At 60.1% G+C, this 112016-nt stretch carries 113 protein-coding genes and 4 pseudogenes (2 of these 117 cut by a window edge); 66 read left to right on the plus strand and 51 right to left on the minus strand.

The annotated features are described in order from the left end of the window. The 4 genes from AC1DE4_RS03710 to AC1DE4_RS03725 all read left to right on the plus strand — a co-directional run. Positions 1–933: the 3' portion of a branched-chain amino acid ABC transporter permease gene (locus AC1DE4_RS03710; protein WP_169680004.1), read on the plus strand. 57 nt of this gene lie to the left of the window's left edge; only the last 933 of its 990 coding nucleotides appear in the window; its start codon lies off the left edge, out of view; it ends in the stop codon at positions 931–933. Positions 934–951: 18 nt separating this feature from the next. Next, positions 952–2547 carry a GMC family oxidoreductase gene (locus AC1DE4_RS03715; RefSeq protein ID WP_477880014.1) on the plus strand — a complete coding sequence of 532 codons (1596 nt, stop codon included), beginning with the start codon at positions 952–954 and terminating at the stop codon, positions 2545–2547. Positions 2548–2556: 9 nt separating this feature from the next. Then, positions 2557–3441, plus strand: a complete 885-nt coding sequence (mmsB, locus tag AC1DE4_RS03720) for a 3-hydroxyisobutyrate dehydrogenase (RefSeq protein WP_477880016.1) — start codon at positions 2557–2559, stop codon at positions 3439–3441. Positions 3442–3526: 85 nt separating this feature from the next. Beyond that, the gene (locus AC1DE4_RS03725) at positions 3527–4444 is read left to right on the plus strand and encodes a DMT family transporter (RefSeq protein WP_477880018.1); all 918 of its coding nucleotides are present in this window, start codon (positions 3527–3529) and stop codon (positions 4442–4444) included. Positions 4445–4462: 18 nt separating this feature from the next. Here the strand turns inward: AC1DE4_RS03725 and hppD are convergent, their stop codons facing one another. Further along, positions 4463–5572: a 4-hydroxyphenylpyruvate dioxygenase gene (hppD, locus tag AC1DE4_RS03730; protein ID WP_112666722.1), complete on the minus strand. Its 1110-nt coding sequence runs from the start codon at positions 5570–5572 to the stop codon at positions 4463–4465. Positions 5573–5700: 128 nt separating this feature from the next. Here hppD and AC1DE4_RS03735 point away from each other — a divergent pair, with 128 nt between their 5' ends. Beyond that, on the plus strand, positions 5701–6174 hold the full coding sequence (locus AC1DE4_RS03735) for an Lrp/AsnC family transcriptional regulator (RefSeq protein ID WP_025658357.1): 474 nt from the start codon (positions 5701–5703) through the stop codon (positions 6172–6174). Positions 6175–6176: 2 nt separating this feature from the next. Here the strand turns inward: AC1DE4_RS03735 and AC1DE4_RS03740 are convergent, their stop codons facing one another. Continuing rightward, entirely contained in the window at positions 6177–6629 is a 453-nt protein-coding gene (locus AC1DE4_RS03740; RefSeq protein WP_477880021.1) for a MarR family winged helix-turn-helix transcriptional regulator, read from the minus strand. A 68-nt stretch (positions 6630–6697) separates the two neighbouring features. Here AC1DE4_RS03740 and hmgA point away from each other — a divergent pair, with 68 nt between their 5' ends. From hmgA to AC1DE4_RS03760, 4 genes are all read left to right on the plus strand, one after another. After that, positions 6698–8056: a homogentisate 1,2-dioxygenase gene (hmgA, locus tag AC1DE4_RS03745; RefSeq protein WP_477880023.1), complete on the plus strand. Its 1359-nt coding sequence runs from the start codon at positions 6698–6700 to the stop codon at positions 8054–8056. A gap of 20 nt (positions 8057–8076) precedes the next feature. Then, on the plus strand, positions 8077–9102 hold the full coding sequence (locus AC1DE4_RS03750) for a fumarylacetoacetate hydrolase family protein (protein WP_477880025.1): 1026 nt from the start codon (positions 8077–8079) through the stop codon (positions 9100–9102). After that, complete coding sequence (gene maiA / locus AC1DE4_RS03755; RefSeq protein ID WP_477880027.1) at positions 9099–9737, plus strand: maleylacetoacetate isomerase; 639 nt, start codon at positions 9099–9101, stop codon at positions 9735–9737. Before AC1DE4_RS03750 ends, maiA begins: the two co-directional genes overlap by 4 nt. A 198-nt stretch (positions 9738–9935) precedes the next feature. After that, positions 9936–11957, plus strand: a complete 2022-nt coding sequence (locus AC1DE4_RS03760; RefSeq protein WP_477880029.1) for a beta-N-acetylhexosaminidase — start codon at positions 9936–9938, stop codon at positions 11955–11957. Between the two features lie 5 nt (positions 11958–11962). Here the strand turns inward: AC1DE4_RS03760 and AC1DE4_RS03765 are convergent, their stop codons facing one another. Then, positions 11963–13159, minus strand: coding sequence for an ROK family protein (locus AC1DE4_RS03765; protein WP_477880031.1), 1197 nt, complete (start codon positions 13157–13159; stop codon positions 11963–11965). A 270-nt stretch (positions 13160–13429) separates the two neighbouring features. On the opposite strand from AC1DE4_RS03765, the gene AC1DE4_RS03770 reads away from it, so the two are divergent. From AC1DE4_RS03770 to AC1DE4_RS03815, 10 genes and pseudogenes are all read left to right on the plus strand, one after another. After that, the gene (locus AC1DE4_RS03770; RefSeq protein WP_113113099.1) at positions 13430–14605 is read left to right on the plus strand and encodes a Gfo/Idh/MocA family protein; all 1176 of its coding nucleotides are present in this window, start codon (positions 13430–13432) and stop codon (positions 14603–14605) included. 5 nt (positions 14606–14610) lie between these two features. Beyond that, positions 14611–15783 carry a dihydrodipicolinate synthase family protein gene (locus tag AC1DE4_RS03775; protein ID WP_192302714.1) on the plus strand — a complete coding sequence of 391 codons (1173 nt, stop codon included), beginning with the start codon at positions 14611–14613 and terminating at the stop codon, positions 15781–15783. A gap of 49 nt (positions 15784–15832) precedes the next feature. Further along, positions 15833–16657, plus strand: a complete 825-nt coding sequence (locus tag AC1DE4_RS03780) for a sugar phosphate isomerase/epimerase family protein (protein WP_477880034.1) — start codon at positions 15833–15835, stop codon at positions 16655–16657. A gap of 1317 nt (positions 16658–17974) precedes the next feature. After that, positions 17975–18292 carry a hypothetical protein gene (locus tag AC1DE4_RS03785; RefSeq protein ID WP_477880036.1) on the plus strand — a complete coding sequence of 106 codons (318 nt, stop codon included), beginning with the start codon at positions 17975–17977 and terminating at the stop codon, positions 18290–18292. Between the two features lie 315 nt (positions 18293–18607). After that, complete coding sequence (locus tag AC1DE4_RS03790; protein WP_062369474.1) at positions 18608–19273, plus strand: GntR family transcriptional regulator; 666 nt, start codon at positions 18608–18610, stop codon at positions 19271–19273. 383 nt (positions 19274–19656) lie between these two features. Further along, positions 19657–20589 (plus strand): annotated as a pseudogene (gene bioB / locus AC1DE4_RS03795) (biotin synthase BioB); the annotation flags it as partial. After that, on the plus strand, positions 20586–21731 hold the full coding sequence (locus AC1DE4_RS03800; RefSeq protein WP_477880039.1) for an 8-amino-7-oxononanoate synthase: 1146 nt from the start codon (positions 20586–20588) through the stop codon (positions 21729–21731). The pseudogene bioB and the gene AC1DE4_RS03800, both read left to right, overlap by 4 nt. Continuing rightward, the gene (gene bioD / locus AC1DE4_RS03805) at positions 21728–22366 is read left to right on the plus strand and encodes a dethiobiotin synthase (RefSeq protein WP_477880041.1); all 639 of its coding nucleotides are present in this window, start codon (positions 21728–21730) and stop codon (positions 22364–22366) included. The genes AC1DE4_RS03800 and bioD overlap by 4 nt, the downstream gene beginning before the upstream one ends. Next, on the plus strand, positions 22363–23631 hold the full coding sequence (locus AC1DE4_RS03810; protein WP_477880043.1) for an adenosylmethionine--8-amino-7-oxononanoate transaminase: 1269 nt from the start codon (positions 22363–22365) through the stop codon (positions 23629–23631). The genes bioD and AC1DE4_RS03810 overlap by 4 nt, the downstream gene beginning before the upstream one ends. After that, a complete protein-coding gene (locus tag AC1DE4_RS03815) occupies positions 23628–24617 on the plus strand; it encodes a beta-ketoacyl-ACP synthase III (RefSeq protein WP_477880045.1) in 990 nt (329 codons plus the stop codon). Before AC1DE4_RS03810 ends, AC1DE4_RS03815 begins: the two co-directional genes overlap by 4 nt. A gap of 42 nt (positions 24618–24659) precedes the next feature. Here AC1DE4_RS03815 and AC1DE4_RS03820 read toward each other — a convergent pair whose 3' ends face one another. Continuing rightward, positions 24660–25091, minus strand: coding sequence for an Lrp/AsnC family transcriptional regulator (locus tag AC1DE4_RS03820; protein ID WP_112646901.1), 432 nt, complete (start codon positions 25089–25091; stop codon positions 24660–24662). A gap of 130 nt (positions 25092–25221) precedes the next feature. On the opposite strand from AC1DE4_RS03820, the gene AC1DE4_RS03825 reads away from it, so the two are divergent. Next, positions 25222–26325 carry a saccharopine dehydrogenase C-terminal domain-containing protein gene (locus tag AC1DE4_RS03825; RefSeq protein ID WP_113557899.1) on the plus strand — a complete coding sequence of 368 codons (1104 nt, stop codon included), beginning with the start codon at positions 25222–25224 and terminating at the stop codon, positions 26323–26325. 137 nt (positions 26326–26462) lie between these two features. On the opposite strand, the gene AC1DE4_RS03830 is transcribed toward AC1DE4_RS03825, so the two are convergent. From AC1DE4_RS03830 to hglS, 3 genes are read right to left on the minus strand one after another with little or no spacing between them, the layout of a single operon-like run. Continuing rightward, on the minus strand, positions 26463–27695 hold the full coding sequence (locus tag AC1DE4_RS03830; protein WP_477880048.1) for a pyridoxal phosphate-dependent aminotransferase: 1233 nt from the start codon (positions 27693–27695) through the stop codon (positions 26463–26465). Between the two features lie 8 nt (positions 27696–27703). Then, a complete protein-coding gene (gene amaB, locus AC1DE4_RS03835; protein WP_169679969.1) occupies positions 27704–29236 on the minus strand; it encodes an L-piperidine-6-carboxylate dehydrogenase in 1533 nt (510 codons plus the stop codon). Between the two features lie 48 nt (positions 29237–29284). Beyond that, on the minus strand, positions 29285–30685 hold the full coding sequence (gene hglS / locus AC1DE4_RS03840) for a 2-oxoadipate dioxygenase/decarboxylase HglS (RefSeq protein WP_477880050.1): 1401 nt from the start codon (positions 30683–30685) through the stop codon (positions 29285–29287). Here hglS and AC1DE4_RS03845 point away from each other — a divergent pair. The 3 genes from AC1DE4_RS03845 to recX are packed head-to-tail and all read left to right on the plus strand — an operon-like array spanning position 30618 to position 32262. Continuing rightward, entirely contained in the window at positions 30618–30797 is a 180-nt protein-coding gene (locus tag AC1DE4_RS03845; protein ID WP_018855496.1) for a hypothetical protein, read from the plus strand. The two genes, hglS and AC1DE4_RS03845, sit on opposite strands and share 68 nt — an antisense overlap. Beyond that, a complete protein-coding gene (locus tag AC1DE4_RS03850) occupies positions 30794–31708 on the plus strand; it encodes a LysR family transcriptional regulator (protein ID WP_477880052.1) in 915 nt (304 codons plus the stop codon). The genes AC1DE4_RS03845 and AC1DE4_RS03850 overlap by 4 nt, the downstream gene beginning before the upstream one ends. Continuing rightward, complete coding sequence (recX, locus tag AC1DE4_RS03855; protein ID WP_477880054.1) at positions 31705–32262, plus strand: recombination regulator RecX; 558 nt, start codon at positions 31705–31707, stop codon at positions 32260–32262. The genes AC1DE4_RS03850 and recX overlap by 4 nt, the downstream gene beginning before the upstream one ends. A gap of 34 nt (positions 32263–32296) precedes the next feature. Here recX and AC1DE4_RS03860 read toward each other — a convergent pair. From AC1DE4_RS03860 to hmpA, 3 genes and pseudogenes are all read right to left on the minus strand, one after another. Continuing rightward, a pseudogene (locus tag AC1DE4_RS03860) lies at positions 32297–32517 on the minus strand (LacI family transcriptional regulator); the annotation flags it as partial. Between the two features lie 15 nt (positions 32518–32532). After that, positions 32533–33000 carry an RrF2 family transcriptional regulator gene (locus AC1DE4_RS03865; RefSeq protein WP_018855499.1) on the minus strand — a complete coding sequence of 156 codons (468 nt, stop codon included), beginning with the start codon at positions 32998–33000 and terminating at the stop codon, positions 32533–32535. Between the two features lie 104 nt (positions 33001–33104). Then, positions 33105–34316: an NO-inducible flavohemoprotein gene (gene hmpA, locus AC1DE4_RS03870; RefSeq protein WP_477880057.1), complete on the minus strand. Its 1212-nt coding sequence runs from the start codon at positions 34314–34316 to the stop codon at positions 33105–33107. Positions 34317–34830: 514 nt separating this feature from the next. Here hmpA and AC1DE4_RS03875 point away from each other — a divergent pair. From AC1DE4_RS03875 to AC1DE4_RS03885, 3 genes and pseudogenes are all read left to right on the plus strand, one after another. Beyond that, a pseudogene (locus AC1DE4_RS03875) lies at positions 34831–35051 on the plus strand (ATP dependent DNA ligase); the annotation flags it as partial. Between the two features lie 137 nt (positions 35052–35188). Further along, positions 35189–35524, plus strand: a complete 336-nt coding sequence (locus AC1DE4_RS03880) for a helix-turn-helix domain-containing protein (protein ID WP_477880059.1) — start codon at positions 35189–35191, stop codon at positions 35522–35524. Further along, on the plus strand, positions 35517–36764 hold the full coding sequence (locus AC1DE4_RS03885) for a type II toxin-antitoxin system HipA family toxin (protein ID WP_477880061.1): 1248 nt from the start codon (positions 35517–35519) through the stop codon (positions 36762–36764). Before AC1DE4_RS03880 ends, AC1DE4_RS03885 begins: the two co-directional genes overlap by 8 nt. A gap of 29 nt (positions 36765–36793) precedes the next feature. Here AC1DE4_RS03885 and AC1DE4_RS03890 read toward each other — a convergent pair. From AC1DE4_RS03890 to AC1DE4_RS03910, 5 genes and pseudogenes are all read right to left on the minus strand, one after another. Then, positions 36794–37372, minus strand: a pseudogene (locus AC1DE4_RS03890) (hypothetical protein); the annotation flags it as partial. A gap of 186 nt (positions 37373–37558) precedes the next feature. After that, complete coding sequence (repC, locus tag AC1DE4_RS03895; RefSeq protein ID WP_477880063.1) at positions 37559–38848, minus strand: plasmid replication protein RepC; 1290 nt, start codon at positions 38846–38848, stop codon at positions 37559–37561. 151 nt (positions 38849–38999) lie between these two features. Then, entirely contained in the window at positions 39000–39998 is a 999-nt protein-coding gene (gene repB, locus AC1DE4_RS03900) for a plasmid partitioning protein RepB (protein WP_477880065.1), read from the minus strand. After that, a complete protein-coding gene (repA, locus tag AC1DE4_RS03905) occupies positions 39995–41173 on the minus strand; it encodes a plasmid partitioning protein RepA (RefSeq protein WP_025658386.1) in 1179 nt (392 codons plus the stop codon). The genes repB and repA overlap by 4 nt, the downstream gene beginning before the upstream one ends. Positions 41174–41705: 532 nt before the next feature. Next, positions 41706–42500: a hypothetical protein gene (locus tag AC1DE4_RS03910; RefSeq protein ID WP_477880068.1), complete on the minus strand. Its 795-nt coding sequence runs from the start codon at positions 42498–42500 to the stop codon at positions 41706–41708. Positions 42501–42913: 413 nt separating this feature from the next. Here AC1DE4_RS03910 and AC1DE4_RS03915 point away from each other — a divergent pair, with 413 nt between their 5' ends. Both AC1DE4_RS03915 and AC1DE4_RS03920 read left to right on the plus strand, forming a co-directional pair. Then, on the plus strand, positions 42914–44239 hold the full coding sequence (locus AC1DE4_RS03915) for a sensor histidine kinase (RefSeq protein ID WP_477880325.1): 1326 nt from the start codon (positions 42914–42916) through the stop codon (positions 44237–44239). Continuing rightward, complete coding sequence (locus AC1DE4_RS03920) at positions 44236–44889, plus strand: LuxR C-terminal-related transcriptional regulator (protein WP_477880070.1); 654 nt, start codon at positions 44236–44238, stop codon at positions 44887–44889. Before AC1DE4_RS03915 ends, AC1DE4_RS03920 begins: the two co-directional genes overlap by 4 nt. Here the strand turns inward: AC1DE4_RS03920 and AC1DE4_RS03925 are convergent. From AC1DE4_RS03925 to AC1DE4_RS03935, 3 genes are all read right to left on the minus strand, one after another. Continuing rightward, positions 44883–45413, minus strand: a complete 531-nt coding sequence (locus tag AC1DE4_RS03925) for a hypothetical protein (protein WP_210258127.1) — start codon at positions 45411–45413, stop codon at positions 44883–44885. The genes AC1DE4_RS03920 and AC1DE4_RS03925 overlap by 7 nt on opposite strands. A gap of 288 nt (positions 45414–45701) precedes the next feature. Then, complete coding sequence (locus AC1DE4_RS03930) at positions 45702–46169, minus strand: Lrp/AsnC family transcriptional regulator (RefSeq protein WP_018855511.1); 468 nt, start codon at positions 46167–46169, stop codon at positions 45702–45704. Between the two features lie 229 nt (positions 46170–46398). Then, entirely contained in the window at positions 46399–46545 is a 147-nt protein-coding gene (locus AC1DE4_RS03935) for a hypothetical protein (protein ID WP_477880072.1), read from the minus strand. A gap of 279 nt (positions 46546–46824) precedes the next feature. Here AC1DE4_RS03935 and AC1DE4_RS03940 point away from each other — a divergent pair, with 279 nt between their 5' ends. Next, positions 46825–47271, plus strand: a complete 447-nt coding sequence (locus AC1DE4_RS03940) for a GNAT family N-acetyltransferase (RefSeq protein ID WP_477880074.1) — start codon at positions 46825–46827, stop codon at positions 47269–47271. 48 nt (positions 47272–47319) lie between these two features. On the opposite strand, the gene AC1DE4_RS03945 is transcribed toward AC1DE4_RS03940, so the two are convergent. From AC1DE4_RS03945 to AC1DE4_RS03970, 6 genes are all read right to left on the minus strand, one after another. Then, complete coding sequence (locus tag AC1DE4_RS03945; RefSeq protein ID WP_169679947.1) at positions 47320–47571, minus strand: hypothetical protein; 252 nt, start codon at positions 47569–47571, stop codon at positions 47320–47322. Between the two features lie 106 nt (positions 47572–47677). After that, positions 47678–48379 (minus strand): TfuA-like protein, encoded by a 702-nt coding sequence (locus tag AC1DE4_RS03950; RefSeq protein ID WP_169679945.1) that lies wholly within the window; start codon positions 48377–48379, stop codon positions 47678–47680. Beyond that, positions 48376–49542, minus strand: a complete 1167-nt coding sequence (locus AC1DE4_RS03955; protein ID WP_210258142.1) for a YcaO-like family protein — start codon at positions 49540–49542, stop codon at positions 48376–48378. Before AC1DE4_RS03955 ends, AC1DE4_RS03950 begins: the two co-directional genes overlap by 4 nt. An 11-nt stretch (positions 49543–49553) precedes the next feature. Beyond that, complete coding sequence (locus AC1DE4_RS03960; protein WP_112666691.1) at positions 49554–49775, minus strand: hypothetical protein; 222 nt, start codon at positions 49773–49775, stop codon at positions 49554–49556. A 20-nt stretch (positions 49776–49795) separates the two neighbouring features. Then, positions 49796–51631 carry a peptide antibiotic resistance protein gene (locus AC1DE4_RS03965; protein ID WP_477880077.1) on the minus strand — a complete coding sequence of 612 codons (1836 nt, stop codon included), beginning with the start codon at positions 51629–51631 and terminating at the stop codon, positions 49796–49798. Between the two features lie 3 nt (positions 51632–51634). Next, on the minus strand, positions 51635–52078 hold the full coding sequence (locus tag AC1DE4_RS03970) for a helix-turn-helix domain-containing protein (RefSeq protein WP_169679941.1): 444 nt from the start codon (positions 52076–52078) through the stop codon (positions 51635–51637). A gap of 464 nt (positions 52079–52542) precedes the next feature. Here AC1DE4_RS03970 and AC1DE4_RS03975 point away from each other — a divergent pair, with 464 nt between their 5' ends. Next, positions 52543–52740, plus strand: a complete 198-nt coding sequence (locus AC1DE4_RS03975) for a hypothetical protein (RefSeq protein WP_169679940.1) — start codon at positions 52543–52545, stop codon at positions 52738–52740. Between the two features lie 157 nt (positions 52741–52897). Here the strand turns inward: AC1DE4_RS03975 and AC1DE4_RS03980 are convergent, their stop codons facing one another. From AC1DE4_RS03980 to AC1DE4_RS03990, 3 genes are all read right to left on the minus strand, one after another. Further along, positions 52898–53197, minus strand: a complete 300-nt coding sequence (locus AC1DE4_RS03980) for a hypothetical protein (RefSeq protein ID WP_192302761.1) — start codon at positions 53195–53197, stop codon at positions 52898–52900. Positions 53198–53337: 140 nt separating this feature from the next. Further along, positions 53338–54525, minus strand: a complete 1188-nt coding sequence (gene uxuA / locus AC1DE4_RS03985; protein WP_477880080.1) for a mannonate dehydratase — start codon at positions 54523–54525, stop codon at positions 53338–53340. 44 nt (positions 54526–54569) lie between these two features. Next, positions 54570–55292: a GntR family transcriptional regulator gene (locus tag AC1DE4_RS03990; RefSeq protein WP_169679937.1), complete on the minus strand. Its 723-nt coding sequence runs from the start codon at positions 55290–55292 to the stop codon at positions 54570–54572. 209 nt (positions 55293–55501) lie between these two features. On the opposite strand from AC1DE4_RS03990, the gene AC1DE4_RS03995 reads away from it, so the two are divergent. Genes AC1DE4_RS03995 through AC1DE4_RS04010 form a run of 4 tightly spaced genes read left to right on the plus strand, consistent with a single transcriptional unit; the run spans position 55502 to position 59554 of the window. After that, positions 55502–56677, plus strand: coding sequence for an extracellular solute-binding protein (locus AC1DE4_RS03995; RefSeq protein ID WP_018855524.1), 1176 nt, complete (start codon positions 55502–55504; stop codon positions 56675–56677). A 56-nt stretch (positions 56678–56733) separates the two neighbouring features. Further along, the gene (locus tag AC1DE4_RS04000; protein WP_169679936.1) at positions 56734–57834 is read left to right on the plus strand and encodes an ABC transporter ATP-binding protein; all 1101 of its coding nucleotides are present in this window, start codon (positions 56734–56736) and stop codon (positions 57832–57834) included. After that, on the plus strand, positions 57831–58709 hold the full coding sequence (locus AC1DE4_RS04005) for an ABC transporter permease (RefSeq protein ID WP_169679934.1): 879 nt from the start codon (positions 57831–57833) through the stop codon (positions 58707–58709). Before AC1DE4_RS04000 ends, AC1DE4_RS04005 begins: the two co-directional genes overlap by 4 nt. 2 nt (positions 58710–58711) lie before the next feature. After that, entirely contained in the window at positions 58712–59554 is an 843-nt protein-coding gene (locus AC1DE4_RS04010) for an ABC transporter permease (protein WP_018855527.1), read from the plus strand. A 57-nt stretch (positions 59555–59611) separates the two neighbouring features. Here AC1DE4_RS04010 and AC1DE4_RS04015 read toward each other — a convergent pair whose 3' ends face one another. Further along, a complete protein-coding gene (locus tag AC1DE4_RS04015) occupies positions 59612–59863 on the minus strand; it encodes a YMGG-like glycine zipper-containing protein (protein ID WP_169679932.1) in 252 nt (83 codons plus the stop codon). A gap of 218 nt (positions 59864–60081) precedes the next feature. Between AC1DE4_RS04015 and pepT the strand changes: the two genes are divergently transcribed. Continuing rightward, a complete protein-coding gene (gene pepT / locus AC1DE4_RS04020; RefSeq protein ID WP_477880084.1) occupies positions 60082–61314 on the plus strand; it encodes a peptidase T in 1233 nt (410 codons plus the stop codon). An 85-nt stretch (positions 61315–61399) separates the two neighbouring features. Here pepT and AC1DE4_RS04025 read toward each other — a convergent pair whose 3' ends face one another. From AC1DE4_RS04025 to AC1DE4_RS04040, 4 genes are all read right to left on the minus strand, one after another. Further along, complete coding sequence (locus AC1DE4_RS04025; protein WP_025658407.1) at positions 61400–61846, minus strand: helix-turn-helix domain-containing protein; 447 nt, start codon at positions 61844–61846, stop codon at positions 61400–61402. Positions 61847–62070: 224 nt separating this feature from the next. After that, the gene (locus AC1DE4_RS04030) at positions 62071–62349 is read right to left on the minus strand and encodes a hypothetical protein (protein ID WP_169679929.1); all 279 of its coding nucleotides are present in this window, start codon (positions 62347–62349) and stop codon (positions 62071–62073) included. Positions 62350–62471: 122 nt separating this feature from the next. Beyond that, complete coding sequence (locus AC1DE4_RS04035; protein ID WP_169679928.1) at positions 62472–63632, minus strand: fumarylacetoacetate hydrolase family protein; 1161 nt, start codon at positions 63630–63632, stop codon at positions 62472–62474. 232 nt (positions 63633–63864) lie between these two features. Beyond that, on the minus strand, positions 63865–65700 hold the full coding sequence (locus AC1DE4_RS04040; RefSeq protein ID WP_026371556.1) for an IlvD/Edd family dehydratase: 1836 nt from the start codon (positions 65698–65700) through the stop codon (positions 63865–63867). Positions 65701–65817: 117 nt separating this feature from the next. Between AC1DE4_RS04040 and AC1DE4_RS04045 the strand changes: the two genes are divergently transcribed. Next, positions 65818–66726 (plus strand): LysR family transcriptional regulator, encoded by a 909-nt coding sequence (locus tag AC1DE4_RS04045; protein WP_477880087.1) that lies wholly within the window; start codon positions 65818–65820, stop codon positions 66724–66726. Positions 66727–66735: 9 nt separating this feature from the next. Here the strand turns inward: AC1DE4_RS04045 and AC1DE4_RS04050 are convergent, their stop codons facing one another. Then, positions 66736–67644, minus strand: a complete 909-nt coding sequence (locus tag AC1DE4_RS04050) for a helix-turn-helix domain-containing protein (protein WP_018855535.1) — start codon at positions 67642–67644, stop codon at positions 66736–66738. A gap of 86 nt (positions 67645–67730) precedes the next feature. On the opposite strand from AC1DE4_RS04050, the gene AC1DE4_RS04055 reads away from it, so the two are divergent. The 6 genes from AC1DE4_RS04055 to AC1DE4_RS04080 all read left to right on the plus strand — a co-directional run bounded on the left by AC1DE4_RS04055 (position 67731) and on the right by AC1DE4_RS04080 (position 74435). Next, the gene (locus AC1DE4_RS04055) at positions 67731–69008 is read left to right on the plus strand and encodes an ABC transporter substrate-binding protein (RefSeq protein ID WP_018855536.1); all 1278 of its coding nucleotides are present in this window, start codon (positions 67731–67733) and stop codon (positions 69006–69008) included. Between the two features lie 76 nt (positions 69009–69084). Continuing rightward, positions 69085–69945, plus strand: a complete 861-nt coding sequence (locus tag AC1DE4_RS04060; protein WP_477880089.1) for a carbohydrate ABC transporter permease — start codon at positions 69085–69087, stop codon at positions 69943–69945. Beyond that, complete coding sequence (locus tag AC1DE4_RS04065) at positions 69942–70778, plus strand: carbohydrate ABC transporter permease (RefSeq protein WP_025658414.1); 837 nt, start codon at positions 69942–69944, stop codon at positions 70776–70778. Before AC1DE4_RS04060 ends, AC1DE4_RS04065 begins: the two co-directional genes overlap by 4 nt. Positions 70779–70792: 14 nt before the next feature. Then, the gene (locus AC1DE4_RS04070; protein WP_192302772.1) at positions 70793–71878 is read left to right on the plus strand and encodes an ABC transporter ATP-binding protein; all 1086 of its coding nucleotides are present in this window, start codon (positions 70793–70795) and stop codon (positions 71876–71878) included. Between the two features lie 44 nt (positions 71879–71922). After that, positions 71923–73926, plus strand: coding sequence for an aldo/keto reductase (locus AC1DE4_RS04075; RefSeq protein ID WP_477880092.1), 2004 nt, complete (start codon positions 71923–71925; stop codon positions 73924–73926). Positions 73927–74096: 170 nt separating this feature from the next. Then, positions 74097–74435, plus strand: coding sequence for a DUF2147 domain-containing protein (locus tag AC1DE4_RS04080; protein WP_062369409.1), 339 nt, complete (start codon positions 74097–74099; stop codon positions 74433–74435). A gap of 36 nt (positions 74436–74471) precedes the next feature. Here the strand turns inward: AC1DE4_RS04080 and AC1DE4_RS04085 are convergent, their stop codons facing one another. Then, positions 74472–74783 carry a hypothetical protein gene (locus AC1DE4_RS04085; RefSeq protein WP_169679922.1) on the minus strand — a complete coding sequence of 104 codons (312 nt, stop codon included), beginning with the start codon at positions 74781–74783 and terminating at the stop codon, positions 74472–74474. A 440-nt stretch (positions 74784–75223) separates the two neighbouring features. After that, a complete protein-coding gene (locus tag AC1DE4_RS04090; protein ID WP_477880095.1) occupies positions 75224–76375 on the minus strand; it encodes an alpha/beta hydrolase in 1152 nt (383 codons plus the stop codon). Between the two features lie 229 nt (positions 76376–76604). Here AC1DE4_RS04090 and AC1DE4_RS04095 point away from each other — a divergent pair, with 229 nt between their 5' ends. From AC1DE4_RS04095 to nuoG, 15 genes are all read left to right on the plus strand, one after another. Next, a complete protein-coding gene (locus tag AC1DE4_RS04095) occupies positions 76605–77663 on the plus strand; it encodes an AI-2E family transporter (protein ID WP_477880097.1) in 1059 nt (352 codons plus the stop codon). Between the two features lie 386 nt (positions 77664–78049). Beyond that, positions 78050–78550 (plus strand): NADH-quinone oxidoreductase subunit J family protein, encoded by a 501-nt coding sequence (locus tag AC1DE4_RS04100; RefSeq protein WP_477880099.1) that lies wholly within the window; start codon positions 78050–78052, stop codon positions 78548–78550. Next, a complete protein-coding gene (nuoK, locus tag AC1DE4_RS04105; protein ID WP_477880101.1) occupies positions 78550–78852 on the plus strand; it encodes an NADH-quinone oxidoreductase subunit NuoK in 303 nt (100 codons plus the stop codon). The genes AC1DE4_RS04100 and nuoK overlap by 1 nt, the downstream gene beginning before the upstream one ends. A gap of 4 nt (positions 78853–78856) precedes the next feature. Continuing rightward, on the plus strand, positions 78857–80320 hold the full coding sequence (locus tag AC1DE4_RS04110) for a monovalent cation/H+ antiporter subunit D family protein (protein ID WP_477880103.1): 1464 nt from the start codon (positions 78857–78859) through the stop codon (positions 80318–80320). Then, on the plus strand, positions 80317–80571 hold the full coding sequence (locus AC1DE4_RS04115; protein WP_477880105.1) for a hypothetical protein: 255 nt from the start codon (positions 80317–80319) through the stop codon (positions 80569–80571). The genes AC1DE4_RS04110 and AC1DE4_RS04115 overlap by 4 nt, the downstream gene beginning before the upstream one ends. Beyond that, the gene (locus AC1DE4_RS04120) at positions 80564–82321 is read left to right on the plus strand and encodes a Na(+)/H(+) antiporter subunit D (protein ID WP_477880107.1); all 1758 of its coding nucleotides are present in this window, start codon (positions 80564–80566) and stop codon (positions 82319–82321) included. The genes AC1DE4_RS04115 and AC1DE4_RS04120 overlap by 8 nt, the downstream gene beginning before the upstream one ends. 9 nt (positions 82322–82330) lie before the next feature. Next, positions 82331–83806, plus strand: a complete 1476-nt coding sequence (locus AC1DE4_RS04125) for an NADH-quinone oxidoreductase subunit M (protein WP_477880109.1) — start codon at positions 82331–82333, stop codon at positions 83804–83806. Beyond that, positions 83803–85242 carry an NADH-quinone oxidoreductase subunit N gene (locus AC1DE4_RS04130; protein ID WP_477880111.1) on the plus strand — a complete coding sequence of 480 codons (1440 nt, stop codon included), beginning with the start codon at positions 83803–83805 and terminating at the stop codon, positions 85240–85242. Before AC1DE4_RS04125 ends, AC1DE4_RS04130 begins: the two co-directional genes overlap by 4 nt. A 160-nt stretch (positions 85243–85402) precedes the next feature. Next, complete coding sequence (locus tag AC1DE4_RS04135) at positions 85403–85768, plus strand: NADH-quinone oxidoreductase subunit A (protein WP_025658427.1); 366 nt, start codon at positions 85403–85405, stop codon at positions 85766–85768. Next, the gene (locus AC1DE4_RS04140) at positions 85756–86259 is read left to right on the plus strand and encodes a NuoB/complex I 20 kDa subunit family protein (protein WP_025658428.1); all 504 of its coding nucleotides are present in this window, start codon (positions 85756–85758) and stop codon (positions 86257–86259) included. Before AC1DE4_RS04135 ends, AC1DE4_RS04140 begins: the two co-directional genes overlap by 13 nt. Continuing rightward, positions 86256–86819, plus strand: a complete 564-nt coding sequence (locus AC1DE4_RS04145) for an NADH-quinone oxidoreductase subunit C (RefSeq protein WP_477880113.1) — start codon at positions 86256–86258, stop codon at positions 86817–86819. The genes AC1DE4_RS04140 and AC1DE4_RS04145 overlap by 4 nt, the downstream gene beginning before the upstream one ends. A 1-nt stretch (position 86820) precedes the next feature. Next, a complete protein-coding gene (gene nuoD / locus AC1DE4_RS04150) occupies positions 86821–88035 on the plus strand; it encodes an NADH dehydrogenase (quinone) subunit D (protein WP_113470817.1) in 1215 nt (404 codons plus the stop codon). A 17-nt stretch (positions 88036–88052) separates the two neighbouring features. Further along, a complete protein-coding gene (gene nuoE / locus AC1DE4_RS04155) occupies positions 88053–88565 on the plus strand; it encodes an NADH-quinone oxidoreductase subunit NuoE (protein ID WP_477880116.1) in 513 nt (170 codons plus the stop codon). A 4-nt stretch (positions 88566–88569) separates the two neighbouring features. Then, a complete protein-coding gene (gene nuoF, locus AC1DE4_RS04160; protein ID WP_477880118.1) occupies positions 88570–89835 on the plus strand; it encodes an NADH-quinone oxidoreductase subunit NuoF in 1266 nt (421 codons plus the stop codon). Between the two features lie 30 nt (positions 89836–89865). After that, positions 89866–92487, plus strand: a complete 2622-nt coding sequence (gene nuoG / locus AC1DE4_RS04165) for an NADH-quinone oxidoreductase subunit NuoG (RefSeq protein ID WP_477880119.1) — start codon at positions 89866–89868, stop codon at positions 92485–92487. On the opposite strand, the gene AC1DE4_RS04170 is transcribed toward nuoG, so the two are convergent. The 9 genes from AC1DE4_RS04170 to AC1DE4_RS04210 all read right to left on the minus strand — a co-directional run bounded on the left by AC1DE4_RS04170 (position 92481) and on the right by AC1DE4_RS04210 (position 99934). Further along, on the minus strand, positions 92481–92921 hold the full coding sequence (locus AC1DE4_RS04170) for a CBS domain-containing protein (RefSeq protein WP_477880121.1): 441 nt from the start codon (positions 92919–92921) through the stop codon (positions 92481–92483). The genes nuoG and AC1DE4_RS04170 overlap by 7 nt on opposite strands. Before the next feature lie 45 nt (positions 92922–92966). Then, positions 92967–93533 carry an NADH-quinone oxidoreductase subunit I gene (locus AC1DE4_RS04175; protein ID WP_477880123.1) on the minus strand — a complete coding sequence of 189 codons (567 nt, stop codon included), beginning with the start codon at positions 93531–93533 and terminating at the stop codon, positions 92967–92969. 31 nt (positions 93534–93564) lie between these two features. Continuing rightward, positions 93565–94551, minus strand: a complete 987-nt coding sequence (gene nuoH / locus AC1DE4_RS04180) for an NADH-quinone oxidoreductase subunit NuoH (protein WP_026371558.1) — start codon at positions 94549–94551, stop codon at positions 93565–93567. 224 nt (positions 94552–94775) lie between these two features. After that, the gene (locus AC1DE4_RS04185; protein ID WP_477880125.1) at positions 94776–95786 is read right to left on the minus strand and encodes a zinc-binding alcohol dehydrogenase family protein; all 1011 of its coding nucleotides are present in this window, start codon (positions 95784–95786) and stop codon (positions 94776–94778) included. A 149-nt stretch (positions 95787–95935) separates the two neighbouring features. Then, positions 95936–96730, minus strand: coding sequence for a transporter substrate-binding domain-containing protein (locus AC1DE4_RS04190; RefSeq protein ID WP_477880127.1), 795 nt, complete (start codon positions 96728–96730; stop codon positions 95936–95938). A gap of 31 nt (positions 96731–96761) precedes the next feature. Further along, positions 96762–97490 carry an amino acid ABC transporter ATP-binding protein gene (locus AC1DE4_RS04195; RefSeq protein ID WP_477880129.1) on the minus strand — a complete coding sequence of 243 codons (729 nt, stop codon included), beginning with the start codon at positions 97488–97490 and terminating at the stop codon, positions 96762–96764. After that, the gene (locus AC1DE4_RS04200; protein WP_169679892.1) at positions 97474–98124 is read right to left on the minus strand and encodes an amino acid ABC transporter permease; all 651 of its coding nucleotides are present in this window, start codon (positions 98122–98124) and stop codon (positions 97474–97476) included. Before AC1DE4_RS04200 ends, AC1DE4_RS04195 begins: the two co-directional genes overlap by 17 nt. Before the next feature lie 14 nt (positions 98125–98138). Beyond that, positions 98139–98822: an amino acid ABC transporter permease gene (locus AC1DE4_RS04205; RefSeq protein WP_477880132.1), complete on the minus strand. Its 684-nt coding sequence runs from the start codon at positions 98820–98822 to the stop codon at positions 98139–98141. Continuing rightward, on the minus strand, positions 98819–99934 hold the full coding sequence (locus tag AC1DE4_RS04210) for a mannitol dehydrogenase family protein (protein WP_477880134.1): 1116 nt from the start codon (positions 99932–99934) through the stop codon (positions 98819–98821). The genes AC1DE4_RS04205 and AC1DE4_RS04210 overlap by 4 nt, the downstream gene beginning before the upstream one ends. Before the next feature lie 209 nt (positions 99935–100143). Here AC1DE4_RS04210 and AC1DE4_RS04215 point away from each other — a divergent pair, with 209 nt between their 5' ends. Continuing rightward, a complete protein-coding gene (locus AC1DE4_RS04215) occupies positions 100144–101040 on the plus strand; it encodes a GntR family transcriptional regulator (RefSeq protein ID WP_477880136.1) in 897 nt (298 codons plus the stop codon). A gap of 86 nt (positions 101041–101126) precedes the next feature. Here the strand turns inward: AC1DE4_RS04215 and AC1DE4_RS04220 are convergent, their stop codons facing one another. Together AC1DE4_RS04220 and AC1DE4_RS04225 are read right to left on the minus strand one after the other, a co-directional pair. Beyond that, the gene (locus AC1DE4_RS04220) at positions 101127–101921 is read right to left on the minus strand and encodes a potassium channel family protein (protein WP_477880138.1); all 795 of its coding nucleotides are present in this window, start codon (positions 101919–101921) and stop codon (positions 101127–101129) included. 136 nt (positions 101922–102057) lie between these two features. Continuing rightward, positions 102058–102264, minus strand: coding sequence for a hypothetical protein (locus AC1DE4_RS04225; protein ID WP_477880140.1), 207 nt, complete (start codon positions 102262–102264; stop codon positions 102058–102060). Positions 102265–102910: 646 nt separating this feature from the next. On the opposite strand from AC1DE4_RS04225, the gene AC1DE4_RS04230 reads away from it, so the two are divergent. Together AC1DE4_RS04230 and AC1DE4_RS04235 are read left to right on the plus strand one after the other, a co-directional pair. After that, positions 102911–103378: an L-2-amino-thiazoline-4-carboxylic acid hydrolase gene (locus tag AC1DE4_RS04230; RefSeq protein ID WP_477880328.1), complete on the plus strand. Its 468-nt coding sequence runs from the start codon at positions 102911–102913 to the stop codon at positions 103376–103378. 466 nt (positions 103379–103844) lie between these two features. Then, positions 103845–103991 carry a DUF1127 domain-containing protein gene (locus AC1DE4_RS04235; RefSeq protein WP_018855572.1) on the plus strand — a complete coding sequence of 49 codons (147 nt, stop codon included), beginning with the start codon at positions 103845–103847 and terminating at the stop codon, positions 103989–103991. Between the two features lie 543 nt (positions 103992–104534). On the opposite strand, the gene AC1DE4_RS04240 is transcribed toward AC1DE4_RS04235, so the two are convergent. Both AC1DE4_RS04240 and AC1DE4_RS04245 read right to left on the minus strand, forming a co-directional pair. Continuing rightward, complete coding sequence (locus AC1DE4_RS04240) at positions 104535–105176, minus strand: DUF1109 domain-containing protein (RefSeq protein ID WP_477880142.1); 642 nt, start codon at positions 105174–105176, stop codon at positions 104535–104537. After that, a complete protein-coding gene (locus tag AC1DE4_RS04245; RefSeq protein ID WP_477880144.1) occupies positions 105173–105721 on the minus strand; it encodes a sigma-70 family RNA polymerase sigma factor in 549 nt (182 codons plus the stop codon). The genes AC1DE4_RS04240 and AC1DE4_RS04245 overlap by 4 nt, the downstream gene beginning before the upstream one ends. A 192-nt stretch (positions 105722–105913) precedes the next feature. On the opposite strand from AC1DE4_RS04245, the gene AC1DE4_RS04250 reads away from it, so the two are divergent. The 5 genes from AC1DE4_RS04250 (at position 105914) to AC1DE4_RS04270 (ending at position 109391) form a co-directional block, all read left to right on the plus strand. Continuing rightward, complete coding sequence (locus tag AC1DE4_RS04250; RefSeq protein WP_477880146.1) at positions 105914–106177, plus strand: pentapeptide MXKDX repeat protein; 264 nt, start codon at positions 105914–105916, stop codon at positions 106175–106177. A gap of 72 nt (positions 106178–106249) precedes the next feature. Beyond that, positions 106250–107092 (plus strand): cytochrome b/b6 domain-containing protein, encoded by an 843-nt coding sequence (locus tag AC1DE4_RS04255; RefSeq protein ID WP_477880148.1) that lies wholly within the window; start codon positions 106250–106252, stop codon positions 107090–107092. Then, a complete protein-coding gene (locus tag AC1DE4_RS04260; RefSeq protein WP_025658453.1) occupies positions 107089–107865 on the plus strand; it encodes a molybdopterin-binding protein in 777 nt (258 codons plus the stop codon). Before AC1DE4_RS04255 ends, AC1DE4_RS04260 begins: the two co-directional genes overlap by 4 nt. Before the next feature lie 102 nt (positions 107866–107967). Beyond that, complete coding sequence (locus AC1DE4_RS04265) at positions 107968–108585, plus strand: hypothetical protein (RefSeq protein WP_025658454.1); 618 nt, start codon at positions 107968–107970, stop codon at positions 108583–108585. Positions 108586–108968: 383 nt separating this feature from the next. Beyond that, on the plus strand, positions 108969–109391 hold the full coding sequence (locus AC1DE4_RS04270; RefSeq protein ID WP_156932667.1) for a hypothetical protein: 423 nt from the start codon (positions 108969–108971) through the stop codon (positions 109389–109391). Positions 109392–109626: 235 nt separating this feature from the next. On the opposite strand, the gene AC1DE4_RS04275 is transcribed toward AC1DE4_RS04270, so the two are convergent. The 3 genes from AC1DE4_RS04275 to AC1DE4_RS04285 all read right to left on the minus strand — a co-directional run bounded on the left by AC1DE4_RS04275 (position 109627) and on the right by AC1DE4_RS04285 (position 111342). Beyond that, a complete protein-coding gene (locus tag AC1DE4_RS04275) occupies positions 109627–109836 on the minus strand; it encodes a helix-turn-helix domain-containing protein (protein WP_245271621.1) in 210 nt (69 codons plus the stop codon). Positions 109837–110638: 802 nt separating this feature from the next. Beyond that, positions 110639–110770 (minus strand): hypothetical protein, encoded by a 132-nt coding sequence (locus AC1DE4_RS04280; RefSeq protein ID WP_477880151.1) that lies wholly within the window; start codon positions 110768–110770, stop codon positions 110639–110641. A gap of 257 nt (positions 110771–111027) precedes the next feature. Continuing rightward, positions 111028–111342 carry a hypothetical protein gene (locus AC1DE4_RS04285; RefSeq protein ID WP_156932668.1) on the minus strand — a complete coding sequence of 105 codons (315 nt, stop codon included), beginning with the start codon at positions 111340–111342 and terminating at the stop codon, positions 111028–111030. A 302-nt stretch (positions 111343–111644) separates the two neighbouring features. Here AC1DE4_RS04285 and AC1DE4_RS04290 point away from each other — a divergent pair, with 302 nt between their 5' ends. Next, positions 111645–112016: the 5' portion of a hypothetical protein gene (locus tag AC1DE4_RS04290; RefSeq protein ID WP_025658458.1), read on the plus strand. The gene runs 108 nt beyond the window's last position; the window shows 372 of its 480 coding nt (coding positions 1–372); its start codon is at positions 111645–111647; its stop codon lies off the right edge, out of view.

Here is a 112016-nt window from a genome sequence, read left to right on the forward strand (position 1 = left end):
CAGGCGGCATTCCTGATCATCGGCCTGCTGCTTCTGCTATTGGCGCCGTTCTTCTTCTACCCGATTTTCCTGATGAAGCTTTTGTGCTTTGCGCTGTTTGCCTGCGCCTTCAACCTGCTGCTCGGCTATACCGGCCTTCTGTCGTTCGGTCATGCGACCTTCTTCGGCGGGGCTGCCTATTTTACCGCCCATGCCGTGAAGGAATGGGGGTTTTCGCCGGAACTCGGCATCCTGGTCGGCGTCGCAGGTGCTGCCATCCTCGGCCTGGTCATGGGTTTCTTCGCGATCCGCCGTCAGGGTATCTATTTCGCGATGATTACGCTTGCCCTCTCGCAAATGTTCTTCTTCTTCTGCCTGCAAGCGGCGTTCACGCATGGCGAGGACGGTATCCAGTCCGTGCCGCGCGGTCATCTGTTCGGCGTCCTCGATCTCAGTAGTTCGACCAACATGTATTATTTCGTGCTGGCCGTTTTCGTCGTCGGCATCCTGATTATCTGGCGCTTCATCAATTCGCCGTTCGGCATGATCCTGAAATCGATCCGCGAGAACGAGCAGCGGGCGATATCGCTCGGTTATTCCGTCGCGCGCTACAAGCTGGGCGCCTTCGTTATGTCGGCGGCACTCGCGGGCCTGGCCGGGGCAGTAAAATCCCTCGTCTTCCAGTTCGCGACCTTGACCGATGTCGCCTGGCAGATGTCTGGCGAGGTGATCCTGATGACCCTGCTTGGCGGTATTGGTACCCTGATCGGTCCGCTGTTTGGCGCGGGCCTTGTCGTCACGCTGGAAAACTACCTGGCAACATCGGAATTCCCGGTGACGATCATCACAGGTGTGGTGTTCATGGTTTGCGTGCTGATCTTCCGCCGCGGCATCATCGGCGAGTTTTATGCGTCGCGTCTCGGTCGGAAGCTCGGCTTCGTCTACCGCCGCTAACCTGCGGGTGGCATTTGCATGGATCGCTTCGACTACATCATCATTGGTGCCGGCAGCGCCGGCTGTGTTCTCGCCAACCGGCTGTCCGAGGATCACAACACGCGCGTTCTGCTGCTGGAGGCCGGTGGCAGCGACAATTACCACTGGATCCATATTCCTGTCGGCTATCTCTATTGCATCAACAACCCGCGCACCGATTGGTGCTTCACGACGGTTCCGCAGCAGGGATTGAACGGGCGCGCCCTCAATTATCCGCGCGGCAAGGTGCTCGGCGGCTCATCCTCGATAAACGGCATGATCTACATGCGCGGCCAGGCACGCGACTATGATCTCTGGCGGCAGATGGGATGCTCGGGCTGGGGCTGGGACGACGTGCTTCCGTTCTTCCGCAAATCGGAGGACTACTATCGCGGCGAGAACGAGATGCATGGAACAGGCGGCGAGTGGCGGGTGGAAAAAGCCCGCGTTCGCTGGGCGGTACTCGATGCGTTCCAGGCCGCCGCCAGGGAAGCCGGCATTCCGGAAACGCCCGACTTCAACACYGGCGACAACGAGGGATCAGGCTACTTCGACGTCAACCAGCGGTCCGGCATCCGCTGGAATACGACCAAGGCCTTCCTGCGCCCGGCCATGCGGCGAGGCAATCTGACGGTTCTGACGAAGGCGCAGGCGCGCCGGCTGCTGATCGAGGATGGCGCTGTCACGGGCGTCGATTATCAGCATGCGGGCACCACGAAGCGCGCCTACGCGACGAGGGAAACGATCCTCGCGGCGGGCGCGATCGGTTCGCCACACATCCTGGAGCTGTCCGGTCTGGGCCAAGGAGAGGTGCTGAAAAGCGCGGGCGTGGAGGTCATTGCCGAGGTAAAAGGCATCGGCGAGAACCTCCAGGACCACCTGCAGCTTCGTATGGTCTACAAGGTCACCGGCGTTGCGACGCTGAACGAGAAGGCAACAAGGTTCATCGGCAAGGCTCAGATCGGCCTGGAATATCTGATCAGACGTTCAGGGCCGATGGCAATGGCGCCAAGCCAGCTTGGCATCTTCACCCGCTCCGGCCCCGACAAGGAGACACCAGACCTTCAATACCATGTGCAGCCGGTGTCGCTCGACAAGTTCGGCGATCCGGTTCACCCTTTTCCTGCCATCACCGCGAGCGTCTGTAACCTCAGACCCGAAAGCCGCGGTTCGGTCCATGTGGCGAGCCCGGATTTTGCTCTCCAGCCGACGATCAGTCCGAACTATCTCTCGACCGAACGAGATCGCGACATAGCTATTCGCGCGATACGCATGACACGGAAGATCGTCGCGCAGCCGTCCTTTGCGCGGTTCCGGCCCGAGGAGTTCAGGCCTGGCCCGAATTACCAAAGGGACGCGGAACTGGCGCAGGCAGCCGGGGATATTGGCACGACGATCTTCCACCCTGTCGGAACATGCCGGATGGGTTCCGATCGCGAAAGTGTCGTCGATCCTCGCCTCAGGTTCCGGGCGTTGGCGAAGCTCCGGATTGCAGACGCCTCCGTGATGCCGGCCATCACGTCGGGCAATACCAATTCGCCGACGATCATGATCGCCGAAAAGGCAGCTGCGATGATCCTGGCGGACAACAGATAGGAGAACGGCATGGCACGGATTGCATTCATCGGGCTTGGCAACATGGGCGGACCGATGGCCGCCAACCTCGTCAAGGCTGGTCATGAAGTCACCGGTTTTGACCTCGCCGCCCCCGTCCTGCAGGCTGCGGAAGAGCACGGGGTGAAGGCGGCAGGCCATATCAGCCAGGCTGTTTCGGACGCCGAGATCGTCGTGACGATGCTGCCGCAGGGCAAGCATGTGCTCAGCGCCTGGACTGACATCCTTCGCTCCATCCCCACCCGGACGCTTGTCATCGATAGTTCGACGATTGATGTCGACAGCGCCCGCAAGGCGCACGTAATGGCAAGCAATGCCGGTTGCCTTTCCCTCGATGCACCTGTGTCCGGCGGCACCGGCGGGGCGGCCGCAGGTACACTGACCTTCATGGCCGGCGGATCGGACGAGGCGTTTGCGAAGGCAAAGCCGGTCCTGGAAGCCATGGGCAGGAAAATCGTCCATTGCGGGGACGCGGGCGCAGGGCAAGCAGCGAAGATCTGCAACAACATGATCCTTGGCATCTCGATGATCGGCGTCTGCGAAGCTTTCGCGCTTGGCGAAAAGCTCGGTCTTTCGCATCAGGCGCTGTTCGACGTCGCCTCGACCTCGTCGGGACAATGCTGGTCGATCAGCACCTATTGCCCTGTCCCGGGACCGGTTCCGACATCGCCCGCGAACAATGACTACAAGCCTGGTTTTGCGGCCGCACTGATGCTGAAGGACCTGCGCCTGTCGCAGGAGGCGGCACTGTCGACCGGCGCCTCGACGCCGCTCGGCGCCGAAGCTTCTCAGCTCTATGCGCTCTTTGAGAAGCAGGGGAATGGCGCGCGCGATTTCTCTGCAATCATCGAAATGCTGCGGGGCAAGACCGAATAGCCCTCTGCCGTGGCTTGACACTCCTGCTGATATGCGCGACGCCGCCGGCTGCCGCGATGCGGCGACCGGCAACAGGAATTCCGACATGCAACCGCAGCCTACCGCGACGGGCCTCAAGAACTTCGTGCTACTGGGCGTTGTTCTGATGCTTCTCGGGGACTTTCTCTTCGCGCTCAATGACGCGATGGGCAAGTGGCTCGTGACAAGCTTCTCTGTCGGCCAGGTGTTGCTGATCCGCTCGCTCGGATGCTTCATCGTCCTGGGACCCCTGATTGCCAGGCAGGGCCCAGCCCAACTGTTCAGGGTAGAGCAGAAGGGGCTGCAGTTTCTTCGCGTGCTCTTCGCAACACTCGATGTCGGCCTGTTTTACGCCGCCGTCGCCTACCTGCCGCTCGCTGACGTCATGACCTTCTACATGGCCGGACCGATCTATGTCGCCGCGCTCTCGCATTTCTTCCTCAATGAACGGATCGGCTGGCGTCGTTGGCTTGCGGTCTTCGTCGGCTTCTGCGGCGTGGTGATCGCGCTGCGTCCGTCCTCGGCGATGCTGTCGCTGCCCTCACTTTTCGGCATTGTCGGCAGCCTGTCCTTTTCGATGGCCCTGGTGCTCAACCGATACCTCCGCAACACCAGTGACACGACCCTTGTTACCTGGCAGATGGTCGCCGCACTCGTCGTCGGGGCGGTGCTTTCCATCGGCGCCTGGCAGCCAACAACCCCGGTCGAGCTCACCGGCATGCTCGCCCTCGGCGTCGTTGCATCCTGTGCGCACCTTCTGATCACGCGTTCGCTGAAGCTCGCCCCGGCATCCTTGCTGGCGCCCCTTCAATACAGCCTTCTGATCTGGGCGATTGCGCTCGGATATCTGTTCTTCGGCGACGTTCCGGATCTCTATGTGATCTCAGGCGGCACGATCATCGTCGTCGCCGGCCTGTTCATCTTCCATCGCAAGAACCTGCTGGAAACAGTGCCGCCGGAGGCTGTTGCCCCAGACGGCCACTAATTCACAAGTTCATTTCCGCTAGGCGGCAGCGGGCTTGATGACACCGCGGCGTATCTGGTCGGCTTCGATCGATTCGAAAAGCGCCCGGAAGTTGCCTTCGCCGAAACCTTCGTCGCCCTTGCGCTGGATAAACTCGAAAAAGATCGGACCAATCACCGTCTTCGAGAAGATCTGCAGCAGGATCTTCGTCGTGCCGCCATCGAGCACGCCTTCGCCGTCGATCAGGATGCCATGCCTGGCCATTCGTTCGATCGGCTCGTCATGTCCATGAACGCGCTCGCGTGACATATCGTAGTAGGTCTCCGGAGGACCCGGCATGAAGCGCAGGCCGTTTTCGGCAAGCTTGTCGGTCGCCTCGTAGATGGCGTCGGTACCGACGGCAATGTGCTGGATGCCTTCGCCTCTGTACTTCTTCAGATACTCCTCGATCTGGCTGGTCTCGTCCTTCGATTCATTCAGCGGAATACGGATCTTGCCACAGGGAGAGGTGATTGCACGGCTCATCAACCCCGTGATCCGGCCGTCAATATTGAAGAAGTGGATCTGCTTGAAGTTGAAGAGTTCGCGATAGAAGTCCCACCACTTGTCCATGTTGCCGCGATAGACGTTATGGGTCAGGTGGTCGAGATAGAAGAAGCCGACACCCTTGGGCCGCGGATCACGCTCGGCCAGCCAGTCGAACTCGAGATCATAAGCCGAGCCCTTCGCGCCGTAGCGCTCCACGAAGTAGAGAAGCGAGCCGCCAATGCCGACGATCGCTGGCACGTCGAGGGTCTTGTCCTTGCCCTCGTAGGGTGTCGCGCCCCTGGCAACGGCATGGTCGAAGGCATGCCTGGCATCGACGACACGCCACGCCATCGACGGCGCGCAGGGCCCATGATCCTCGACGAAGCGCATGGCATGGCTGCCCGGCTCGGCATTGACGATGTAGTTGATGTCGCCCTGACGCCAGACCGTGATGTTCCTGCTCTTGTGCCTGGCGACGGCGCGATATCCCATACGGTCGAACAGTTCCGCCAGCTTCTCGGGCGCTGGATGTGCGAATTCGACGAACTCGAACCCGTCCGTGCCGGCAGGATTGTCAACAGTGATCTGAGACGGCGGTGCGTCGTGCGGATAGGGGCCCATTTGCTCCTCCTGAGGCTGTAGCCAGTTGGATGCAAATTATGGACCTGTCCTTGTGCAATGTGCTTGCATTGTGGTGGCTTATGGCCAAATATCCGCACGGAATGTGCATAGGACGAGATAATCGTACAATGTCTGAGCAGCTGGATGGTTTCGACCTGAAGATCCTCGCCGAACTTCAAAGAGACGGACGGTTGACCAATATCGAACTGTCCGAACGCATCAGCCTCTCGGCCTCCCAATGCTCGCGACGGCGAACGCGGTTGGAGGCAGAGGGCTTCATTCGCGGCTATCAGGCAAATCTCGATCCGGACAGGCTTGGGCTCAATCTTTTGGTCGTCATCTCGGTCACGCTGGCAACCCATAATCGCGACAATGCCCGTCGCTTTCAGCAATTGGTCAACGGCCTGCCAGAGGTCCTGGAGGCCTATGCGCTGACGGGCGAGATGGACTATCACCTGAAAGTGGCGACGCGCGGCCTGTCGGGCCTTTCGCGGTTCGTCAACGACGTCCTGTTGCCGCACGAATCCGTCCAGCACGTGAAAACCTCGATCGTGCTCAACACGTTGAAGCACTTTGAAGGCTACCCGCTCAGCGGCTCATAGATTCATTTCGATTTGCGCCGCAGTCCTGCGGAAGCCTCGATCGCCGAAAGCGCAAGGTCGAGGTGGCGGATCGCCTCTTCGCCAAGCTTCTGGCACACCGTCTCCTGGTACTTGTGCGCAAGGACTGTGATCCTGCGGTAGTATTCGCGCCCGAGCGCCGTCAGTTCGATCTCTTCGAAACGTCGGTCTGTATAGCTCGGAATTCTCTTCAGCCAATGGCGCTGCTCAAGCGCATGGACGGCCCGGCTCACCTTGGTCTTGTGCATGTGTGAATGGGCGCCGATGTCCTTTGCCGTCATCACGCCGACACTGCCGAGTGCGGCAAGCGTGCGCCATTCGGGCCGGGTCAGATCGAACTCCTGCTTGTACTGGCGCGCGAATGACAGGCTGATGAGTTCCGACGCCCGATTGAGCCGGTAGGGAATGAAGCCGTCGAGCTCAAATCCACTCTCCATGGCTGCTCCTTGATAGTTACAAAATCGACGGTTACGTTTGTAACTATATAGACGGAGGAGACGCAAGCATGGACACCACCGAAGCACCAGGTTCCCGTGCGCGGGCGGAGACCAGCAAGCTGGCCTACATGCCGGGGTTCGGCAACGACTTCGAGACGGAGGCGCTGCCAGGGGCATTGCCGCAGGGCCAGAACAGCCCGCAAAAATGCAGCTATGGCCTTTATGCCGAGCAGCTGTCCGGCTCGCCATTCACGGCTCCGAGAGGAACAAACGAGCGTTCCTGGCTCTATCGCATCAGGCCAAGCGTTCGCCACACGCGCCGCTTCGCCAATGCGAGCTTCCCCTTCTGGAAATCGGCGCCATGTCTCGACGATCACTCCCTGCCACTTGGTCAATTGCGCTGGGATCCGATCCCGGCTCCAGTGGTAAGCGCCGACTTTCTTGCCGGAATCCGAACGATGACGGCAGCCGGCGACGTCATGACCCAGGTCGGGATGGCCGCGCATGCCTATGCCTTCAATGCGGACATGGTGGATGACTATTTCTTCAATGCCGACGGGGAACTGCTCATTGTTCCGCAACTTGGCGCCATCAGCGTCTTCACCGAGATGGGCGTCATGGAGCTCGAACCGGCGGAAATCTGCCTCATCCCCCGTGGGATGATGTTCAAGGTTTCACGTCTCGGCGACGGGCCCGAGTGGCGCGGCTACATCTGCGAAAACTACGGAGCGAAGTTCACCATGCCGGATCGTGGACCGATCGGCGCCAACTGCCTGGCGAACGCCCGCGACTTCAAGACGCCGGTCGCCGCCTTCGAGGACAAGGAGACGGCGTGCCGCGTGCATGTGAAATGGTGCGGCAAGTTCTATGTGACCGAGATCGACCACTCGCCGCTCGACGTCGTCGCCTGGCACGGAAACTACATCCCCTTCAAATATGACCTGAGGACTTTCTCCCCGGTCGGGGCCATTCTCTTCGATCACCCGGACCCGTCGATTTTCACGGTCCTGACAGCGCCGAGTGGTGAAGAAGGGACGGCAAATGTCGACTTCGTGATCTTTCCGCCCCGCTGGCTCGTTGCCGAGCACACGTTCCGACCGCCCTGGTATCACCGCAACATCATGAGCGAGTTCATGGGGCTGATCCATGGACAATACGACGCCAAGGAAAAGGGCTTCGTCCCAGGCGGGATGAGCCTGCACAACATGATGCTGCCTCATGGGCCGGATGCCTCCGGCTTTGAGAAAGCGTCCAACGCCGAGCTGAAGCCGGTCAAGCTCGATCACACGATGGCGTTCATGTTCGAGACGCGCTTCCCGCAGCAGCTGACAAGATACGCTGCGGAACTGGAGACGCTGCAGGATGACTATATTGATTGCTGGGACGGTCTGGAGCGCCGTTTCGATGGGACGCCTGGCATCAAGTAGGCTCGAACGCGGAGGATCACATGAAACTTGCCACGCTCAAAGACGGTTCGCGCGACGGTCGACTGATCGTCGTCACCCGTGACCTGACGCAGTTTGCCGATGCGGGCGAGGTCGCCCGCACCCTGCAGGCAGCGCTGGACGACTGGCCGGCAACCGCGCCAAAACTTACCCGCCTCGCCGAAAGCCTCGAAGCCGGCTCAGTGCCATCCCAGCCCTTTGATCCGCGACATGTTCATTCCCCACTGCCACGCGCCTACCAGTGGGCGGACGGATCGGCCTACGTCAACCATGTCGAGCTGGTGCGAAGGGCGCGGAATGCCGACATGCCGACGACATTCTGGACCGATCCCCTGATGTACCAGGGCGGCTCCGACAACTTTCTCGCCCCTTGCGACCCGATCCTTGCCGCCGATGAACGCTTCGGCATCGATATGGAAGGCGAGGTTGCCGTCATCGTCGATGACGTTGCGATGGGCGCAACGTCTCGGCAGGCACATGAAGCAATCCGGCTCGTGATGCTCGTGAACGACGTGTCGCTGCGCGGTCTCATTCCCGATGAGCTCGCCAAGGGATTCGGCTTCTTCCAGTCGAAACCCTCGTCGTCTTTCTCGCCCGTCGCCGTAACAGTGGACGAACTCGGCGACGCCTGGAAGGACGGCAGGGTCCATCTTCCATTGCTCGTCAGCTTGAACGGCATTCCGTTTGGCCGCGCCAACGCCGGCAGAGACATGACGTTCGACTTCGGACAGCTCGTCTCGCACGCGGCGAAAACACGCCCGCTGGCGGCAGGCTCGATCATCGGTTCAGGCACGGTTTCCAACAAGCGTGACGGCGGCCCCGGCAAGCCGATCGTTGAAGGCGGAGACGGCTATTCCTGCATCGCCGAGATCAGAATGATCGAGACCATTGAGCACGGAGGCCCCAAAACGCCTTACCTGCACTTCGGCGACAGGGTTCGCATCGAGATGAAGGACAAGCACGGTGCATCGATTTTCGGCGCGATCGAGCAGACCGTACGACGCTACGCCGGGGACGAGCGGCAATGACCGGGATCGTGCTTTACGACTACTGGCGCTCCTCGGCCAGCTACCGGGTCCGCATCGCGCTTCATGTGCTGGGGCTTGCCTTCGAGACCGTCCCGATCGACCTGCTTGCCTTGGCCCACAAGGATCCTGACTATCTGAAAATCAATCCCCAGGGTCTGGTCCCCACCTTGCGCATCGGCGGACGCACGCTCACCCAATCCCTGGCCATCATCGAATACCTTGCCGAGACCTATCCCGAAAGCGGGTTCCTGCCCGATACTGCCGTGGGGCGGCAGCGGGTGAGGGCGCTGTCTTATGCCGTTGCCATGGATATTCATCCGATCTGCAACCTTAATGTCGTCTCGCACGTCGCTCACCTGACTGGCGAGGAGGGCGCCCGAACCGAGTGGATGACCAAGTTCATCGGCAGCGGACTGCACGCGGTGGAACAGATGCTCGATGAGCCGACGACCGGTCGCTACACATTTGGAGACACACTGACGATGGCGGATTTCTGCCTGGTGCCGCAGGTCTACAACGCCCGTCGCTGGGGTATCGAAATGTCGGCGTTTCCTCGCGTCGTTCGCATTGTCGACGCGTGCAACGCACTGCCGGCGTTCAAGGCTGCCCATCCGGACGCGGCAAAGCCGGTCTAACCGACATCACGATATCACACGCTGCAAGTTGTATCTCACCACTTGCAGCGGGTGACGGCCCCTTCGTGGCGCCTGGCACACGGGCCGTTGCCGGGCGCGCAATAATTCCTTCTGCCGATTGACGATCGCCAACGCAAGCTGATTAAATCAAATTGATTGATCAAATCGGAACAACATAATCCCTAACCCTATCAAGAGATGATGATGTCGATACAGCGCCAACCCGCCCTGCGGCTCGAAACCTCATGGCTGCCCGCTTCGGACGAACGAGACCAGGCCTACACGCTCAACCTCAAGAACCTTTCATCGAATTCCCTTGCCAACTTCACCCTCTGCATCAGCGGTCCGGGACGGGTGGATCCGGCTGTTCACATCGAGGGGGGCACGATCGGCCGCCGGCTATCAAATTTCACCGAATTTCTTCCGCCCGAGAATTTCGAGCTTGAGGCGGGCAAGACCTGGACGCTGACCATCTCCGCTCTCAGCTGGCCGTTCCAGCATTGGACGGATGGGGCAGCCGGTGCCTATGTGGCGTTCGCCGACGGCGGCACGCTTGCACTATCTGTCGAGCCGACCCGCTCGCTTGCCAACAATGCCCCATTGAAGCGTGGCGCAGAAATCTATCCCGTGCCGGTCAATCCGCCTGTGCCTGTCGCGATCGTCCCGTGGCCTGACGTGGTGTCGGTATCCGGCAAGCGCTCGGTTCCTCCCGGCTTTGCGCTCAATGCCAGCAATCCCCCGGCCATTGCGGCGGCAGCTGCCTTTACCGGCCTCGTCGAACAGCTCTTTGCGGTCGAAGGGATCGTTCGTCCTGCCTCGGAAGGCGGAATGCCCGTGATGCTTGACGTCGTCGAGGGCCTGGCGCCAGAAGCCTATCGCGTGTCCTTCTCGAGCGAGACCGTACACATTTCCGCCGGCACACAGACCGGCCTGCTCTATGGCCTGATCACGCTTGGCCAGGTCTGGCGTGGTGCGCACCTTTATCCGCACGCCTTCCGTTTTCCGGTCGAAGGCGAGATCCGCGACGAGCCATCCATGGGATGGCGCGGCCTTCATCTCGATGTTGCCCGTCAGTTCTACGGCAAGGCTGAAATCAAGAAGCTGCTCAGCATCCTCGCCTGGAACAAGGTCAACCGCTTCCATTGGCACCTCTCGGACGACGAGGCCTGGCGGATCGAGATCGACGCCTATCCTGCCCTGACCGAAGTCGGCGCCTGGCGGGGACACGGCCTTCMCATTCCGCCGCTTCTCGGCTCTGGCGCGGCCCGCACCGGTGGTTACTACACCAAGGCGGCGGTACGCGAGATCGTCGCGCACGCCAAGGAGCTCGGCATCGAGGTCGTGCCGGAGATCGATGTCCCTGGACATTGCTATGCCATGCAACAGGCAATCCCGGAACTTCGCGACCCGCAAGAAGCCGGGAGCTACCATTCGGTTCAGGGCTTCCCCGACAACTGCCTGAACCCGGCACGCGAGAAGACCTACGAGGTTCTGGAAACGATCTTCCGCGAATTGATCGAGCTCTTTCCCTTCAAGACGATCCATATCGGCGCCGATGAAGTGCCCCTCGGCGCCTGGTCGGGTTCGCCGGAGGCCTTGGCGCGTCTGCGCGAGTTTGGCGGAGATGCAGTGGCTAAAGCACATGCCAAGCGGCTCAACGTCATCACCAATACTCACGGCGCCGACGACATAGACGGATCGGGAGCCGCGGTTCTGCAGTCGATTTTCCTCGCCCGGATCCAGAAGTTCCTCGCCGAGCAGGGCTGCATCACCGGCGGCTGGGAAGAGGCAGCGCATGGCAATGTCATCGACAAGGCAAAGAGCTATCTCTGCGGCTGGCGCAGTGTCGAAGTTTCGGCGGCGCTCGCCGGTCAGGGCTACGAAATGGTCGTCTGCCCTGGGCAGGTCTACTATCTCGACATGGCAAACAGCCCCGATTGGGACGAGCCGGGCGCCAGCTGGGCCGGGTGGTCGGAGCCCGAGAAGCTCTACAATTTCGACCCGGTCGAAGGCTGGAGCGACGAGCAGAAAAAGAAGCTGCGTGGCATCCAGGCCTGCATCTGGTCGGAGCCGATGACCGATCGCGCGGTCTTTGACCGCCTGGTGTTTCCGCGGATCTCGGCACTTGCCGAGAGCGCCTGGACAAAGCCCGCGGACAAGTCCTGGGAGCGCTTCAAGGCAGTCGCGGGATTGATGCCGGTCCTGTACGCCTATCCGTGAGGTTGTCAGCCCAGAGGTTTTTGAAGGACATCGAACTGCGGGTTCGTTTCCGAGAAGATCGGCAGTGCCGCGGCGCCCAGAAGCGCCGTGTCCCTGCCGGTCGCACCGATCATGATGCGCGGCAGGTTTCGTTCCTCCCCGGGATTGACCGGGGTATGCAACGGATCCAGCTTTCGAGCGAGGCGCTGCAGCAGTGACGGGGGCATCGAACCGCCAAGCACGATCGTCTGCGGATCGAAGGCCAATTCCAGAACATCGATTGTCTGACGCATGGGCTTCGCGGCAGCCTCGGCCCAGGCATCAATCCGACTGTCCCCTTGCGCGATCAAGGCGGCAAGAGTTTCAGGGTCGTGCTGCCTGGGGTCGCCAATGTCGAGATATTCGTAGGCCGCGCCGAGCGAGACATAGCGGTCGAGGCAACCACGCTTGCCACACACGCAGGCCAGCCCATCCGGCACCACGATCATATGGCCAATTTCGCCAGCATTGTTGCGGCTTCCCTTGTAGAGATGGCCGTCGAGAAACATGCCGGCCCCTATACCCCCGCCGAGAAACAGATAGACAAAGCTGCTCAAGCCCCGAGCGACGCCGTGGAGCCGCTCGCCGATCGCAGCAGAGGTGGCATCGTTCTCGACGAGAACCGGGACGCCAACAAGTCGGGCAAGTTCCGGGGCCACGGGGAAACCCTGCCAGCCGGGAAGCGTCACCGGGCTCAGCGATGTCACACCTTCGGCCGCATACCGCCCCGGCATTGCGATGCCGACACCCAGCAGGCGGGCGCGATCGAAGCGAAAGTTCCGTTGCAGTTCGTCAGCGATACCGCCGAGGATCGGCATCGCCTCGGTCGGCGTCGGCCTGTCGACGGGCTTGTCGATCCTGGCACGGACACGTCCCGAAAGATCGGTCAGCACGCCAACCGCACGATCCCGCTCCAGCTCCAGGCCAATGGAGTAGGCACCGTCCGGATTGATCGAGTAGGGCGTGATCGGCTGTCCACGCGCCGCCTTTTCGGGGGCTTCGGCCTTCAGCAACTCGGACCGTTCGAGTTCTTCGACAATGTTCGATACCGTCTGCGTGCTGAGCGCCGTCAACCGGGAGAGGGCCGCCCGCGACAACGGTCCATTCGTCCGGACCGCTTCGATCACGACGCGTCGGTTGTGCGATTTTGCCTGTTCGAGATTGGTGCCTGAAATTGCCTTCATTGGCCTGACTTGCGAGCGTTCTAAACAATCACCTTGCTTACCGCATAAGCGGTTCCGTCATTTATATCCAGCAGATTGCATCCCGGTAGTCCGGACCCATCCGCGTGATTGTGCGCAGGGCGTTGCAACGAGACAAGAGCGAGCTTCAGGAACTTTGCGGGCGCTGGCGCCTGCGCCATTTCTTGGTCGCCAGCAACGGGCCGGGTTGACAGCATGGGGAGCACATGGCACTTATGTAACTAAATAGTTATTTACGGGAGGAAGACGCAGATGGCGACGATTTCGCTTGGCATTATCATGCATGGGATCACCGGCCGCATGGGCTATAACCAGCATCTGGTGCGCTCCATTCTCGCGATCCGCGAGCAGGGGGGCCTTGAGCTTTCCAACGGCGACCGCCTGATGCCCGATCCGATCCTCGTCGGACGCAACGCCGACAAGATCGAGGCCATTGCCCGCAAGCACGGTCTGACGCGCACGACCACTGATCTCGACAGCGCCCTTGCGGATCCGAACAACAGGATCTTTTTTGACGCAGGCTCGACGCAAATGCGCGTCTCGCTCCTGAAAAAGGCAATCGAGGCCGGCAAGCATGTCTATTGTGAAAAGCCGATCTCGGAGACGCTCGAGGAGGCGCTTTCCGTTGCGACGCTTGCCGAACAGCGCGGCGTCAAAAATGGTGTCGTGCAGGACAAGCTCTACCTGCCGGGACTGCGCAAGATCGCGCTGCTCAAGGACAGCGGATTCTTCGGCAAGATACTCTCGGTACGCGGCGAGTTCGGCTACTGGGTATTCGAGGGTGACTGGGGCGTGAAGGCTCAGCGTCCATCCTGGAACTATCGCGCGGCCGATGGTGGCGGCATGATCCTCGACATGCTGCCGCACTGGCGCTACGTGCTGGACAACCTCTTTGGCGAGGTCAAGGCCGTCAGCTGCTACGCGTCCACCCATATCCCGAGCCGCGTCGACGAGAACGGCAAGACCTACAGGGCAGATGCCGACGACGCAGCCTATTCGACTTTTGAACTCGAGGGCGGCATCGTCGCCCACATCAACTCCTCCTGGGCGGTTCGCGTGCGTCGTGACGACCTCGTGACCTTCCAGGTCGACGGAACACATGGTTCGGCCGTCTGCGGTCTGACCAAATGCTGGACCCAGCATCGGGTCAACACACCGAAGCCTGTCTGGAATCCCGATCAGCCGCAGACGATCGACTTCTACAGGACATGGGACGAGGTTCCGGAAACCCAGGTTTTCGACAACGGCTTCAAGGCGCAGTGGGAAGACTACCTGCGCTACGTCGTCGAAGACGCGCCGTGGAGGTTCACGCTGCGCGAGGGCGCCAAGGGTGTTCAGCTTGCGGAACTGGCGCACCAGAGCTGGAAGGAACGCCGCTGGGTGGATGTTCCCTCGCTCGCCGACACCTCCGTGCGCAAGGTTGCCTGACGGCCATGGCAAAGTCACTTCGTCTTCCCGTCTCCGGCGGCACGCTGGAGGATTATGCCATCGCCAACGCACCGCTTGCCGCGCCGGAACGCCCGGCCGGCGGCCATGCCTTCAACCGTGTCGCCTACGCGGCCGCTCATGTGGTCGTCGATCCATTGGCAGACAACGATCCATGGCTCGACCGCAACATCGACTGGGAACGCACCGTTGCATTCCGGGAGTATCTTTGGGATCTCGGCCTCGGCGTTGCCGAGGCGATGGACACCGCCCAACGCGGCATGGGGCTCGACTGGGCTGGCGCCAAGGAACTCATCGCCAATGTCCAATCGGCAGCGCGCAGGCGCCCGGATGCCCTCATCGCCTATGGCGCCGGCACCGACCATCTGCCACCAGGCCCTGGCGTTAGCATCGATGATGTCATCCAGGCTTATGAGGAGCAGGTCGCCTACGTCGAAGGACAGGGCGGGCGGATCATCCTCATGGCAAGCCGCGCGCTTGCGGCCGCCGCCAAGAGCCCCGAGGATTACGTGCGTGTCTATGATCGCATCTTGCGGCAGGTCCGGCAGCCGGTGATCATCCATTGGCTTGGCGATATGTTTGATCCTGCGCTCGCCGGCTATTGGGGTTCGCGTGATGATATGCAGGCCATGGAAACGGCCGTCGCCATCATCAATGACCACGCAACCAAGGTGGACGGCGTGAAGATCTCCCTCCTCTCCGCGGAGAAAGAGATCGTCATGCGTCGAAAGCTTGATCCGGCGGTCAAGATGTATACGGGCGATGACTTCAACTACGCGGAGCTTATCGCCGGCGACGAGAAAGGATACTCACACGCCCTGCTCGGCATTTTTGATGCCATCGCGCCTGCGGCCAGCGCTGCCCTTCAGAAGCTTGGCGCAGACGATCTCGCCGGATTCCACGAGATCCTGGCGCCGACCGTGCCGCTTTCACGGCACATCTTCAAGGCACCGACGCGGTTCTACAAGACGGGCGTTGTCTTCCTGGCCTACCTCAATGGTTTCCAGAATCACTTCCAGATGCTGGGTGGCCAGCAAAGCACGCGCTCGATGGTGCATCTGGCGGAACTGTTCCGACTTGCCGACGAGGCCCGCGTCCTGCGGGATCCGGATCTCGCCGTCAGCCGGATGAAGACGATCCTGGCGACTGCAGGCATCTGAAAATCACGGCATGCACTTCGCATCGCGAGGTGAGGGAGGAATATCAAAAATGGCAGTCAACGGCCTTTCCATCAACCTCGCGACGGTGCGAGAGCAGTACGACATGAAGCAGGCGGTCGAGGCCTGCCTCAAGCAGGATATTGTTGCGATCGCTCCCTGGCGTGATCAGGTGCATAGGATCGGCTTGTCGGAAGCTGCCCGGATCGTCGCCGACAACCAACTGCAGGTGACCGGGCTTTGCCGCGGAGGCATGTTCCCCGCCGCGGATGCTGCGGGGCGAGCTGCAGCAATCGACGACAACAAGAGGGCGATCGATGAGGCAGCTGCTCTCAACGCCGACTGCCTGGTTCTCGTCGTCGGAGGCCTGCCTGCGGGGTCCAGGGATATCGCCCACGCGCGCGATATGGTTGCAGACGGGATCGGCGCGATCCTTCCGCACGCACGCGCATCCGGCATACCACTTGCGATCGAACCTCTGCATCCGATGTATGCCGCCGACCGCGCCTGCGTGAACACACTTGAGCAGGCACTCGATATCTGTGACCTTCTCGGCAACGGCGTCGGTGTGGCCATCGACGTCTATCACGTCTGGTGGGACCCGAAACTCGAGCAGCAAATCACCCGAGCCGGGGCGTCGGGCCGGATCCTGGCACACCACATCTGCGACTGGCTGGTTCCGACCACGGACCTGTTGCTGGACCGCGGCATGATGGGAGACGGCGTGATCGATCTCAAGGGGATCCGACGCTCCATCGAGGCTGCCGGTTATCATGGAGCGCAGGAAGTCGAAATCTTTTCGGCAGCGAACTGGTGGAAACGACCGGGGGAAGAAGTGCTCTCCACATGCGTTGATCGCTTTCGCAGCGTCTGCTGACACAGTCGTTGCGCCGCCGCTAAATCATTGACCAACCGTACATATTTTCACTTACGGCAACCAACGACCCGTTTGGTTCCGCTACATGCTATTTGCAGGGCGGGAAGCCAATGCCGAAGGATGCTGCTGAAATTGCCTCAATGACGGCTGCGGCATCCAGAAAATGTCCTTGCCCCGCTTCCTGCGAGCGGCGCAAATGCTGAAACCTGCCCACAGAATCTCGGACAAGACCGTGCTTTGTCAACAACAATCGCCCGATCATCGGCGAATTGTCACCAAGGCACACCAATCACGCCGCAGTTATTTTGAAATGATTCTGCGCCTCATGCCGGTGGATCAGCGGCGCGACAAATGATCTGACCCTACTGTTCCCCGCGGGGAACTCCGCATGGTCGGGACCCTGCGAGGCTGGCAGCAACCCGATGGTCAGGGCACCTCCTGATGCTGCGTCCTGACGATCTTCCGGCCAATGCGAGCGCGAGACAGGCAGGCAACGCCGAGGGACTTGGCAACTCCGGTCGCAGATCCCTTCATGTCCGAGCCAAGCCCTGCGACGACGCCCAACGATTCCTGTCGAACCGATACTTCCCCTCGCGCCGGTGGATAGCCGCCCGATCAGTCATCTGGCCCATTGTCCCCCGCGGGGAACTTCGCTTGATCGGGACCTTGCGAGGCTGGCAGCAACCGATGGTCAGGGTATCTCCTCATGCTGCACCCCAACGGTCTTCCGGCCAATGCGAGCGCGAGACAGGCAGACAGCTCCCAGCGCCTTCGCAAGGCCATTCGCAGATCCCTTCATGTCCGAGCAAGGCCCTGCGACAACGCCAAACGACTCCTGTCGAACCGATACTTCCCCTCGCGCCCGTGGATAGCGGCACGACACGTCATCTGGCCCATTGTTCCCCGCGGGGAACTCCGCTCGAACCCGGACTCTGCGAGGCTGGCAGCAACCGATGGTCAGGGCATCTCCTGATGCTGCCCTCCAGACGGTCTTCCGGCCAATGCGAACGCCAGACAGGCAGGCAGCGCCGAGAGACTTGGCAAGTCCAGTCGCCGATCCCCTCATCTCCGAGCCAAGCCCTGCGACAAGGCTCAATCAACCTGCATGCACCAACCCACCGTCACCGAAGGCGCCGACCGCATTGTCGCTCACCACCTCGGCTCTTTGCGAGAAGCCCTCTCATGCCTGCCCGGCGCTCGAACGCCTGCAGGTAACGCCGCCGCCTTCACGCCTGGCCCGCGCAGCCGCGAAGTCCGACGCCCTCACACAGGCGGCAGCAGCTGCAACACCCTCCACGCGCAAATCATGGTGCCGACATGACCACAGAAGGTCAGCCCGCCATGTCGCGGCATTCAGATGACGCAGGCCCGCGCGTCGCTCATCGGCAAGAAAATCTCGGCAAACCCAACGGTGAAGCCACCATCATACGCACGAGCGCGCCATCTGGCGTGCCCAAGTCTTTATTTCCAGGACGAAATGTCATCGCCGCCCGGCACGGCCCACCGTCCGAGCGTGGAGTCCCCCGACTACAGGCAAAGGCCGCAAAGCTTGCGCCGGCGGCTGTTACCGCCAACGACGAGGAAGCCTTCACCGCGCAGTGGGGAACGGATCCTGACGACAACGCCCGACCGTGACCCCGATATCCGTCAAGGAACCCTTCGGTCGTCCTGCGCCTCCCTGCATCCAACACAATCATTGCAAGATGGCGTTGGACGAATAAGAGATTGTCCCGCGTCATGGCCCGACAACCAACGCGGCGTGACCCCGCCTTGGTGTCGAACGGACAAACAATCAGGGCCTGGCATTGCCGATCTTCGTGCCGGAACTTTGCAACCAATGCCGCATGGCCGTCAAAACCGCCAGGAACCGCTGCAGGGCCAACCTACCAATCCACAGCAGTCGGTGATACGCATCTCGACAGCATCGAGCGCAGGAACTATCTCTAAAATATGACTATTCATAACGACGACACGATAGCCGGCCGCATAAGTCGCGCGCTCGCGGAGCGCATCGTGACGGGCGCCTTGCCGCCCGGCTCGAAACTGAAGCAGGACCACATAGCCGAGGAATTCGGATCCTCGCACGTTCCCGTGCGCGAGGCCCTGCGCCGTCTGGAGGCGCAAGGCCTTGCGGTCAGCGAACCCCGCCGGGGCGTTCGTGTTGCCTCCTTCGATCTAAAGGAGGTGCAGGAGGTCGCGAAGATGCGCGCCGCCCTCGAGGGCCTTGCACTGCGCCACTCGGCAGAGCACCTGACGCCTTCGCGTCTCGACCAGGCCGAGCAGGCAACGATCGACGGTGACAATGCGCGCGACGTTCGCACCTGGGAAGAGGCCAATCGCAGGTTTCACAAGCTCATCCTCGAACCCTGCGAAATGCCGCGTCTGCTTTCCGCCATTGACGACCTGCATGCGGCGAGCGCTCGATTCTTGTTCGCCACCTGGCTCACCGACTGGGAACCGCGAATCGATACGGACCACCGCAGCATTCTCGCATTCCTTCGCGCCGGCAAGGTCGAGAATGCCGTAACCGCGCTGGAGCGGCATGTGCAATGGATCGGCGGCCCGTCGCGGCGGATGCAGCATGCCGTTCGCGAGCGATTTGCAATCGTCGGCTAGCCTCCGTTCCCACTTGATCCGCGCGCGTTTCCTGCTCAGCGGTAGCCTGCGCTCCGAGCTCGGGCAATAGCGACGCGCATCGGCCGAGCGATCGCAATCCCTGTTGCGCGCTGGAATGCAGCCTAATTTGTGAGATTGGCATCGAAAACGCGAAGCCTGTCAGCCAATCAGGCGCTAGCCGACACTGGAGCACCAGAGCCGGATCCCCAATTTACCTCCGGCGGACTGAAAAACGCACTTGCCTAACGTCGCAGGAAATTATTATAGATAATTTTGATTTCTATCTACGACTCGACATTCCGCAGCGCAAAGGTTTTAGTCAAATGCAGCCACATACCGACTGTCCAACCGCGGCGAACGGCAATAGGGGGCATCTAACCACATCCGACGCCACAATTATCTATAATTTGCCTTTCAACGACCTTCTCTTTCGCGCCCACGGCATCCATCGAGCCAATTTTGATCCCAATGCCGTACAGATGAGCCGTCTCCTGTCCGTCAAGACCGGCGGATGCGCCGAAGACTGCGGCTATTGCAGCCAGTCGGCCCATTATCCGACCGGCCTCAAGGCTTCAAAACTGATGGAGGTCGACCGCGTACTTTCCGAAGCGCGAAAGGCGAGGGAAGGGGGTGCAACGCGCTATTGCATGGGCGCCGCCTGGCGCAGCCCCAAGGACCGGGACATGGATTCGATCGTCGCGATGGTCGAGGGTGTGCGGGCGCTCGGGATGGAGACCTGCATGACGCTCGGCATGCTGACGCCGCAGCAATCGGCAAGGCTCGCGGATGCCGGCCTCGACTATTACAATCACAACATCGATACCTCGGAGCGCTTCTATAGCGAGATCATCACAAGCCGGACCTTCGCAGATCGCCTTGATACCCTTGCCAATGTCCGCCAGGCCGGCATCAAGGTCTGCGCCGGCGGCATTCTCGGAATGGGCGAGACGGCGGAAGATCGGATCTCGATGCTTGTCACGCTTGCCAATCTTCCGGCGCCGCCAGAGAGCGTTCCGATCAATATGCTGATCCCGATCCCGGGTTCAAAGCTCGCCAATGCAAAGCCGATCGATCCAATCGAATTCGTTCGGACGGTTGCACTGGCACGCATCCTGATGCCTGCTTCCCACGTTCGCCTGTCTGCGGGACGAACGGATATGTCGGACGAGATGCAGGCGCTCTGTTTCTTTGCGGGCGCCAATTCCATCTTTGTGGGCGAAACCCTCCTGACAGCGGACAATCCCGGTGAGGATCATGACGCGGCTCTCTTTCGCCGCCTGGGGTTGAAGGCCGAACAGCTGGAACGGGTAGAGTGAGTGCCGGGGGCCTTGCAGTCTATGAGCGCAAGCTCGCTGGCCTTGATCGCAAGGGAAGGAGCCGCAGCCTTGTCGCCGCTTCCGGCGCGGATTTCGCCTCGAACGACTACCTTGGTCTTGCGCAATCGCAGCGGCTAGGAGATGCGCTTCGGTCTGCATTGGACCGCGGCGTGGCAGTGGGGGCCGGGGGTTCGCGCCTGCTACGTGGCAATCATCCGGAGCATGACGCGCTGGAGCGGGAGGCTGCCGCGTATTTCGGGGCAAAACGGGCGCTCTACTTCGCCAACGGTTATGCTGCCAATGTGGCATTGTTCTCAACCTTGCCACAGCGCCAGGACATCATCCTTCATGATGCGCTCATCCATGCCAGCGCTCATGAAGGGATTTCTGCCAGCCGAGCGCCATCGATCGCGACCTCACACAACGATGTCGACGCCGTCGCCGACGCCATCCGATCATGGCGCAAAGCCGGCGGCACCGGTCGACCCTGGATCGCTGTCGAAAGTCTCTACTCGATGGACGGGGATCGCGCGCCGCTTGCCGAGTTGGCCGAACTTGCGAGGCTCCATGATGGTTTCCTCGTCATCGATGAGGCACATGCGACGGGGGTCTTCGGAAAGGGAGGACGCGGCCTGGCGGAGCAGATCGGGCATCCAGAAAACTGCATAACGCTGCACACCTGCGGCAAGGCGCTTGGTGCGTCGGGCGCGCTTGTCCTTGCACCGACAGTCCTCTGCGATTTTCTCGTCAATCGCGCCCGCAACTTCATCTATTCAACGGCACCATCCCCGCTGATGGCTGCGACAGTTCGGGAGGCATTGAGGATCCTCGACGATGAACCGGAGCGACGCGACAAGCTCGCCGGACTTGTCTCTCTTGCCAATCGCGAGATGGAAAGGACGATCGGGATGCAATCCAGCGGCTCACAGATCCTCCCCATTCTTGTCGGCGACAATCGCCGCGCGGTGCGGATCGCCGAAGGCTTGCGGGCCGAGGGTTTCGACGTCAGACCCATCCGCCCACCAACCGTGGCGGAGGGCACGGCGCGTTTGCGCATCTCCATCACCCTCAACGTCGAACCGGAGACAATTTCGCGGCTGTTCGAGAGGCTGGCCGTTGTCATGCGAAAGGAGCAGCAATGACGTCGCGCTTCGTCGTCACCGGCACTGACACCGGCATCGGCAAGACTGTTTTCGCTGCCGCATTGACCTGCGCACTCAAAGGGCATTACTGGAAACCTGTCCAGTCGGGACTGGACGAGGAGACCGACGCAGAAACAGTCGCCCGACTGGGCAACGTTCCGCCCGAACGGATTCTCCCCGAGGCCTACCGGCTAAAGACACCAGCATCCCCCCACCACGCAGCAGCGCTTGATGACGTAACGATCGAACCCGGCGCGCTTGAACTCCCGGCGCTCCCACATCCGCTTGTCATTGAGGGCGCTGGTGGCGTTCTCGTTCCACTGACATCAGGAATCCTGTTTGCCGATATCTTCGCTCGCTGGCAGGCACCCGTCATCCTGTGCGCCAGAACCTCGCTCGGCACCATCAACCATACGCTGTTATCCGTAGAAGCGCTGCAGCGCCGATGTGTGCCCATCTTCGGCATTGCCTTTATGGGTAAGGAAAACGCCGAAACCCAGAGGATCATCATCCACATGAGTGGTGCTCGGGAATTGGGACGGCTGGAGCCGACCAACCCGCTTACCCACGACGGCCTGATGGCAGCCTTTCATCGCGGCTTCGACGTGTCGGTCTTTCGGAGTTCAACGTCATGACGCGTTCCCCTGTATGGCATCCATTTACACAGCACGGCCTCGAGCCGCCGATGAAAAAGGTCATAGAGACGGAAGGCGCCTATCTGATCGACGAAGCCGGCAGTCGCATTCTTGATGCGATCTCCTCATGGTGGGTCATCACCCACGGGCATCGGCATCCGACGATCATGGAGGCGATCCGCCGTGCGACCGACAGTTATGACCAGGTCATCTTCGCCGAATACACGCATGCCCCTGCCGAAGAACTCGCCCGTGGTCTGATCAAGGTAAGTCCGGCCGGGCTTGAGCACGTCTTCTATTCGGACAGCGGGTCGACGGCGGTCGAGGTTGCGTTGAAGATGGCGCTTGGCTTCTTCCACAACACCGGCAGGCGCCGCGATCGGATCGTCGTCATGGAGCACGGTTATCATGGCGACACGATCGGAACGATGTCCGTCGGCGAAAGGGGCGTCTTCAATGCCGCCTACGAGCCTCTGCTGTTCGGCGTCGATCGACTTGCCTTTCCGGAGCCCGGTTCGGAGCAACGGACGCTTGATGCCTTTCACCTCCTTTGTTGCTCCGGCCAGGTCGCGGCTTTGTTGATTGAGCCACTGGTACTTGGCGCCGGAGGCATGAAGATGTTTGAGCCATCCTTGCTCGGCAAGCTCAGGGAGATCGCCCGCTCCCACGATGTGCTTTTCATCGCAGACGAAGTGATGACCGGCTGGGGCAGGACAGGCACCCTGTTTGCCTGCGATCAGGCAGGTATTTGTCCGGATATCCTCTGCACATCAAAAGGACTGACCGGGGGCGCCATGCCGCTAGCTGCCACACTTTGCACAAGCGAGATCTTTGACGCGCATGTTTCCACCGACCGCCGCAAGACCTTCTTCCATTCGAGTTCCTACACTGCCAACCCGATTGCATGCGCGGCAGCGGTCGCCAACCTGGAGATCTGGGCAAACGAGCCGGTTCAGGCGCGCATAGATCGCCTCACTGCCCTGCAGGAGAAGGCGCTGCGACGCTTCGCCAATGATCGGCGCTTCATGAACGTCCGCCAGACCGGCACCATTGCGGCGCTGGACATGGCTGTCCGCTCGGAAGGATATTTAGCCGACATAGGACCGCGCTTGCGCGGCTTCTTCCGCGACCGCAACCTCCTCATTCGCCCACTTGGAAACGTCATCTACCTCATGCCACCTTATTGCGTGTCGGAAACCGAAATCGATCGCCTTTATGACGCCATAGACGAGGCAGCGGACGAACTGATCGGAACAGCAGCATGATGAAGGTCCGCTCCGCGCGTATCGCAGGCTTTGGGCACGCTGTTCCTGGTCGCTGTGTCGAAAACGCCGAAATCGAGCAATCCCTCGGGCTCGAAACCGGTTGGATCGAGCGTCGCACCGGGATCCGCACCCGATACTGGGCAGAAGAGGGCGACACCCTCAGCGGCCTCGCCACCGAAGCCGGAGCCATGGCCCTCGACAATGCCGGGATCAATCGATCCGAGGTCGGCCTGATGCTCCTGGCAACCTCCACGCCGGATCAGCTGCTGCCACCGACGGCGCCACTCGTGGCACACAGGCTTGGACTAGAGCACTGTGGCGCGATCGACCTGGCCGGCGCCTGCTCCGGCTTTCTTTATGCCCTGACACTCGCAGACGCATTCGTTCGCACCCAGGGGAGGCCGGTTCTTGTCGTTGCCGCCAATATTCTCAGTCGCCGCATCAATCCGGCCGAGCGAGCCAGTTGCGTATTGTTTGCTGACGCGGCGGGCGCAGTCGTGCTGACGCCCTCCAGCGATCCTTCCGTCGGAATTCTCGGCACTGAACTCTGCTCCGAGGGCAGCAACTATGACCTGATCTCGATTGCCGCCGGCGGCAGCAACAAGCCCTTCGCGCCAGGGCGCGCCGCCACGGACTATCTGATGACGATGCGAGACGGGCGTGAGGTGTTTTCCCGGGCGGTCGAGATGATGAGCACCGCCTCGCAGCGGACGCTCGACATGGCTGGCGTGGAAGCTGCAGCGATCACCCGATTTGTACCGCACCAGGCCAATGTCCGGATATTTCAGGCAGTTGCAACCAATCTCGGGATCGGGCCCGAACGGACCGTCTGCTCGCTGGACCGGTTCGGAAACTCTTCCGCCGCGACGATCCCGCTCACCTTGTCGCTGGATGCAGCCGCGCGGCCTCTCAGGGAGGGTGAAACCCTTCTTCTTGCAGCAGCCGGTGCTGGTCTCACCGGGGCGGCCGTCACCTACCGCGTCTAGTGCTTCGGGCAATCCAGGCTGACCGCGAGATGCAGGTGCCCTTTAGCGGTTGATGCGCGTCGACAGGATGATCGAAGAGAGGGTTTTCTCGACGCCGTCGATATCACCAATCTTGTCGATGGCGGTATCGAGCTCGCTGATCGAGCCGGCGGCAACGATTGCGATCATGTCGAAGCTACCGCTGACCGAATGGACCGAGCGGACGTCCGCAATGGCCTGCAGCTCTTGGGTGACGCGTCCGAGCGCCTTGGCAGCAAGGGTGATCAGCACGTGGGCCTTTATCTGACCGCTCTCGAAGTTATCCGACAGCCGCACGCCATAGCCTGCTATGACGCCGTCGCGCTCCAGGCGCTCGATCTTGGCCTGCACTGTTGTGCGCGACAGGCCGAGTTTGCGGGCAAGCATGGCGGTCGGCATCCGGGCGTTTTCGCTGAGAATCGACAGAAGCTGCCGATCCTTGTCACTCATCGTCATATTGATCAATCCAGCCGGCGATATGCCAAAGAATTCCAGTCGATTTTATCATTCTCGCGCTGTGAATCAACCAAACCGACAGGAATAAAGGGGGCATAAAGATTTCTCGAACCAATATGAGGGAACGCATATGAAAAACATTGTCGTCATCGGCGCTGGCAAGATCGGCTCGACGATCGCCCGTCTTCTCATCCATTCCGGCGACTACCACGTCACGCTTGCCGACCGCAGCAAGCAACAGCTGGATCACATGGAGACCAACGCCGCGCTCAGCCTAGCGGAAGTGGACATTGCCGACCACGCAGCCTTGGTCAAACTCCTTTCCGGCAAGTTTGCCGTGCTGAGTGCCGCCCCGTTCCATCTGACGATTGCCATCGCCGAGGCTGCGGCCGAGGCCGGCGTGCACTACCTCGATCTGACCGAAGACGTCGAATCCACCCGCCGCGTCAAGGCAATTGCCGCCGGTGCATCCACCGCGTTCATACCACAATGCGGCCTGGCGCCGGGCTTCATCTCGATCGTCGCCAACGATCTTGCGAGCCGCTTCGACAAGCTCGACAGTGTTCGCATGCGCGTCGGCGCCTTGCCGCAGTATCCCTCGAATGCCTTGAACTACAACCTGACCTGGAGCACCGACGGCGTCATCAACGAGTACATCGAGCCCTGCGAGGCGATCGTCGACGGCCAGCTCATCGAAGTGCCGGCTCTGGAAGAGCGGGAAGAGTTCTCCCTCGACGGCGTGACCTACGAGGCCTTCAATACCTCCGGCGGTCTCGGCACGCTGTGTGAGACGCTGAAGGGCAAGGTTCGCACGCTGAACTATCGTACGATCCGCTATCCCGGCCACGCCGCGATCATGAAGGCATTGCTGAGCGACCTCGGACTGCGTCATCGCCGCGAAGTTCTCAAGGACATCCTCGAGCACGCCTTGCCGTCGACGATGCAGGACGTCGTCATCGTCTTCGTCACTGTGTCCGGTTGGAAGAACGGCCGTCTCGTGCAGGAAACCTATGCCAACAAGGTCTACAGCGCTGTTGTCGCCGGCCGCATGATGAGTGCGATCCAGATCACCACCGCCTGCAGCATCTGCGCCGTGCTCGACATGCTGGCCAAGGGTGAGTTGCCTGGCAAGGGTTTCATCCGCCAGGAAGATATTGGTCTCGACGCATTCCTCGACAGCCGCTTCGGCCACCACTATGCGCAGAAGGCGTACGGCGAAAAGATCGCCGGCTGATCGTCCAATCAAAGTGGACAGGAAAAAGCGCCCGGAAGTGATCCGGGCGCTTTTGCGTTGTCTGCCTGGCAACGAAAGCCAAACTCAATTCACTTTGCCTTGTGGGGGAAAATGGCGACCCTGTCTCGCTCAGACAATCAGCCGAGCCGCCTGCAAGCCGCTGCGATTCGCTCCAGGGCTTCCTTCAGGTCCGCTTCCGCTGAAGCGTAGGAGATCCTGAAGTACGGCGACAGGCCAAAGGCCGAGCCCGGAACGACAGCGACATTCGCCTCCTCGAGCAGATAGGCGCAAAACTCGCTGTCCGACGTGATCTTGCGGCCGCCTGGGGCAGTCTGGCCGAGAATGCCGCCACATCCGGAGAAGGTATAAAAGGCGCCCTCGGGAACCCGGCAATCGAGACCATCAATTGCGTTCAGACCGGAAACGACGAGATCGCGGCGCCGCTTGAAGCTCTGCGTTCGCTCGGCAAGAAAATCCTGCGGCCCGTTGAGTGCGGCAACGGCGGCAGCCTGGCTGATCGAAGATGGGCAGGACGTCGCCTGGCTCTGTACCACGGCCATAGCCTTGATAAGCGCCTTCGGGCCACCTGCATAGCCGATACGCCACCCGGTCATGGCATAGGCCTTGGAGACACCGTTGATCGTCAGCATGCGCTCACGCAGGCGCGGCTCCAGCTGCAACGGCGTGACGAACCGAAAATCGTCATAGACGATGTGCTCATACATATCGTCGACCATCAACCAGACATGCGGATGCCTGAGCAGTACATCCAGCAACGGGCGATAGTCCTTTGCGCTATAGGCCGCACCGGACGGATTGGACGGCGAATTCAGCAGCAGCCAACGCGTCCGCGGCGTGATCGCCGCTTCGAGTTTTTCGGCGGTCAGCCGGAAGCCGCTCTCGGCATCGCATGGGACAAGCACCGGCTTGCCTTCGCAGATCTGAACGATATCGGAATAGGACGTCCAGTAGGGCGTGGGAATGATAATCTCGTCGCCGGGATCGACGGTTGCCATCATCGCGTTGAAGAGGATCTGCTTGGCGCCGGTGGCAACGGTTATCTCGCCAACCTCGAAGGAAACTTCGTTCTCGCGCTGAAACTTGGTGCGGATTGCTTCCTTCAACGCCGGCGTGCCGTCGAGCGCCGTGTATTTTGTGTCGCCGCGCTGCATTGCGTCCCATGCAGCCTGCTTGACATGGTCTGGCGTTTCAAAATCAGGCTCACCGGCTCCAAGGATGATGACCGGCTTGCCGTCCCGTTTCATGGCAGCAGCGCGCGCCCCGATCTGCAGGATCTCCGAGACGCCTATGGCAGATATCCTCGAGGCGGGACGAAAGCCCGCCTCTTCAATCTTCACATCGATCGTCATGGCAACACCTATTCGATCTCGAAGGAAACGCCCTGAGCCAGCGGCAGAGCCTTCGAATAGTTGATCGTGTTTGTTGCACGGCGCATGTAGGCCTTCCACGCATCCGACCCGGACTCGCGGCCACCACCGGTCTCCTTCTCGCCACCGAATGCGCCACCGATTTCAGCGCCTGATGTTCCGATGTTGACGTTTGCAATACCGCAATCGGATCCATCGGCTGACAGGAAGCGCTCCGCTTCACGCAGGTCCAGCGTGAAGATCGACGAGGAAAGCCCCGCGCCGACGGCATTGTGGTCTTCGATAACGCTGTCGAAGTCGGAGTATTTCATCACGTAGAGGATCGGCGCGAAGGTCTCTTCCAGCACCGGCCCGACCTGCGACGGCATTTCCACGAGCGCCGGCTTGACGTAATAGGCCTTGTCGTGGGGCATCGCGACGCGCTCACCGCCGTTGACCGTGCCACCATGGGCTTTCGCCTCGCCGATCGCCTTTTGCATATTGTCGAAGGCAAGCTTGTCGATCAGGGGACCGACCAGAGCCGTGCTTTCAAGCGGATTGCCGACAGAGACATTGGCATAGGCCTTTTTCAGGCGCGGTACGAGTTGATCATAAACACTCTCGTGGACGAACAGGCGGCGAAGTGTCGTGCAGCGCTGGCCGGCCGTGCCCATTGCCCCGAAGGCAATTGCGCGCAGCGCCATGTCGAGATCGGCAGACGGGCAGACAATGCCGGCATTGTTGCCGCCGAGTTCCAGGATCGAACGGGCAAAGCGGCGAGCAAGTCGAGGACCGACTTCCCGTCCCATACGTGTGGAACCCGTCGCCGAAACCACCGGCACCTTCGGATGGTCGACCAGGACCTCGCCGATCGCACGGTCGCCGATCAGCACTTCGCTCAGACCCTCTGGCGCATCACCGAAGCGGGCAATGGCGCGCTGCAGGATGGCCTGCGATGCAAGTGCGGTCAGCGGCGTCTTTTCGGAAGGCTTCCAGACGACCGCGTTGCCGCAGACCAGCGCCAGAGCAGCGTTCCAGGCCCAGACTGCGACAGGAAAGTTGAAGGCAGAGATGACACCGACAACACCGAGGGGATGCCAGGTTTCCATCATTCGATGCCCCGGCCGTTCGGTTGCGATGGTCAGACCATAGAGCTGGCGGGAAAGACCGACCGCGAAATCGCAGATGTCGATCATCTCCTGTACTTCCCCCAGGCCTTCGGACGGAATCTTGCCGGCTTCGATCGATACCAGTCGACCAAGCTCCGTCTTGACGGCACGCAACTCTTCGCCCAGGAGGCGGACAAGCTCACCGCGCTTCGGCGCCGGGACAAGGCGCCAGGTCTGGAATGCGCGCGCAGCCTTGTCGATCTTGGCGCCCGCCGCGTCCTGGCTGTCCGTCTTCAAAGCCGCGAGCTGCTCGCCCGTGACCGGGCTGTAGGAGGCCAGGTCGCCGCCGGTGTAGAGCGCCTTGTCGACGCCGATTTTGTCGAGGAGCCCGACGGCTTCTTGGGCCACATTCACTGTTCTTGCTGCGATGGTCATTTGTGCACTCTTTGACGTTTTGAATGGTTGCTGGTTCGGTCTGTTGGCCTACTCGGCCGCCTGCGCCGCGGTCAGAAGGGCCCGGCATTCGGCGATTGATTGCGCCTCGATATCAGCATAGTGATCGAATTCGTTGAGAACCGAGGCGCCGAGGTCCCGCTCGAAGCGCTGCTGATTGGGGCTTGCAGTGAACTCCTGCGCAGCCTCGTCCCCGAGGTTGGACTGGAAGATGCCCGCCGCACTGACGGGCAGGAAGTCTTCGTAGACAATCGGGTCGAAGCAGATGAGGCCTTCCGCCACAAGTTGATCGACACTGGCATCAGCCGAGGCAATCGCGCTCCGGCCTTTCGGCGTGAGTGAGTAGCTGAAGTAGCCAAGACCCTGGTCGCGAATTTCGGCCCAGCTGTCCGGGAAAGGCGCGAAAGCCTCGGCGAGTGCTTTTTCGTAAGCCGCAGCGTTCGAGCCATCGGCCGCGGGGCGCACGACCTTGCGCGAATCCGCCAAGAGCTTGTCGTAGAGGGCGTGGCCCTTCGGTGTCAGGGCGATGCCGCGGCTCTCAATCTCCCCAAAACGCGCGGTATGCGTGCCCTGCTGCCAGTTCCCGCCCGCATCCTTGAAAGAGACGGCTTCCTCGAGGGCCTTGAACGACGTCTGCCGCAGCAGAATCGCGCAACGACGGCTCGGCGGACCTTCGACAACTGCCTTCGGCGCAATGCCATATTCCGGCATCAACCGCTGCACGTCGTCGATATCAAGCGTGCGGGGTGTCAGGTGATTGATGTGCGGTCCCTTGAAGGAGACAACGTCGGCTATAAGCCGGTGCGCATCATGCAAGCGCCTATACATGGCGAGATCAACGTTCGCCTGATGATGCCAGCGGAAAGTCTCCAGCACTTCTGCGACGAAGCGCTTGGCATCGTCCTCGCCTAGACCGCCCTCGCGCTCGGCCCTTTCAGTCAGTTCGATGGCGCCAGCGGTAAAGATATGACGCTTCTGCAGGACCGTCTCGGCTTCCGCGCGCAGTTCTTCGTCGGCAATCAGGTCGAGGCGCAGCAGCGAGGTGAAAACACGGAAAGGGTTGCGCTTCAGCGCTACATCGCCGACCGGGCGGAAAGCGGTGGAATGGACTGGTACGCCTGCCTCGCTGAGATCGTAATAGCCGACCGGGAACATGCCCATGACGGCAAAGACGCGTCTCATCATCGCAAGTTCGTCGGCAGTTCCGAGACGGATGGCGCCGTGGCGCTCTTCGGAAACACGCTCGAGGGAATCCGTTTCTTCCAACCTGCGCCTGAGGGCTGGATCGGCTGCAAGCGTGGCCTCATTCACTTTTGCAACAATGTCCATCAGGGTGCCGTAAGCGGGCACCTCGGTGCGATACATGGCCGACATTGCCGCCGAGAATGCAGAGCGGATGCTGCAGGAGGAAACGAAACTTCTGGTCAACATTTATTGCCTCACGCGCCATAGTTGGAAGAGTTCATTCTGGATTGCGATCATATCGCGCGTGGAGTACATGAATAACAATAAATCAAGCTTAGATGATGCGGTTTTGGAATGACTTTGCCCCGAAAGCTGACGCCCGACCTGACAACGCTGCAGTCTTTTGAATCTGCCGCCCGACACGGCAATTTCACGCGCGCCGCTCTTGAACTTCATCTGACGCAAAGCGCCATCAGCCGCCAGATCAAGGACCTGGAAACCCAGTTGGGGGTCCTTCTCTTCGAACGCGTCCGCCAGCGGGCAATCCTGTCGGAAGCCGGACGAAGGCTGCTGCCTGAGGCAAGACGGCTCCTCCATCAGACAGAAGAGATGATGATCCGTGCAGCATCGGGCGCCGATGCGACTGCGACGCTTTCGATTGCGACCTTGCCGACGTTCGGCAGTCGTTGGCTGACGCCTCGGCTGCCGAACTTCCTGGCTGCCCATCCCGGCTCCCTCGTTGACATAACATCGCGCTCCGAGCCTTTCGATTTCGAGCAGGAAAACGTCGATCTCGCCATCCATTACGGCCAGCCAATCTGGGCAGGGGCGACCTGCACCTTCCTTTGCGACGAGAAGATCGTTCCCGTTGCCAGCCCAACCCTTTTACAAGCGGATCCTGTTGCAACCCCGGCCGAGCTCATGCGCAGGCCCCTGCTGCATCTGGCTACACGCCCGCGACTCTGGCGCCAATGGTTCGAATTTTGCGACGTCGACGCAGATCCTTCCTATCGCGGCAATCGGTTCGACCAGTTTTCGATGATCATCGAGGCGGCTACGATGGCGATGGGGTTCGCGCTTCTACCGCTCTATCTCATCGAACAAGAGTTGAGTGCTGGAAAGCTGCAAATCGTCTTTGACCGGCCGATGGCGACGGAAAACAGCTATTATGTCGTGATGCCAGACGGTAAGCGCGAACATGCCCTCGGCGTGGCGTTCACGGCCTGGCTTCTCTCACAGGTAAGCACCAGGGGCGCGACTGAATCGTGAGCAATGATGAAGCACCATCAGACCTTCCCAGTGCACGGATGCTGAGTTGGGCCCGAAACTCCACCATCTATCGGCTCGAGCAGCGAATGATGACCGAAAGACAGCTGCACGATGCCATCATCCGGAAGGCGAAGCACAAATTCGAAAACATCACCGAAATGCAGCTCAGAGCGGTTGCAGAATCGGCCGTGACCTTCGCCTATGACAATGGCGGCCTGAACGATATCAGCTATGCCGAGATCAGCACGCGCTCTGGTGTTCGCAGTGGCCGGTCGAAACGGCGCATCGCTCAAACCCTTACACAAAAGGGCGTCGATCAAGGAGTCATCACTACCGCACTTGATGAGGCGGATGAACTGCTCGCAGCCGTGCATTTTGCGCGCAAGCGTCGCTTCGGACCGTTTCGTCGTGGCGACGCCGATCGGGAGCGCAACGCAAAGGAAATGGCGGCCTTCGGGCGCAATGGCTTCAGCTACGAAACGGGCAGGACGGTGCTCAATATGAGCCAAGAAGAAGCCGAAGATCTGGTGATCACGCGATCTCGCCAGGCTTAAATTTCATCTCTGAAACAATGTCGCGGGAGAGGTTTCACGATGTCGAGCCCCAGCGGTCCGTGAAGGTGAGGGTGATGCTACGGGCCTTCCAGCTGAGCATCGTGGCACTCGACAAGCTCCCATGACTGCATCGATGAAGGCGACGTGGTCTTTACTTAGCGTCGTCGGGTTATTGCAGCCTTGCGCCGCCATGGCGATGCCGTCCTGTCCGACGATGGCGATATCATCCGGTGTGCTTCTGCCGAGCAAACGGTCCTTGCGATCCTGTTGTCATCCCGGGTGCCCTGCGTGGGCTTCCGCCTCCGGCAGCGCGAGCAGGCGGCGCAATGGTACGGCTGGTCGGGTCAGGTCGGCAAGCGTGTAGCCATCGAGCACATCGAGAAATGCCGCAGCCGCCGAAGCGAGCGCCCTCTTCAATACGCACGCAGGCTGCACGACACAGACAATCTCCGTACCATTTTCCATGCACGGCACGATCGCAAAGTCGGGTTCGCAGGCCCGCACGATCTCACCGACGCCGATCTGTTCGACTGCACGTGCAAGCCGCATGCCGCCGTGACGACCTCGTACAGTGTCGATCAGGCCCTTTTGCCCGAGTTCGTGGGTGATCTTCATCAGATGCGCCTTTGAAATATCATAAGCTTCGGCGATTTCCGCAATCGTCGACAGCCGCTCTCCCTTGAGCGCAAGATACATCATGAGCCGCAACGCGTAGTCGGAGTAAACGGTCAAACGCATCACCAGATCCTCCCGGAAAAATCGGCGCAATCGCATAAAAGATATCGGCAACGTATATCAAATAGCAAGGCGGCCGTCGCCGGTCGCCTTGCATTTCCGAAAACCTATGCAGCAGCGAGTTCGTCGGCCGGACCGAAGAACTCGTAGTGAATACGATCCTGCGGGACACCGGCCTTTGCGAGCCCGTTCACAAAGACGGAGAGAAAGGGCCGCGGGCCGCAGAGATAGAAGTCGGCCTCTGCGATCGGCGTGTTCCTTGCCAGCCATTCAACCGTGATGAGGCCATCGTGGTCGAAGTGAACGCCCCTCTGATCCTGCGCATGCGGGCTTCCGTAGAAAATCGTCGTCTTGAGATGCTCCCGGTCCTTGGCAATATCGCGGACATGCGATCCCATCGCATGGACACGACCGTTCTCGGCACCATGGACGTAATGCACGGGAACCTCGCGTCCATCGTTTGCAATGGTCTCCAGCATGCTCACCATCGGCGTCAGACCGACACCGCCGCTCAGCAACACGACGGGCCTTTCCTGCCCAGTCTGCAAATGGAAATCTCCCGTAGGAGGGGCAACCTCGATGACCGCGCCTTCCTCAACCTGATCATGAAGGAACCTTGATACCAGCCCATGCGTCTCTCGCTTGACCGAGATGCGGTAGCTCTCGGCATTGGGCGCAGAAGAAATGCTGTAGTTTCGATGCTGCGGAGGAAGACCCGGAATATCGAACCGAAATGTCAGATACTGACCAGGCCGATGACTGATCACCGCCCCGCCATCAACCGGTCGCAGCACGAACGATGTGATGATGTCGCTCTCCCGGCGCTTCGACACGACGGCAAACTGCCTCCATCCATTCCAGCCGCCTTCGGACGCTTGAAGACTATTATAAATCTGTCCTTCACGTTCGATCAGAATATTGGCCAGAAACCAGAAGGCCTCGCCCCATCCGTTGAGGATTTCATCCGTCGCCGCCTCGCCGAGGACATCCTTGATCGCATTCAGGAGGGCCGTCGCGACATGGGGATAATGCTCGGGCCGGATGTGCAGGCCGACGTGTTTTTGGGCGATCCGTTCAACAGCGGAGGTGAGTACGGCGAGGTTGTCAATGTTCTGGGCGTAAGCGAGGATCGCCTGCGCCAACGCCTTCGTCTGCCGCCCGCCTTCTCCCTGGTTCGACTGGTTGAACAGGTTGCGGACCTCGGCATTCTCAAACAGCCGCTTATACATGGCCGCCGTGATTTCGGTCCCGTGACTTGCGAGGGCAGGCGCTGTTGCGCGGACAATTGCCTTCGTGGCCTCGGTCAATGTTTGCGTCATCATGGTCTCCAAAATTTGTTCCGTCGACAAAGGTGACGTAACCATCCTAAGATATATTGGCAATATATGTTTATCTGCCTGTGCCGTTCGGTCGCAGTCGCGCTGCAAAGCTCGGACCCCGCCGAGGCCCGCCTCATGCAGTGCCATGGGCCGAAACGGGGAGCGCGGAACCGATGACGACACGGCTCGGTCATCCAGAGGACAAAGGAACTTGCCACTTCCGCCCCAACGAATGCCCGAGACCACGGGCAGGGCCGGGTGGCAACTGCCTCGCCCATGAAGCGGTTGCTCAATTTTTTTCCGGATCCAGACGAGTGCCCGTATCTCCTCCCAATCTCGCCTGACAGGGACGCGTTCCTCTGCTCGCCTCAAGCAGAACCTCGCGATTTGCACCGCATGTCGCCCTTTTCCTCTCAAGGGCACTTGCCGTCGACACCGCCCAGGTCTTCGCACATTCGATGCGCGGCAGTCTGCGGATGAAGGACGATCGCGAACGATGCCAATTTGATCACGCCGTAAGGCGCTCGATCGCATAAAGCGCAAGACGCCGCCGGTGAAATAGGACGGGCGTCGAAAGAACCTCCTATGGGTCCAGCCGACGCTAATTGCCGAGATCGAGTATCGCGCCAGGACGATGACGGCAAGCTGAGACACGCGTCCTACAAGGGGCTACGCGAGGTGTCGGATAATGCAGCGGTTTATGTGGTCGGCGATCAACTTGCAGGCAGTTTGTAAATTAGGGTGAGACGTCCACCAACCTCACCCAGGTAGTTTCCACTGCCGGGAACCGCCACGACAGATTCCAATCACGGCCAGAAAAATTGTAATCTTCGTGCTACATATCCTTCTAATCTGTAGCGCGAAGGTTTCAAATGCCTACTCCCCATAACCCTCCAGCGGCCGTGCGCCGCGCCCTGCGGAAGCTCGGCGCGGATATCCACGACGCCCGCCGCCGTCGCAAACTGCCTATGGCGGTCGTAGCGGAGCGTGCTTTCACATCCCGCTCAACCCTGCAAAGGGTCGAAGCCGGCGACACCAATGTCAGCATCGGCATCTATGCTGGCGTCCTTCAGGCCCTCGGTCTGCTCGAAGGTCTGGGGCAAATCGCCGACATCAGCAACGACAGTGTCGGACAGGCATTGGCCAGTGCCGATCTGCCCAAGCACGTTCATCTTAAGCGGCCAACCGGATCGCCCCACGATGGCTGACTTCGAGGTGCACATCGATCTGCATGGTCGCACGCGCCCGATCGGATCGGCGAGGAGCAATCGCGTCCGCGGCGCGGAAACTATTCTTTTCGAGTACGAAGATACATGGCTTGAGGATCCGCACCGCTTCTCGCTGGAGCCAGCACTTGCATTGACGCGTGGCGCCTTCGCTCCTCCTACCGGACTAGCAACCTTCGGCTCGATCGGCGACTCCGCGCCAGATACGTGGGGCCGCCGCCTCATGCAGCGCGCCGAGCGTCGCTTTGCCGATCGCGAGGGCCGCGCCGTGCGCACGCTCGCGGAAAGCGACTACCTGCTCAGGGTCGCAGATGAGACGCGGCTCGGCGCGCTGCGGTTTCGCTGGGTCGGCGAAGATATCTTCCAGGCGCCTGTCAGAGCCGGCGTGCCGACCCTAATAGAGCTTCGCCGCCTGCTTCAGATCACCGAGCGGATTCTCCGGGACGAGGAAACGGACGAAGACCTTCAACTCATCTTCGCGCCCGGCTCCTCCCTCGGAGGTGCGCGGCCGAAGGCGTCGGTCATCGACCAACACGGCCATCTCTCCATCGCCAAGTTTCCGAAGGAGACGGACGAGTACAGCATGGAAACCTGGGAGGAGATTGCGCTGCGGTTGGCCGGCCAAGCCCGCATTGCCACTCCACGACACGAACTTGTCAAAGTGGCCGGCAAGTCAGTGATGCTATCGCGACGCTTCGATCGCGATGGCGTGATCCGCATCCCATTCCTGTCCGCAATGGCGATGATGGGCGCCAAGGACGGCGACCGTGGCAGTTACCCCGAAATTGTCGACGCCCTGGCCCGGCATGGCTCCCAGGGAAAGAGGGACACTCACGCGCTCTATCGGCGGGTCGTCTTCAATGTGCTGATTTCCAATGTCGACGATCATCTGCGTAACCACGGCTTCCTCTGGCTTGGCAAGGCCGGATGGTCGCTCTCGCCCGCCTATGATCTCAATCCGGTGCCTACGGATCTTAAAGCGCGGGTGCTGACTACGAACATTGACCTCGACGAGGGCACCTGCTCGCTTGATCTTCTCGAACAGGCTTCCGAATATTTCGCGCTCACGCTGGCGCAGGCACGTGTAGTCATCAAAGACGTCGCGACCGTGACTTCAACATGGCGCGAGACAGCCATGGCCGTTGGTGCCCGGTCGGCCGAGATCAACCGCATGGCCAGCGCCTTCGAACACGACGACCTCACGCGAGCGCTGGCGTTATGACGCGTTGCGACTGTTGTCACGTGCTCTTTTATGAAAACGGAAACGGGAGACTTGCCGGCGCGACTGATACGATAGGGGCCTGCGACATCCCACTTTTCGATCTGATCGGCAACCTTAGCCGGCCGGTTGCTCACGGCTCGATGATTATGAGGCCGCGTGGCCGGCACAAAGATATCAAGTACACGGGCTGCTTCTCGAAATGACAACCGGGACCCCAGTTCGGCTTGGATGCGCTCCAACTCGGGGGTAGCTCGGCCATTCAACAGGGTCTCGACGCTTCCCATGCACAGCGGCAACCACCGCGGCACACGCACTTGGCAAGAGCCAAAGAGCGAATGGATCGTACGGTACCTACTATCATGCACCGACCGACGGCGGTTACAGTCTTGGCACTTCCGATCTCGGTGGCCGGCTTGATCCGCCTGAAACTGCGTCAGTTCCTGTTGCAGGCGCCGCTGGATCTCCTTGGCTTCTTCGAGGGAGAGGCCAAAATCGTTGAGACAGGCCCCATCGAGAGACCGGTCGACCTTGGCAATGTCGCAACGCTGCGACACGCCGTCGATGCCAAGAAGCTCGACCGAGATGATCATCTTTAATTGCGGAGCCAAGTAATGCCCCTTCAGAAAAGGCACATGCTTACCCAAAATTTCTTCCCCCCACTTTTTCCCCGCTCCCACGCCGCTGTTTCCGACCGGTCCAATCCGCTGCCTCGAACGGATTTCTACCCCCGCCACCCGCTTCCCTTTCCGAAACAGCGCGCCCCTGCGAAACAATGTCAGGCTTGCATGAGCGTGCTATCCCGCCCGCCGTGTTCCGCCGCCGCGTGCTCGCACCAGCGACATCAACATCGGACCGATCGAGAATTCACCTCGTTCGGCGCGACGGGTCAGGTCCCGCAGATAACCACCCGCGGAGTTGATATGCCCGCCACGTTCGAGGATGCACGCCATGACCGTGGCGGCGTTTTCCGGTCCCATCGTGGCAGCAGCCTCCTCGTAGGCCGACTCGCTTACACCGAGCATTCCCCGCACAACGACCGCAGCCGCCATCAAGTCTCGCCAATTTGCAATCGAACCACCCGGGCCGTAGCTCACCATGTCGGGGCAAGCCTGGAGGACCAGCCCGAGGGGGAAGGATTTAAGGTCCGGGCGATCGTTGGCCGCCTGGCTCTGAACCCTGGCTATGCGTCCAGCGTCACTTTTCTGTTTCCGCGTCGACGCCACGGTTTTCGGCTCAATCATGAATTCCGAGTTTGCCCCCTGCTTCGGTTCGAAAGCTGGTTCAAGATCAAAAGTAGACTCGGGGTTTGAATTATGTATGTGACGCTCATTTTGATCGTGATTGCCGCTCGTTTTCTTTGCTTTTAGTAATGTTTCCAGTCTGCTAGTGATGTCGTCTCTCAGCGTTTCCATCGTTTCGAGTGCAGTTGAAAGCTGCTCAGCCGTCGCCGAGCGTGGTATGGAGCCTACCAGCTCCCTGAAATAGGCGAACGCGGTTTCCCAATCTCCTGCCAGCTGCTCCTCCATCGCGGTCTCAATGAGCTTGGCCACATCGCGGCGGCAAAGGCTGAGTTGCTCACGCAGTCGCTGCATATGTAGCCGCTCGGCCGCCACTTCCGATGCGAGGCGTTCGATCTCCTCGGCACGCACGATCAGCGGCGCCAATGAAAAGCCGAATGCCTCTGCGACCTCACCCTCTTTCGCCCTGCGGGCATAGCGTTTGCCATTTGGGCTATCCTTGCGGATGATCAACCCCGCTTCGACCAGGACCGCCAGGTGGCGGCGGATCGTCTGCTCCGCCATGCCGTGTGAGCGCAGCGAAAGCTGTTCGTTTGACGGAAAGACCACCAGGCCGTTTTCCTCCGACAGGACGTTCTTCGGATAAAAGCTGAGCAGTGCATTGAGGACGGCAAGCGCGCGATCCGTCACTCCAAGCAAGGGCTTGGCTGCACACAGGGACCTGTAGATTTTCCACTTGTCGACCGATTGATCAGCCTGAAGCTCGCTTGCTGCCTTCTGGCTCGCGAGCATGCCAAGCGTCATCGGACGCTGCCCAAAGGGCGTCGTCACACTTCCTGTTTCCATCACCTTCACCTTGTTGAAGGCAAAAGAAATCCACTCACCAGATTGGTGCCCACACTTGACAGGGATTCCCGGAAATGCGATTCTCTAGCTGCTAACCTATGAGAAGGGCTTCCGTTACGGCAACGTTCGGGAGCTTTTTTCTTTTGCGGCGTTATCCTTTGCTTTTGCGTTGTATTGACTGCACGAATTCGCTGTGAAGCGCCTCCATACGATCGTTCAAAAAGTCTACGAAACTATCCGGAACAGCCTTGGTGAAGCTCATCTTCGGGCCGGTCTTCGCGTAGCTTACGGTCGCCAGAAGAAAGCCATTTGCACGTATTTCGGTGACGGAAGGCCGCGCGGCAGCCGGCGCTTGCTCAGCCTTCAGCGCACCTAATGCGACAGCGAAGCGATCTTTCCCGGCGACGAGCTTGTCCTCGCTAAGCGATTGCTTGACGCGCGCCACCCCGTCCTGGCGCTTGGCGAAGGCATCCGCAAACTCGATCCATCTACGACGGCCGATCTCGGGCGACGAGCCGATCGCGAGCAGAACATCCCGGGGGATAGCCGTTGCAATCCGCAGCATCTCCGACACGTGCGACTTTCCGGTCGCCAGCGACGCGCAGATTACGTCGCGCCGATATCCCGCCTGCTCCTGTGACAGTGCGAATGCACACTTCTCGATAAAGGAAAGGTCATTCCTATTGGCGTTTTCTTCACCCTGGAAGACGATTGCCTCTTCGTCGCTGAGTTCGCGGACAATAGCGCGGAACTTCAGTCCAAGCATCTTGACGGCAGCCAAACGCCGTCTTCCGAACACGATCTGGTATGGCAGCCCATCACCTTTGTGCGGCCTGATCAAGCCAGGGACAATCTGCCCACGCTCCTTGATGGACGTCGCAATCTCATCAATGGCCGCATCGTCATAAGCGCCATCGAAGCGGTCGGGAATCGAGGAGGGAGCAACGTCATCGGGGTCGACCTCGACAATATGGTCGCCGTCCTTGAGGAGCCTGTCGAGAACCTCGCCCTTTTCCTGTATCTGCCTGACGCCTGCGGCGACCTTGAGAAGGTGTGGAGATGTTGTCGGCTTTGCGGCCGGCGCTGCGCTCGGTTGCTCAAGTTGACCGAGCACATTGGCAAACATGCCACGCGAATCCTTGCGGCTCATTCGCGCCCCCATGCTGCCCAAAGCAACTTCTCGATCTCGGCATTGGCCGCGTTGATCGATTCCATTGCGCGGTCATAGGTTTTCGGTGCCGAGAAGCGCGAACGCTGCACCTCATAGAGGCTCTGCTTCCACGTCAATGCATCAGCAACAGCCGTTGACTTCGTCACCATGTTCAACAGCAGGTCTTCGCCAAAGACCTGTCGCATCAACGCAGTCATGTTGGCCTGCGGGTGATCGTTGGCTTCGAATTTCGTCACGAGGAACTTCGCGAAATCCCACTGGGCCGAACTCCCCATCTCGCTCAATATCTGCATGTAGGACGAGGCAAGCTCGAGGAATTTCCCCGTCGAATCGACGTCCAGCATGTGTGCCGGGACCGGTATGATGACGCCGGTGGCAGCGGTCAGCGACGACAGAGTAAGGAAGTTCAGGGAAGGCGCGGAATCCATCAGGATTACGTCATAGTCATCCGCAACCTGCTCGAGGGCCTGAGATACCCGCAGAAGGAAGCTCGTGCCGCCATTCTTGCGCATCTCGAGAGCAACAGCCGTTTCAAACTCTGTCAGGTCGAGCCCGGCGCAGATCACGTCGAAGCCGGCAATATGCGTGGTGTGGACCAGCGATTTCGTCGGCTTGGGATCCGAGAAGCGAATGGCCGCATAGAGCGTTTCGTCCTCGCGCGGATCGAAATCCGGAAGCGCGCCGTGCAGGCTTGTAAGCGACGCCTGCGGGTCGAGATCGACCGCCAATACCCGGTAGCCCTTGAGCGCCAGGTAGTGACCAAGATGAATGGTCGTGGATGTCTTGCTGGAGCCGCCCTTGAAATTGGTGACCGCAATGATCTGGCATTCCTCGCCCTCGACACGGCGCGGGTTCATCCACTTCTTGCGACCCTTTCCGGCCAGCATCAGTCGCAGCTCGAGGATCTGCTCGAGCGTGTACATGCGGCGGCCGTTTGACGTCGTCTCGGGCGAGGGACCCTTGTCCTTCAGAACGATCTGCCTGATATAGGCTTCCGAGACATCCAGGAGCGCTGCGACTTCCGACGAGGAAAACTTCCGCATCTCGCGGCGCGCATCCGGTGGATACTGTGCCATCGAAAGATTTTGCAGGGCGAGCTCCAATTTGGTGGAAAAGCTCTGCATGAAGTCGAGGCTGCTTAAGTGGCGATTCACGATTCTTTCCTCAGTTCGTTCCAATAGCCTAAGCGCCGATACGGTTGATGAACAGTTAATTCAATAATTGTTTCGCTCTACAGCGATAATTCGCTCTTTTTGCGTAGTTACAGAACTAGCTCGATTCGCGAGATTCGGCAAACCCGTCACTGCCTCCCTTATGTGGTCGGCTGACGGAGGCCGCACATATGAGGACGAGGTTCACCCAGCCGTGCCGCGGCCGGCCGCCGTCGAGTTACATGAGAAGGTGAAAAGGATCGATTCCGCCTGTAGCTGTTCACAAACGGCGAAAAGAACTGCCTTGAGAGACACGCCTTTAGCGCGACAGAAGCAATCCCGGATCAAGAAGGTGAAGGTTCAGACGGCACCGATGCGCCTTGGAACAGGCGGCGAAGAGCGGCGGCGCTGCCCCGTCCGAGCCATCCCTGGCTCGATCTAAGTTGTGGTTGCCGAGCCCGTGGCTGGTACAACCTGCATTTTTGGGCCACCGCACGGCGCGTTGTGTCCATGCGGTGGCCAAGTTTTGAAAGCGTCAGGGCTGCTCGACGATGACCGTCACCGGCGGTGGCGGCGCCTCATCCTCCACAGGCGCGCTTTCGACGGGCTCCGGCGCAGGCTCCTCCACTGGAAGAGTGTCACGAACCTGATCAATCTTGCCAACGGCGGGCCCAACGCCCAAGATGTCCTTTGCTCGCTCGAGAGCCCCGTCACTCACTTCGCCGCCCTTGGTAAAGCTCGAGAGTGCTTCGCGAAGGGCTTCGTCGCTAAGAGCAGGGTCCGTAGGGATGGCATCCGGCCCATTCTCGGCCTCGAATTCTGCATAGGCCATCACATAGGCCGAAACCGCCGCCATTCGCGGATCGTTCGAATGCAAGTAGGCGTGGTAATTCCTGTTCAGCGAGTTCAGCCCGGCAAACTCGGATTTGGCGGCCTTCGTTCTTGTCGTTGTGGCGGTTCTGGTCCTGGTCGTCGTTGCCGCCTTCTTCTCGTGTGTGAAGAACGACTTCAACGTCGGGTGATCTCTCCGAGTGTCGTCCTTACTCTTTGCATGCGAGCCGTGTGAGCCAACGGTATCGGATTTCTTCCCGTGTTCGGAATTGCCGCCCGCGTGGTTCCCCCCGCCGCCGTTGCCCCTGTTGCCGCCCCCGTTGCCGTTGCCGCCCCCGTTGCCGCCTCCGTTGCCGTTGCCGCCTCCGTTGCCGCCTCCGTTGCCGTTACCACCCTTTGCGTAGGCGATGCCCTCTAATCCCAGGAAAGCGCCACCGGCGGGTACAACCGCAATTGTGAGCGCTATAACGCTGCGTCCAAGAATCCTTGAAATGCTCATATCAACCTCCCGGTCCAAAACCGTTTTGCCGTCTTTTGTTCCTATGTCCGGAAAGCCAAGCTGCTCGCGGCAGGCAAGACGCCAGCCTTCCGGCCGGACGCGGACATGCCGCGTTCCAGATCACAACGACGATAGCCTGCGTCCCGCGCAGGCTCCATGGCGGTCAGACCTTTGCTTAACCGGATAGGACCTAGGTCCTAGCCAAAAAGAGACCAAAGGTCGGAAACCTGGGGGCTGCGAGGCGATATCGTTTGACCCGCCGCTGGATGAAGCTAGGTTACGATCGAAACAACTGAAGTGCCGCCACGCAATTTTGGCGGCCGATCCCGAGACATCTCGTGCGGCCCCGTGAACTCATAAAACGATGGAATTCGCAATCATTGGCCAGGCAGTTCCTGTTCACAGGAGGCGCCGTGTCGCTGGTGGCGATGGTGTTGGTCGGCGCATTCGTGAGCAGTCTGATCGAAGACGCGGTGACCCGCAACTCGGCGGCATCCACCGCCCTCTACGTCGACAGTGTGATTGCCCCCCTCCTGCCTGACATGCTGACGGCCCAAGAGCTCGACGATAGTGTTTCCCGCGCGCTAGACGAGACGCTGGAGCAGGGGGCGCTTGGAAACCGCCTGATCTCCTTCCGGCTTTGGCGCGCGGACGGCACGGTTCTCTATTCAAACGACAAAACCATGCAAGGAAAGCGCTTCGAGTTGAGCGACGACCTCAAGGCGGCCTTTTCTGGCACGATGGTCGCCCAGTTCAATCGTCTGGAAGATGCGGAAGACGAGGTCGAGCGGGCGAGCGGCAAACCCCTGCTCGAAATCTACAACCCCGTTCTGCAGCCATGGTCCGGACAGGTTGTCGCCGTGTCCGAATTCTATGAAATTGCCAATGATTTCGAGCGCAGCCTCAATGAGGCGCGATTGCACAGCTGGATGGCCGTCGCCGCCTTCACGCTTGCATTCTTTGTCGTGTTGTCGGCGATCGCGTTGAGAGGCAGCCGAACCATCGATGATCAGCGCCATGCTCTAAGGCGGCGCGTGGATGACCTTTCGGCGTTGCTATCCCAGAACCAGGCCTTGCGCAGGCGCGTCCAGCGTGCGTCCCAACGCGCCACAGCCCTCAACGAAAGCCACCTGAGGCGCATTGGTGCAGATCTCCATGACGGACCAGCCCAGCTTGTTGCATTTGCCTCATTGCGCCTGGACAGCAATGCGCTGGTCGATCCCTCAACACCGGCATCCAGGCGCGAGGGTGAAATTGCAGCCATCAAGGAAAGCCTGGACGAGGCAATGCATGAGATCAGGACCATCTGCAATGGGCTGGTGTTGCCGCAGATCGAAGCCGCAACCCTAACGGAGATACTGGAGCGCAGTGTGCGCGCGCATGAGCAGCGAACCGGCTCAAGCGTTGAACTATCGGTAGCGGAGACGCCCGAAAATCTTTCGCCCTCCGCCAAGATCTGCGTATATCGCTTTGTGCAGGAAGGGTTGAACAACGGTTACCGTCACGGCGGCGGCAAAGAACAACGGGTCGTGCAACGCATGGAAGGTGACCGCATCAGCATCGAGGTTTCCGACGGCGGCCCCGGCTTTGATCCCGACGATGTCGGCCCTGCCAGCCTTGGCCTTGCAGGACTGCGAGAGCGGATTGAAAGCCTTGGCGGCACCTTCCAGCTCCGAACATCCGCACAAGGTACCATAGTCAGCATGTCGCTCAGCAGCGAGGAGATTGCCCAGTCATGACAGCAGGAATTCGCGTCGCCGTCATAGATGACCATCCATTGTTCAGGGAAGGGGTATCCCGGAGCCTGTCCGAGATAGATGGATTTCAGATTGTCGCGGAAGGAAGCACGAAGGACGATGCAATCAGGGTCGCCGAGACCCTCCATCCCGATGTCCTGCTCATGGACATTTCAATGCCTGGCGGCGGGTTGAACGCGATCCTTCCCATTCTGACAACCGTACCATCACAAAAGATTGTCATGCTTACGGTTTCCGAATCCAGCGATGATGTCACGGCGGCATTGAATTGCGGCGCAAAGGGCTATGTGTTGAAGGGGGTCGGTTCAAGGGCGCTTGCAGAGATTATCCGCAGCGTGGCAGCTGGTGAAAGCTATGTCGCGCCAGCACTGTCTGCGCGGCTACTTTCCAGCCGCTCTTCACCCGCACCGAAAACACCATCGGCCCTGGAGGCGTTGACCGCCCGTGAGCTGCAGGTCCTGCAGCTGGTCGCTTCCGGCTTGAGCAACAAGCACGTCGCAAGGCAGCTCGATCTGCACGAAAAGACCGTCAAACATCACATGACGCAGATCATGGCCAAGCTCGGGGTCGCCAACCGAACGGAAGCGGCTATAGCGCTGCGCGATGCCACCGACGGGCGGGGCAATCAGTGAATGAAGGATTCAAGGCGCGCCTCATCTGCTGAGGTTGCCCGCCGATTGACGATCGTGCGTCCACGGGCGTCCTTCATGATGTAACGGCCGTTCCGGATGAATTCGCTCATGCCGTCGCGGTGGCGAACCTCTATTGACGAGTTGTCCGTATCAACATCAACCGTCGAGCCTGTTCCGGTCGTGGCGCTGCCATTGGACCTACCGCCGCTGTTCCCGTTACCATTCCCTCCGCCGTTGCCGTTTCCCCCGCCATTCCCGTTACCATTGCCACCGCCGTTTCCGCCCCCGTTTCCATTTCCGCCACCGTTGCCGCCACCGCCGCCATTGCCTCCGCCGTTTCCATTGCCGTTACCGCCATTGCCGCCGCTGTTTCCATTGCCGTTGCCGCCTTTGGCGGCCTCGGCAGTCTGGAGGCTGAGCTTGAACGAGCCGCCCGAAACCGCGACCTTGAACGGCATTGCCGCGAGCGACAGACCGATTGACATCGAGCATAGAGCCACAACAAAGCTACGTCGTGAGAGCATCACCATTCCCTTGCATTCCATGGTTTTCCTGGTCGCGATCCAGCCAGCCGGCGCTGTCAGCCATCTTGGGCTGGGGCCCAGATAAACCGCGCGGCATTGCAAATGCTAGCCGCTCAACCCTTGCCAATTTTGCCCACGGGTCGACCCGACCGTCAATTCGCAATCGTTGACATCAGACCTTTCCTTGACCACCACCGGACGTTAGTCCGGCCCTCCTAGGACCAAGGTCCGAACATTGCTGAGGGGAACAACAGGCCTCGCCGGAGTAACCAGAGAAAAGCGACCGGCTCAGACTGGAACCGAAGTGGAGTACTTCACCCGTTTCAAGGCGAAATGCGACGACGATGTCGCCACTGCGTGGTGCGTCAGAATACCCTGCATGAGGAGACGCTCGTAGTCCTGGACATCGGCGACGGCTACGCGCAACAGATAGTCCCAATCACCAGACATCGAATAGCATTCAAGCACTTCCTCATGGCTCTCTGCGAAGCGCTCGAAATCATCTCTTGCAGCCGGATCATGCGTCTTCATTCGCACCTGGCAGAACACGGTCAGCCCACGACCAACGGCTTCGGGGCTCACGAGCCTGACAGTCCGCCCCAGCATTCCCGCCGCCTCAAGCGCCCTGATGCGGCGCCAGCACGACGCGCTCGATGCCCCGACCCGCTCGGCCAGCGCGGCGTGGCTGAGATCACCTTCACTCTGGAGCAATCGGAGAATCTTTCGATCGATATTGTCAATTACGGGCAATTTCATTGGAATCTCTCGCTTCCGCGATCTGTGCGGTTCTCATGACAAGGCACTTCGGGCGAAACTATGCGGCCTGCACGAGTTTTGCGCACCACTCCATTTAAAAGAGTAGCGCGCCTTGCCTCAGATCAAATGCCTGGATGAGAGAGTTTTGCCGAACGATGCGGCCTGCACATCAGGCCATGTTCTTGTGCTGCCAGCGTCAAACGCCAACCCGCACCAGCGCGACGCGATGTCAGACCGGCGGGCTGAACAGGGTGAAATACCCCCACGCGGCAGCGAACAGCGCAAGAATTGCTGCGGCGATCGCGAGCTTGCGAAGGCCCGGCCGGGGTGGCCGGGGCGGCTTTCGTCGACGGAATTGAATGACATTATCGTTCATCTGCGGTTTCTCCTCGCGCCACAACATACGCTGTTTCGGGCGAGCAACAGCAAATGTCAAAAGGAAAAAGGCGCTCAGTCTTTCACGAAGCGCCTTTCTGTGCCGGGCGGCACCCGGCACAAAGCGCTGGCTTGCAGGTCGCCCTGGGGTTCGCGCAAAACGCGTGTCACGATGAAGTCACAACACGGGTCGTTTGGCCTATGCTTTAACGCTCTGGGGTGGAGTGAACAGGAAGGCGCCATCAAGCGTGTCGTGCGCGGTGATGGCGACAGTGTATGAATGCCGATAATTTATAGACGCGTGACCCGGGATGAAGCACTCCTCAATGCTGACATCATCGTCGAAGCCTACGCGAGGCCGCCCTGGCACGAGGAGTGGTGCCTTCAGAACGCAATCTCACGCATAGACGAACTGACAACGACGCCGATGTGCCTGGCGGTGGCCGCGTTCGATGCCGAACGACCCGTCGGCTTCGCCTTCGGCCTGCCGCACACCTCTGTCATGGGACGCGGGATCCACGTCGCGGAAATAGCGATAAGACCACGCTACCAGCGCTCCGGGATCGGCTCCCGCCTCCTGCACACATTGGAGGAGGACGCGCGCACAATGGGCTATGTCCACGTTTGGCTCGTCTCGCGCAGCACGGGCGGCGTTGCGGAGTACTACAAGAGCAACGACTATGAACACTCCGAAAAGCTCTGCGTCTATTCCAAGAAATTGAAATAGGGCCGACGCAACGCGCCGGCCCCATCCCCACCGTCCCCTCAATTCATGTCAATTCAGGCATGTCGCCGCTTTGGACGCCATCACGTCCGCCAGGCCCTCATGCGGACCGTCCCCAATTTCACGCAGAACCTCATTCAGCGCCATACCAAGGTAGTCCATAGCCCCCACCAGATCGGCATCTCCAGCGGCATATTTCGCATAGGCGATCATACGCGCCAGTGCGACGAGCTCATCCAAGTCCTCAGAAGATCGCTCACTGCCGTCTAGTACCACCGATCCGTTTGCCGATGCTGCACTCATAACTATTCTCCCTCGAACCATTGGAGAATATTCAGTGTGCGCGCAAAAGGCCCGTGAAAACCCCGTGACACACTTTATTGTTGCATTACAGCAGACAGTTTCCAAATTATCGCTCTTCCGAGCGGACAAAGGTCTCGTTGAATTGCCACGCCAACTCAGCCGGGGGCGAGCAGTCATTGTCCGCCACTCGCACAGCGTCCAGCAGAGCGAGAGCGTCCGCCCGTTTCTGATCGACCTCGTTCGATCGCAGCAACGACAGGAGTTCCTGCCGATCGGCGGAAACGTCCGCATTTGCCACAATCGCCCTCCAAGTCCGCTTTTTAAAGAACAAATCGACAGCAGCGACTTCGAGCGCTACGCGAAGTTCATGCGTCAGCATCTGCCGGCCCTCCAGCTTATCGAGTGTCGACCTGACATTCACCAGCGGCACGGTCAACGCCCGATATGCAAGTTCCATGGGTCCATGCAGCAGCGCTACATCGGCGTCGTCCACCGTCGCTCCCGAGGCATATTCGCCGTAGATCCGGCCAACGCCAACCATTCCGAAGACTTTACATTCCGCCGCGCGAAGCGCCCCCATGCTTGCACCACCGAACACACGGACCTGCCGTGAGAGTGCAAAAAGGATCTCTTTGTGCCAGACGGGCGCGGTGTATTCGAAACCGCCATCGACGATGCCGATGACTCGCGCGCCTCTCCGCACTGCGGCCAACACGTCACCTTGAACGGCGGGCGGATATACGGTGACCCCATCTCCTGCCAGCGTCGCTGCGTCCGGGAGACTTGGCCCAACAAAGATGACTTTCATGAAAACAGCGCCTTTGCGATCGCGCGGGCGCCAAAGCGACGCGCCCGCGCGCCCTCGGGGTTTTCGAGGCTTGGAACGAAGACTTTGACGACATGGAAGGGCAAGGCGGGGTCGCTGAGTGGTAGCGCTATCACTGGCGCGATCTGTCGCTCCCGCAAGGCATCGAGGATCCTGTTGAGGTGCGGTTTGTCATCGTAGCGCGCAGCAGCGATCCAGGCGACTGGGATGGCATCGAGGGCATGCAAGGTCTCCGCAGGCACAGGCCTTTGAAACTCGTCCGGCGACAGGTCGTCGCGGGCGCCGCTGATGAATGTTATCCTCGACTGAACGGCTTCTGTTATTGCCCGAATGGCCGCGCGGACAGGGGAGGGATGCGCACCGCTTCCTCCCGTCACCTCGACAAAGCGAATATTGTCGCCCCGTCGCTCCGCGGGCCCGAGGACGGTCGTGAAGCAGGGCACAGCTATATCGCTTGTCATATCGAACAGGCGAACGACAAGACCGGCCGCCTCAATCTTTCGAACGAGGTCATCGAGCCATGGATCTTCGAAGCTTGCCGGATCAATGCAGCGCGAAAGCCGATCCTCAACGGCGCCAACCTGCCAGAGGCAAAATGCGTCGCGTTCGACACGCTCAAGGAGCCCGTGCAGGGTGGCCTCTTCCATCGTATTGCCGGAGGCAAGACCATCGGAAGACATCCAGAAGCGATTGCGGCGGGTGCGGTCCAGAAGTGCCGCCTCAAAGGGAACATACACGTCCCGATCGGTCAGGAGATCCTTGCCAAGCGCCCAGTCAATCTGTTCATCGAGCCGAATGTCGTCCTCATGCCGACCAATCAGGCAAGCAAGCGTGTCAAAAGAGAATCCCTCCTCTCGCAGATCGTTCGCCGAGGCGCAAAGCGTTGCAATGGCCGGCCTGTTGGCAACGACGCGCTCAAGCGCTTCCATAACGGCCGAAGCCTTGGCATCGTCGTCGGTCAGACCCTTGCCTTGGGCGATCGCGATCGACCGCCCATTGGGGACATAAGCGCACCACACCGGGATGCCGATGTTGTCCAAGCCGGTGTGGCGCGCCACGCGTGTTATACCAAAGTTCGCGAGTAGTGGCGCGGTTCGGGCCAGCGTCTCAGAGGGTGGAACCGTGCGGTCGGAATAGGCGGCCAGCTTGATGCTCGTCAGGGGTTCGGCTCGACGTGACCGGAGAACGCCGCTTTCGCCGAAGAAACCGCAATTGCGAAATCCACCTTCTTGACGACGGAGGCACCTGACTTGCGCAGATCCGCGACCTTCGCCAGATCACCGGTTGCCCCATCGAGTGGCTTGACGGTCCCCGCATCGAGGTCGGCAATCCAAAGTTTCGCATCCCCTGCAATGCCGAATACTACTGCCCTTGACATGACGTTTCCTTTCGTTGGTGTCAAAATCCAGCTTTCAAAAGCCCTTCTCTGTAGAGATCCTTCTGCCATTGTTCCTTGAACGGAATGACAGAAAGCCATTTTTCCAGGTCGAAGACCGGGTTCAGCGCTTGCGCACGCTGCCGATAAAACTGGGCCCGCCTGCGATCGCCAATCATTGCACAACTCGCAGCAGCAATGCGGTAAGCCGGCTCCTTGTCCTTCATGGCTTCCACATAGGCAATGGCGTCGTTGTAGCGCTCGAGGAAGTAGCTCGCGCCTGCGGCACACCAAAGATAGCTGTCAGGCGAAATTGGATTCAGCGAGATCGCCTTCTCGATCTTGGCCAATGCCTCCTTGGGACGCGAGGCATGAACAAGTGTGTCGGCGTGGCTATAGATCACGTCGGCGAAATGAGGGCTCAATTCTTCCGCGTGGCGGAGCGCCGCCACGCTCTGATCGACGTCGCCGAGATAAAGCTTTGTCACGCCGAGTTCGCGGTAGCCGCCGGCGAAAGCTTCGTCCCGCTCGATGGCCTTCAACGCACTCTGTTCAGCAAGGCCCAAGAGCTCCTCGTTACCCTGCGCCGTCACCAGCCACTCGCTGGTGTAAGTCCGCGCCAGGCCGGTAAACGCTGGTGAAAAATCCTTATTATATTTCAGCGCCTCCTTGAAGGCCGCTCTCGCCCTGCGAATGTGCGGCAAGGTCAGCTTGCCCATCAGGCTCGCGCCGACAAGGTAGGAGTGATATGCCTGCGGGTTCGCCTCCAGGCTAAGCCGGGCTTCCTCATTCCTGGCAAGCTCATCCACGACGGATAATGACAAGTGCTGGGCCATGAGCCGTCGCTGGGTTGGCAGCGTTGCCGCGGTCATGGGAAATCTCACGGCCCAGATGATTTCGTCCGTCGGGAAATAGACCAGTTGCGCATAGAGGCCTTCGCCCGAAAATCTTGTATCGAGAAGATAGGAGATCGAGTGGCGGGCAATCATGGCCGCCTTGTCAGAGTCACGACGGATTTGCTCCGCAGTGTGAGGCGCAACGATGGAAATGTTTCGGAGGCCGCATAGCTCGATCGTGACATCTTCGATCAGCGCGGCGGCAAGCGACAGACCGACGACGTTACCCTGGGACGTTGGTGGAAGCAGAACCAGCCGCGGCAGGCTCGAAGCGGCTCGAGGTTCCACCTCACGAGTGGTCGCATTCTGCGCCTCCGCTGACACGAAATAGCTTCTCGCTTGGCGTTCGCCCCGAGGCAGTAGGTCCGGGTCGGCTACTCCCGGCAGCCCGCGGAGGATCGCCCGGATCTGCTCATCGGACGGGTCGTGTTCCAGGAGCTGTAAAGCAGCGCCCGACACAGCGCGATAATCGTCGGCACACTGAGCAGCCGAGCCCGCATCGAGGAGCGTCTGGCGCAACTTGGCCCTGTGGCTCCGCTGCTCCCGCGCGATCCAGTGGTCGACCGCTTTGCTGGCTGAGCGAACATTGCCGACGAATTCACGCTGAAGCAGATCGCTACTTGCTTTCAGCCGGTCCATCGGCGATTTTGCCTCATCGAGTATTTCAATATCAACGGTCAGGAGTTCCGCCCGCAGTTCGACGGAGGCCGAGGTGATCCGAAGTGGCGCGGCAAGGCTGTCATCGATTTGTCGAATACGGGAAATCAGCTTTCGCAGATTGAGACCGGCCTGATCGGCTTCGGCATCCGACCACAGAAACGAAGCCACCTCTTGGCGTGTGAGCGCATGACCCTTGCACGTGAAGAGATACGCCATCGTCAACAGTGCCTTGGCGGGATAGCCGACTGCATTGCCCGCTTCATCTGTCAGCCGCAGTTCGCCAAATGTCTGGAGGTGCAGCACCGCCTATCCTCGTGTTTCGTCCGCGCGTTCCCAGCCCTCATGCGAATCCGTGCCCGATTGCGAGGAGCCAAGGCTCCTTGCAAGCGCCAACAGCTTTCGACGAATGTTCGGATCTTCGATCGCGATAAAGGCGCGCGTTAGCGCCAACCCCTCCTTCGAGGCGATGAAATGCGCAACTTCATCGGTCTCAGCGCTCAACTGCAGACCTGCCGTATGCGCCCCCTCTTCATCGAAAAAGAAGCCAATAGGCACGCCAAGGACCTCCGCAATCCGCTGCAGCCGGCTCGCACCTATGCGATTGACGCCTTTTTCGTATTTCTGGAGCTGTTGAAACGTAATCCCAAGCGACTCTGAAAGGCTAACCTGGCTCATGCCAAGTAGCTTCCGCCTCAACCTGACACGCTCGCCCACATAGGCATCAATGGCGTTTGGAGTCTTGGCCTTCATGGCGCTCACCGTTTCCTCGTGTCAGACTGGCAATATCTTTGAACTCTGAAAAAATACAACCAAGAGTAAATTATTTCAAGAAGCTAATTGCTGATCGCCCAAATTTTTCCCCCGCCGTTGCGAATTTATCCCTGTCGCGCAAATGAGACCAAGGTCAAAGCGGTCAAGCAACAGTATTGATGCAGCACAACACTGACCCTGGGCGGTACATATTTTTGGCGATGCAATTTATGGTCGTGTCACGTCGATTTCACGAGCCGCTTTGAACTTTTGCGACTATGGTCGAGGCACGGTTAAGTTGAAGCTTCGATCGCCTATCGCTCCAGCGGAGATGATTGGCGGCAAAGCCATTTCGCTGAACTGAGCGATGGGTGGGCGTCTGCGACAGCGTCTCGGTTGTCAACAGGTGCACCGCTTAACCAATGTCAGCATTCAACACAGATCAAGAACGACCGGAGAGGGCAATGGAACTACGTCCTATAGTAATCAGTCACGCCGACAGGCTTTCCGCCTGCAGGGAGAAGATCGAGCAAGCCGTCTATCTGATCATCCAGGGCGAAAAACTCGACGGCTTTTCGTCGACGGAAATCGCAATGGCAATCGCCGATATTGCTGACGACTACATCCTCGCCGCCTCCAGAAAGCGCGCAGCGACACACTGATGGTGCGTGGACCTGGCTCCGGGGAGCCGGACAACACGCCCTCTCGGTCGAGACCCAGGCCGTGGCCAGGAGAGCCGCGGCCGACTGAAACCGACCAGAGTGCGATCAGAAAAGGGAAGCCTCCGAGGAACGGTAAGGCTCCCGATTCCGGTCATGGTTATTGCGGTGTCGTGCCGCCGGTCGAAGGATTGGCCGGGGCTGGTGTTGCCGGCTCACTTGACGGCGCGGCTGGCGCTACCGGCGGCTTCACCGGCTGAGTTTCAGTCGTCGAAGCCGTCGGGTTCATGTCGGTACCCGGCCGGTCGAACCATTCCGTGATAGCAAACGCCGCAACGAGGATCACAGCGATCGCGGCAACCCATCCGATCCAGGCACTCGAGCTTCGACGCACCGGTGGCGTGCGCAGATCGTGATCTGTGTCGGGATTGCGGTTGGGATCATTGGGGTCGTACGTCATGTCGTTTCTCCTCTCTGCAAGAAGAGAAATGAGCCGTGCCCAAGTTTGTTCCCGATGCGGGAGATGCGGCGTGCCGGACGATCCGCCGTTTCACCCCCGCAACAAGCGCTTAAAAGATCCTCAATGCGATGCGGCCACCGTCACGACGGCGCCGCCCCCAGCGCATGGAGAATGCCGCGGAGCTCGGCCAGACCGCGCAGACGCCCGATTGCCGGGTAGCCTGGCGTCACGTTCTTGTTGAGATCGTCGAGCATGCGATGACCATGGTCGGAACGGAAAACGATCGTTTCGTCTGCCTGACGCCGTCGGTCCTCCGCAACAAGCTCCTTCAGGACGGCGACCATATCAACGTCACCCTCCAGATGGGCGCTCTCATGGAAGGTACGGCCGTCGCCCTCGCGCCTGGTTGCCCGCAGATGCGCGAAATGGATCCGGGCGGCAAAGCGCCGGGCAATTGCGGCCAGGTCGTTGTCTGCACGAACGCCGAGGCTGCCGGTGCAATAGCACATGCCATTTGCCTCAGAGGGCACGGCATCGAAGAGTGCGGCATAGTCATCCGCGGTAGATGCAATACGCGGCAGGCCAAACAGGGAGCGCGGCGGATCGTCGGGGTGCAGCGTCAGCTTCACGCCACGCGCTTCGGCAGCCGGTGTCACTGCTTGAAGGAATTCAATGAGGTGCTGGCGCAGCCTGGAGGCATCGATCCCGGCATAGGCGGCGAGCTTTTCGCGGAACTGCGGGATCGTCAATGGCTCGGTCGTAGAGCCGGGCAGGGCAGATGTGATGATCCGGGTGATCTCCGCAATTTCGCTTTCGCTCATCGTGTCGAACACTTCGCGCGCCCGCGCCGCATCCTCGGCGCTGTACTGTTCCTTGGCACCTGCGCGCTGTAGTACAAACAGATCGAAGGCAGCAAACTTCTCGTGATCGAAGCGCATGGCGGTGGCACCGGTTTCGATCACATGGTCGAGTTCGGTGCGCGTCCAGTCGACGACGGGCATGAAGTTGTAGCAAACAATTGCAATACCGCAGGCGGCAACAGCTTCCAGGCTGGCAATCCAGGCCTCGATTTCCGCCTTTGCCCGCCCGCCATTGCGCTTGACCGCATCGGGAATGGGGATGCTCTCGACGACGGACCATGTCAGGCTCGAGCGCCCAGCCGGCGTGGTTTCGATCATCGCCTGCCGCTCACGCACTTCAGCCTCAGTCCACGCGCGCCCGATCGGAACCTGATGCAGGGACGAAACAATATTCGTCGCTCCGGTCTGGCGCACCTCATCAAGTGTCACCGGAGCCTCAGGCCCAAACCATCTCCAACCCTGGCGCATGCACTTCCTCCTTGGGATCGTCTTGTCGTTGTCCGCTGATCGGCTCAGCAGAAGTAATCTGGATACTGCGTTCGAAGCTCGGCGACATCGGGTATGACGGCGCTGAGGTGATGCATCATTGCCGCGCGCGCTGCTTGAAGATCATGGGCCGCAATAGCATCGCGAATGAGTTCGTGTTCGTGCACGACATTGTCCATCCGGCCAAGAACCGGCAGCGTCAGCCGACGCGCCCTGTCGATCTGCACCTTGACCGTCTTGAGGATCGTCCAGATCCCAGGATATCCAGCGATGCTGGCAATCGCCTCGTGGAACGCCTCATCCTCTTCGTGAAACGCCGAGGGGTCGCCGAGTGCGGCCAGTGATCTCTGTCGTGAGATGATGCCATCCAGGCGACTGATATCGGCAGCTGTCGCGATCTCGGCCGCACGTTCCACCGTGGTACCCTCAAGCGACTTGCGAACGACGACTGCCTCCGGGATGGCCGCGACGGGCACGCGCGACACGACGGTGCCCGATTGCGGATAGATATCGACAAGCCCGCCTTCCGACAGTCGAAGCAGCGCCTCACGCACGGGTGTGCGGCTGACGTTGAACTCTTCGGCAATGCGCTTTTCCTGCAGTTGCATTCCAGGTCGCATACGCAGAGCAAGAATGTCGGCGTACAGCCTGTCGTAGATGGCATCTGCGGTCGTCACGCGACGAAGCTTCGCCGGCCTCTCAGCCCCGGAAGGCAGGGTCGCGGGAGTGGAAACAACTGTTGCCTGCATTACGTGCGGCCCTGACATTGACTCGTTCGTGAATACTAGTATATCAATTTATCGCGACTGCCAAGCTGCACCGGGAGGAATGGTGTTTTCGGCAATCATTTCAGATGTTTCACGCATCTAAGAGAAGGTGCCGATCCCTGCAACGATCGGTTCGGGGACGCGCAGCACCACGTTTTGCGGTGCCCGGCAACAAGAGGAGGAGAAACAATATGAAAGTCACCCGCAGAACATTTGTCGGCACCGCCGCAGGCGCCGCCGTCGCGAGCATGCTGCCGTTGAAGGTCTTTGCACAGGCCAAGAAACCGGCAAGTCCAGTCACCATCACGATCGCGGATGTCGCCGGCAACCTCGCGCTCACGCAGGGCATGTTCGAGGCCTATGCCGCGGAGAAGCCGGAATGGGTCTCGAGCTTCGCCTTCACAAAGGCACCGGCGCCGGAACTCCCTGGCAAGATCAAGGCGCAACAGGCAGCCGGCAAGGTCGATATCGATCTCGTCCTGACAGGCACGGATGCACTTTCGGCCGGCCTCGACCAGGGACTTTGGATCGATCTCGGAGCGCACAAGTCCGAGCTTCCCAACCTCGAGCAAATCCTGCAGCCGCAGGCCTTCAAGATGCAGGCCCTTGCCAAGGATCAGGGCGTCGTCGTCACCTATTACCCGTCCGGTCCCCTCATCGAATATATGCCTGACAAGGTGCCCACGCCGCCAAAGTCGGCGCAGGAGTTGCTTGACTGGGCGAAGGCCAACAAGAACCGCTTCATCTACGCTCGCCCTGCCAATTCCGGCCCCGGCCGCACCTTCCTCATGGGCTTGCCCTATCTGCTCGGCGACAGCGACCCGCGTGACCCTGCCAAGGGCTGGTCAAAGACGTGGGACTATCTCGCAGCACTCGGCGAACACATCGAATACTATCCGACCGGCACTGGCCAGGTGATGAAGGAGCTTGGCGAGGGAACCCGCGACATCGTCGTCTCGACGACCGGGTGGGACATTAATCCGCGCGCGCTCGGTATCGTTCCGGCTGAAGCGAAGGTGCAGAAGCTCGATGGCTTCCACTGGGTCACCGACGCCCACTACGCAGTGATCCCGAAGGGCGTGTCCGACGAGAAGATCGGCGTGCTGATCGACGTCCTCAACTACGTCCTGCAGCCCAAGCAGCAGGCAATCGCCTACGACGCCGGCTACTTCTATCCGGGTCCGGCCGTCAAGGACGTCACAATTGACATGGCGCCGCAGGAAAGCCAGGACACCCTCAAGGAATTCGGTCGACCGGAATATGCCGACTGGATCGCCAACAATCCCCTGGAGGTTCCGCTGGAGCCGAAGCAGTTGGTCGAAGCCTTCCGCATCTGGGACGAGAAGATCGGCGCCAAGAAGGGCTGATCGAACAGCATCAGCCGGCCGGGATTTCGTCCCAGGCCGGCCACCTCATTCTGCAGATGGAGATTGGTTTGACCTCGGTATCGAATGCCGCAGCATCGACGCGCAAGAACGCGCGCCTGGAACTCGACGGAATGCGTCGCGCCTTCGGGGCGTTCAACGCCTTGAATGGCATCGATCTTGCGATCGAGCCCGGCGAGTTCGTGGCGCTGCTTGGTCCATCCGGCTGCGGCAAGTCGACCGCGCTGAACTGCATTGCCGGCTTGCTTGCACTGACGGGTGGCGAAATCCGCCTTGGTGGCACGCGCATCGACCAGCTCGAACCGGAGCGCCGCGGCTTTGGGATGGTTTTCCAGAGCTACGCCCTGTTTCCACACATGACTGTCCGAAAGAACGTCGGCTTCGGGCTTGCCATGCAGGGCATAAAGGGTCCCGAGGCCGACCAGCGCGTTCGCGATGCCTTGGCCCTGGTTCGCCTCGAAAGCCAAGCCGACAAATTGCCGGGCCAGCTCTCTGGCGGGCAGCAGCAGCGCGTCGCAATCGCGCGCGCCATTGTCATTCGCCCGCCAATCGTCCTGATGGACGAGCCGCTATCCAATCTTGATGCAAAGCTCCGGCTTGAAATGCGCGCCGAAATTCGCGGTATCCACGACCAGATCGGGTCCACCACCATCTATGTCACGCATGACCAGGACGAGGCGCTGTCGCTTGCCGACCGCATCGTGGTCATGAGCCAGGGTCATATCGAGCAGATCGGTTCGCCCCAGGATCTTTACCAGCGGCCTGTCAACGTTGATGTCGCCGACTTCATGGGCTTCAGAACCCGTGTCCCCGGCCGCATTACGCGCGTGTCCGGCGATGAGGCTGAGATCGAGGTCGCCGGCGCTCGCCTCGTCGGCACGATGCGTTCGCCCCTCAAGGCAGGTGATGCAGCCATCCTGTCCGTCCGCCCGGAGGATCTTGTCGCGTCCAGCGGCGAGGGGATCGCCGCCACCGTCAGCAGCATGGAGTATCGCGGACGCGCATTTTTCGGCATGGCGCGGGCAGGCGACGGTTCGGAACTCTATTTCCGGGCGGACGAGCCGCTGGGCCGCGGCGCATCGACGAGGCTGCAGCCGGTTGCCGGTCGGGCCCTGGTCTTTTCGGGGGCGGCGGGATGAACCAGCCCTCGCTGCAAACTCGACTTGCCGCTCGTGGGCTTGACGGCACGACGCTGCTGCTTCTGCCAGGCCTGATCTTCATGATCGCGCTGTTCGTCTACCCCTTCCTCTATGGCCTGGCCGATTCACTCATGCCGAAAGAGGGCGCCTGGTATGCCAACTACACAAAATTCTTCAGCGATCCGTTCCAGTACCAAACGATCGCTGCGACCATGTGGCTGGCCCTGCCGGTAACCATAATCAACCTCGCATTCGCGGTGCCGGTTGCCCTGCGCGTGCGTCTGATGCGCCGACAGCGCCTGCTGACGACCATTCTCGTCTTGCCAATCACCCTTGGCACGGTCTTCGTGGCCGACGGACTGCTGACCTTTCTCGGACCGCGTGGCTGGTTCAATCATACGCTCCTGCTGCTCGGCATCCTCGACAGCCCCGTGAAGCTGACGAACAATTACTGGGGCGTCTTTGCCTCGCTACTGATCACCGGCTTTCCGTTTGCCTTCCTGCTCACGCTGTCCTACGTCACCGGTATCGATCCCGCGATTGAACAGGCAGCCGCAACATTGGGCGCAGGGCCACGGCAGCGCTTCTTCCGCGTCTTCCTGCCGCTTCTGGTTCCGGGCCTAGCCGTCACCTTTTGCCTTGCCTTCGTCCAGGCCTTCGCTGTCTTTCCCTCCGCCGTGCTTCTGGGTGCGCCGGCAGGGCCGACGCGTGTCATCTCCATTGCCGCCTATCAGGCCGCCTTCGAGCAATATGATCATTCGCTCGGTTCGGCGATCGCGCTCATCATGGGTGCCGTGGAGCTCGCTGTCGTGCTGACGGTTCTCGCCATACGCTCACTCTTCTACCGCGGCCCCGCCGGCGGCACGAAAGGCTAATCATGATCCGAGATCAGGGCCTCACCTCGAAGATCTGGCGTTTCGCCATTTGGGCGCTTGCCATCCTTTTTGTGCTAAACCTGCTTGCCGTCATCGCAGCCGTCATTGTCAATTCGTTTGCGACGCGCTGGCTTGGCACATGGCTACCGGCCGGCTGGACGACACGCTGGTACTTCAGTGCCTGGAAGGAATTTCAGCTTTCCAGTGTCGTTCTCGTCACCTTCGAGATCGTTTTCACCGTCGTCATCATTTCTGGAATTCTGGGCGTCACGACCGCCTATGCGCTTGCGAGGCGCAACTTTCCCGGAAAGGGCCTTGTCGTCCTGCTATTCCTGTTGCCGTTGCTGATCCCGCCGCTGACCTACGGTATTCCGCTTGCAACCGTCCTCTATCGGCTCGGCCTCGGCGGCACATTCTGGGGTGTCGTGCTGATCAACATCGTGCCTTCGCTGCCCTTTGTGGTCCTGGTGATGATCCCCTTCATCGAGCAGATAGACCCGCGTATCGAAGCGGCAGCCCGCGTGTTCGGTGCAGGAACGACGAGCCTCTTTCTGCGGATCTTGCTACCGCTGCTCCTGCCGGGAATGCTGGCCGCCTTGCTTTTGGTTCTGGTTCGAACCATCGCGATGTTCGAACTCACCTTCCTGATTGCCGGCCCCACGACCCAAACACTCGTCGTCTCCCTCTACTACGCCGTCTTCGCGTCAGGCGTCCGGGCAGGCCAGTCCATCGATGCGATGGCGGTGGTCTACATGGTCACGACACTGTTCTGGCTGGTCCTCGCGCTGCAGTTCGTCAACCCGACGCAGATCGTCGCGCGGGCAAAACAACAAAGTGCCCACTAGCGGGGTCATGATGGAAATGACCGCCTCTTGAGGAGGAGGCGGTCATCGGGCATGCGCCTAGCAGCGCGCCTCATACCTGCGGCCATACCGGTCACGATAGACACAGTAGCCGCGATGTTCGGTAGAGCGTCCAATCAGGGCACCCGCCACGCCGCCGGCCACGGCACCAATGGCCGCACCTTCCCAGCTATTGCTGACTGCACCGCCGATGATGGCTCCCGAACCGGCGCCGATCGCCGTTCCCTTCTCGGTCGCGGTGCACGAGGCCAACGCGCCCATAAATGCACCAATCAGGATAATTTTTCTCATCTTCCACTCCAACCATAATTGATTTTTGCGTTACGGCTTAGGAACTAAGTCGGACGTCTCAAGGTTCCATCGGACTTAGGTCTGACACTGGCATTCGCTGGACGGCAGGACCCCCGGTTTCGCCAACGTGCGGTCGAACATGGGCGTCGAAGACCACTATTCAAGACCTCTCCTGGAAGGCTATACCCGTGCGTCGCCAAACACAAACCGGAGCCGCCATGACCGACACTGTCCTCGATCGTTTCCTCCGCTACGTCGTTATTGACACTCAATCGGATGCGGGATCACCAACACAGCCGTCGACAGCCAAGCAGAAGGACCTGGGTCGATTGCTCGTGGACGAGTTGCTGGGGATTGGCGTGTCCGATGCTCACCTCGACGAGCATGGCTATGTCTATGCGACCATTCCATCGAATACCGACAAGACAGTCCCGGTCATTTGCTTCTGCTCGCACATGGACACGGCACCAGATTTCACGGGAACGAATGTGAGGCCAAAAGTCCTGCACAACTATGGCGGTGGCGATATCAAGCTCTCCGGCGACCAGAAGCAGGTCATTCGCGTTACTGAGAATCCGGCGCTCAATGACCAGATCGGCAACGATATCGTTACAACCGACGGGACGACGCTGCTCGGTGCCGACGACAAGGCCGGCATCGCCGAAATCATGACGGCGGCGCAAATCCTGATGGACAATCCCGACATCAGGCACGGAACGATCAAGCTGCTTTTCACGCCCGATGAGGAGATCGGTCGCGGCGTTGACAAGGTCGACCTGACCAAGCTTGGTGCGCAGTTTGCCTATACGATGGATGGGGAGACAGCCGGACACATAGAAGACGAAACGTTCTCGGCCGACGGTGTGGAAATTGCCATCGAAGGCGTCGCCATCCATCCAGGCTTTGCCAAGGGAAGGATGGAGAACGCCATCAAGATCGCCGGTGCGATCATAGATCGGTTGCCCAGGAATATCGCACCGGAAACGACCGACGGACGGGAAGGCTTCATCCATCCGACCGGTCTGAGCGGATCGATGGAAAAGGCGGCTATCAGCCTCATTGTCCGGGACTTCGAAGAAAGCGGCCTCGCCGACAAGGAGAAGCGTCTGGAAGCGATCGTGCGGGAGGTGATGGAGGACTATCCCGGCTCGTCTTACACGTTCGCCGTCAAGCAGCAGTATCGCAACATGAAGGTGGTTCTCGATCGCCACCCGCAGATCGTCGAAAACGCCATCGAAGCGATCCGCCGTGCCGGAATGTCGCCGGTCCGCGGCAGTATTCGAGGCGGAACGGACGGTTCGCGTCTCTCCTTCATGGGGCTGCCATGTCCGAACATATTTGCAGGCGGACACGCCTTCCACTCACCACGCGAATGGATCAGCAGGCAGGACATGGAAAGGGCCGTCGCCACTCTGGTTGAGCTTGCAAGGGTTTGGGAAGAGCGAGCATAAGTTGCCCGACCGCCCGAACAACGCACGGGATGACAGGCGGAATTGCATCTTGCCGGCCGGCCCTACATCACATGAGCCTGATTGCTCAGGCGAAGGTTTCGCCGTGTTTTCCTCGCTCACCTGATACGTCACGCCCTTCCTGCGCCTGCGCCATGGCCTTGACCAAGGCGACGATTTTTTCGCGCAGCTGCGTATCGGTGATCTTCAGGAACGCGCGGTTAAGTGCGAGCCCCTCCTTCGAATGCAGGAATTCGGCGACGGGGTCAGCCGCGACATTCGTCTCAACCAGGCTCACCGGCTCGGATTCGTTCTGTTGGAAGAAGAAACTCGGCGACGTACTCAGGACCTCGGCAATCCGTTGCAGCCGGCTGGCACCGATCCGGTTCAGACCCTTCTCGTATTTCTGCACCTGCTGGAACGTAACACCGATCTGGTCGGCAAGCCTTTCCTGACTGAGACCTAGGAGTTGCCTGCGCATCCTCACGCGAGAACCGACATAGGTATCGATGGCATTTGGTGTCTTTGCATTCATCATACGCGTTTCCATGACCGGGCCGGCGTGGCGATCATCGCTCGATCTCCGGTATAGCACTCCCATAAATGTGTATTAGGCATGGGCCAAATTCAATTGGTAGTTCTTCCTACTTGGGTAATATCATCTGACAAGAATGTGACTCCAGCCCGAACATGCGGCCAGGGCTCGCTCACAAGTATCGCCAGGCTACGGCCTTCGCTGAGGCCCCGTGTCAACATTGCTCACCGGTGGAAGCGAATTGGCCGGAACTCCCTGTGGACGATCTTCAAAGACCTGTCGGGCTGTATCATGTAGGTTTCATCGACCTGTTGACCCCACTGATCTATGAAGTTGTGGGGGAACGTCGATCCGGGCGGGGATTTCGTCAGCTTGGTGCGTGGCTGACCGCCATAGGTGACACTGCCGGGGATCGGCTCGAGGCCGGGCGATGAAAAATCCTTTGCAGCCGTGCATGCAGCAAGAAGCAATGCTCCAACCAGTACAAGAGCTCTCTTCTTCATGGCATCCTCAACGCTTCGACCCTGTTTTAGAAGCATATATGTGATCAGTTCCGCCGGAACAGGTAGCCCGCCCGTCCGGCGCAAGATTTCAGCGGCGCCTGCCCGCACCGCGTCTTCAAAACCTACAGCAGATCGCGCCTTGCAAGGCTTGCCATCAGGGCCGTAATCCCGAATCGCCAGGGCGGGCACTCGGTCGAAAGCCTCACCGTGTTGACGAGCGAGCCGAGACCCGCCGAAGAGATTTCGACGACGTCGCCAACCTTGTGGGTGAAGCCCTGATTCGGCGCATCGCGATCCTGCGTTGGGGCAAACAGCGTTCCCAGAAACAGCATGAAGCCGTCCGGATACTGATGATGGGCGCCGCAGGTCTGCTTGACGAGGTCAGTCGGGTCGCGGCTGATCTTCGACATCGAGCTCTTGCCGTGCAGGACGAAACCGTCTGTCCCGGTAACCTTGAGGTCGAGCTCTGCGCTGCGCACGTCATCGAGGCCAAAGGTCTCGTCGAACAGTCGGATGAACGGGCCGATCGAGCAGGAAGCATTGTTATCCTTCGCCTTGCCGAGCAGGAGCGCCGAGCGGCCCTCGACGTCGCGCAGATTGACGTCGTTGCCAAGCGTTGCACCCTTGATGTCCCCGCGACTATTCACGGCAAGCACGATCTCGGGTTCGGGATTGTTCCAGGTCGAGATCGGATGCAGACCAACATCGGCCCCCCAGCCGACAGAAGAAAGCACCGGCGACTTCGTGAACACCTCGGCGTCGGGCCCGATGCCGACCTCGAGATATTGTGACCACATGCCTTCCTCGATCAACGCCTGCTTGACCTTGGCAGCTTCCGGCGACCCGGCCTTCAGGTTGTTGAGGCTACCGCCGATGAGCGTGCTGACGCGCTCCCGGATGGCTGCTGCACGATCCGGGTTTCCGGCGGCCTTCTCCTCGATGACCCGCTCGATCATCGACTGGGCAAACGTCACGCCGCAGGCCTTGATAGCCTGAAGGTCAGCCGGAGCAAGCAGATGGACGCGCGACAGGTCGGGCGTGCCGATGCCCGAGGCAGCGATCTCCTCCAGCGTGCCGAGCACGGGGCCTTGTGCACTACGGGCAACTGCTGCGGCGTCGGCCTGCTCCAGAAGTGCGCTCAGCGTCGGCACGGCCTTGGAGGTGATATCGACCACTTGGCCATCCCGAACCGCCACGACGCTCGGCCCTTGGACACCAGGGTTCCAGGCACGACCTACAAACAAGCCACCGGCGGCAGCAGAGTCCAGAAGAGTATAAGACATCGTCATGTTCCGTCACGCGAGCGATGGACGCGCTCAAAATGAAAAACGAACCGGCCGCCCTCCAACCCAGCGGCCGCGAAAACCGATCACAATCGGTGCCTGACGACAAGGTCAAAACCAAGGATTCTCGACCGGAAACGCAAATGGACGCGATGCCGGAGACAGCGTCGCGCCCATTGTACTCGATCGGACTGTCTTCGGCGCCACGCGCTCTCGCCCGCGCGCCAACGACTTAGTGGTTGTCGCGCGGAATGCCCTTCGTCTGAGCGATACGCTGATACTTGACGGCAGGCTCGAGCACGGCACCGGTTTCCATCTGACCAACGCAGGCACGCTGCATTTCCTGCCAGGGCGTCTGGCTCTCCGGATAGACGTAACCCCCGGCCGCCTCGAGCGCCTTGCGGCGTTCGGCGAGCTCCTCGTCGCTGATGAGGATGTTGGCGCTCCCCTTCTTGAGATCGATACGAACCTGGTCGCCGGTCTTGAGGAGCGCAAGCCCACCGCCTGCTGCCGCTTCTGGCGAAGCGTTGAGGATAGAGGGCGATCCGGACGTCCCGGACTGGCGACCATCGCCGATGCAGGGCAGGGAACTGATCCCCTGCTTCAGGAGGTAGTCCGGAGCGCGCATGTTGACGACTTCGGCCGCACCCGGATAGCCGATCGGGCCGGCGCCGCGCATGAAGAGGACCGTCGAAGCGTCGATTGCCAGTGACGGATCGTCGATGCGGTGATGGTAATCTTCCGGTCCGTCAAAGACGACAGCGCGGCCAACAAAGGCTTCCGGATCATTCGGGTTGGAGAGATAACGCTGACGGAACTCGGGCGAGATCACGCTCGTCTTCATGATTGCCGACGAGAAGAGGTTGCCGCGCAGGACGCGGAAGCCGGCGCGCTCCTTAAGCGGACGCTCGAACGGGCGAATCACCTTGTCGTCTTCGATCGTCGCCGTGGTGTAATTCTCGCCAACAGTCTTGCCGTTGACGGTCATTGCGCCGGTGTTGAGGAGGTTATGCTTGATCAGTTCGCCCATAACAGCGGGAACGCCACCGGCGTGATAGTAGTCCTCGCCGAGGTATTCGCCAGCCGGCTGCAGGTTGACGAGCAGCGGGATTTCCTCGCCGTAGGTCTGCCAATCGTCGACCGTGAGCTCGACGCCGATGTGGCGGGCAAGTGCGTTGAGATGGATCGGAGCATTGGTGGAGCCGCCGATCGCGGAGTTGACCTTGATCGCGTTGATGAAGGCTTCCTTGGTCAGGATGTCGGAAGGCTTCAGATCTTCCCGAACCATTTCAACGATTCGCAGGCCGGTTTCATAGGAAACTTCCTGACGGTCACGATAGGGGGCCGGAATGGCGGCGCCGCCCGGCAACTGCATGCCGAGTGCTTCGGCAAGCGAGTTCATCGTGGTTGCCGTGCCCATCGTGTTGCAATATCCGGTCGAGGGCGCGGAGGATGCGACGAGCTTGACGAAGCCCTGATAGTCGATTTCGCCACGCGCCATCATTTCGCGTGCCTTCCAGACAATCGTACCCGAGCCCGTGCGTTCGCCGCGGAACCAGCCGTTCAACATCGGGCCGACCGACAGCGCGATCGCCGGAATGTTGACGGTTGCCGCGGCCATCAGACAGGCCGGCGTCGTCTTATCGCAGCCGATGGTCAGAACGACGCCGTCAAGCGGGTAGCCGTAGAGAACCTCGACGAGACCGAGATAGGAAAGGTTGCGGTCGAGGCCCGCCGTCGGGCGCTTACCGGTTTCCTGGATCGGGTGGACCGGGAACTCGATGGCGATACCGCCAGCGTCACGGATGCCTTCGCGAACGCGCTTGGCGAGTTCGATGTGGTGACGATTGCACGGCGACAGGTCAGAGCCCGTCTGCGCGATACCGATGATCGGGCGACCCGACTGCAGCTCTTCCTGGCTGAGACCGAAGTTCATGTAGCGCTCGAGGTAGAGCGCGGTCATGTCAGGGTTTGCGAGATTGTCGAACCAGGCCTTCGAGCGAAGCTGGCGCGATCCGTCCTGCTCTTGAACTGCGTTCTGATTCGGGGAAGGTGTCTTCTCAACCACGATGAATTTCCTTGCTTTGACGCCGTTGTTGTCATGCACTTAGCTGATCGATACAGGAATGTATAATCAGTCTTTCGCATTTTGATATGCAAATTCCTTATATCAAGTGAGGCAAGCATGGGATTGGATGGTTTCAGGCTACGCCACCTGAAGATGCTCGTGGCGCTCAGCGAGCACGGAAAGCTCGGTGTCGTTGCAGAAATGTTCGGCGTTTCGCAGCCGGCACTGTCGAGGACATTGAACGAGCTGGAGCAAATGTCCGGACACCAGCTCTTCGAGAGACACAACCGTGGACTTATCCCCACCCCTCAAGGAGAGGTAATCGTTCGCCACGCCAAGATGTTGATCTCCGAGGCGCAGCGCGCCGAATACGAAATGGTGGTCGCCGCAGCCGGGCAGGGCGGCAGCGTCGCGTTCGGAACGATCATGACGCCAGCCGCCGACTATGTCGCCCCCGCGCTCAACCGTATCTTCCAGACCCATCCGACAATCGACATCAGCATCGCTGTAGGAAGCAGCGACGTGCTGCTCGAGGACGTGCTGAGCAGGAGGCTCGACTTTGCCGTTTGCCGAATTCCGAGCGGCATGAACCCACTCTGGTTTGATTATCTGCCTGTTGGCCAGGAGACGCTGCGCGTCATCGTGGCGGTGGATCATCCGCTCTCGGCAAAACCTGTCGTCACCGAGGACGACCTCCGGCACCAGAGCTGGGTGCTGCAGCCGCATGGCTCGTTTCTCAGGCAGGTCATTGATGATTTCATCCGGCGCCATGGCATCGTACCGGCCAGCGTCGTTTCGACTTCCGATGCGCTCCTGACCATGCTGTTGATCCTGCAGAGCCAGCGGCTCGGCATCTTCGCCGAGCCTGTTGCCGCCCTCCTCGAGAGGCATGGTCTCGTCAAGGCGCTGCAGATCGAGGGAGACATCTCCGTTCCGGGTTTCGGCCTCATCAAGCTCAAGGAACGTGAACTGTCGGCCTCCGCCGAGCTTGTCTACAATGTGTTTGCCACGACACGAAATCTGTGAGGCCATGGACTAGGGCGCATACTGCGTGACCATGCGCGCATCGCGACGAAAATCGGAAGGCGACATCCCGGCGATATGGCGGAACGACTTGTTGAAGGCGCTGATCGACCCGAAGCCACTGTCCATCGCGACCTGCAAGACATTCGCCTCATCGTTCATCAGCATTGCCTGCGCCCGTGACAGACGCAGCAGATTGACATATTTGCTGAGCGTCATGCCTGTGGTCTTCTTGAACAGGTTCATCGCATATTTCGGATGAAGATCGGCGGCGCGAGCGATATCGACCGAATCGATTTCCTGCAGGAAGTTGACAGCGATGAAGTCGCACATACGCGCCACGCTTCGCGACGATTGCGGGTAGCATTGCTCGATATCGTCGGCATCCGTCGGCCCGAGGGTCGGGATCATGGAATAGGGTTCGAGTGCGATTCGCTCCACCCGCAACAGCATCTCGTCGACGGCGTGCTGAGCCTTGGCGGGATCGCCGGATTTGGTATAGCGCACCCAGCGCGGAAAGTTCTCGAGGTCGGCCGCATCAGTTGCCGAGGTGAACAGGATCTCACCCTTCATCAGTCGGCTGGAGATGTTGATCGGCAGGCGCATACGGAAGAAATAGACCAGTGGCAGGTGGCCGCCGGCATAGATTGCGTCCTCGGAACAATCGTCCATCTGGTGCGGTTGCCCACCCCAAAACAGGCACATATCGCCCGCCTTCATCGAGATTTTCTGGCCGTTCATGCGGTAGTGCACGCTACCCTGCATGATATAATTCACTTCGACCTGCACATGCCAATGAGGCATGAGCATCACTGGTGGATGGTTGTGAAACATCTGAAGGGCCGTCGGCAAACCCTCGATGCTGCTCGCTCCCGGCTGATAGACTGCCCGCCTTACGATCTTACTTTCCGCCAAGTCCATGTTCCCTTTTTAGGAGACAGCGGCTCCCTTGTAGATAGTCTAGCCGCGTTCGCTAAGGGACGGCAATTGAAAAGGGAGGATTTTCAATGCGCTTCAAACTCATCGGTGCGACCGCTGCAGTCGCACTTCTTGCTTCCGGTTCTGCCTTTGCACAGCAGTCGGGCAATCTGACCATCTGGAGCTGGAACATCGCCGCGTCGGCGCTGAAGTCCACGCTCGAAGGCTTCAACAAGCAGCATCCTGACATCAAGGTCACGGTCGAGGATCTCGGCAACCAGCAGGTCTTCGACAAGATGCTGGCCGCCTGCGCCGCCGGTGGCGAAGGACTGCCCGACATCGTCAGCGTGGAAAACTTCGAGGCAGAAATCTTCTGGAGCCGCTTCCCAGACTGCTTCGCCAATCTGAAAGAGTTGGGCTACACTCCCGAAATCCAGGCGAAATTCCCGGATTTCAAGCGCACGGAGCTTGAAGTCGGTGATGTCGCTTACGCCATGCCGTGGGATTCCGGTCCGGTCGCCGTCTTCTATCGCCGTGATTTCTATGAAAAGGCCGGCGTTGATCCGTCGACGATCAAGTCCTGGGACGATTTCATTGCGGCTGGCAAGAAGATCTCCGCGGCCAATCCGGGCGTCGTCATGGCGCAAGCCGACTTCAACGGCGACAGCGAATGGTTCCGCATGATTTCCAACGAGCAGGGCTGCGGCTATTTCTCGACGGACGGCCAGACGATTACCATCAATCAGCCCGCCTGCGTTGCGACACTCGAAAAAGTCAAGCAGATGAAGGACGCCGGAACGCTGACGGCAGCCATCTGGGACGAGAAGATCCAGGCCAATACCGCTGGCAAGGTGGCAAGCCAGATGTATGGCGGCTGGTATGAAGGCACCATTCGCTCCGGCTCGCCCGACCTTTCCGGCAAGTGGGGCGTCTACATGATGCCAAGCCTGACGCCCGATGGCCCGCATGCTGCGAATCTCGGCGGCTCGTCGCTTGCGATCGCTGCCAATTCCCAGAACAAGGAAGCAGCCTGGACCTACATCAACTACGCACTTGGCACCAATGAGGGCCAGGTGACGATGCTGAAATCCTTCGGCCTCGTCCCGTCGCTGTTGACCGCAGTCCAGGATCCGTTCGTCAACGAACCACAGGCCTACTGGCACGACCAGAAGGTATGGGCCGATATCCTTTCGACCCTGCCGAAGATCGTTCCGAGCCGCGGGACGCCGTTCCAGACGGATGCGGACTCGATCTACAGGGCAGCCCAGACCAAGTACTTCGCCGGCGGCTATCCTGATGCGAAGGCCGCGCTTGACGACGCCGCAAAACAGATCGCGACGGCGACCGGTCTTCCCCTTGCGAAATGAGTAACGGTGCCGGGCGTCGCTTGGCGCCCGGCCTCCATCCTCAGGGATGGCTCGTCTCGTCTGTGAGGAGAATAGAATGCCGATCCGGAACCGGAACGCCTACGCTTTTCTTGCGCCCTATCTCTTGGTATTTGCCACCTTCTGGATATGGCCGATCATCAGTTCGTTTCTGACCTCGTTTCAGAATACCCGTGTCAACCCCTGGAAATTCAGTCCCGGCGTTAACTGGGGTCGTCTCATTGGTGACCCTGCCTTTTACAACGCGCTCTACAACACGCTGATCATCCTAGTCATCCAGGTGCCGGTCATGATCACGATTGCGACCGTCATGGCTGTCCTGCTGAACTCCCCGCTTCTAAAGGCGCGGCCCCTGTTTCGCTTTGCGTTTTTCGCACCCGTCGTCGTCGGCGAAGTGGCCTATTCCGCAGTCTTCCGCCTGATGTTCAGCTTCGATTTCGGGATCATCAACAAGATCATCACCTTGGTTGGCCTCCCGGCGGTCTCCTGGTTCGACAATGCCAACGCCGCCATGGCCTTGATCATCATCGCGGTGACCTGGCGCTGGGCTGGCTATAACGCGATCATCATACTTGCCGGCCTGCAATCCATTCCAGACGACGTCTACGAGGCAGCAACGCTCGATCGCGTCAGCAAGATACAGCAGTTCTTCCACATCACCCTGCCGCTCCTGAAACCGATCATCCTGTTTTGCGTCATCCTGTCGGTCATCGGCACGATGCAGCTCTTTACCGAGCCATTCTTGATCACCAATCGCGGCGGCCCGGGCGGTGGAACCGAAACGCTTGGCCTGCTGCTTTATCGTGAAGGTTTCCGCTCTCTCAATTTCGGATACGCCTCCGCTGTCGCCTACACGATGGCAGCTCTGGCGGTGGCGATTTCGCTGCTCAACCTCTGGATCGGAAGGGAACCCAAATGAGATCGAAGTCTCAATCCCTGCTGCTGCGACAGATCGCTCTTCATGCCGTCCTGACGCCGCTCGCCCTCATCTGGCTGTTTCCGCTATGGATGATGTTCGTCTTCTCCACGATGTCGGATTTCGGCATCTTCAGCCCCGAGATTGTTCTCTGGCCGTCGACCAACTTCGTCGAGAACTTTAAAAACCTGCAGGCGGACACCGACTTCCTCCGCGCAATGTTCATCTCCATCGGCGTCGCGGCGATCTATACGTTCCTGTCGGTGCTTCTCACTTCGATGGCCGGCTGGGCGCTGGCGCGCTACCGCTTCGTCGGGCGGTCAATCGTGATTGGCATCATTCTTGGGACCATCACGCTACCCTTTGCCGTCGTCGTCATCCCGCAGTTCATCATGGTGGCCCGCGAATTCAGGCTGGCGAACACGTGGATCGCGCTGATCGTCCCGCCGCTCTTCAATTCGCTCGGCGTTCTTTTCATGCGTCAGGCGTTTTCGATGATGCCCGGCGAGCTCTTCGATGCCGCACGTGTCGAGGGCGTCAAGGAGTGGCAAATCTTCCTTCGCATCGCCCTGCCACTTGCAAGGCCGACGATGGCCGCGCTGGCCATCATCCTCTTCTTGCACTCCTGGAACAACTACCTCTGGCCGCTCCTCATCAACTCCAAGCCCGGAATGATGACGGCGCCTGTGGCCCTTGGAACGCTGATCGGCCTGACCAAGGTGTCCTGGGGAGGCATCATGGCGGGTGCGATCATGCTGACAGCCCCGATCCTGGTCGTCTTTGTGTTCCTGCAACGCCACTTCATCGCCGGCATCGCGGCCGGCGCAGTCAAATAATCGGGGAACGCCTGATGTCGGAACTTTCGTTGAAAAATGTCGTCAAGCGCTTCGGCGCGCTGGAAATCATCCATGGCGCCAATCTTGAAGTGAAGGACGGCGAATTTGTCGTCTTCGTCGGCCCTTCCGGTTGCGGCAAGTCGACATTGCTTCGCATGATCGCGGGCCTTGAGGATATCACGGGCGGCGAGATCAATATCGGCGGCAAGGTCGTCAATGACGTCGAACCTGCCGAGCGCGGCATCGCCATGGTCTTCCAATCCTACGCGCTCTACCCGCACATGACTGTCGAGGAAAATCTGAGCTTCGGCCTGCGCATGAACGGCAACCCGAAGCAGGATACGGAAAAGCGCGTCAAGCACGCGGCCAACATCCTGCAGATCAACGAGTTGATGCAGCGACGGCCGAAGCAACTGTCCGGCGGCCAGCGCCAGCGCGTCGCCATCGGCCGTGCCATCGTGCGCGAACCGCAGGTCTTCCTGTTCGATGAACCGCTGTCGAACCTGGATGCCGAACTGCGGGTGCAGATGCGTGTCGAGATATCACGACTGCACAAGCAGCTCGGTACGACGATGATCTACGTTACCCACGACCAGACCGAAGCGATGACGCTCGCCGACAAGATCGTCGTCCTGCGGGCCGGCAAGATCGAGCAGGTGGGCGCGCCGCTCGACCTTTATGATGATCCCGCCAACCAGTTCGTTGCCGGTTTCGTCGGTTCGCCGAAAATGAACTTCCTCAAGGCCGAAATCCTGGAACGGAATGCTGCAGGCGTCACCGTTGCGGTCACCGGTGACAAGAATGTTCGTCTGACCATGTCGGTAACAGGCCCGCTCGAGGCTGGTCAGTCGGTAACGCTTGGGTTGCGCCCGGAGCACTTCGTCGACGCGGGGCAGGGCGATGCGGATCTTACCGTTACGATCGATGTCGCTGAACACCTCGGCAACACCAGTTACATCTATGCGACCACGGCGGCAGGCGAACAGCTGATCATCGAGCGTCCCGAATCGCGGGCGGCCGGCAATCGCAACACGCTGACTGTCGGTCTGAGCGCCAACCGCAGCTTCCTGTTCGACAGCGCCGGCAACCGCCTCCGGTGACTGCCACCTCATCCCAAGACCTATTCAATGAAAGAGGAATTCCCATGAGCACAGACCAACCGATCCGTTGGGGCATCATCGGCCCGGGTACGATCGCCCGCACCTTCGCGGACGGTATCGCCCATTCGCGCACCGGAAAGCTCGTTGCCATCGCCACCCGCAATCCGGAAAAGCCGGGGCTTGCCGAAAACTTCCCAGGCGCCCGGATTGTCAAAGGTTATGACGCGCTGCTGACAGATGCAGAGATCGACGCGATCTATATCGCGACCCCTCATACCGGCCATGCTGAATGGGCGATCAAGGCGATCCGGTCAGGCAAGCACGTTCTTGTCGAGAAGCCAATTGCGCTTTCCGCATTCGATGCCGATGCGATCTATCATGAAGCCAAAAAGGCTGGCGTCTTCGCCGGGGAAGCCTTCATGTATCGGGTTCACCCGCAGACCGCCAAGATCGTCGAGCTGGTCAAGAGCGGCGTCATTGGCACTGTACGGATCATCCGTTCGAGCTTTGGTTTCAACATGGGCTCGTTCAAACCCGAACATCGTCTCTTTTCCAATGATACCGCAGGTGGCGGCATCCTCGACGTCGGCGGCTATCCGGTCTCCATGGCGCGGTTGATTGCGGGTGCTGCCGAGGGCAAACCGTTCCTCGAACCGGACAAGGTCTCCGGTGTCGGTCATCTCGGTCAGTCGGGTGTCGATGAATGGGCCTCCGCGGTCCTGAAATTTCCGAACGGCGTTATCGCCGAAGTGTCCTGCTCCATCATGGCGCAACAGGACAACACGCTGCGCATCATCGGTTCGGAGGGTCGCATCGAGGTCAAGGACTTCTGGTTTGCCTCCGGTCACAAGGGCGGCGTCGGCCGGATCGAGATCTTCAAGGGCAGCGAGCAGCAGACCGTCGAGGTCAAGGAAGACCGCTGGCTCTATTCCTTCGAAGTAGACGCAGCCGGCGATGCAATCCGCGCCGGCGAAAAGGAATTCCGAGCACCCGGCATGGGCTGGAGCGATTCCATCGGAAACCTGCGCGTTCTCGATCAATGGCGCGCCTCGATCGGCCTGGAATATGGGGTCGAGAAGTCAGACAGGCGGACCACGAACCTTGCAGGCGGTGTCGTTCGGCGCGGCAACAGTATTCCACAGCGGCAGATCCCCGGCATTTCCAAGCCTGCTTCGGTCGTCACTCTCGGCTTCGAGTTCTTCCCGAATTTCGCTGCCGCGTCGCTGACCCTCGACGCCTTCTACGAGGCAGGCGGCAACGTCTTCGACACGGCCTTCGTCTATGGCGGCGGCAAGACGGAGGCCATCTTTGGTGACTGGCATACGAGCCGGAAAGTTCCGCGCGACGAGATCGTGCTGATCGGGAAGGGCGTTCATTCCCCACTCTGCTATCCCGATGTGATCGGCAAGCAGCTCGATCAGTCGTTGAACCGACTGAAGACCGATTACGTCGACATCTACTTCATGCATCGCGACAACACCGATATTCCGGTCGGCGAGTTTGTCGATGCCATGGACGCGGAAGTCAGGCGCGGTCGGATCCGCGGCATCTTCGGCGGGTCGAACTGGACCCGGGAACGCATGGACGAAGCTGCAGCATATGCGGCCAAGAACGGCAAGACGGCGCCGGCTGCCCTATCCAACAACTTCTCGCTTGCCGAAATGCTTGATCCGATCTGGGCTGGATGCGTGGCGGCCTCCGACGACGACTGGAAGAAATGGCTGAACGCAAAGCAGATCCCGAACTTCGCCTGGTCGAGCCAAGGCCGCGGCTTCTTTACCGACCGTGCGGGCCGCGGCAAGCACGACGATGAAGAAATCGTCCGTTGCTGGTATTCGGATCGCAATTTCGACCGCCGGGACAAGGCCATCGAGCTGGCAGCCAAGCTCGGCCGCAGCCCGATCCATATCGCGCTCGCCTATGTGATCGCCCAGCCTTTCCCGGTCATTCCCCTGATCGGGCCGCGCACTATCGCCGAACTGGAAGACAGCCTCTCGGCGCTCGACATCAAGCTCACACCAGAACAGGTGAGGTGGCTGGAAGCCTGAGCCGAAAGCAACAATCGCCCGGGTCTGCCTAACACCAGTCCCGGGCGCATGACCTGCCGAGACAGCATGGGGAGCACGCAGCGCTGGAGCGGGGCGCCATCGGGGCGTATAGTGGAACGCTTTAGGCCTCCCACGGCCTCACCCTGATTTCCAAAGAAGGGGAGCAAACCATGCTAAGGCTGGCACTGATCACCGCGCCAATGGCGCTCGTGACCTTCACCGCTCTGGCTCAAGAGCCTGTTGTGGGTAACTGGAAGACACAAGTCGGCACCACCGCGACCATCGACGAATGCGCCCAAGGCTACTGCATTACCATGAAAACCGGCAATAATGCGGGAAGGCGCATAGGATCATTCAAAGGCAGCAACGGCAATTTCACCGGCAGCATCGTCGAGCCCGAGAGCAAGAAGACATTCACTGGCGTACTGACCCTGAGCGGCGACACCGTGCGTATGCGCGGCTGCACGATGAAGGTGATCTGCGTCTCGCTTATCTGGACGCGATTGTGATAGGCAATCCGAACTGATGCCGGCTCTCGTGAGCCGTCAGTTGTTTCGCCTCACCTCATCGATAACCTGCCGGTATTCCTCCGCGATCGAGATTGCCGCTTTTGCGACCAACGGATTGACCGATTTGCGATCAACAGCATCAGAGCAGGCCTCGAATACGCCGCGCAGCTCGCTCTCGATCCAGAAGAGTTCCGGGTAGTGCTCCACCAAAACCTGCGGGAGAAATTTTGCTTTCTCTCTCAATGACTTGGAGCAGACCAGAATGTCCGGATCTGCAGTGGTCGCATCGAGAATCGCTGCTTCAAGCTGACCAGTGGCGCTGACGATATCGCTAACCAAAGCCGTCATTTTTCCCTCCTGACAAAGGAACCCCGGCAAGGGTCATGCATACGCCGTGCCAAACTGATGAAGGGCGGCCTTGCGGCTGCAGAAGGACGCCCCTGGCAGCGTTCGATGCCGAAGTGTTGATCTGACGTGCCGTTTCCCCGATCCCGCCGCGAACTAGTTTCTGTCACAACTGGTGGCAGGCTACGTAGGGGTGGATGCAATGAAAACGCTTCGAAAAATGATGTGCCTGGGAATATTGGTTGCCGTCGCGGGCGTCGCGACGGCGTGTTCGACGAGCTCGGAGGCTCCCAGAACGACGGGGTCAGTCGGGTATGGCGCTCACAATGCCGACTTTGCGCTGCGGCCAGCGTGCCGTGGCGGATTTGGCAACGATCGGCCCTGCAGTTACTGAAAAGCGAACCCTTGGCCAAGCGTATCGCGCCGGCAATCCGGCACGATGGCTATTGGCTGGCGGCCGCCTGTGTGATCCCGCCCAGAATGCGGCTTGGCAGAAAAACGATCAGCGATGCAGCGCCTTCGATCACCGATGCGCCGTCGGCAAGCATCGTCTGGCCGGCGGGGGGCTCGTCATCTCTGATAAGACCACGCATCAAAGTATCATTGTTGACCATGTCCATCAGCGTCGGTGAACTCGCAAAGACGCTGTGTGTGCCACCATCAACAGCAGAGACATCGATGACCGCGATCTCTCTCGCCTGAAGGACGGCGACTTCGGAGCCACTGCCGACGCGCGGACGTCCACCTGCCAATCGCCGGGAAAACCCGAGCGCGCGATCACGGCGCGAGACGATGATTGTAAACGGTCTCGGTATGTCACCAATGTCGTCAAGCTGGCTGAGGAACACGTCGACATCGATATCGGGCGCAGCAAGAACCACGCCACCCAGCCGCTTCAATGCACTGGTGCGCCCCCTGAGGGCGAGATCGCGCAGGGCCTCGGTAACGACATAGGCGCCCATGGAATGACCAACCAGGATTATTCTCTTCGCATTGGTTTCGGCTGCGATCTCGATTGTTTCGGCAAGGCCCCGCCGGCCAACAAGGGCGCTGTCACGATCAAAGACGTAGAGCGGAACCGACGCGCCTGACGGCCAGGCGTAATGCAACGAGACCGACTTGACATCGAAGTCGTAGCTGATCTGGGCGTTTCGAAAGACGCTGTCGGCGAAGTTGTTGTTGTAACCGTGGACGAAGATGAAGATCTCGCGGTTTTCAGGCGCCTTCTGCGCCAGCGCCGCATTAAGCCGCCGGATGAAGTCCTCTCGCCCGGCAATTGGCTGATAGGTCCGTGCTGAAAAGTGCCTTCTCGGATCGGGGGCCCTGCCACTTTTCTCGACGCGGCCGGCAACATGGTTTTGCGGAATCCCAACGTCGATTTCTGCAAAATTCAACGTTTTCGACCGCTCAGCCGAGTATGGCAGGGAGAGATTATTGGATCGGGCGCGGTTGGTCGCGACATAGATCGGAACGATGGCTCGCGGTTCTGCGCCTGATGATGATGCGACGGGGAGGCCAAGGACCGCACGCGGTCCGCCACAACCGACGAGAGCCAACAGGATGACAACAATGACCGACAAACGGATTGAGGACACGGGCTCGACCTAATCTTCTGGCAAGCTAATCAAAAGGGTCAACAACAAAGACAAGCCGTCCGGTCGCTCCTGTGGCAACATGCATGAGCCGAAGCACGCCATTGTTCTAAGCTATCCGCAGCAGTTGCGGTAGATAAATTCCAGTCCTGCGCGAAGTATTCAATTTGCCGTCGAGCTCCGCTATCATCGGGCGGCATCCGGAAACTCTATCACTATTCAAGGGGCGAGCATGCAGGAAGCGGGCGGTGGTCGCATGATCGGTTCGATAGCAACCGGTATCTTGGTGCTTGCTTTGCTTTATGTCGCCCAATCGATCTTTGCGCCCCTGATCTTTTCGCTCTTTGTCATAGCCCTGGTCTGGCCATGCCAGGCCGCMCTGCAGCGCTGGCTTCCCAAGCTCGTCGCCCTCCTGATAACGCTTATCGTCACAATGACCGTTATCATCGCGATCGGGTCTGCGGTAGCGTGGGGGTTTGGCAAGCTCGCGCAATGGCTGTTCGTCAATGCTGACCGTTTCCAGGCAGTCTATGTCGACTGGACAAATTGGCTGGAGGAGCGGGGCCTTGCGGTCGCTGGTCCCCTGGCCGACCGTTTCGATGTTGCCTGGCTGGTTGGTTTCGTGCAGGGAATGGCCGGCCGCTTGAACAGCTTCGCCGGCTTCGCGCTGCTGGTCTTCATTTTCGTCATGCTCGGCCTCCTCGAGGTCGAAGACTTCAACAAACGCCTTGTCTCTCCCGCAGCGCAACCTCACGGAATGCGTATCCTGACTGCCAATCGCGTGATTGGTGCCAAGCTGCGTCGCTTCATGACCGTGCGGACGTTTGCCAGTATCCTGACCGGACTGGTGGTCTGGCTGTTCGCGCTGGGTGCAGGGCTTGAACTTGCCACCGCTTGGGGCGCGATCGCATTCGCACTCAACTACATCCCCTTCCTCGGAGCGTTTGTCGCAACCGCGCTCCCAACGCTGTTTGCCATTGCCCAATTCGAGAAATGGCAGTCCGTGGTCTTGATTTTCGCAAGTCTGAACGTGATCCAGTTCATCATCGGGAGCTATCTGGAGCCGCGCCTTACCGGCGCGTCGCTGGCAATATCTCCCTTCGCCGTCATTTTCGCAGTCTTCTTCTGGAGCTTCATGTGGGGCATCTCCGGTGCCTTCATCGGCGTGCCTATTCTGATCGCCTTCATCGTCTATTGCGCAGGCACGCCATCTGGGAAGTGGATCGCGACGCTGCTGTCGGGCGGTGCAAACGCCCACCCAGATCACGGCGTGATCAAACAAGATCTGTAGCACATCGAGTGCCTTCTTGAGGCTCGCTGAGGTGCAACCAAAATCGCGTTCGTCAAGCCTCAGATATGGGTTGCGTGAACCTCACCCCGCGCTTGAGCAGCTCCGATGATGTGCTTTCGGTTTTGAGCCAGCGGCAAGACAAAGCTTTCTGGCGCGTCGCAGCGACGCAGAGCGCGCCGAGGACGGAACCGGTGGCTCCCCGTCCAGTGGTTCTCTTGAGCATTGTTCGCCCTGCGCGGGTTGGCCCGCCTTTTCTGCCACCATGACAATAATCTTGTGAAAGATCCGAGACTAGGGCACAATTTATAAATGCACCTGAGGTGCGCAACTATCTCAAATCCGGCCATCTCGCGCTGGGTGACAGTTTGCGTGGGAGGGTCGCGTCGATGGGTCAGGGGTTTTTTCTTCTGTTCGCGACGGTGTGCGTGATTGCGGCCCTCATTGTGGTCGTGGCGCGCAATCCCGTTCATAGCGCATTGGCGTTGATGGCCTGCTTCCTGCAGATCTCGGCAATCTTCATCCTGCTTGACGCACCGTTGCCCGCCGTCATCCAGATATTCGTCTATGTCGGCGCGATCATGGTCCTCTTCCTGTTCGTGATCATGATGATCGATGTACGCGAAGCCGTGTTGCAGCGGTTCTTGCCGGGCCCCAACCTGCCCGCTCTTGTGCTGCTGGTCCTGCTTGGGATCGAGATGCTTGCGTTGGTGCTCTGGAGCAGCCGCTTTTCGGTTGCGTTGCCCCCCGCAATATCAAGCGGCGACACGGTCAGGCAACTTAGCACAGCACTTTTCGCCGACTACCTGCTGCCCTTTGAAACAGCCTCCGTCATCCTGCTGGCCGCCCTGATCGGCGCCATCGTGCTGGCGAGAAAGGACGAGCGATAATGGTTCCGCTCTCCTGGTTCATCCTGCTCGGAGTGGTCGTCTTCGTGATTGGGGCGGCTGGCGTCTTGCTGAGACGCAATATCCTGATCGTGCTGATGTCGCTGGAGCTGCTGCTCAACTCGGTCAACATCAACTTCATCGCATTTGGGCGCCAGCATGGCGATTTCCGCGGCCAGGTTTTCGCGATCTTCGTCATCGCGATCACCGCGGCGGAAGTTGCAGTCGCCCTTGGCATCCTGGTCGCCTTTGTGAGGAACAAATCCACTCTCAAGGTCGACGACGTGACGATGATGAAAGGATAGCGGTTTGGACCCGGTGACATCGATCCGGCCGCTGCTTGCCATCGCCATACCAGGTCTGGCGGCCCTTGCGATTCTCCTGTTGAACAACCGCGAGAAACTGCGCGACGCCGTCTCGCCGATCGCGGCGGTCGCCATGTTTGCGATTGTCGCCTCGATGGCGCCAACAGTGCTTTCCGGCGGGACTATCGACTTGCGCCTGTTCGAGGTCCTGCCGGGGATTGACTTTGCCTTCCGGGTCGACCCGCTCGGCATGGTCTTTGCCACCGTCTCATCGCTGCTATGGATCGCGGCGGCGATCTATTCCATCGGCTACATGCGACATCTGAAGGAGCACGCGCAGACCCGGTTCTTCGCCTGCTTTGCCAGCAGCCTTTCGGCCGCCGCCGGCGGCGCCTTCGCGGCCAATCTCTTCACACTGGTGATCTTTTACGAGGTGCTCAGTCTCGTTACCTACCCGCTCGTCTATCACCACGAGGACGAAGCGGCATGGACGGGCAGCCGCAAATACCTCGTCTATCTGATGGGCGCCTCGAAGAGCGCACTTCTGGCCGCTCTGGCGCTGACCTACTCGATTGCGGGATCGCTCGATTTTGTGGCGGGTGGTCTGCTGGCTGGGGTTAACGCTTCTGCAGCGCTGCTGACGGTGGTCTACTTCTGCTATCTCTTTGGCTTAGCCAAGGCTGCGGTAATGCCGATGCACGCCTGGCTGCCAGCCGCGATGGTGGCGCCGACACCTGTCAGCGCGCTCCTGCATGCCGTGGCCGTCGTCAAGATGGGCGTCTTTTGCGTATTGCGGGTGGTTTTTCATGTCTTCGGCACCGGGCTGATGGGCAGTCTGCATCTTGGCATCGCCACGGCGTATCTGGTCTCGTTCACGATCCTGATGGCGTCTGTCTACGCGCTCACGCGGGACGACCTGAAGGCGAGGCTCGCCTATTCGACGGTCAGCCAGCTCTCCTATATCGTGCTCGGCGCGGTTCTGCTGTCGCCGGTCGCCATGGTCGGCGGCATCATCCACATTGCGGCCCACGCCTTCTCCAAGATCACCCTGTTTTTCTGCGCCGGGTCGATCTATTGCGCGTCGGGGAAGCGCAACATCAGCGACATGGCCGGGATCGGCCGCCGGCTGCCCTGGACGATGGGAGCGTTCTTCGTCGGGTCGCTGAGCATGATCGGGGTGCCCCCGACCGCGGGTTTCGTCAGCAAATGGTATCTGACGCTGGGCTCTATGCAGGCGGGAGATGTTGCCTTCCTGATCGTGCTTTTGGTGAGTTCGGTTCTGAACGCCGCCTATTTCCTGCCAGTGACCTATCTCGCCTTCTTCAGGACGGAGGCGGAGGGAAGCCCGGAAACGGTCCGGGAAATTCCGATGATGACGATCCCGTTGGTCGCAACCGCGATCCTGTCTGTCTCTATGGGTGTCTTTCCCAACTATTTCCTCGCTCTGGCGGAAGGAGTTGTCCGATGATCAAGCGCGTGGTCGATTTCTTTGGCGAGGAGAGATATGCCAGCCAGCGACGCCGGCTGTTCTACCTTGCGCTTGTTCTGATCGTCATCGCGGACTTTCTGGTCCCGCGCGAACACGCAGAATACCTCTGGGACCGCCTGCCGGGCTGGTCGGCCGTCTACGGACTCGTATCCTGTGTACTGCTGATCTTCGTTTCCAAGTTCCTGGGCCATCAGGGTGGGCTCATGCGGCGCGAGGACTATTATGATTGACTTCGCCCATCCCGCCCTGCTGTTCATTCTTGGTGCCGTGCCGATCCCTTTCCTTAAGGATCCGATCCGCAGGATCTATCTGGTGCTGGTTCCGCTGCTTGCCCTGCTTGCAGTGGTCACAATGCAGCCGGGCAGCTATGGGGCGACGCAGTTCCTGGGGCAGGACATCCTGATTGCCAGGGTCGACAAGCTCAGCATCGTCTTCGCCACGGTTTTTGCGATCATGGCCCTGATCGGAACGGTCTACGCCCTGCACCTGTCTCACCCCGGCCAGCACGTCGCGGCGTTCGTCTACGTCGGCAGCTCGCTTGGCGTGGTGTTCGCCGGCGACTACCTGACCCTCTACGTGTTTTGGGAAATCATGGCGTTTGCTTCGGCCTATCTGGTCTTCGCACAGGGGGGGCAGCGAGCCATCGGTGCCGGTTTCCGGTATCTCATGGTCCATGTCACGGGGGGCGTCGTCCTGCTTGGCGGTATCATTCTCCATGGACATTCAACAGGATCGCTCCTCTTCGGGCCGATCGGGGAAATGGGCACCGGCACTTACCTGATCCTTGCAGGGTTCCTGCTCAACGCTGCCGTACCACCGCTCAACGCCTGGCTGACAGACGCCTATCCCGAGGCGACCGTGACGGGAGCGGTGTTCATGAGCGCCTTCACCACGAAGACCGCGGTCTATGTGCTGGCGCGAGCCTTTCCAGGAACCGAGCTTCTTGTCTGGCTTGGCACCGCGATGGCGCTTTACGGCGTCGTCTATGCGGTCCTCGAAAACGACTGCCGGCGCCTCCTGGCCTATCACATCGTCAGTCAAGTGGGCTACATGGTGGCCGGGATCGGGATCGGAACCGAGATGGCGGTTAACGGGGCCACAAGTCATGCCTTCGCGCACATCCTCTACAAGTCCCTACTGTTCATGGGCGCCGGGGCGGTGATCTATGTTACGGGCAGGCGCAAGCTGACCGAACTCGGCGGGCTCTACAAGAGCATGCCGGTAACCGTTGCACTCTACATGATCGGTGCTTTCGCGATCTCGGCATTTCCATTCTTCTCGGGCTTCGTGACCAAGTCGATGGTGATTGCCGCTGYGGGCGAGGATCATCGGGCGCTCGTGGTGCTGGCCCTGACCATGGCGTCCTCCGGCACTTTCCTGCATACCGGGCTCAAGCTTCCCTATTACATGTTTTTCGGTACGGACCGGAAGCTTCAGGCGCGGGAGCCGCCAACAAACATGCTGGTCGCAATGGCCATGGCGGCGGTGCTCTGCATCGCGATCGGGGTTTTTCCGCAGCCGCTCTATGCGCTCCTTCCATACCCGGTCGACTTCGAACCCTATACGGGCTCCCATGTCACCGAGAGCCTCGGCATACTGATGTTTACCGGCCTGGGTTTTATACTGTTCCTCAGGGCACTCGACCCCGAGAATACGATCAGCCTCGACACCGACTGGTTCTATCGCAAGGGCGCGCGGGCCTTCATGTGGTTTGCCGAAAAGCCGCTCGCGCGCTACGAGCAGGCGGTGAGCAACGCATCGGAGACAGCAGCGCTGCCCCTCCTCAATCGCGCGGCGCGGGCAGGACTGCGGATCGATGTCGTCGCCGTGGACGGCGTCGTGAACGGCGTCGCCCACGCGATCCTGCGCGGTGGCGGGGCGCTGCGGCGGCTCCAGACGGGCGTCGTGACCCATTACGCACTGGCGATGATTGTCGGTGTGATCGCAGCCACCGTCATTCTCGCCGTGGCGTGGCGATAGGGGGCGTTCATGGGGTTGCCGCTGCTCAGCCTCATCGTATTCACGCCCGCCATCGGGGCAGGGGTGCTGATGCTTCTGCGTAGCGAAGATGCCATCAGATGGACAGCACTGGGCGTCGCCATCCTCGATCTCGTCCTCTGCATCATCATGCTTGCGAGTTTTGACACCACGACGCACGCGATGCAGTTCACCGAAAGACACCTCTGGGTGCCCGCGCTTGGGATCAGCTATGCGCTGGGCGTGGACGGGATCAGCGCGCTTTTCGTATTTCTGAGCGCGCTCCTTGGCGCGATCTGCGTGCTCGCCTCATGGGTCGCGATTGACCGGAGGGTGAAAGCGTTCATGGTCAGCCTGCTAGCCATGCAGGCGCTGATGCTCGGAGTATTCTGCGCGCTCGACCTGTTCCTGTTCTATGTCTTTTGGGAAGCGATGCTGATCCCGATGTACCTCATCATCGGCGTCTGGGGTGGCGAGGGCCGGGTCTATGCGGCATTCAAGTTCTTCCTCTACACTTTGGCCGGCAGCGTCCTCTTCCTGATCGGCGTCATCGTGCTCTATTTCAATGGCGGCGAGACCTTCGACATCCTCGCGCTGACAGCACAGGATTTGCCGTTCCGGATCCAGTCGTGGCTGTTCTTCGCCTTCCTGGTCGCCTTTGCAGTCAAGGTACCCATGGTTCCGCTCCACACCTGGCTGCCGGACGCCCATGTCCAGGCCCCGACGGCAGGCAGCATCATCCTTGCCGGCGTGCTCCTGAAGATGGGCGCCTACGGTTTCCTCAGGTTCTCTCTGCCGATGCTACCGGAAGCGTCGGCCTATTATTCCACGCTGATGCTGGCGCTTTCGGCCCTTGCGATCGTCTACGGCGGGCTGCTTGCGCTGGCGCAGGATGATCTCAAGAAACTGGTCGCCTATTCAAGCATCAGTCACATGGGCTTCGTGACAATGGGGATCTTTACGCTGAATCTGCGCGGGCTCGAGGGCGCCATCCTCCAGATGTTCAATCACGGCGTAACGACGGGCGCGCTGTTCCTGTTCGTCGGCCTGATCTACGAGCGGACGCATACCCGCAGCATCGCGGATTATGGCGGGTTGATGAAGGCAGCGCCTGTCTATACCGCGTTTTTCCTGCTGTTCACGCTGTCGTCGATGGCGCTCCCGGGAACGAATTCCTTCGTGGGCGAACTGCTCGTGCTGTCAGGTGGCTTTGCGGCCAACCTAGTTGTCGGTGCGGCAGCCGTCTTTGGCGCCTTGCTGGGCGCGGCCTACTTGCTCGGCATGTATGGGAAAGTTGCGCTCGGTCCGGCAAAGGTCAGTGCGAAGTTCAAGATACGCGATGTCAACGCCCGCGAGATGGCGGCGATCCTGCCGCTGGCGCTCTTCGTGCTCTGGGTCGGCTTTTATCCAAAGCCCTTTCTCGGCATCATCGACGCCTCGGTGAAGCAGCTCATGCTACATGTGCACGGTGAGGGGAGTGTCCAATGACTGCTGCCGCGCTCTTGCAGTCGATTGTAGCAAGCCTGCCCGAAATCGTGGTCGTCACCGGGGCCTGCATCCTCCTCATCCTCGGACAGCTTGTCCGGAAAGGGCAGGAGCAATTCCTTCTTTCGGCATCGGTCGCGGTGGTCCTGACAGCCGTTGTCCTGACGATCATGCTCGCCGGCGAGGTGCGCCCCGCTTACACGGGAATGTTCATCGCCGACCGTTTTTCGGTCTTTTTCAAGATGGTCTTTTATCTGGCCACCGTTCTGACACTCCTCCTTTCCAGAAAATATGCGGAGATCGAAGGCATCGGGAACAGCGAATATCATGTCCTGTTGCTCCTTGCGCTTTCAGGAATGATGATCATGGCCTCGGCGATCGATCTCCTGTCAATCTATGTTGGGCTCGAACTGATGGCGCTTTGCACCTATGTTCTGACCGGCTTCCTGCGCAAGGAACGGCGGTCGAATGAAGCAGCGCTGAAATATGTGATCCTTGGCTCGGCCTCGACCGGGATTTTCCTTTATGGCGTCTCGCTGGTCTACGGGCTGACCGGCACGACGCAACTGGATGGGGTCGCTGCGGCTGTGACCGGTGCCCGGCCTGATCCCGGATTGTTGCTTGCTGTCGTCTTCATTGTCGCGGGGCTGGTCTTCAAGGTCGGCGCGGTTCCGTTCCACATGTGGTTGCCGGACGCCTATGAAGGAGCGCCGACAACCATCACCGCCTTCATGTCTGTCGGACCAAAAGCGGCGGGTTTTGCAGTGATCCTGCGCGTATTTCTCAACCCGCTGGTCGCAGCCTCAAATGCCTGGATCATCGTCGCTGTCATCGCCGTCGCGACGATGGCGCTCGGCAGTTTCTCAGCGCTGGTGCAGGACAATTTCAAGCGCCTGCTCGCCTATTCCAGCATTGCCCATGCCGGCTTCGCCCTATTCGGCGTGGTAGCCGGCGGCGCAGATGGGATCGCCAGCGTGATGCTCTACCTGCTGATCTACTCGTTCATGAATCTCGGCATTTTCGGCACCATCATCATGATGCGCAACGGCAATTTCTCGGGCGAGACTATCGATGACTATGCTGGTCTTTCCAAGTCGCATCCCGGGCTGGCGCTTTTGATGCTACTCTATCTGTTCTCACTGGCAGGCATTCCACCGACGGCCGGATTCTTCGCCAAGTTCTACGTGCTTGTCGCGCTGGTCGAGCAAGGGTTCGTCATACTGGCGGTGACCGCAGTACTGCTCAGTGTTGTGGCGGCCTATTTCTATATCCGCATCGCCATGCTGATCTACATGCGCGAACCCAAAAGGGTGTTCGCCCCCGCACTGTCTCCCTTGTTGCGCGTCACGCTTGCCTTTACCGCCGCCGGCACCATAGGAATTGGCCTGTTTCCGGCATGGTTTCTGAGGCTTGCCCAGCATTCGGTATTTGGCGGCTGATCTATTGAATTTGCAATGATCCACCCGACGGAATACACTGACAATCCTAGAAAGGATTGCCAAAGTCGCTCCCTTTGCGACCGCACCTCCGGTTCCGAACTGGCGCCGGCGGCGGCCTGAAAAGAACCTCGGTGGGCGACCGCAGCAATGCGATATGGCTATGACTGCAATGGAATTCCTGCCAGTCCTCGTCATGGTCGCCGGAGTTGCTCTGGTGACGGGAGCAACGCTTTTTGTCTCGTCACTGCTGCGGCCATCCAATCCCTATCCTGCAAAGAACGTGGCCTATGAATGCGGCATGGACCCGGCCGGCGAGGCCGCCGGCGGCCGGTTCAGGGTGCAGTTCTTCATGCTGGCGATCCTGCTGGTGGTCTTCGACGTCGAGACGATGTTTCTCTTTCCCTGGGCCGTCGTCCTGAAGGACATCGGTCTGGTCGGCTATGTCGAGATGTTCGTCTTCATGTTGCTGCTGATCGTGGGTTTCGCCTACGCCTGGCTGAAGGGAGCGCTGGAATGGGAGGCGTAGGCGATGCGATCCGCGACAGCGTGCTGTTCACGACTGCCGACAGCATCATCGGCTGGAGCCGACGCTCGGCGCTGTGGCCAGAGACCTTCGGCATTGCCTGCTGCGCCATAGAGATGATCTCGGCAGGATGCGCGCGTTACGACCTCGACCGGTTCGGCGTGGTGTTCCGGCCTTCGCCGCGCCAATCCGACGTGATGATCATCGCCGGTACCGTGACCCGGAAATTCGCTCCCGTCGTGCGCCGGCTTTATGACCAGATGCCGGAGCCGCGCTGGGTGATCGCGATGGGCACCTGCGCGATCTCGGGCGGGGTCTACAATACCTATGCGGTGGTGCAGGGATCGGAAACCTTCGTGCCGGTGGACGTGCATGTCCCCGGCTGCCCGCCTCGGCCCGAGGCGCTGATGCACGGTTTCCTGCTGCTTCAGGAGAAGATCAAGAAATCCCGCGCGCTGGCCGGGACGCCTCTCGATCGGATTGCAGCCTCATGAGCGTCAAGTCGTCTTTCAATCCCGCTCTGGTCATCGAACATTTCAACGCCGCAATCGAGGACCTCGGCGCCAGGCACGGCGTTCATGCCTTTGCCGTTCCACCGGAAATGATCGTTGAGTTCTGCCGATTTCTGAAACAGCACGCGGCGCTGCAGTTCAATTTCCTGTCCGATATCTGTGGCGTCGATCATTACCCCGAGCTGCCACGCTATGAGGCCGTGTACCACCTCTATTCGCTGGAGAACAAATGGCGCGTGCGCATCAAGTGCCGCCTTAGTGATCCGCCAAGCGTCCCGTCGGTGACGGGCATCTGGCGGACGGCCAATTGGCATGAGCGCGAAGCCTGGGACATGTACGGCATCAAGTTCGAGGGCCATCCCGATCTGCGCCGGATCTACATGTGGGAAGGCTTCGAGGGCTTTCCCCAGCGCAAGGATTTCCCCTTGAGGGGCTACAAGGACAAACTGAATCCCTTCGGTGCCGAAGGTCCGCCGCCGACGCAACCGGACATTGCCACCAGGGACATCCCACAAGGAGGCCGTTCTACGCCGGGAGGTTGAGATGACCGAAGTCACCGAGCTCAGCAGGCCGCAAGGCGAAGCGCTCCACACCAAGGAAGTGCTTCTCAATCTCGGCCCGCAGCACCCCAGCACGCACGGGGTGCTCCGGCTCGTTCTCGAACTGGACGGCGAGTATGTCGAGCGCGTGGATCCGCATATCGGCTACCTCCATCGCGGCACGGAAAAGCTCGCCGAGAGCTTCACCTACACCCAGATTTTTCCGCTGACGGACCGGCTCGATTATCTCTGTCCGCCGTCGAACAACCTGGCCTTCGCGCTGGCGGTGGAGAAGCTTCTCGGCATCGAAGCGCCGATCCGCGCTCAGTATATCCGCGTGATGATGGCCGAACTGGCAAGGATTTCCGGTCATCTCCTGATCACGGGTGCGCTGCCAATGGACCTCGGTGCAATGACTGCGCTGCTCTACGTCATGCGTGAGCGCGAAATGATCATGGACTTGTTGGAGATGATTACCGGCGCGCGCATGCACACGTCCTTTTGCAGGGTTGGCGGAGTGCGCGAGGATCTGCCCGACGGCTTCCTGCCCAAGATCAGGGAGTTCTGCGACATCTTCCCGAACCGGATCCGCGACTATGAGCGATTGCTCGAAGATAACAGGGTCTTCCTCAAACGCACGAAGGGGATCGGCGTGATCTCAGGCGAAGATGCGGTCGATCTCGGTCTGAGTGGCCCGAACCTGCGGGCCTCAGGTGTCGACTGGGATATCCGCCGCGACGAGCCCTACGAGATTTATGAAAGGCTCGCCTTCAACGTCATCACCCGCAACGAGGGCGATTGCTATGCGCGCTGGCGGTGCCGCGTTGACGAGATGCGCGAAAGCATCGCGATCATCGAACAATGCCTCGAGCAGATGCCGGACGGGCCATTCCAGATCGACATGCCGACGATCGCGTTCCCCGTGGACAAGGAACGCGTGCATTGTTCGATGGAGGCCCTGATCCAGCATTTCGACCTGTCGGCCTACGGCTTTGACGTACCCAAGGGCGAGGTCTATTCGGCGATCGAGGCGCCAAAGGGTGAATTGGGCTTCTACATTATCAGCGATGGGTCGCCGAGACCGTTCCGCATGAAAGTCCGCGCCCCGTCCTTCGTCAATCTGCAGGGGCTCTTCGGGGTGACCAACGCACACTACCTGGCCGACATGATAGCCGTGCTGGGTAGCCTCGACCCGGTGATGGCGGAGGTAGACAAGTAGCTGGAGATCTGGATGCAATGAGCATGCGCGAAAAAATAGAAGCAGCGGCAGCGCGGTATCCGAACCAGCGCTCAGCGATCATGCCCGCGCTTCTGATCGCGCAGAAAGAACATGGTTATCTGCCGGGCCCCGTGCTCGAGGAGGTCGCCGACATCCTCGGCGTCGAGCGGATCTGGGTTTACGAGCTGGCGACCTTTTACACGCTCTTCCATACCGAACCGATTGGCCTGTTCCACCTGCAGCTCTGTGACAATGTTTCCTGCATGCTGTGCGGCTCGGAGAACCTGCTGAAACATCTCGAAACGGTGCTGCAGATCAGGAAGGGAGAGACGACCCCGGACGGGCTGTTCACGCTTTCGACCGTTGAATGCCTCGGGGCCTGCGAGATGGCACCAGTGATGCAGGTTGGCGACGACTACCATGGCAAGCTGGATGACGCGCGGGTGGATCAACTGCTCGACAGTCTTCGGGCAGGAGTGTCGCGAGCGGCAGGCATTGAGCCCGCTTCGGCGCGGCCGCCGGGAGAGTAAAGCCATGTTCGAGCCGGTTCTCCTCAAGAACATGAATGTCCAGGATGGTCATTTGTTGTCGACCTATGAAGCCGGCGGCGGCTACCAGGCGCTGAGGAAGGCGCTGCGCGAGCACACACCCGACGAGGTCATCGACCTCGTCAAGGAGGCAAACCTGCGAGGTCGCGGCGGTGCCGGTTTCCCGACGGGGATGAAATGGAGCTTCGTCCCGAAGCAAACAGGCAAGCCGAAATATCTCTGCTGCAACGCCGACGAGGGCGAGCCCGGCACCTTCAAGGACCGCATCATCATGGAGCGCGACCCACACCAGCTCGTGGAGGGGTTGGCGGTGAGCGCATACGCAATTGGCGCCAAGACCGCTTATGTCTATGTTCGCGGAGAGTATGTGACAGCGATCCGTCGCCTGGAGCAGGCGATCGCCGAGGCCCACGATAAAGGCTACCTCGGGCGGAAAATCCTGGGCACCGATTTTGATTTCACCGTGCATATCCATTGCGGTGCTGGCGCCTATATTTGCGGCGAGGAGACCGCGATGCTCGACTCGCTCGAGGGTAAACGCGCCCAGCCTCGCCTGAAACCGCCGTTTCCGGCAGTCGAGGGGCTATATGCCAGCCCCACGGTGATCAACAATGTCGAGACGCTTGCCTGCGTGCCGCATATCGTGGTGCGTGGCTCGAGGTGGTTTCGGGAGATCGGACCGGACAAGAGCCCCGGCCCGAAGCTCTATTGCGTCAGCGGACAGGTGTTGAAACCCGGTCTCTATGAGTTGCCGATGGGCATACCGCTGCGGGAACTCGTCGAGAGCCACGCCGGCGGCCCGTTGCCGGGACGCAGGATCAAGGCGGTGATCCCGGGCGGGGTCTCGGCGCCCGTCATACCGGAGAGCGGGCTTGATGTGGGGATGGATTTTGACTCGCTTGCTGCCGCCGGCTCGATGCTCGGCTCGGCCGGAGTGATCGTGATCGATGATGCGACCTGCATGGTCAAGGTCGCCACACGGATCGTCGAGTTCTTCCATCACGAATCCTGCGGCAAATGCACCCCATGCCGTGAAGGGCTGGACTGGGCGGTGAAAGTACTGCGCCGGGTCGAGGCGGGCCAGGGTGAGCCCGGTGATCTGGAGCAGCTGGACGCCCTGTGCAAAGGGATTTTCGGAAATACGTTCTGCGCGCTGGGTGACGGCGCGGCGATGGGACTGCGGGCTGCGCTCAAGCATTTCCGCGACGAGTTCGACGTCCATATCAAGGAGCACAGGTGCCCGTACCACTAGGGTGCATCGGGAGAAGACCGCGAGGAAGCCATGGTTCGCGTCACGATCAATGACCAGACACTGGAGGTGGAGGCCGGGTCTACGGTGCTGCAGGCGGCTCAGCGTCTGGGTATCGACATCCCGACTTTCTGCTATATGAAGCGGCTGCCGCCGCTGGCCTCGTGCCGGATGTGCCTGATCGAAATCGAAGGACAGCGCAAGCTGCAGCCGTCCTGCGCCACCGCGGTCACAGACGGCATGGTCGTGCGAACGAACACGCCGCTGATTGACGAAACACGTTCGTCCATGCTCGACATGCTGCTCGCCAATCACCCCCTCGACTGCCCCATCTGCGACAAGGGCGGCGAGTGTGAACTGCAGAACCAGGTGATGGCCTATGGGCCACGCGAAAGCCGTTTCCGCGATGCCAAACGCGTGTTCCATTCCGAAGATATCCGTCTGAGCCCCGTCGTCATCATGAATGTCAATCGCTGTATCCAGTGCCAGCGGTGCGTGCGGATGTGCGAGGAGGTGGTCGGCGCGGTCGCCTTGGGCACGGTCGAGAAAGGCATGGATACTGCGGTAACCGGGTTTGAGGGCAGTCTCGCGAGCTGCGACCAATGCGGCAATTGCATCGAAGTCTGCCCGGTCGGTGCGCTGATGAGCTTCCCCTATCGCTACAAGGCGCGGCCTTGGGATCTGACTGAGACCGACACCATCTGCCCGCATTGCGGTACCGGCTGCCAGCTGACAGTTGGAACGCGCAAGGGCGAGTTCATGCGCGTGCGCTCGAAATGGGACCAGGGGGTCAACCGCGAAACGCTCTGCGTGCGCGGGCGCTTTGGCCTCGATTTCGTCACAAGCCCGGAGAGGATCAGGCGACCGATGGTCCGCCGTGATGGCGCCCTTGTCGCCGTTTCCTGGGAAGAGGCCGGGGACCACCTGAAACGGCGCCTTTCGGCGGTGCAAGGAAAGGCCGCAGGCGGGCTTGCCTCGCCACGCCTTCCCAACGAGACGCTTTATCAATTCCAGAAAATGATGCGCACGGTCTTTCGGACCAACAACATGGACTGCTCCTCGCGCTGGTCGACACCCTACGATCCGCTCGCTGCGTTGGTCACCGGCCACTACAGCCGCGCGCCGCTGGCGGACGTGATCGGCAACGATTGCGTGCTTGTCATCGGTGGCAACCCGACCGAGGAAAACCCGGTCACCGAATACCTCCTGCGGGACGCTGCGCGGCGGCGACAGACCGGATTGTTCATGCTTTCGGCCCGGCCATCCCGTCTGGACGCCGATGCCAGGGCGGTCGTTCGTGTGTCACCGGGCGGTGAGGGGCCAGGTCTCGCTGGGGTGGTGGCTGGGCTCATGGCAGCGGCTGATCCGAACCTTTTGGGCGCCGTTCCCGCGAACCTCGGCGGATCGCCGGCGGCCATTGGCGATGAGGCATCTCGTCTGGTGCGGGCATTACTCGACGCGCAGAGCGTCACACTGCTTGTCAGCGCCGAGCTCCTGAGGTCGTCGACAGCACGTGACACACTGCAGCAACTCTCAAACCTTATGCAGCTTGTCCGCCTGCTTGGCAAAAGACTGGCGATGCAGTTTTTCTTCGACCGCGCCAACCAGCTTGGAGCCTGGGATATGGGTGTGCTGCCGGCAACTCTGCCGGGGCTGCGCCCGGTCGCTGACGATCAGACACACGCAACACTCGAACGGAGCTGGGGCACGGAGATCCCGTCCGAGCCCGGCGCGGATTTCGACGGGATGCTGGGCCTCTGCGACAAGGGGCAGATGGGCGCGCTCTATATTGCCGGAAGCGACCCGCTTGGGTCCTATCCCGACCGTGCCTACGTGAAGCAGGCACTTCGTGCCGCCGAGCTCCTGATCGTGCAGGATGCGTTTCTCACCGAGACTGTCGGCATGGCCGAGGTGGTGCTGCCGGCCGCGAGTTACGGCGAGGAGACCGGGACCTTCACCAACAATGAGGGCCGGCTCCAGAAAGTCTGCAAGTTCCATGAACCCGTCGGCGAGGCACGCGGCAATCTGGCGATCTTCGACTTCGTCGCGGCACTTCGTGGCCACTCACTGCGACCATCTCTTCAACGCGAGATTTTCGACGAGATTGCCAGGCTGGTTCCTGCTTACGAGGGCTTGAACTGGGACAGCCTTGGCGCAGACGGAGCGTTCACCAAAGGGGGACTTGCGCCACCGGCTGGCGGGTTCTTCGCCCCGGCGCCTGCTTCCGCTCCATCCGACCGTCTCATGCTGGTCACGGGCAACTGCCTGTTCCACAATGGATATCTTTCCGAACGATCGGAAATCCTGAATACGGTCGCAGATGACCCCTATGTCGAGATGGGCGCACAGGATGCCGAGGAGTTGGACCTTTCCGATGGCGATCAGCTTGTCGTGCGCTCAGCAAAGGGCGAGCTGACTGCAAAGCTCAAGGTCAACAGGCGCTTCCCAAAGAACCTTGTATTCGTTCCTGAAAACTACAGCGCGTTGCGCCTCAACAGCCTGATGCAGCGGGGCGAATATCCGTGTCCGGTGGAGGTTCGAAAAGCGCGGGTGGCCAATGGAACCGCAGCCGCGGTCGTCCTCGCACCTGACCCCGAAGACAACGCCCAGGCCAGCACCGGTGGCCCCTCTGACCCTGGCGTGCCTTGTCAATGATAGCTGACCCCGCAGATGTAATCCTGCAGATCCTGCTCCGTGCGCATCGCTTCCTCGAGCCTGTACTTGACCACGTCGCCGATGCTGACGATGCCGGCGATGTTGTCGCCTTCCATGACGAGAACGTGGCGCGTACGCCGCTCGGTCATGATCGCCATCACGAGAGGCAGTAAATCGTCTGTGGAGCAGGTCGCCACATGGTGGCTCATGATCTCGCTGACACGCATTGCGGGTGCTTGGGTGCCATATTTGGCGACGGCATTGCAGCAGTCCCGCTCCGACACGCTTCCCAGGCATTCCCCCGGGTAACGGGCGACGATAACGAAGCCGATGTTGTTTTCTCGAAACAACCTCAGGACCTCCACCATCGTGTGGTTGGGTGTAACCGAGACGATCTCGGGAGACTTGCTGTTCAAGATCTGGCGCACATGCATGTGGGCCTCCTCTCTGCGCGCTTTGCCTTGACGGCTGGCGCATTTTCACCTTCGTCGGATATTACGCCACCAATTGTACCCCTGCCGCCCGCCGGTCTCGACCAGGACCTTCGGTTCGACACTGAGGCGCGCAGCCACCACGCTGCCGCCAGTCGCTGCCTTGCCCGGCTTGGCAAGCAGATCGTCACGCCCGATCACCAGCTCGCGCGAAGAGAAGCTGGAGAATTCGTATTCCTGGCCAAGCGCGATCGCGTCGGCTGGGCAGGCATCCTCGCACAGGCCGCAGAAGAGGCACCGTGCCGTATCGATCTCGAATTTTGCCGGGTGACGCTTGCCCTTCTCATCCTCGTAGGGGACGACTTCGATGCAGTCGCATGGACAAATGCGCGCGCAGAGTTCGCAGGCCACGCACTTGATCTCACCCTCTTCGTCACGCTTCAGGAAGTGATGCCCACGGTAGCGTGAATAGGGGAGCCATTTCTCCTTGTCCGGGTACTGCATGGTTACCGGTTTGGAAAACATGTAACCGAAGGTCAGAGCCAAAGCCTTCCCCAGGTCGGCGAAGAACGCCCAGCCGATCCATGCGCCAATTCTGTCCTGCGCGTGCGACATCGCTGCCTCACTACCGAGCCCGCTCTGGACCCTAAAGGAAGACAAGACCAGTGATAATTATGTTCGCCATCGAGAGAGGAAGCAAGACTTTCCATCCGATCGCCATCAGCTGGTCGTAGCGGTAGCGTGGGAAGGTGAAACGGAACCAGATGAACATGTAGACGAAGAATGCGACCTTGAGCGCGAACCACAGGAGCGGTGGCAAGGGGATGAGCGCGCCGTTCCAGCCGCCGAAGAAGAGGATCACCGCGAGGACCGACACCAAAAGGACGATGGCATATTCGCTCACCATGAACAACGCAAAGCGGATACCGCTGTATTCGGTATGGAACCCGGCACCGAGATCGCCTTCCGCTTCCGCCAGGTCGAAAGGAATGCGCTGGGCCTCGGCCAGGCCGGCGACAAAAAACACGAAGAAACCGATCGGCTGGTAAACGATGTTCCACACATCGGCCTGCGCACGCACGATTTCCAACAGGCTCATGGATTGCGCCAGCATGACCACGCCGATCACCGCGAACCCCATCGGGATCTCGTAGCTGATCATCTGCGCGCAAGTCCTGAGGCTGCCGAGGACGGCGTATTTGCTGTTGGCGGCCCAGCCACCGAAGATAACGCCATAGACCTCGATCCCGAGCACCGCGAAGACGAAGAGAAGCGCCACATTCATGTTGGAGACATAGAGGGAAATCTCGTTGCCGAGAACCGAGACGGATTCGCCGAAGGGGATCGCGACGAAGACGACAAAGGGCGGAGCGAGCGCCAGGATGGGAGCCATTTTGAATAGCAAGCGATCGGCCTCGGCGGGAATGTGGTCCTCCTTGGTCAGAAGCTTGATTCCGTCCGCCATAGGCTGCAGCAGCCCATGCCACCCAACCCGCATCGGCCCCATCCGCTGTTGCATGTGTCCGGCGATCTTGCGTTCCAGCCAGGTGAGAGGCAGAGGCAGCAGCAGCAGCATCGCAATCAGCAACGCGACCTTGAAGACGATCAATCCGGTGGCGAGTATGAGTTCCATGGACCGCGGCTGCTTGTTCACGGGTTGAAACACATGGCCGGTTTCTATCTCCGGCTATTCATTGCGTATCTTGCACCTGTCAGGTCGCAGATACAACTGCGACGCAGTCCAATGCGGTTGCGCCCATGATCTTGTCGTTGCCTGACAGCTGCTGTCGCAGGCATTCGATGCTTCGGCGACAGCCGTCGGGGACCCGCGCTTTCGCTTGAAGTTCGTCGATGCTTTCAAACGTCCAGGATCGCTTTGATGACGCCCGCCTCCGGACGGGCCCATTCCACCAGCAGCGCCGCGCCATCTTCCAGGCGTCCCCGATGCGTATTGAGAGCACGGGTCGGCACCTTGCCGGCCTCGATCTGGCGCACGACCTCGGCAAAGTCGTCCGGCTGGGCATTGCGGCTGGCCAGAAGCGTCGCCTCACGCTTGTGGAATTCCGGGTCGGAGAAGGTGATGTCTTGCCGTACGACGGAGAGCAGCACATAGCGCGCACCGTGGGCAAGGAAGCCGAAACCCCGCTCGATGGGGCCGGCACTCCCGGTCGCGTCGACCACAACATCGAAACCGTCGCCGCCGGTCAGGCGCTTCGCTTCCGCCTCGGCGGAGGCATCGGCGAGCATTGCAGCGTCAGCGCCGAGCCGGTCTGTGGCAAAGGCGAGCCGATCGGCGCGCGTGTCCATGACAGTCACATGCGCTCCGCGCGTCTTGGCGAAAATGATTGCCGACATGCCGATCGGACCGGATCCGGTAACGAGCACGCGGTCAGCGGCGTTGATCGCGCCGCGCTTGACGCCGTGCGCGCCAATCGCCAGGAATTCGATCATCGCCGCATCTTCAAGCGCGATACCGCCCGTCGGCACCACGTTGGCCTCGGGCACCGAAACATATTCGGCCATGCCGCCGTCGCAGTGCACGCCCAGCACGCGGATCGACTGGCAGGCATTCGTCAGCCCCTTCCGGCAGGCATGACATGTACCGCAGGAGAGATAGGGCACGATATAGACGTGTTCGCCCGTCTTGAGACGGCTGCCCTCAGGGGCTTCCTCGACCGTACCGGAAAGTTCGTGGCCCATGACGCGCGGGTATTCGAGAAAGGGGTGCTTGCCGGCGAAGATGTGAAAATCGGTCCCGCAGATGCCGACATGGCGGATGCGCACGAGAACCTCGCCAGCGCCGCGTGCCGGTGCCGGACGGGAGACAAGCGAAAGACGGCCGGGTTCTTCGCAGAGAAGCGCTTTCATGAAGTTCATCCTGATTGTCTGAAGGTTTGGACGGCGCCACAGAGCCGCCGGGCATATCGACAAGGTCCTTCCGCCTCGTCATCGGGCGGCAGCCCGACCGGACGAGGGAGGCGCATGGGCGACCGTGGGTCGGCCGCCCCGCTATTCGCTTACGGTTTCGGCATTTCCGCCGGCAGGTCGACGTTGTTGTACTTCTTGTAGATCTCGTTCAGCTTTCCGTTGGCGAGATCGGTCTTGACCCAGTCGTTGACTGCCGCCTTCAGCGCATCGTCGCCCTTGCGTAGGCCAACGGCGTAGGGATTGACCTTGAGCACGAACTTGACCTCGAGTGGGTCGTTCGTCCGGCGCTCGTTGACGGCATTCATGATCTGCGGAGCGGAGATCATGATATTGTTCTGGTCGGAGACGAGTGCGGTGACGAGGGTCGCGTCGTCGTCATAACGCACGATGTTGGCTCCCGTCGCCTGGCTTGTGGCTTCCTTGTCGTTGGTCGTACCGCGGGTTGTCGCGACATCCTTGCCCACCAGTTCTTCCAAACCCTTGATCTCAAGACCCTTCGGAGCGGCTGCGATGACCTGGATGACGCCGTGCGGATCGGCGAAATCGATCACCTTCTTGCGTTCCTCGCTGATGGAGAGCGAAGCGACGACCACGTCGGCCTTGTTTGTGAGCAGGAAGGGAATGCGGTTCGGGCTGGTCACCTCGATGATTTCGAGCTTCACGCCGAGGTGATCGGCGAGCAGCTTTGCGCTTTCCACCTCGGAGCCCGTCGGCTGCATGTTGGCATCCTGCATGCCGAAGGGCGGTGAGCCGAGGTCGATGGCCGCGCGCAACGTGCCGCGTGCCTTGATGTCGTCAAGCGTGCCGGCGGTGGCTATTGCCGGGACGGCACCAAAGAGAGCGAGCGCCAAGGCGCTGGTCATCAGGGTTCTGCGTTTCATCATTTAATCTCCTCCTTGAGACATTTCGATCGAATTAGAGGCCGTTGCTCAGGAACTCGCTTAGTTCCTTCGTCTGCGGATTATCCAGCATCGCGCCGGGGCCTGTTTCCCAGACCTTGCCCTGGTGCATGAAGATCACCTTGCTCGCCACCTTGCGGGCGAAGGCCATTTCGTGGGTGACGAGGATCATGCTCATGCCCGCGCGGGCGAGATCCTCCATGACGCGAAGAACCTCGCCGGTGAGCTGCGGGTCGAGTGCCGAGGTCACCTCATCGAAGAGCATCAGCTTCGGTTGCATGGCGAGCGAACGGGCGATGGCGACGCGCTGCTGCTGGCCGCCGGAAAGTTGCTCGGGGTAATTGTCGGCCTTCTCCTGGAGGCCGACCTTCGCCAGCACCTGCTCGGCAAGCGCGCGCGCTTCAGCCTTGCCCATGTTCTTCACGCAGGAGGGCGCGAGCATGATGTTTTGTGCCACCGTCAGATGCGGGAAGAGGTTATAGCTCTGAAAAACGATGCCGACATCGCGACGCAGCGCCCGCCGGTCGAGTGCAGCGTCGTGGACCTTGTGGCCGCAAACGAGGATCTCGCCGCTGTCGATGGTCTCGAGTGCGTTGATACAGCGTAGCGCAGTCGATTTGCCTGAGCCCGAAGCACCGATCACCGCGATCACTTCGCTGGCGCAGATATCGAAACTGACCCCCTTCAGGACCTTCACGGCCCCGAAGCTTTTGTGCACGTTGCTGAGGCTAACGACGGCCGACATTGAGTTTCCTTTCAAGGCTGCGGCTCCAGGCCGAGAGCGGATAGCAGATGGCGAAGTAGAAGGCGGCGACGACGATGAACACCGTGAAAGGCTCAAAGATCGTGTTGTTGACAAGCTTGCCGGCCTGGGCGAGCTCGACGAAGCCGACAACCGAGGCCAGCGAGGTGTTCTTGACGATCTGCACGAGGAAGCCGACGGTCGGCGCCGTGGCGATGCGCATGGCCTGCGGGAGGATCACCCGGGTCATGCGTTGCCAACGGCTGAGCGCCAGGCATTCGGCCGCCTCCCATTGGGTCTTCGGCACGGATTCCAGGCAGCCGCGCCAGATTTCCGCAAGGAAGGCAGACGAGTAGATGACAAGGCCAAGGCCGGCGGCGACAATGGCCGGCAGGCTATCGAGGCCGATGACGGCAAGGCCGAAATAGAAGAGGAAGAGCGTGACGAGCAGCGGTGTGCCCTGCACGATCTGGATATAGCCGCTGGCAAGTCGCCGCAGCAGCGGGCTTGGCGAAATCCGGGCGAGCGCCATGGAAAAGCCCAGGACGGAACCCCCGATGAAGCCGATTGCTGAAAGACCGATGGTCCAGAGCGCCCCAACGGCGATGAATTCGATGTGGACGGGCGTGAGCGACATGTCCTGTTCCTTCCTCAGATGGCCGTGCCCAGCTTGCGCCGACGGGGGAAAATAACGAGGCCGAACAGGATGAAGGCTACCCGCACCACGAAGGACAAGGCGATGTATAGAGCCCCCGTGACGATATAGGTCTCGAAGGAGCGGAACGTGTCCGACTGGATGCGGTTTGCCACAGCCGTCAGTTCCTCGGCGGAAATTTGCGATGTGATCGACGAGGCGAGCATCAGCAGTACGTACTGGCTGGTCAGTGCCGGATAGACACGCTCGATCGCAGGACGCACGATGACGTGCCAATAGGTCTGGGTGCGCGTCAGCCCAAGACATTCGGCGGCTTCCAACTGGGACTTGTGAATGGATTCGAGGCCCGCCCGGACGATCTCGCAGGTATAGGCACCAACATTGACCACAAGGGCTGCGACGGCTGCCGTGTTCGCCGATACCTTCAAGCCCATCGAGGCGAAACCAAAATAGACCAGGAAGATCTGCACCAGCAGCGGTGTGTTGCGTATCGTCTCGACGTAGACCGCTGCCAGAAATTTCAGCCAGGAAGGACCGTCCGCCCGCGCGATGGCGCAGAGCGTGCCGACAACGAAACCCAGGACTGTTGCGAGCGCAGAAAGCTTCAGCGTAAGCCAGACCCCCTGCAGGAACACCGGCCAGTACGGCAGGAGGGCGGAAAAGTCGAATGTATAGCTCATGCCGTCGCCTTCTGCCGGGAAACGATCGAGGAAAGAACCGGCGCTGGCGTACCGGCCCAATCGAGGAAGGCCGCGATACGCCGTTCGACCTTCAGCGCGTGATTGCCAGCGATGTCGGCGATGCGGTGGTCGAGATAGGGATTGCGGAAGCGGTCCATGGTGGTGGCGACATAGGCGCGCGCCGCATCCTCCATCCCGCGTGCGGAGAAACCGGGCAGGACCTCGTCGCGATAGATCGCGTCGAGGCGGGTGCTGACGGCAGGCTCTGCCAGGATGGCACGAACGGTCTCATGCTCCGGCCGGCCGTCGCGCTGCCAGATATCGGCAAGGACGCTGTGGCCGAGATTGAGAATATGCAGCTTGAGCCGCTCGTAGGGTTCGAGGTCGTCCGTCAGCACGATGGACGGATGCGTGCAGGGAAGGCTGAGGCCCGGCGCCCGCTCGATCGCCCAGAGCGCGTAAGGCTCCGCCACCGCGCCCGCTGGCTGCAGCGGCTCGGAGACGATGCGATCGACGAGCGTGTTGGCGAAAAGCACCTCCTCGTCGAGGTACCTCAGGAAATCCGCAGGGGCGCTGGCCGTCGCCGCAAGGTCGCGGACAATGGCCCTTAGCGCCGGTCCGTTGCGGTTGACGAGTTCGCAGGGCAGCACCGTCAGCGGACGCCCGCCACGCTGCCAGCGGGCATGGAGGAGCTGAAGGAGCTTGCCGGGAAACGAGACAAGCGGCGTGTCAGCAAAAAGGCCGGTGGACGCCTCGCCGGGTGTGACCGCATAGCCTGAGTCACCGGTGTTGGAGACCACAAAATCGGCTTCGTGAGCGAAGAGATCGACGATTTCGGCCCAGTCGCCAGCGGTCGAAAGGCCGCGCGATACGCTTTTGACCGCCACGCGACGCTCGGTGGGCATGCCGTTTTCAAGGCCGCGAAGAACGACAGGAAAGCCCGCCGGATCGGAAAAGGCCGCAAGCCGACCGGCCCGCTCGGCAGAGCCCGAGGTCTGCACGATGACGACCGAGGGCACGTCCTGACCCGCTTCCCGTGCCTCGTGCAGGAACAGATCCACATGCGCCTGAAGGAAGCGGCTCGTGCCGAATTGAAGGATGAGCCCCGTCATAGGCCGAACACCGGGAGGCGGCCGGTGCCCAGAAGAGGACAGCAACAGAAAAGGGTGTGAGGATGCGCTTCGCATCCATTGTCCGCGTGCATGAACTCCTCCTTCCACACAGCTGGTCTGTTTTTTTTCTATAAAAGACATTATTTGGACGGGCAATCTGTTTTTTTTATAAAAAAATCATTGTAAAAGACAAAGCGTCGGGGGGCGGCATGAAGACGAACACACTTTACAAACGGACGCTCAATCAATGTCTTGACGTACTCGCACGCAAGTCGCCGGGATCAAAGCTTGCGTCCGAGCCGGTCCTGGCGGCCGAACTTGGCGTCAGTCGGACGACGCTGCGCGCCGTGCTGGCGGAGCTTTCGACGAGCGGTATCGTCGCGCTCGACGGGCGCTCCAAAGTGCTCCTGCGGCTGCCGTGCGCCAAGGACTATCAGGCAGGGACTGATCTCGGGCCGCTCGCGGAGATCGTCGAGCGCAAGTTCATGACCTGGATGGTGGGGCCCGATTGCAGTCCTGGCCAGAGCATCAATGCGCTCGATCTGGCCCGCCAGTTTGGGGTCTCCACGTCTGCCATTCGCGAATGCCTCAACACGTTCAGCCATTTCGGCCTGCTGGAGCGGCAGAGCAGCGGACGCTGGAAGGCCCTCGGTTTGACGGTGGACTTCGTGGCCGAGCTTTTCGACATGCGCGAATTCATGGAAATCCGAGCAGTGGAGCGCTTCATGGCGCTACCGCCCGACCATGCCGCATGGCGCACGCTTGCGTTCCTCGAGCAGGAGCATCGGGAGATGCTGGCCGAAATCAGCTGGCGCTACCGCGATTTCTCCGATCTCGACCACCGGTTCCATAAGCTGGTCCACGGCGTCGCCCCCAACCGGTTCTTCATCAATATCCAGGGCGTGATGTCGGTCATTTTCCACTATCACTATCAGTGGAGCAAGAAAGACGAGCGAAAGCGTAATCACGTCGCGGTCGAGGAACATCTGGCCTATATCGCTGCCCTTCAGAGTGGCGACCTCAAACAGGCGCGCCATGCCTGCGCCGAGCATCTGAAGACCGCCCGCTCAACGCTTCTCTCCTCGATCGAGATCGCCTCGGACTGACCGCGTCGCGTCCTTTCTCGGACAGACATCGCGATGTCGCCCCGGGTTCGAAATCCGCCTCGAAACCCTCCCATCGGCAAGGCCCTTCAGTTTCCTTCGTCGGGGATGTTCAGCACCTCCCCACAGGCCTTGCAATGCACGGCATCGGTATCGTGCCGCTGAAGGCCGCATCGGGGGCACGCAAACGTGACTTTGTGCGGACGCACGACCGCCTGCGCCAGCCGTACAAAAAGCGATATGCCGACGATCATGGTGACCACCGACGTGAGCTTTCCGAGGGTTCCGGGCAGCGTGATATCGCCGAAGCCGGTCGTTGTGACAGTGGCGACCGTGAAATAGAGGGCGTCGACGAAGCCTTCCTCACCGTTTCTGTCGTAGAAAAACGAGGTGTAGACGAATCCCGTGATCAGGAAGAGGAAGACCAGGAAGTTCAGGATCGCGCGGAGAACCTCAACGAATTCGCTGCAACCAATCCGACGCAATCCTGCCAGAAGCAGGGGGCTACGGCCGAGCGCCCAGAGGCGCATGACCCGGAGGAAGGCGAAATTGAAGAGAAGGGAAGGGAAGAGCAGGGTCGCCAGAATGATCAGGTCGACCCATGTCATTGGTCGAACGAGCCATGCGCCGACTGAGGGGGCTGCGACTGCGCGCGCCACCATCTCGAGAATGATCCACGCCGCAATCGCGTAATCGATGATCAGGTATGACGGTCCCGTTCGCAGATAGGGCCCGAGGACGAAAAACGCGAGGATGGCTATGTCAACCGCCATGAAAGCAGCCTGCACCGCCATCGCCTTGGCGTCATCGCTCGTCTCGAGGCGACGAAGCCAATCGCGGATAGACTGCCGATACGAACGATCACCTAGGTCGAGGATGCCCATGTGTCGGAAATCTACTCGCTTTGCCCGCCTCGTTATAGATCAAAATAGCGAGGGCAAACGACATGCGTACATGACGTGGGTACACTTTTGGTATGTGCTTAAACTGCCGTAAGGCAAACACTCGGGCTGGCCAGATCTAATCGGAGCGACGGGCCTCGGCGGGCTTCTTTGACGAAGCTCGCTTGCGTTTCCCGCCCTTGCCGGGATTCGACCGCAACCGACGTCGCAGGCTCACCCGCGACGGAACCGGTTGCGCATCGACCAGAAGCGGTTTCGCGTTGATCGCTGCGATGCTTGCCTCAAGCGCAGTCAGCCCGGAAATCACATTATCGAAGATGCCCATGTCCTGCTCCGTTACTTCTGGCAAAAACCTAACATGGGTTCCTGGCGCAGGCCACATCATATTAGCAGCGTCTTATTTTTCCAGTGGGCCGAGCCAAACACCGCGACGGCGGTGCTCCGGAATTTCGTCATCGGGCCTCAAACGCGGTCCGTCATACGCCATTTGCGGCCTATAGCTGCGATGAGCCTGCTCCGTTCCCACCTCATCTGATGCTGACGCCCGAAAATGGCTCTTGATACCATCACTCGACCGATTTCAGTGTCATCGGGGGAAGGGGCTCCCAAATCAGGAGAGCACCCTTGCGTCAAGATTTGCAAGCGCTTGCAAGAGCTTGACGGCGACGTGGGCCTTGGTCATGACGGAACCGCGGTCGGCATCGGCAATCGCTCCGTCTTGAATTTTTGTTGTTGCCGCGGAAATCGAGCGCAGCGCTTTACAGAACCGACGGCGAAACCGCGCTCTTTCATTACCATGTATAGCACTTAACGCTGCCCCGCCACGTCGAGCCTTGAACGTGATCGGCAGCCTGTGGCAAGGTTGCGCCCACCACCCTAGACAGACGAAGCAAAGGGAAGCCGGCATGTCGGATTTGCCAACTGAAGAGACAAGTTGCCCGGACCTAGCGCCTGTGGAAGCGTCAAAACCTATGGGCATCCTCCAGCGGCGCAAGATCGAAGCGGCCATTATCGCGCCGATCTATGATGAGTTGAGGCAGCGCCTGGGTGAAGAAGAGGCACAGGCGATCATCGATGCGGCTGTAAGCAAAGCGGCGATGCGGGCCGCCCGTGAATTCGCAGACGCCACGGAGGAAGGCACCAGTCTGTTGACGTTTCAGGCCCTGCAAAGCCTTTGGACGCAAGATGACGCGCTTGAAATCGAGGTCGTGCGGGCGGATGACAAGGTATTTGACTACAATGTCCTGCGCTGTCGTTATGCCGAAACCTACCGCGAGATGGGGCTCGGCCACATAGGCCATCTCCTGTCCTGTAACCGGGATGCTGTCTTCTGCAAAGGCTACGATGCCCGCATCAAAATGTCTCGCACACAGACCATCATGCAAGGCGCGACACATTGTGACTTCCGGTATGTCCTGGAGGAGAAAACCGCGTCGTAGCTGGTCACCGCCAGGGCAATTCATCCAGGCGTCATTTCTACTGAGATCGCTGACCTTGCCAGCGGACAGCGGGAGCCTCCGGCGTGGTCACAGGAGCGCCCTTCGAGCACTCCCATAGGATCACTACCACCGATTTTGCGAACCGAGATTGTCATGAGGAGCCGAGGACAGTCGATCAGGGCACGCAGCCTCTTTAAAGCGCAACAGGTCTATTTGCCAGCTGGCTCGGCGGCCTGAAAAAGCGACCATAGTCCCTGGCGTCTTCCAGCGAAATGGGCTCGCTCACGGGGTTAAAAAACAAGCATATTCTGAAAGCGCAAGATCATCCTATGCACTAAATGCATAGGTGAGGTGAAGTATTGTGACTGTTTTAAACCGATTGAACCGCCTATATCTCAACCATCGAAACGACGCCGGAGCCAAGCAAGGTTGCTGACGTCATTAGCCCTCAGGAAAGGGGATTATCATGAACGTCGCACGCTCTTTCAACAACTGGCGCAAGTTCCGTCAGACTGTTAACGAACTCGGCCGTATGTCCAGCCGCGAATTGCAGGACCTTGGCATCGACCGCGCCGACATCCGCAGCGTTGCCCGCGCAGCTGTCGCCCGCTGACCGCGCACACCTTCCGTCTCCACGACTGCCGGACGCCCGCTGGTAACGCGGGCGTTTTTGCGTCGATCTCGATAACTGAGGTCGGGTCGGGCCCTGTACTCATCGCCAGTCTTTCCGGCTTGAATTATTTGCATAGCTGCAGTGCAACATAAGGCATGGAAACTGCCGCCGAACGATGTAGAGTTGGAGCTGTCGAAGCAATGCAACTCCTCCCGCAAAGCTTCGAGTTTCAGACGGCCACTCTCCTCCCAGGGACGTCTGAAGGAACAGCGACACTCCTCCCAGTCGCTGTTCGGTTCTTTTCGAAAAGCCTGCCGCACCTCCTCCGCGGCAGGCTTTTTGCTTTTGGGCCACGTCTCGCTCAAAGCCCGGGATTGAGTTGCGGCAGTTTTCCTTCGGCGCACACACAGATGCAGGAATAGCGGTGCRTCGCTTGCCCGGGGCCAATCTGGAGCCTTCGAATTCCTGTTAAGCCCCCGCGCGATTGCTTCTCGCCGGTTCCATCGCACTTAGAGGTTTCCTGAACCTCCAGTCTACCTTGGCTTACCAGCGCAGTAGCGACCGCGATGAAAACGCGCCGAGGATGCCGCACAGGACGATGCCGAGCGTGTACCAGAGCGCTACGAAAGGCAGTCCGTTTTCGATGCAGCCCCAGGAATAGGTCCAGGCACCGACGGCCCCAGCCGTGATGCCGGCGACAAAGCCCGCCAGACGAAGATGGGTGGGGGCCGCGCGGCGCAGGAACCAGATATTGGCGGCAAAGACCGGAAGGGCCGCCCCAAGGATGATGAGCGGGCAAAACCAGGAGGAAATGCCGAATATCAATGTTGGATAGTCGCTTGCCGGAGATGCATGCAACTGCCACAGGCCAAGTGCGACCAGGATCATGTAGATGATAAGAGCGGCAATACCGCAGCTGCGCGGCACGCCACCCGGTCGAGCGACGATCATCAGCGCGCCGATGCCGGTTAGCGCCAGCAACAGCGGATAGAAGGACTTGACCCAGAAGGCCGGAAGATGAAGCGCTATCGACAGGTCGGGCCTCAAGCCATGCGCAAAGAATATCAGGGCCGCCGACAGCACAAGACCAGGCGCCAGAGCCAACGCCAGCAGCCGCCCGAGCGCACCCGGCAAAACCGGCCGCAGGTCTCTTGCCAGAGCGTTGATGAGGTCATCGGTCGTCACTTACCTTCGCCTTTCAATTTCGCCGCCATTGCCTGTATGCCGCGGAACACACTGATCTTGACCATGGCTTCGCTGCGCCCGCTGCCTGCCGCAGTTTCGGCGACGGAATGTCCTTTGAGCCTGACATCCCGGATCATCTCACCTTGCCATGCCGGCAGGCCTTTCAGTAACCGGTCGATATCCATGCCCGCGGCGATCGCATCCTCGCTATAGGCGTCCACCATGTCTTCGACCATCTCCAGTCCGAGATAGGAACGACCACCCGTCCTGCGGTGGTGATCCACCAGCTTGTGGCGCGCGATGGTGAAGAACCATGCCGTGAACGGCCTGCCCCGGTCATAGGTGATCCTGCGTTGATGCAGGGCGAGCAGTGTTTCCTGGACAAGGTCCTCAACGTCGGCCGAGGCTGAGCGGTAGAGCCGTCGCGTGTAGTAGCTTGCAAGCAGATGCCGCAGCATCTCGAGCAGACAGCGATATGCCGCCTCGTCGCCATCGAGGGACAAGAGCATCAGGGCTTTCAGCTCGGGCTCGGTCAATTGCTTCATGTCTATGAGCACTCATACGGCCAGATGAGGAAACCGTTACACGCGGGCGAAAGGAAAAGCGAGAAAACTGAAGCGACAGAAATTTCACGATCACATGACCGTGATGCCTGTAACCGGTCAGCGCTGCGGCCGTAGGAGCCGATGTGACCGTCGTCGCATCCTGCGGCGACCACGCAACCTGGGAGAACCAGCATGAGCATTCGTCCTTTCGCCGTCACTGCAGGCACGGTCTTTCTCGGTGTTTTCCTTGCCGCTGGCGGGACCAGCGCACAGACGAGCACGGACACGATGAAGAAGTCCGACACGATGAAAATGGACAGCATGAAGACCGGCTCCATGAAAACAGACAGCATGAAAATGGGTATGAGCAAGGCCGACTGCATGCACAAGGCCGGCATGGAGAAGGACAGCATGAAAAAGACCGAAATGTTGAAGAGCTGCGACGCGATGAAGTGATCAGGTGGCGCCTCCGCCGGTGAAACTCCGGCGGGGATGGCGCCGTATCGCAAGATGCTGCGAGGACGATCAATGGAAACTGCCGACCTTGACATGAATGGTGGACGAAGGCTGATCCGTCGTCACAGCCTGACTGTGCGCCTGTCGCACTGGCTGAACGTGTTGTGCATGACAGTCCTGCTGTTCAGTGGGCTGCAGATCTTCAATGCCCATCCGGCCCTTTACTGGGGCCAATATGGTGCTGACAGCGATCCATCCTTCCTCTCCCTGGAGGCGGTGGAGCAGGGGGATGCCGTCCGGGGTGTCACTCGCGTCGGCGGGCTTTCCTTCGACACGACCGGAACGCTCGGGGTATCGAATGTTGATGGCGAACCCACGGCGCGGGGGTTCCCCGCCTGGATCACGCTCCCGAGCTACCAGGATCTCGCAACCGGGCGCCGGTGGCACTTTTTCTTTGCATGGCTGTTCGTCGTCAACGGCCTGGTTTACCTGGGCTACGGTCTTCTTAGCCGCCATTTCCGCCACGACCTGTTGCCGACGCCTGACGAACTGGCCCCCGCGCATCTGGCACAGGAGATTGTCGACCACGCCCGACTGCGTTTTCCCAAGGGCGAAAAAGCGCGCCGCTACAATGCCTTGCAGAAGCTGACCTATCTGCTGGTAATCTTCGTGGCTCTGCCGCTGATGATTGCCACGGGCCTCACCATGTCACCGGGGTTCGATGCTTTCGCACCATGGCTCATCGATCTTTTTGGCGGTCGTCAGTCGGCCCGGACCCTGCATTTCATTACCGCCAGCTCACTCGTTGCCTTCGTTGTCGTCCACGTTGCGATGGTTCTGGTGTCCGGCGTCTTTAACAACATGCGTTCGATGATCACCGGTCGCTACGCCATCCAGACGGAGCCAAAGCCATGAGCCGCCTCATAACCCGCCGCCGATTTCTGATTGGCTCGACGCTTGGCGCATCGGCGCTTGGTCTCAGCGGCTGCGACATGTTGGTCGAAAACCCGAAAGTGCAGTCGGTCCTGAAGATCGCCGAGGGCCTGACGATGCGCACGCAACGCCTGCTGATCGGAGATGATACACTCGCGCGGGAATTCACCATGGCGGACATCTCGCCGACCTTTCGAGCCAATGGCACGAGCATGCCGGACGGGGCGCAATATCAGGAGCTGCTCGGCCGGAGGTTCCAGACGTGGCAGCTGCAGGTCGGCGGTCTGGTCGAGCGTCCGGCGGCTTTCTCGCTCGCCGCATTGAAAGCGATGCCGTCGAAAACCCAGATCACCCGGCACGACTGCGTCGAGGGCTGGAGCGCCATCGGCCAGTGGACCGGCGTTCCGCTCGGCGCCCTGTTGCATCAGGTCGGCCTGAAGCCAGAGGCGCGCTATATCGTTTTCCATTGCGCCGACGAATACGAGAAAACACTCGACAACAGCGGCTGGTATTACGAGAGCATCGATCTCGTCGATGCCTTCCATCCGCAAACCATCCTCGCCTATGCGATGAATGGCCGGGACCTCGAGGTACCGCATGGCGCGCCGCTCAGGCTCCGGGTCGAGCGTCAGCTCGGTTACAAGCATGCAAAATACCTCATGCGCATCGAGGCGCTTGCCGATCTGTCTGGTCTTTATGGCGGCAATGGGGGTTTCTGGGAAGACCGCGGCTACGAATGGTACGCCGGAATTTGATGTTCGCGGGGCCGGCCTGATGGCAGCGCCTCGAGGAAGCCGACGGTTTCAACCCGCATCCGCCGGTCGTTTCGATGTCAGGGTTTCAAGAAGGAAGAGCAGATGTCCCCCATTTCCAAAACCGGCTTTGCGTTGCTTGCAGGCGCGTTGATGGCTGTCACCGTGGGCTTTTCGGCAAAGGCTGCGGACCCGATCCGCGTCCGTGGCACGGTCGAAAGCCTCGAGGGCAGCACGCTGTCGGTGAAGACACGCGAAGGCACCGATGCCAAGATCATGCTCAAGGATGGCTGGAAGGTTTCGAGTGTCGCCAAGGCGTCGATTGACGACATCAAGCCAGGCGATTTTGTCGGCATCGCGTCCCTGCCCACCGCCGACGGTGGTGATGGCGCACTCGAAGTGCTGATATTCCCTGCCGCCATGAAAGGCACCGGCGAGGGCAGTTATGCCTGGGACCTGAAGCCGAACAGTTCGATGACCAACGCGACCGTGGCCGATGCGGTCAAATCGGTCGACAGCCGAACCGTGACGGTAAAGTACAAGGGCGGTGAGAAGAAAATCTCCATCCCGGACGGCACGCCCGTCGTCACCTTCGCTCCGGCGACCGAGAGCGACATCAAGAGCGGTGCAACAGTGTTCATTCCGTCAGAACGGGCTGCCGACGGCTCGATGTCCACTCTTCGCGTCGTTGTCGGCACCCACGGTATCGTGCCGCCGATGTGAACGTGTTGAAGGCGTCCTTGGGAGGGCATGCCGGGACAGGCCTGGGCCCGGGCTTCGGCTGCAGGAGCCTGCCCTCCCATCTGCATACAAGGAGCCTCGAACGACAGGAACGGAGGCCTCTAGAGGCCTCCGGATGTTCGAGGAGGATATAGTCAAGCCGTTCGCCAGGGTCTGATAGTCTTGCCCAGGCCGTCGTGGCGTAGGGCCCGTGGTAAGGCAGCATTCGGCGCGACACTGCATAGAGCCCTTCTGGCCCTCCCAAGTGTCTCGACGAAGATGGCGGCATTCTCCGCGGCTCCTGTCGTCGAGGAGAAGGAGACTGTACCGGTCGCGGTGGACAAGGAAGAAATCCAACATCCTCGGCTGGGCTAGCACGGCATTCGGTGGCGGTTCGTTCGGTCTTGCTGCCTTCTCTGGCTTCGACTGGCGGGCCTTGGTTGTCATCCTTGGTTCTGCCGTTGTTCTCACCATTGGCATACATGGTGAACGCGGCGGGTATCGGCGTGGTATGGGCCAATCTTAACAACACCGTGCACGATCTGAAGCAAACTCAGCGCGAGCTTGCAGACCGGTTCGACCGCGAAGCTCACGATCGCAAGGAGCGTGAGAAGATCTACCAAGTGACCATGGACGGGATGAATACCCAGATTGCTCCGCTTCAGTACCAGCAGTCTCAAATGCTTGACAAGGTCAGCGAGAACAAGACCAGCATCGCTCAAACAAGCGGATTGATCGCGTCGTTGAGTCCTTCGGCGGCAAGCTGGATAAGGTCCTCGACACCATCAACAAGATCGCTACCCGAGTAGAGGTGTTGTCCAGCAAGATCGACGAGCCAACGGGAAGAGCGAAAAGTCGCTATCGGCCTTAAAACAAATACCCCGCCAGGAGGCGGGGTATGACTCGTTCCTAATTGGTTGTGTATTGCCCAGCTTACTCAGCAGGCAGCGCGTCTCATAGGGACGTCGTGCGATGCGATATTGATCTCCCTGAGAGCCTGAACCATCTTGTGCGGCTCAGAATTGATCAGAAGGAGATATGCCCTCATCGCCTGCACAGGCCGCGAACGGCCCTGTTCCCACTGCTTGAGTACGTCGACGCGAAATCTTTCTGCGTCAGACCCGTGCGCACACGTATGGCCTTGACATCGATCTCGGCCGGCACATGGAGCTTGTAAGGTTCGGCTTCGTCGCGAGCAACGGCCAAAGCCTCATTCAAGCCCTCTGCGATTTGATCGAATACCTTCTTGCTCATTGTCATTCTCCTACTGCGATCGGTAAAACCCTCCTGCATCAGGGTTCTGTGACAGATGATCGACCAGAGCTTCTATGTCTTGTTCGGACATAGTTGGGGAGACGACGTGGGCAATCGGCTTTGCGATAGATTGTAGGGCAGGTCCAGTAATAGCCGGTCGCACCGCTCGCTAGTTTCTTGAATGAGGTGTATTGCGGCAGGGCGACAGGGACCATCACCACGCTTCCGGGTCTACGTTTTGGCCGCTTACGCCAATAGCCTGGTAAAAGGATGACTCTGAGGACGGTTTTGAGAAGATCAACGACGAGCGGGGCGAGGAGATCGGAGAGGTCCACGTCGACTACTCGGAGATGACGACCTTCTGAGTCGCAGACAGCGAGACAGAGATCGGGAAGTTGCTTCTCGGCTTGCAATCAGATGTTACGAAGTATTTTGTCGCAATCCCGCTGTATAGCTCTAGTTCCTTCTTCAAAGAAGGAGCGTCAACTTGGAAAATCTACGAGAATTTGCCTCAAGCACCAATGGTGATCGGTGGTTTTTGGGCCGCGACGAGGTGACTGATACAGAGGTCGTCGTTCATCGAGGGAACCCCTCTTCGGGCGGTCATGAAACAACAACTACCCTCAGTTCGTTTTTAACGCGGCGCCCGTTCGGACCAGAGCGCGATGCTTTGATTATGGTACTTGCAGACCGCCCCGGCGAAAGTGGTGAGGTACCCGCTTCGCCAGTTTAAGGGCCCATTTATTCGCTGTTCACCCAATGAGACGGGGAGCGCTCGCGCTGTCGATCGCCTTCCCGTATCTCATTTCTTCTTAAAGCCGCTTTGGCTGTCCTTGACCTGAGAACCCAGAGTGGGCGGGGCGCTTTTGTGAGCGGCCTTGTCCTGCTTAGGCTTCCTGGCTTCCTTGTTGCCTCGTACCTGACCCTTGGCCATTTGCGCAGTCTCCTCGTGAGAACAGACCTAGCTGTCATTGGCCGCTGAATAGCAAGAGAAATCTGTCGGACCTTGCCAACGGCAAAGGGAATACTCGCGGCCCAGCAGGGAGACCATCCACCTTCCGCGATAGGAAAAATGTACCTCGTGACCAGCGAGAACGCTGCGGCCCACGATTCATCGCGGCGTCCGCTGGTTAAAAATATCGGCGATAGCTATCAGGAGAATGGCGGCGATGGCGAATTGCCCCGATGCTTCTACCTGAACGCCGTGCCAAGAAATTTGAGAATGTCAGAGGCTGTCTGCATTTGGGCGGTCCCTTTCGTTTCAGGGAACCCTAAAGGCAGATGGTTGTCGTGAGTTACACGCCTCATCGCATGGCTTCCCGGCTTCGTTGAAAGCCCGCTCCAAAAAACCATGAAAGCCAGAAAAACGATGAGATCGCGGGCGCCAAACACGTAGGCGTCGATCATTTGGTTTTCAACCATCGGCTGCCTCGCCGCGGCCGTCATGCTGTGCGCCATCGCGATCGCGCCCGCCAGTGCGGAGGTGATCCAGATCGACCCTGGCATTCATTCGGTCCCGGCACCGAAGGAATATCCGGCGCCGGTCGTTGATGTCGGCGATCAGGTTGCCGTTGTCTCCGAAGTCGCCATTGGGCATCTAGCGCAGGCTGAGACTGGCCGAAGTTCTGTCGAGGTCGTAACAGCTTCCTTTGTACACGTCAGATCCGCATTCCTGCCGGCGTGACTTTCCAGCACCGTGGCATCTTTCCAATCACGTCGGTTCAAACGGACCTCGCGACTGATCCGAGCAAGACCTATCACCTTCGTTGGAGTCCGACCGACGGTTTCGCCCTCAAGGACTCGCGAGCGTGGTCTACAACCCGTCCACACTCGCCGAAACCATCGAGACCTTCGACAGCACCTATGACGACATGCTTTGCGCCCGCATCATCACCAATTCGAGCAATGTTCCAACGGTCACTAATCTGATAAACCGGAATGTGGTACGGGCGAAAGGTGAAGCTACTGGACCAGGGACGTTCGGCACCGGCGGGTTCGGGATCGAAGACGCCACTTTACCGTCCGCCATTACCCATTTTGCGACAGTCCCACTCAACTTCGCTCGGCGACCCGACGCATTTTTATCTGCCCTGAATGCTACGGCAGGCGGGATCTGGGTGAGCCTGACGAGGGACGTTTCCGATCTGCAAAAGCAGGTATCCGAGACGAGCGATACCCTT

The organism is Rhizobium sp. 10N414 (assembly GCF_056394785.1).

Excerpts from the sequence above, each read along its gene's own strand:
- AC1DE4_RS04140 (WP_025658428.1), top strand. The coding sequence starts at position 85,756 with ATGGGAGGCGTAGGCGATGCGATCCGCGACAGCGTGCTGTTCACGACT.
- AC1DE4_RS04280 (WP_477880151.1), bottom strand. The coding sequence starts at position 110,770 with ATGGCCAAGGGTCAGGTACGAGGCAACAAGGAAGCCAGGAAGCCTAAG.
- maiA (WP_477880027.1), top strand. The coding sequence starts at position 9,099 with ATGACCGGGATCGTGCTTTACGACTACTGGCGCTCCTCGGCCAGCTAC.
- AC1DE4_RS03830 (WP_477880048.1), bottom strand. The coding sequence starts at position 27,695 with ATGACGATCGATGTGAAGATTGAAGAGGCGGGCTTTCGTCCCGCCTCG.
- AC1DE4_RS03735 (WP_025658357.1), top strand. The coding sequence starts at position 5,701 with ATGTCTGAGCAGCTGGATGGTTTCGACCTGAAGATCCTCGCCGAACTT.
- AC1DE4_RS04065 (WP_025658414.1), top strand. The coding sequence starts at position 69,942 with ATGAGATCGAAGTCTCAATCCCTGCTGCTGCGACAGATCGCTCTTCAT.
- AC1DE4_RS03825 (WP_113557899.1), top strand. The coding sequence starts at position 25,222 with ATGAAAAACATTGTCGTCATCGGCGCTGGCAAGATCGGCTCGACGATC.
- AC1DE4_RS04135 (WP_025658427.1), top strand. The coding sequence starts at position 85,403 with ATGACTGCAATGGAATTCCTGCCAGTCCTCGTCATGGTCGCCGGAGTT.
- nuoG (WP_477880119.1), top strand. The coding sequence starts at position 89,866 with ATGGTTCGCGTCACGATCAATGACCAGACACTGGAGGTGGAGGCCGGG.
- AC1DE4_RS04200 (WP_169679892.1), bottom strand. The coding sequence starts at position 98,124 with ATGTCGCTCACGCCCGTCCACATCGAATTCATCGCCGTTGGGGCGCTC.
- AC1DE4_RS04185 (WP_477880125.1), bottom strand. The coding sequence starts at position 95,786 with ATGAAAGCGCTTCTCTGCGAAGAACCCGGCCGTCTTTCGCTTGTCTCC.
- repB (WP_477880065.1), bottom strand. The coding sequence starts at position 39,998 with ATGAGCCGCAAGGATTCGCGTGGCATGTTTGCCAATGTGCTCGGTCAA.
- AC1DE4_RS04070 (WP_192302772.1), top strand. The coding sequence starts at position 70,793 with ATGTCGGAACTTTCGTTGAAAAATGTCGTCAAGCGCTTCGGCGCGCTG.
- AC1DE4_RS04215 (WP_477880136.1), top strand. The coding sequence starts at position 100,144 with ATGAAGACGAACACACTTTACAAACGGACGCTCAATCAATGTCTTGAC.
- AC1DE4_RS04190 (WP_477880127.1), bottom strand. The coding sequence starts at position 96,730 with ATGATGAAACGCAGAACCCTGATGACCAGCGCCTTGGCGCTCGCTCTC.
- amaB (WP_169679969.1), bottom strand. The coding sequence starts at position 29,236 with ATGACCATCGCAGCAAGAACAGTGAATGTGGCCCAAGAAGCCGTCGGG.
- AC1DE4_RS04275 (WP_245271621.1), bottom strand. The coding sequence starts at position 109,836 with ATGAGCAAGAAGGTATTCGATCAAATCGCAGAGGGCTTGAATGAGGCT.
- AC1DE4_RS04225 (WP_477880140.1), bottom strand. The coding sequence starts at position 102,264 with ATGGGCATCTTCGATAATGTGATTTCCGGGCTGACTGCGCTTGAGGCA.
- AC1DE4_RS03775 (WP_192302714.1), top strand. The coding sequence starts at position 14,611 with ATGGCAAAGTCACTTCGTCTTCCCGTCTCCGGCGGCACGCTGGAGGAT.
- AC1DE4_RS03850 (WP_477880052.1), top strand. The coding sequence starts at position 30,794 with ATGACTTTGCCCCGAAAGCTGACGCCCGACCTGACAACGCTGCAGTCT.
- AC1DE4_RS04075 (WP_477880092.1), top strand. The coding sequence starts at position 71,923 with ATGAGCACAGACCAACCGATCCGTTGGGGCATCATCGGCCCGGGTACG.
- AC1DE4_RS03935 (WP_477880072.1), bottom strand. The coding sequence starts at position 46,545 with ATGAACGATAATGTCATTCAATTCCGTCGACGAAAGCCGCCCCGGCCA.
- AC1DE4_RS04010 (WP_018855527.1), top strand. The coding sequence starts at position 58,712 with ATGATCCGAGATCAGGGCCTCACCTCGAAGATCTGGCGTTTCGCCATT.
- AC1DE4_RS04030 (WP_169679929.1), bottom strand. The coding sequence starts at position 62,349 with ATGAAGAAGAGAGCTCTTGTACTGGTTGGAGCATTGCTTCTTGCTGCA.
- AC1DE4_RS04025 (WP_025658407.1), bottom strand. The coding sequence starts at position 61,846 with ATGAATGCAAAGACACCAAATGCCATCGATACCTATGTCGGTTCTCGC.
- AC1DE4_RS04080 (WP_062369409.1), top strand. The coding sequence starts at position 74,097 with ATGCTAAGGCTGGCACTGATCACCGCGCCAATGGCGCTCGTGACCTTC.
- nuoE (WP_477880116.1), top strand. The coding sequence starts at position 88,053 with ATGAGCATGCGCGAAAAAATAGAAGCAGCGGCAGCGCGGTATCCGAAC.
- hppD (WP_112666722.1), bottom strand. The coding sequence starts at position 5,572 with ATGGGCCCCTATCCGCACGACGCACCGCCGTCTCAGATCACTGTTGAC.
- AC1DE4_RS03930 (WP_018855511.1), bottom strand. The coding sequence starts at position 46,169 with ATGAAATTGCCCGTAATTGACAATATCGATCGAAAGATTCTCCGATTG.
- AC1DE4_RS03945 (WP_169679947.1), bottom strand. The coding sequence starts at position 47,571 with ATGAGTGCAGCATCGGCAAACGGATCGGTGGTACTAGACGGCAGTGAG.
- AC1DE4_RS03770 (WP_113113099.1), top strand. The coding sequence starts at position 13,430 with ATGGCGACGATTTCGCTTGGCATTATCATGCATGGGATCACCGGCCGC.
- AC1DE4_RS04015 (WP_169679932.1), bottom strand. The coding sequence starts at position 59,863 with ATGAGAAAAATTATCCTGATTGGTGCATTTATGGGCGCGTTGGCCTCG.
- repC (WP_477880063.1), bottom strand. The coding sequence starts at position 38,848 with ATGGAAACAGGAAGTGTGACGACGCCCTTTGGGCAGCGTCCGATGACG.
- AC1DE4_RS03790 (WP_062369474.1), top strand. The coding sequence starts at position 18,608 with ATGACTATTCATAACGACGACACGATAGCCGGCCGCATAAGTCGCGCG.
- mmsB (WP_477880016.1), top strand. The coding sequence starts at position 2,557 with ATGGCACGGATTGCATTCATCGGGCTTGGCAACATGGGCGGACCGATG.
- AC1DE4_RS04265 (WP_025658454.1), top strand. The coding sequence starts at position 107,968 with ATGTCCCCCATTTCCAAAACCGGCTTTGCGTTGCTTGCAGGCGCGTTG.
- hmgA (WP_477880023.1), top strand. The coding sequence starts at position 6,698 with ATGGACACCACCGAAGCACCAGGTTCCCGTGCGCGGGCGGAGACCAGC.
- AC1DE4_RS04005 (WP_169679934.1), top strand. The coding sequence starts at position 57,831 with ATGAACCAGCCCTCGCTGCAAACTCGACTTGCCGCTCGTGGGCTTGAC.
- AC1DE4_RS04000 (WP_169679936.1), top strand. The coding sequence starts at position 56,734 with ATGGAGATTGGTTTGACCTCGGTATCGAATGCCGCAGCATCGACGCGC.
- AC1DE4_RS03725 (WP_477880018.1), top strand. The coding sequence starts at position 3,527 with ATGCAACCGCAGCCTACCGCGACGGGCCTCAAGAACTTCGTGCTACTG.
- AC1DE4_RS03740 (WP_477880021.1), bottom strand. The coding sequence starts at position 6,629 with ATGGAGAGTGGATTTGAGCTCGACGGCTTCATTCCCTACCGGCTCAAT.
- nuoD (WP_113470817.1), top strand. The coding sequence starts at position 86,821 with ATGACCGAAGTCACCGAGCTCAGCAGGCCGCAAGGCGAAGCGCTCCAC.
- AC1DE4_RS04045 (WP_477880087.1), top strand. The coding sequence starts at position 65,818 with ATGGGATTGGATGGTTTCAGGCTACGCCACCTGAAGATGCTCGTGGCG.
- AC1DE4_RS03990 (WP_169679937.1), bottom strand. The coding sequence starts at position 55,292 with ATGCAGGCAACAGTTGTTTCCACTCCCGCGACCCTGCCTTCCGGGGCT.
- AC1DE4_RS04145 (WP_477880113.1), top strand. The coding sequence starts at position 86,256 with ATGAGCGTCAAGTCGTCTTTCAATCCCGCTCTGGTCATCGAACATTTC.
- hmpA (WP_477880057.1), bottom strand. The coding sequence starts at position 34,316 with ATGACGCAAACATTGACCGAGGCCACGAAGGCAATTGTCCGCGCAACA.
- AC1DE4_RS04170 (WP_477880121.1), bottom strand. The coding sequence starts at position 92,921 with ATGCATGTGCGCCAGATCTTGAACAGCAAGTCTCCCGAGATCGTCTCG.
- AC1DE4_RS04250 (WP_477880146.1), top strand. The coding sequence starts at position 105,914 with ATGAGCATTCGTCCTTTCGCCGTCACTGCAGGCACGGTCTTTCTCGGT.
- AC1DE4_RS03845 (WP_018855496.1), top strand. The coding sequence starts at position 30,618 with ATGGCCGACATTGCCGCCGAGAATGCAGAGCGGATGCTGCAGGAGGAA.
- AC1DE4_RS04255 (WP_477880148.1), top strand. The coding sequence starts at position 106,250 with ATGGAAACTGCCGACCTTGACATGAATGGTGGACGAAGGCTGATCCGT.
- AC1DE4_RS04205 (WP_477880132.1), bottom strand. The coding sequence starts at position 98,822 with ATGAGCTATACATTCGACTTTTCCGCCCTCCTGCCGTACTGGCCGGTG.
- AC1DE4_RS04220 (WP_477880138.1), bottom strand. The coding sequence starts at position 101,921 with ATGGGCATCCTCGACCTAGGTGATCGTTCGTATCGGCAGTCTATCCGC.
- AC1DE4_RS04085 (WP_169679922.1), bottom strand. The coding sequence starts at position 74,783 with ATGACGGCTTTGGTTAGCGATATCGTCAGCGCCACTGGTCAGCTTGAA.
- AC1DE4_RS03975 (WP_169679940.1), top strand. The coding sequence starts at position 52,543 with ATGGAACTACGTCCTATAGTAATCAGTCACGCCGACAGGCTTTCCGCC.
- AC1DE4_RS03785 (WP_477880036.1), top strand. The coding sequence starts at position 17,975 with ATGACCACAGAAGGTCAGCCCGCCATGTCGCGGCATTCAGATGACGCA.
- AC1DE4_RS03950 (WP_169679945.1), bottom strand. The coding sequence starts at position 48,379 with ATGAAAGTCATCTTTGTTGGGCCAAGTCTCCCGGACGCAGCGACGCTG.
- AC1DE4_RS04235 (WP_018855572.1), top strand. The coding sequence starts at position 103,845 with ATGAACGTCGCACGCTCTTTCAACAACTGGCGCAAGTTCCGTCAGACT.
- AC1DE4_RS03810 (WP_477880043.1), top strand. The coding sequence starts at position 22,363 with ATGACGCGTTCCCCTGTATGGCATCCATTTACACAGCACGGCCTCGAG.
- AC1DE4_RS04285 (WP_156932668.1), bottom strand. The coding sequence starts at position 111,342 with ATGCCAGGGTCGATCTGGATCACCTCCGCACTGGCGGGCGCGATCGCG.
- AC1DE4_RS04230 (WP_477880328.1), top strand. The coding sequence starts at position 102,911 with ATGGGCATCCTCCAGCGGCGCAAGATCGAAGCGGCCATTATCGCGCCG.
- AC1DE4_RS03865 (WP_018855499.1), bottom strand. The coding sequence starts at position 33,000 with ATGCGTTTGACCGTTTACTCCGACTACGCGTTGCGGCTCATGATGTAT.
- nuoH (WP_026371558.1), bottom strand. The coding sequence starts at position 94,551 with ATGGAACTCATACTCGCCACCGGATTGATCGTCTTCAAGGTCGCGTTG.
- AC1DE4_RS04060 (WP_477880089.1), top strand. The coding sequence starts at position 69,085 with ATGCCGATCCGGAACCGGAACGCCTACGCTTTTCTTGCGCCCTATCTC.
- AC1DE4_RS03750 (WP_477880025.1), top strand. The coding sequence starts at position 8,077 with ATGAAACTTGCCACGCTCAAAGACGGTTCGCGCGACGGTCGACTGATC.
- hglS (WP_477880050.1), bottom strand. The coding sequence starts at position 30,685 with ATGTTGACCAGAAGTTTCGTTTCCTCCTGCAGCATCCGCTCTGCATTC.
- AC1DE4_RS03960 (WP_112666691.1), bottom strand. The coding sequence starts at position 49,775 with ATGTCAAGGGCAGTAGTATTCGGCATTGCAGGGGATGCGAAACTTTGG.
- AC1DE4_RS03815 (WP_477880045.1), top strand. The coding sequence starts at position 23,628 with ATGATGAAGGTCCGCTCCGCGCGTATCGCAGGCTTTGGGCACGCTGTT.
- AC1DE4_RS04125 (WP_477880109.1), top strand. The coding sequence starts at position 82,331 with ATGGGGTTGCCGCTGCTCAGCCTCATCGTATTCACGCCCGCCATCGGG.
- AC1DE4_RS04260 (WP_025658453.1), top strand. The coding sequence starts at position 107,089 with ATGAGCCGCCTCATAACCCGCCGCCGATTTCTGATTGGCTCGACGCTT.
- AC1DE4_RS03885 (WP_477880061.1), top strand. The coding sequence starts at position 35,517 with ATGGCTGACTTCGAGGTGCACATCGATCTGCATGGTCGCACGCGCCCG.
- AC1DE4_RS04115 (WP_477880105.1), top strand. The coding sequence starts at position 80,317 with ATGATCAAGCGCGTGGTCGATTTCTTTGGCGAGGAGAGATATGCCAGC.
- AC1DE4_RS04195 (WP_477880129.1), bottom strand. The coding sequence starts at position 97,490 with ATGTCGGCCGTCGTTAGCCTCAGCAACGTGCACAAAAGCTTCGGGGCC.
- AC1DE4_RS03970 (WP_169679941.1), bottom strand. The coding sequence starts at position 52,078 with ATGAAGGCCAAGACTCCAAACGCCATTGATGCCTATGTGGGCGAGCGT.
- nuoF (WP_477880118.1), top strand. The coding sequence starts at position 88,570 with ATGTTCGAGCCGGTTCTCCTCAAGAACATGAATGTCCAGGATGGTCAT.
- AC1DE4_RS03920 (WP_477880070.1), top strand. The coding sequence starts at position 44,236 with ATGACAGCAGGAATTCGCGTCGCCGTCATAGATGACCATCCATTGTTC.
- uxuA (WP_477880080.1), bottom strand. The coding sequence starts at position 54,525 with ATGCGCCAGGGTTGGAGATGGTTTGGGCCTGAGGCTCCGGTGACACTT.
- AC1DE4_RS04210 (WP_477880134.1), bottom strand. The coding sequence starts at position 99,934 with ATGACGGGGCTCATCCTTCAATTCGGCACGAGCCGCTTCCTTCAGGCG.
- pepT (WP_477880084.1), top strand. The coding sequence starts at position 60,082 with ATGACCGACACTGTCCTCGATCGTTTCCTCCGCTACGTCGTTATTGAC.
- AC1DE4_RS03780 (WP_477880034.1), top strand. The coding sequence starts at position 15,833 with ATGGCAGTCAACGGCCTTTCCATCAACCTCGCGACGGTGCGAGAGCAG.
- AC1DE4_RS03765 (WP_477880031.1), bottom strand. The coding sequence starts at position 13,159 with ATGAAGGCAATTTCAGGCACCAATCTCGAACAGGCAAAATCGCACAAC.
- AC1DE4_RS04050 (WP_018855535.1), bottom strand. The coding sequence starts at position 67,644 with ATGGACTTGGCGGAAAGTAAGATCGTAAGGCGGGCAGTCTATCAGCCG.
- AC1DE4_RS04245 (WP_477880144.1), bottom strand. The coding sequence starts at position 105,721 with ATGAAGCAATTGACCGAGCCCGAGCTGAAAGCCCTGATGCTCTTGTCC.
- bioD (WP_477880041.1), top strand. The coding sequence starts at position 21,728 with ATGACGTCGCGCTTCGTCGTCACCGGCACTGACACCGGCATCGGCAAG.
- AC1DE4_RS03980 (WP_192302761.1), bottom strand. The coding sequence starts at position 53,197 with ATGACGTACGACCCCAATGATCCCAACCGCAATCCCGACACAGATCAC.
- AC1DE4_RS03925 (WP_210258127.1), bottom strand. The coding sequence starts at position 45,413 with ATGCTCTCACGACGTAGCTTTGTTGTGGCTCTATGCTCGATGTCAATC.
- AC1DE4_RS04035 (WP_169679928.1), bottom strand. The coding sequence starts at position 63,632 with ATGTCTTATACTCTTCTGGACTCTGCTGCCGCCGGTGGCTTGTTTGTA.
- AC1DE4_RS03940 (WP_477880074.1), top strand. The coding sequence starts at position 46,825 with ATGCCGATAATTTATAGACGCGTGACCCGGGATGAAGCACTCCTCAAT.
- AC1DE4_RS03995 (WP_018855524.1), top strand. The coding sequence starts at position 55,502 with ATGAAAGTCACCCGCAGAACATTTGTCGGCACCGCCGCAGGCGCCGCC.
- AC1DE4_RS04130 (WP_477880111.1), top strand. The coding sequence starts at position 83,803 with ATGACTGCTGCCGCGCTCTTGCAGTCGATTGTAGCAAGCCTGCCCGAA.
- AC1DE4_RS04055 (WP_018855536.1), top strand. The coding sequence starts at position 67,731 with ATGCGCTTCAAACTCATCGGTGCGACCGCTGCAGTCGCACTTCTTGCT.
- AC1DE4_RS03820 (WP_112646901.1), bottom strand. The coding sequence starts at position 25,091 with ATGACGATGAGTGACAAGGATCGGCAGCTTCTGTCGATTCTCAGCGAA.
- AC1DE4_RS03910 (WP_477880068.1), bottom strand. The coding sequence starts at position 42,500 with ATGAGCATTTCAAGGATTCTTGGACGCAGCGTTATAGCGCTCACAATT.
- AC1DE4_RS04175 (WP_477880123.1), bottom strand. The coding sequence starts at position 93,533 with ATGTCGCACGCGCAGGACAGAATTGGCGCATGGATCGGCTGGGCGTTC.
- AC1DE4_RS04100 (WP_477880099.1), top strand. The coding sequence starts at position 78,050 with ATGGGTCAGGGGTTTTTTCTTCTGTTCGCGACGGTGTGCGTGATTGCG.
- nuoK (WP_477880101.1), top strand. The coding sequence starts at position 78,550 with ATGGTTCCGCTCTCCTGGTTCATCCTGCTCGGAGTGGTCGTCTTCGTG.
- AC1DE4_RS03880 (WP_477880059.1), top strand. The coding sequence starts at position 35,189 with ATGCCTACTCCCCATAACCCTCCAGCGGCCGTGCGCCGCGCCCTGCGG.